Origin of the sequence: Pseudomonas sp. PDM10 (genome assembly GCF_014852295.1) — a bacterium.
In the GTDB taxonomy this organism is placed as follows: Bacteria; Pseudomonadota; Gammaproteobacteria; order Pseudomonadales; family Pseudomonadaceae; genus Aquipseudomonas.
On the sequence record NZ_JACVBJ010000009.1, the window covers coordinates 55,335 to 170,677 of the forward strand.

The 115,343-nt window shown below is 58.5% G+C and carries 107 protein-coding genes, 4 tRNA genes and 1 pseudogene (2 of these 112 cut by a window edge); 35 read left to right on the plus strand and 77 right to left on the minus strand.

The features are described from left to right. A protein-coding gene (locus IB252_RS27960) for a transporter substrate-binding domain-containing protein (protein ID WP_192410947.1) crosses the window boundary here: on the plus strand, positions 1–3,346 show its 3' portion. Its footprint begins 299 nt before the window's first position; only the last 3,346 of its 3,645 coding nucleotides appear in the window; its start codon lies off the left edge, out of view; it ends in the stop codon at positions 3,344–3,346. Between the two features lie 49 nt (positions 3,347–3,395). After that, on the plus strand, positions 3,396–6,341 hold the full coding sequence (locus IB252_RS27965; protein WP_192410948.1) for an HD domain-containing phosphohydrolase: 2,946 nt from the start codon (positions 3,396–3,398) through the stop codon (positions 6,339–6,341). Here IB252_RS27965 and IB252_RS27970 read toward each other — a convergent pair whose 3' ends face one another. Both IB252_RS27970 and IB252_RS27975 read right to left on the minus strand, forming a co-directional pair. Then, the gene (locus IB252_RS27970; protein WP_111452370.1) at positions 6,342–6,824 is read right to left on the minus strand and encodes a GAF domain-containing protein; all 483 of its coding nucleotides are present in this window, start codon (positions 6,822–6,824) and stop codon (positions 6,342–6,344) included. It abuts the gene before it with no gap. Continuing rightward, positions 6,821–7,711: an ATP-binding protein gene (locus IB252_RS27975; RefSeq protein WP_111452371.1), complete on the minus strand. Its 891-nt coding sequence runs from the start codon at positions 7,709–7,711 to the stop codon at positions 6,821–6,823. Before IB252_RS27975 ends, IB252_RS27970 begins: the two co-directional genes overlap by 4 nt. Before the next feature lie 166 nt (positions 7,712–7,877). Here IB252_RS27975 and IB252_RS27980 point away from each other — a divergent pair, with 166 nt between their 5' ends. After that, positions 7,878–10,199: a response regulator gene (locus tag IB252_RS27980; RefSeq protein WP_318652742.1), complete on the plus strand. Its 2,322-nt coding sequence runs from the start codon at positions 7,878–7,880 to the stop codon at positions 10,197–10,199. Here the strand turns inward: IB252_RS27980 and IB252_RS27985 are convergent. From IB252_RS27985 to msrB, 3 genes are all read right to left on the minus strand, one after another. Beyond that, positions 10,183–10,644, minus strand: a complete 462-nt coding sequence (locus IB252_RS27985) for a MarR family winged helix-turn-helix transcriptional regulator (RefSeq protein WP_192410950.1) — start codon at positions 10,642–10,644, stop codon at positions 10,183–10,185. The genes IB252_RS27980 and IB252_RS27985 overlap by 17 nt on opposite strands. Continuing rightward, positions 10,641–11,126, minus strand: coding sequence for a glutathione peroxidase (locus tag IB252_RS27990; protein WP_008002671.1), 486 nt, complete (start codon positions 11,124–11,126; stop codon positions 10,641–10,643). The genes IB252_RS27985 and IB252_RS27990 overlap by 4 nt, the downstream gene beginning before the upstream one ends. A gap of 337 nt (positions 11,127–11,463) precedes the next feature. Then, positions 11,464–11,859 (minus strand): peptide-methionine (R)-S-oxide reductase MsrB, encoded by a 396-nt coding sequence (msrB, locus tag IB252_RS27995; RefSeq protein ID WP_111452373.1) that lies wholly within the window; start codon positions 11,857–11,859, stop codon positions 11,464–11,466. A gap of 226 nt (positions 11,860–12,085) precedes the next feature. Here msrB and IB252_RS28000 point away from each other — a divergent pair, with 226 nt between their 5' ends. Further along, positions 12,086–13,297, plus strand: coding sequence for a pyridoxal phosphate-dependent aminotransferase (locus IB252_RS28000; RefSeq protein ID WP_111452405.1), 1,212 nt, complete (start codon positions 12,086–12,088; stop codon positions 13,295–13,297). A gap of 316 nt (positions 13,298–13,613) precedes the next feature. After that, positions 13,614–14,501, plus strand: coding sequence for a protease HtpX (gene htpX / locus IB252_RS28005; protein ID WP_111452374.1), 888 nt, complete (start codon positions 13,614–13,616; stop codon positions 14,499–14,501). 189 nt (positions 14,502–14,690) lie between these two features. Here the strand turns inward: htpX and IB252_RS28010 are convergent, their stop codons facing one another. Further along, positions 14,691–15,347 (minus strand): thiopurine S-methyltransferase, encoded by a 657-nt coding sequence (locus tag IB252_RS28010; RefSeq protein WP_192410951.1) that lies wholly within the window; start codon positions 15,345–15,347, stop codon positions 14,691–14,693. 103 nt (positions 15,348–15,450) lie between these two features. Between IB252_RS28010 and IB252_RS28015 the strand changes: the two genes are divergently transcribed. After that, positions 15,451–16,218, plus strand: a complete 768-nt coding sequence (locus tag IB252_RS28015) for a DODA-type extradiol aromatic ring-opening family dioxygenase (protein ID WP_192410952.1) — start codon at positions 15,451–15,453, stop codon at positions 16,216–16,218. Positions 16,219–16,248: 30 nt separating this feature from the next. Here the strand turns inward: IB252_RS28015 and IB252_RS28020 are convergent, their stop codons facing one another. Further along, a complete protein-coding gene (locus IB252_RS28020; protein WP_008145862.1) occupies positions 16,249–16,962 on the minus strand; it encodes a UTRA domain-containing protein in 714 nt (237 codons plus the stop codon). Positions 16,963–17,311: 349 nt separating this feature from the next. Between IB252_RS28020 and IB252_RS28025 the strand changes: the two genes are divergently transcribed. From IB252_RS28025 to IB252_RS28050, 6 genes are all read left to right on the plus strand, one after another. Then, positions 17,312–18,382 carry an ABC transporter substrate-binding protein gene (locus tag IB252_RS28025; RefSeq protein ID WP_111452377.1) on the plus strand — a complete coding sequence of 357 codons (1,071 nt, stop codon included), beginning with the start codon at positions 17,312–17,314 and terminating at the stop codon, positions 18,380–18,382. Between the two features lie 179 nt (positions 18,383–18,561). Then, the gene (locus IB252_RS28030) at positions 18,562–19,368 is read left to right on the plus strand and encodes an alkaline phosphatase family protein (protein ID WP_192410953.1); all 807 of its coding nucleotides are present in this window, start codon (positions 18,562–18,564) and stop codon (positions 19,366–19,368) included. A 5-nt stretch (positions 19,369–19,373) separates the two neighbouring features. Further along, on the plus strand, positions 19,374–20,210 hold the full coding sequence (locus IB252_RS28035) for an ABC transporter permease (RefSeq protein WP_165934027.1): 837 nt from the start codon (positions 19,374–19,376) through the stop codon (positions 20,208–20,210). Continuing rightward, positions 20,197–20,997 (plus strand): ABC transporter permease, encoded by an 801-nt coding sequence (locus IB252_RS28040; RefSeq protein ID WP_134102889.1) that lies wholly within the window; start codon positions 20,197–20,199, stop codon positions 20,995–20,997. Before IB252_RS28035 ends, IB252_RS28040 begins: the two co-directional genes overlap by 14 nt. After that, positions 20,994–21,983 carry an ABC transporter ATP-binding protein gene (locus IB252_RS28045; protein ID WP_008145851.1) on the plus strand — a complete coding sequence of 330 codons (990 nt, stop codon included), beginning with the start codon at positions 20,994–20,996 and terminating at the stop codon, positions 21,981–21,983. The genes IB252_RS28040 and IB252_RS28045 overlap by 4 nt, the downstream gene beginning before the upstream one ends. 34 nt (positions 21,984–22,017) lie before the next feature. Then, on the plus strand, positions 22,018–22,671 hold the full coding sequence (locus IB252_RS28050) for an HAD family hydrolase (protein WP_111452379.1): 654 nt from the start codon (positions 22,018–22,020) through the stop codon (positions 22,669–22,671). Between the two features lie 156 nt (positions 22,672–22,827). On the opposite strand, the gene IB252_RS28055 is transcribed toward IB252_RS28050, so the two are convergent. Continuing rightward, positions 22,828–23,790, minus strand: coding sequence for a zinc-binding dehydrogenase (locus IB252_RS28055; protein WP_111452380.1), 963 nt, complete (start codon positions 23,788–23,790; stop codon positions 22,828–22,830). Between the two features lie 182 nt (positions 23,791–23,972). Here IB252_RS28055 and IB252_RS28060 point away from each other — a divergent pair, with 182 nt between their 5' ends. Continuing rightward, the gene (locus IB252_RS28060) at positions 23,973–26,054 is read left to right on the plus strand and encodes a carboxy terminal-processing peptidase (RefSeq protein ID WP_165934026.1); all 2,082 of its coding nucleotides are present in this window, start codon (positions 23,973–23,975) and stop codon (positions 26,052–26,054) included. Between the two features lie 149 nt (positions 26,055–26,203). After that, a complete protein-coding gene (locus IB252_RS28065) occupies positions 26,204–27,988 on the plus strand; it encodes a bifunctional diguanylate cyclase/phosphodiesterase (RefSeq protein ID WP_192410954.1) in 1,785 nt (594 codons plus the stop codon). A 131-nt stretch (positions 27,989–28,119) separates the two neighbouring features. Here IB252_RS28065 and IB252_RS28070 read toward each other — a convergent pair whose 3' ends face one another. The 5 genes from IB252_RS28070 to IB252_RS28090 form a co-directional block, all read right to left on the minus strand. Further along, positions 28,120–28,539 carry a sel1 repeat family protein gene (locus IB252_RS28070; RefSeq protein ID WP_192410955.1) on the minus strand — a complete coding sequence of 140 codons (420 nt, stop codon included), beginning with the start codon at positions 28,537–28,539 and terminating at the stop codon, positions 28,120–28,122. Further along, positions 28,540–28,911 carry a hypothetical protein gene (locus IB252_RS28075; RefSeq protein WP_003223109.1) on the minus strand — a complete coding sequence of 124 codons (372 nt, stop codon included), beginning with the start codon at positions 28,909–28,911 and terminating at the stop codon, positions 28,540–28,542. Then, positions 28,908–29,249 (minus strand): helix-turn-helix domain-containing protein, encoded by a 342-nt coding sequence (locus tag IB252_RS28080; protein ID WP_024164567.1) that lies wholly within the window; start codon positions 29,247–29,249, stop codon positions 28,908–28,910. The genes IB252_RS28075 and IB252_RS28080 overlap by 4 nt, the downstream gene beginning before the upstream one ends. Positions 29,250–29,362: 113 nt before the next feature. Beyond that, positions 29,363–29,818 (minus strand): YkvA family protein, encoded by a 456-nt coding sequence (locus tag IB252_RS28085; RefSeq protein WP_111452384.1) that lies wholly within the window; start codon positions 29,816–29,818, stop codon positions 29,363–29,365. 294 nt (positions 29,819–30,112) lie between these two features. Then, positions 30,113–30,829, minus strand: a complete 717-nt coding sequence (locus IB252_RS28090; RefSeq protein ID WP_111452385.1) for an FKBP-type peptidyl-prolyl cis-trans isomerase — start codon at positions 30,827–30,829, stop codon at positions 30,113–30,115. A gap of 269 nt (positions 30,830–31,098) precedes the next feature. On the opposite strand from IB252_RS28090, the gene IB252_RS28095 reads away from it, so the two are divergent. Both IB252_RS28095 and IB252_RS28100 read left to right on the plus strand, forming a co-directional pair. Next, the gene (locus IB252_RS28095) at positions 31,099–32,907 is read left to right on the plus strand and encodes a di-heme-cytochrome C peroxidase (RefSeq protein WP_192410956.1); all 1,809 of its coding nucleotides are present in this window, start codon (positions 31,099–31,101) and stop codon (positions 32,905–32,907) included. Further along, a complete protein-coding gene (locus tag IB252_RS28100) occupies positions 32,904–34,037 on the plus strand; it encodes a catalase family protein (protein ID WP_192410957.1) in 1,134 nt (377 codons plus the stop codon). The genes IB252_RS28095 and IB252_RS28100 overlap by 4 nt, the downstream gene beginning before the upstream one ends. 141 nt (positions 34,038–34,178) lie before the next feature. On the opposite strand, the gene IB252_RS28105 is transcribed toward IB252_RS28100, so the two are convergent. From IB252_RS28105 to IB252_RS28120, 4 genes are all read right to left on the minus strand, one after another. After that, positions 34,179–34,255, minus strand: a tRNA-Asp gene (locus IB252_RS28105). A gap of 19 nt (positions 34,256–34,274) precedes the next feature. Then, positions 34,275–34,350 (minus strand) — tRNA-Val (locus IB252_RS28110). A gap of 200 nt (positions 34,351–34,550) precedes the next feature. Beyond that, positions 34,551–34,627 (minus strand) — tRNA-Asp (locus IB252_RS28115). 19 nt (positions 34,628–34,646) lie between these two features. Continuing rightward, positions 34,647–34,722: transfer RNA gene (locus IB252_RS28120), tRNA-Val, on the minus strand. Between the two features lie 160 nt (positions 34,723–34,882). On the opposite strand from IB252_RS28120, the gene rdgC reads away from it, so the two are divergent. The 3 genes from rdgC to sugE all read left to right on the plus strand — a co-directional run bounded on the left by rdgC (position 34,883) and on the right by sugE (position 37,400). Further along, positions 34,883–35,803 carry a recombination-associated protein RdgC gene (gene rdgC, locus IB252_RS28125; protein ID WP_008151195.1) on the plus strand — a complete coding sequence of 307 codons (921 nt, stop codon included), beginning with the start codon at positions 34,883–34,885 and terminating at the stop codon, positions 35,801–35,803. 197 nt (positions 35,804–36,000) lie between these two features. Continuing rightward, a complete protein-coding gene (locus tag IB252_RS28130) occupies positions 36,001–36,966 on the plus strand; it encodes a bile acid:sodium symporter family protein (RefSeq protein ID WP_192410958.1) in 966 nt (321 codons plus the stop codon). A 119-nt stretch (positions 36,967–37,085) separates the two neighbouring features. Continuing rightward, a complete protein-coding gene (gene sugE, locus IB252_RS28135) occupies positions 37,086–37,400 on the plus strand; it encodes a quaternary ammonium compound efflux SMR transporter SugE (RefSeq protein WP_123368989.1) in 315 nt (104 codons plus the stop codon). An 83-nt stretch (positions 37,401–37,483) separates the two neighbouring features. On the opposite strand, the gene IB252_RS28140 is transcribed toward sugE, so the two are convergent. Together IB252_RS28140 and IB252_RS28145 are read right to left on the minus strand one after the other, a co-directional pair. After that, on the minus strand, positions 37,484–38,245 hold the full coding sequence (locus IB252_RS28140) for an iron-containing redox enzyme family protein (protein ID WP_225607624.1): 762 nt from the start codon (positions 38,243–38,245) through the stop codon (positions 37,484–37,486). A 78-nt stretch (positions 38,246–38,323) separates the two neighbouring features. Beyond that, positions 38,324–40,783, minus strand: coding sequence for an EAL domain-containing protein (locus IB252_RS28145; RefSeq protein ID WP_192410960.1), 2,460 nt, complete (start codon positions 40,781–40,783; stop codon positions 38,324–38,326). A gap of 226 nt (positions 40,784–41,009) precedes the next feature. Between IB252_RS28145 and IB252_RS30475 the strand changes: the two genes are divergently transcribed. Continuing rightward, positions 41,010–45,725, plus strand: a complete 4,716-nt coding sequence (locus IB252_RS30475) for a deaminase domain-containing protein (protein WP_192410961.1) — start codon at positions 41,010–41,012, stop codon at positions 45,723–45,725. A 10-nt stretch (positions 45,726–45,735) separates the two neighbouring features. Here IB252_RS30475 and IB252_RS28155 read toward each other — a convergent pair whose 3' ends face one another. The 5 genes from IB252_RS28155 to IB252_RS28175 form a co-directional block, all read right to left on the minus strand. Beyond that, on the minus strand, positions 45,736–47,553 hold the full coding sequence (locus IB252_RS28155) for an ABC transporter ATP-binding protein (RefSeq protein WP_192410962.1): 1,818 nt from the start codon (positions 47,551–47,553) through the stop codon (positions 45,736–45,738). Beyond that, positions 47,546–48,148, minus strand: coding sequence for a DsbA family protein (locus tag IB252_RS28160; RefSeq protein WP_177327861.1), 603 nt, complete (start codon positions 48,146–48,148; stop codon positions 47,546–47,548). The genes IB252_RS28155 and IB252_RS28160 overlap by 8 nt, the downstream gene beginning before the upstream one ends. A 39-nt stretch (positions 48,149–48,187) precedes the next feature. Beyond that, positions 48,188–49,129: a rhodanese-related sulfurtransferase gene (locus IB252_RS28165; RefSeq protein WP_111452393.1), complete on the minus strand. Its 942-nt coding sequence runs from the start codon at positions 49,127–49,129 to the stop codon at positions 48,188–48,190. Positions 49,130–49,443: 314 nt separating this feature from the next. Continuing rightward, positions 49,444–49,743 (minus strand): BolA family protein, encoded by a 300-nt coding sequence (locus IB252_RS28170; protein WP_008151216.1) that lies wholly within the window; start codon positions 49,741–49,743, stop codon positions 49,444–49,446. Between the two features lie 12 nt (positions 49,744–49,755). Beyond that, on the minus strand, positions 49,756–50,280 hold the full coding sequence (locus IB252_RS28175) for a DUF2059 domain-containing protein (protein WP_033055281.1): 525 nt from the start codon (positions 50,278–50,280) through the stop codon (positions 49,756–49,758). A gap of 193 nt (positions 50,281–50,473) precedes the next feature. Between IB252_RS28175 and IB252_RS28180 the strand changes: the two genes are divergently transcribed. Beyond that, positions 50,474–51,868, plus strand: a complete 1,395-nt coding sequence (locus IB252_RS28180; protein ID WP_192410963.1) for a class II fumarate hydratase — start codon at positions 50,474–50,476, stop codon at positions 51,866–51,868. A gap of 115 nt (positions 51,869–51,983) precedes the next feature. Here IB252_RS28180 and IB252_RS28185 read toward each other — a convergent pair whose 3' ends face one another. Further along, positions 51,984–52,943, minus strand: coding sequence for a DMT family transporter (locus tag IB252_RS28185; RefSeq protein WP_111452394.1), 960 nt, complete (start codon positions 52,941–52,943; stop codon positions 51,984–51,986). Between the two features lie 211 nt (positions 52,944–53,154). On the opposite strand from IB252_RS28185, the gene IB252_RS28190 reads away from it, so the two are divergent. Then, entirely contained in the window at positions 53,155–53,349 is a 195-nt protein-coding gene (locus IB252_RS28190; protein WP_192410964.1) for a DUF6316 family protein, read from the plus strand. Between the two features lie 122 nt (positions 53,350–53,471). On the opposite strand, the gene IB252_RS28195 is transcribed toward IB252_RS28190, so the two are convergent. Both IB252_RS28195 and pap read right to left on the minus strand, forming a co-directional pair. After that, positions 53,472–54,656: a thiolase family protein gene (locus tag IB252_RS28195; RefSeq protein WP_008151229.1), complete on the minus strand. Its 1,185-nt coding sequence runs from the start codon at positions 54,654–54,656 to the stop codon at positions 53,472–53,474. 104 nt (positions 54,657–54,760) lie between these two features. After that, positions 54,761–56,281 carry a polyphosphate:AMP phosphotransferase gene (pap, locus tag IB252_RS28200; protein ID WP_192410965.1) on the minus strand — a complete coding sequence of 507 codons (1,521 nt, stop codon included), beginning with the start codon at positions 56,279–56,281 and terminating at the stop codon, positions 54,761–54,763. A 382-nt stretch (positions 56,282–56,663) separates the two neighbouring features. On the opposite strand from pap, the gene mnmC reads away from it, so the two are divergent. The 5 genes from mnmC (at position 56,664) to IB252_RS28225 (ending at position 64,066) form a co-directional block, all read left to right on the plus strand. Beyond that, positions 56,664–58,646 (plus strand): bifunctional tRNA (5-methylaminomethyl-2-thiouridine)(34)-methyltransferase MnmD/FAD-dependent 5-carboxymethylaminomethyl-2-thiouridine(34) oxidoreductase MnmC, encoded by a 1,983-nt coding sequence (mnmC, locus tag IB252_RS28205; protein ID WP_192410966.1) that lies wholly within the window; start codon positions 56,664–56,666, stop codon positions 58,644–58,646. A 124-nt stretch (positions 58,647–58,770) separates the two neighbouring features. Beyond that, entirely contained in the window at positions 58,771–60,543 is a 1,773-nt protein-coding gene (locus IB252_RS28210) for an N-acetylglutaminylglutamine amidotransferase (protein WP_192410967.1), read from the plus strand. A 3-nt stretch (positions 60,544–60,546) separates the two neighbouring features. After that, the gene (ngg, locus tag IB252_RS28215) at positions 60,547–62,292 is read left to right on the plus strand and encodes an N-acetylglutaminylglutamine synthetase (RefSeq protein ID WP_192410968.1); all 1,746 of its coding nucleotides are present in this window, start codon (positions 60,547–60,549) and stop codon (positions 62,290–62,292) included. A 145-nt stretch (positions 62,293–62,437) separates the two neighbouring features. After that, positions 62,438–63,628 carry an osmoprotectant NAGGN system M42 family peptidase gene (locus tag IB252_RS28220; RefSeq protein WP_192410969.1) on the plus strand — a complete coding sequence of 397 codons (1,191 nt, stop codon included), beginning with the start codon at positions 62,438–62,440 and terminating at the stop codon, positions 63,626–63,628. Between the two features lie 210 nt (positions 63,629–63,838). Beyond that, positions 63,839–64,066, plus strand: coding sequence for a YheU family protein (locus IB252_RS28225; protein WP_003199186.1), 228 nt, complete (start codon positions 63,839–63,841; stop codon positions 64,064–64,066). Between the two features lie 4 nt (positions 64,067–64,070). Here the strand turns inward: IB252_RS28225 and csrA are convergent, their stop codons facing one another. The 4 genes from csrA to IB252_RS28245 form a co-directional block, all read right to left on the minus strand. Then, positions 64,071–64,256 (minus strand): carbon storage regulator CsrA, encoded by a 186-nt coding sequence (gene csrA, locus IB252_RS28230; protein WP_008151243.1) that lies wholly within the window; start codon positions 64,254–64,256, stop codon positions 64,071–64,073. 153 nt (positions 64,257–64,409) lie between these two features. Then, the gene (locus IB252_RS28235) at positions 64,410–64,742 is read right to left on the minus strand and encodes a YnfA family protein (protein ID WP_074878904.1); all 333 of its coding nucleotides are present in this window, start codon (positions 64,740–64,742) and stop codon (positions 64,410–64,412) included. A gap of 64 nt (positions 64,743–64,806) precedes the next feature. Continuing rightward, positions 64,807–65,622, minus strand: a complete 816-nt coding sequence (locus IB252_RS28240; protein WP_192410970.1) for an SDR family oxidoreductase — start codon at positions 65,620–65,622, stop codon at positions 64,807–64,809. Between the two features lie 71 nt (positions 65,623–65,693). Next, complete coding sequence (locus IB252_RS28245; protein WP_132834338.1) at positions 65,694–65,909, minus strand: hypothetical protein; 216 nt, start codon at positions 65,907–65,909, stop codon at positions 65,694–65,696. On the opposite strand from IB252_RS28245, the gene IB252_RS28250 reads away from it, so the two are divergent. Continuing rightward, the gene (locus IB252_RS28250) at positions 65,902–66,060 is read left to right on the plus strand and encodes a DUF3309 family protein (protein WP_174602692.1); all 159 of its coding nucleotides are present in this window, start codon (positions 65,902–65,904) and stop codon (positions 66,058–66,060) included. The genes IB252_RS28245 and IB252_RS28250 overlap by 8 nt on opposite strands. 61 nt (positions 66,061–66,121) lie before the next feature. On the opposite strand, the gene IB252_RS28255 is transcribed toward IB252_RS28250, so the two are convergent. The 10 genes from IB252_RS28255 to IB252_RS28300 form a co-directional block, all read right to left on the minus strand. Then, positions 66,122–68,215 (minus strand): LTA synthase family protein, encoded by a 2,094-nt coding sequence (locus tag IB252_RS28255; protein ID WP_111452403.1) that lies wholly within the window; start codon positions 68,213–68,215, stop codon positions 66,122–66,124. Positions 68,216–68,942: 727 nt separating this feature from the next. Beyond that, complete coding sequence (locus IB252_RS28260; RefSeq protein WP_192410971.1) at positions 68,943–69,548, minus strand: START domain-containing protein; 606 nt, start codon at positions 69,546–69,548, stop codon at positions 68,943–68,945. 41 nt (positions 69,549–69,589) lie between these two features. Next, positions 69,590–69,844, minus strand: a complete 255-nt coding sequence (locus IB252_RS28265) for a YkgJ family cysteine cluster protein (protein WP_192410972.1) — start codon at positions 69,842–69,844, stop codon at positions 69,590–69,592. A 163-nt stretch (positions 69,845–70,007) separates the two neighbouring features. After that, the gene (locus IB252_RS28270; RefSeq protein WP_192410973.1) at positions 70,008–70,481 is read right to left on the minus strand and encodes a translation initiation factor 2; all 474 of its coding nucleotides are present in this window, start codon (positions 70,479–70,481) and stop codon (positions 70,008–70,010) included. Positions 70,482–70,569: 88 nt separating this feature from the next. Continuing rightward, the gene (locus IB252_RS28275; protein ID WP_008146981.1) at positions 70,570–72,009 is read right to left on the minus strand and encodes a PLP-dependent aminotransferase family protein; all 1,440 of its coding nucleotides are present in this window, start codon (positions 72,007–72,009) and stop codon (positions 70,570–70,572) included. A 203-nt stretch (positions 72,010–72,212) separates the two neighbouring features. After that, positions 72,213–73,025: an OmpA family protein gene (locus IB252_RS28280; protein WP_192410974.1), complete on the minus strand. Its 813-nt coding sequence runs from the start codon at positions 73,023–73,025 to the stop codon at positions 72,213–72,215. Then, positions 73,022–73,378 (minus strand): DUF4398 domain-containing protein, encoded by a 357-nt coding sequence (locus IB252_RS28285; RefSeq protein ID WP_192410975.1) that lies wholly within the window; start codon positions 73,376–73,378, stop codon positions 73,022–73,024. The genes IB252_RS28280 and IB252_RS28285 overlap by 4 nt, the downstream gene beginning before the upstream one ends. A 9-nt stretch (positions 73,379–73,387) precedes the next feature. Beyond that, complete coding sequence (locus IB252_RS28290) at positions 73,388–74,224, minus strand: substrate-binding periplasmic protein (protein WP_111451806.1); 837 nt, start codon at positions 74,222–74,224, stop codon at positions 73,388–73,390. 81 nt (positions 74,225–74,305) lie between these two features. Next, positions 74,306–75,235 (minus strand): electron transfer flavoprotein subunit alpha/FixB family protein, encoded by a 930-nt coding sequence (locus IB252_RS28295; RefSeq protein WP_192410976.1) that lies wholly within the window; start codon positions 75,233–75,235, stop codon positions 74,306–74,308. Continuing rightward, on the minus strand, positions 75,236–75,985 hold the full coding sequence (locus IB252_RS28300; RefSeq protein WP_192410977.1) for an electron transfer flavoprotein subunit beta/FixA family protein: 750 nt from the start codon (positions 75,983–75,985) through the stop codon (positions 75,236–75,238). A 549-nt stretch (positions 75,986–76,534) separates the two neighbouring features. On the opposite strand from IB252_RS28300, the gene IB252_RS28305 reads away from it, so the two are divergent. Next, positions 76,535–78,199, plus strand: a complete 1,665-nt coding sequence (locus tag IB252_RS28305; protein ID WP_111451804.1) for an electron transfer flavoprotein-ubiquinone oxidoreductase — start codon at positions 76,535–76,537, stop codon at positions 78,197–78,199. A 184-nt stretch (positions 78,200–78,383) separates the two neighbouring features. Here IB252_RS28305 and IB252_RS28310 read toward each other — a convergent pair whose 3' ends face one another. Then, a complete protein-coding gene (locus IB252_RS28310) occupies positions 78,384–79,274 on the minus strand; it encodes an AraC family transcriptional regulator (protein WP_192410978.1) in 891 nt (296 codons plus the stop codon). 191 nt (positions 79,275–79,465) lie between these two features. Here IB252_RS28310 and IB252_RS28315 point away from each other — a divergent pair, with 191 nt between their 5' ends. Continuing rightward, positions 79,466–80,518 (plus strand): NAD(P)-dependent alcohol dehydrogenase, encoded by a 1,053-nt coding sequence (locus IB252_RS28315; RefSeq protein WP_192410979.1) that lies wholly within the window; start codon positions 79,466–79,468, stop codon positions 80,516–80,518. Here the strand turns inward: IB252_RS28315 and IB252_RS28320 are convergent. From IB252_RS28320 to IB252_RS28340, 5 genes are all read right to left on the minus strand, one after another. Next, positions 80,515–81,318, minus strand: a complete 804-nt coding sequence (locus tag IB252_RS28320) for an IclR family transcriptional regulator (RefSeq protein ID WP_192410980.1) — start codon at positions 81,316–81,318, stop codon at positions 80,515–80,517. The genes IB252_RS28315 and IB252_RS28320 overlap by 4 nt on opposite strands. Before the next feature lie 60 nt (positions 81,319–81,378). Then, positions 81,379–82,689 (minus strand): MFS transporter, encoded by a 1,311-nt coding sequence (locus tag IB252_RS28325; protein ID WP_056745425.1) that lies wholly within the window; start codon positions 82,687–82,689, stop codon positions 81,379–81,381. Positions 82,690–82,888: 199 nt separating this feature from the next. After that, a complete protein-coding gene (dgoD, locus tag IB252_RS28330; protein ID WP_192410981.1) occupies positions 82,889–84,037 on the minus strand; it encodes a galactonate dehydratase in 1,149 nt (382 codons plus the stop codon). Positions 84,038–84,083: 46 nt separating this feature from the next. Then, positions 84,084–84,704, minus strand: a complete 621-nt coding sequence (locus tag IB252_RS28335) for a 2-dehydro-3-deoxy-6-phosphogalactonate aldolase (protein ID WP_192410982.1) — start codon at positions 84,702–84,704, stop codon at positions 84,084–84,086. 19 nt (positions 84,705–84,723) lie between these two features. Beyond that, positions 84,724–85,716: a 2-dehydro-3-deoxygalactonokinase gene (locus tag IB252_RS28340; RefSeq protein ID WP_192410983.1), complete on the minus strand. Its 993-nt coding sequence runs from the start codon at positions 85,714–85,716 to the stop codon at positions 84,724–84,726. Positions 85,717–85,977: 261 nt separating this feature from the next. On the opposite strand from IB252_RS28340, the gene IB252_RS30270 reads away from it, so the two are divergent. Then, positions 85,978–86,157, plus strand: coding sequence for a hypothetical protein (locus tag IB252_RS30270; RefSeq protein WP_225607626.1), 180 nt, complete (start codon positions 85,978–85,980; stop codon positions 86,155–86,157). A 226-nt stretch (positions 86,158–86,383) separates the two neighbouring features. Here the strand turns inward: IB252_RS30270 and IB252_RS28350 are convergent, their stop codons facing one another. The 4 genes from IB252_RS28350 to IB252_RS28365 all read right to left on the minus strand — a co-directional run bounded on the left by IB252_RS28350 (position 86,384) and on the right by IB252_RS28365 (position 88,825). Next, positions 86,384–86,881, minus strand: a complete 498-nt coding sequence (locus IB252_RS28350) for a hypothetical protein (protein ID WP_192410984.1) — start codon at positions 86,879–86,881, stop codon at positions 86,384–86,386. 6 nt (positions 86,882–86,887) lie between these two features. Further along, positions 86,888–87,622, minus strand: coding sequence for an alpha/beta hydrolase (locus IB252_RS28355; RefSeq protein ID WP_192410985.1), 735 nt, complete (start codon positions 87,620–87,622; stop codon positions 86,888–86,890). A 5-nt stretch (positions 87,623–87,627) separates the two neighbouring features. Further along, positions 87,628–88,122: a PAAR domain-containing protein gene (locus tag IB252_RS28360; RefSeq protein ID WP_192410986.1), complete on the minus strand. Its 495-nt coding sequence runs from the start codon at positions 88,120–88,122 to the stop codon at positions 87,628–87,630. Between the two features lie 220 nt (positions 88,123–88,342). Continuing rightward, positions 88,343–88,825 carry a GNAT family N-acetyltransferase gene (locus IB252_RS28365; protein WP_111451798.1) on the minus strand — a complete coding sequence of 161 codons (483 nt, stop codon included), beginning with the start codon at positions 88,823–88,825 and terminating at the stop codon, positions 88,343–88,345. A gap of 98 nt (positions 88,826–88,923) precedes the next feature. Between IB252_RS28365 and IB252_RS28370 the strand changes: the two are divergent. The 3 genes and pseudogenes from IB252_RS28370 to IB252_RS28380 form a co-directional block, all read left to right on the plus strand. Then, positions 88,924–89,136, plus strand: a pseudogene (locus IB252_RS28370) (phosphohydrolase); the annotation flags it as partial. 133 nt (positions 89,137–89,269) lie between these two features. After that, positions 89,270–89,524 (plus strand): hypothetical protein, encoded by a 255-nt coding sequence (locus tag IB252_RS28375; RefSeq protein ID WP_111451795.1) that lies wholly within the window; start codon positions 89,270–89,272, stop codon positions 89,522–89,524. 73 nt (positions 89,525–89,597) lie between these two features. Beyond that, a complete protein-coding gene (locus IB252_RS28380; protein ID WP_150657039.1) occupies positions 89,598–89,978 on the plus strand; it encodes a Rho termination factor N-terminal domain-containing protein in 381 nt (126 codons plus the stop codon). 116 nt (positions 89,979–90,094) lie between these two features. Here IB252_RS28380 and IB252_RS28385 read toward each other — a convergent pair whose 3' ends face one another. From IB252_RS28385 to IB252_RS28430, 10 genes are all read right to left on the minus strand, one after another. Continuing rightward, positions 90,095–91,024 carry a PfkB family carbohydrate kinase gene (locus IB252_RS28385; protein WP_192410987.1) on the minus strand — a complete coding sequence of 310 codons (930 nt, stop codon included), beginning with the start codon at positions 91,022–91,024 and terminating at the stop codon, positions 90,095–90,097. Beyond that, positions 91,017–92,483 carry a purine-cytosine permease family protein gene (locus IB252_RS28390; protein WP_192410988.1) on the minus strand — a complete coding sequence of 489 codons (1,467 nt, stop codon included), beginning with the start codon at positions 92,481–92,483 and terminating at the stop codon, positions 91,017–91,019. Before IB252_RS28390 ends, IB252_RS28385 begins: the two co-directional genes overlap by 8 nt. 205 nt (positions 92,484–92,688) lie before the next feature. Next, on the minus strand, positions 92,689–93,696 hold the full coding sequence (locus IB252_RS28395; RefSeq protein WP_192410989.1) for an ADP-ribosylglycohydrolase family protein: 1,008 nt from the start codon (positions 93,694–93,696) through the stop codon (positions 92,689–92,691). Beyond that, the gene (locus IB252_RS28400) at positions 93,693–94,406 is read right to left on the minus strand and encodes a GntR family transcriptional regulator (RefSeq protein ID WP_008152295.1); all 714 of its coding nucleotides are present in this window, start codon (positions 94,404–94,406) and stop codon (positions 93,693–93,695) included. Before IB252_RS28400 ends, IB252_RS28395 begins: the two co-directional genes overlap by 4 nt. Positions 94,407–94,679: 273 nt before the next feature. Next, positions 94,680–95,648 (minus strand): L-arabinose ABC transporter permease AraH, encoded by a 969-nt coding sequence (araH, locus tag IB252_RS28405; RefSeq protein WP_111451791.1) that lies wholly within the window; start codon positions 95,646–95,648, stop codon positions 94,680–94,682. Between the two features lie 9 nt (positions 95,649–95,657). After that, the gene (gene araG, locus IB252_RS28410) at positions 95,658–97,202 is read right to left on the minus strand and encodes an L-arabinose ABC transporter ATP-binding protein AraG (protein WP_192410990.1); all 1,545 of its coding nucleotides are present in this window, start codon (positions 97,200–97,202) and stop codon (positions 95,658–95,660) included. 64 nt (positions 97,203–97,266) lie between these two features. Beyond that, positions 97,267–98,271, minus strand: a complete 1,005-nt coding sequence (locus tag IB252_RS28415) for a substrate-binding domain-containing protein (protein ID WP_192410991.1) — start codon at positions 98,269–98,271, stop codon at positions 97,267–97,269. Between the two features lie 122 nt (positions 98,272–98,393). Next, positions 98,394–99,212, minus strand: a complete 819-nt coding sequence (locus IB252_RS28420; protein ID WP_192410992.1) for an SDR family oxidoreductase — start codon at positions 99,210–99,212, stop codon at positions 98,394–98,396. Positions 99,213–99,410: 198 nt separating this feature from the next. Beyond that, on the minus strand, positions 99,411–100,286 hold the full coding sequence (locus IB252_RS28425; RefSeq protein WP_192410993.1) for an SMP-30/gluconolactonase/LRE family protein: 876 nt from the start codon (positions 100,284–100,286) through the stop codon (positions 99,411–99,413). A gap of 146 nt (positions 100,287–100,432) precedes the next feature. Further along, positions 100,433–101,149: a FadR/GntR family transcriptional regulator gene (locus IB252_RS28430; protein ID WP_192410994.1), complete on the minus strand. Its 717-nt coding sequence runs from the start codon at positions 101,147–101,149 to the stop codon at positions 100,433–100,435. Positions 101,150–101,360: 211 nt separating this feature from the next. Between IB252_RS28430 and IB252_RS28435 the strand changes: the two genes are divergently transcribed. After that, complete coding sequence (locus IB252_RS28435; protein ID WP_192410995.1) at positions 101,361–102,233, plus strand: esterase/lipase family protein; 873 nt, start codon at positions 101,361–101,363, stop codon at positions 102,231–102,233. A gap of 62 nt (positions 102,234–102,295) precedes the next feature. Here IB252_RS28435 and IB252_RS28440 read toward each other — a convergent pair whose 3' ends face one another. From IB252_RS28440 to rpmF, 16 genes are all read right to left on the minus strand, one after another. Further along, a complete protein-coding gene (locus IB252_RS28440; protein ID WP_192410996.1) occupies positions 102,296–102,856 on the minus strand; it encodes a DUF1285 domain-containing protein in 561 nt (186 codons plus the stop codon). A 17-nt stretch (positions 102,857–102,873) separates the two neighbouring features. After that, the gene (locus IB252_RS28445; RefSeq protein WP_033056964.1) at positions 102,874–103,482 is read right to left on the minus strand and encodes a DUF4823 domain-containing protein; all 609 of its coding nucleotides are present in this window, start codon (positions 103,480–103,482) and stop codon (positions 102,874–102,876) included. Positions 103,483–103,675: 193 nt separating this feature from the next. Continuing rightward, on the minus strand, positions 103,676–104,644 hold the full coding sequence (locus IB252_RS28450) for a GTP 3',8-cyclase MoaA (protein ID WP_046049083.1): 969 nt from the start codon (positions 104,642–104,644) through the stop codon (positions 103,676–103,678). A gap of 139 nt (positions 104,645–104,783) precedes the next feature. Continuing rightward, positions 104,784–105,422 (minus strand): TetR/AcrR family transcriptional regulator, encoded by a 639-nt coding sequence (locus tag IB252_RS28455; RefSeq protein WP_008152317.1) that lies wholly within the window; start codon positions 105,420–105,422, stop codon positions 104,784–104,786. Positions 105,423–105,764: 342 nt separating this feature from the next. After that, the gene (locus tag IB252_RS28460) at positions 105,765–106,550 is read right to left on the minus strand and encodes a TatD family hydrolase (RefSeq protein WP_192410997.1); all 786 of its coding nucleotides are present in this window, start codon (positions 106,548–106,550) and stop codon (positions 105,765–105,767) included. A 14-nt stretch (positions 106,551–106,564) separates the two neighbouring features. Next, positions 106,565–106,921 (minus strand): PilZ domain-containing protein, encoded by a 357-nt coding sequence (locus IB252_RS28465; RefSeq protein ID WP_008152321.1) that lies wholly within the window; start codon positions 106,919–106,921, stop codon positions 106,565–106,567. A gap of 42 nt (positions 106,922–106,963) precedes the next feature. Beyond that, the gene (locus IB252_RS28470; protein ID WP_192410998.1) at positions 106,964–107,953 is read right to left on the minus strand and encodes a DNA polymerase III subunit delta'; all 990 of its coding nucleotides are present in this window, start codon (positions 107,951–107,953) and stop codon (positions 106,964–106,966) included. Further along, positions 107,946–108,578, minus strand: coding sequence for a dTMP kinase (gene tmk / locus IB252_RS28475; protein WP_192410999.1), 633 nt, complete (start codon positions 108,576–108,578; stop codon positions 107,946–107,948). The genes IB252_RS28470 and tmk overlap by 8 nt, the downstream gene beginning before the upstream one ends. A 19-nt stretch (positions 108,579–108,597) precedes the next feature. Further along, complete coding sequence (gene mltG, locus IB252_RS28480; RefSeq protein WP_192411000.1) at positions 108,598–109,857, minus strand: endolytic transglycosylase MltG; 1,260 nt, start codon at positions 109,855–109,857, stop codon at positions 108,598–108,600. A 3-nt stretch (positions 109,858–109,860) separates the two neighbouring features. Next, positions 109,861–110,676: an aminodeoxychorismate lyase gene (gene pabC, locus IB252_RS28485; RefSeq protein ID WP_192411001.1), complete on the minus strand. Its 816-nt coding sequence runs from the start codon at positions 110,674–110,676 to the stop codon at positions 109,861–109,863. Then, positions 110,676–111,920, minus strand: a complete 1,245-nt coding sequence (fabF, locus tag IB252_RS28490) for a beta-ketoacyl-ACP synthase II (protein WP_111451778.1) — start codon at positions 111,918–111,920, stop codon at positions 110,676–110,678. Before fabF ends, pabC begins: the two co-directional genes overlap by 1 nt. A gap of 110 nt (positions 111,921–112,030) precedes the next feature. Then, on the minus strand, positions 112,031–112,267 hold the full coding sequence (gene acpP, locus IB252_RS28495) for an acyl carrier protein (protein ID WP_003442511.1): 237 nt from the start codon (positions 112,265–112,267) through the stop codon (positions 112,031–112,033). A gap of 191 nt (positions 112,268–112,458) precedes the next feature. Next, on the minus strand, positions 112,459–113,202 hold the full coding sequence (gene fabG, locus IB252_RS28500) for a 3-oxoacyl-ACP reductase FabG (protein ID WP_111451777.1): 744 nt from the start codon (positions 113,200–113,202) through the stop codon (positions 112,459–112,461). Between the two features lie 16 nt (positions 113,203–113,218). Continuing rightward, on the minus strand, positions 113,219–114,157 hold the full coding sequence (fabD, locus tag IB252_RS28505) for an ACP S-malonyltransferase (RefSeq protein WP_008152335.1): 939 nt from the start codon (positions 114,155–114,157) through the stop codon (positions 113,219–113,221). Positions 114,158–114,281: 124 nt separating this feature from the next. Next, positions 114,282–115,292 (minus strand): phosphate acyltransferase PlsX, encoded by a 1,011-nt coding sequence (plsX, locus tag IB252_RS28510; protein WP_192411002.1) that lies wholly within the window; start codon positions 115,290–115,292, stop codon positions 114,282–114,284. A gap of 4 nt (positions 115,293–115,296) precedes the next feature. After that, on the minus strand, positions 115,297–115,343 hold the final stretch of the coding sequence (rpmF, locus tag IB252_RS28515; protein ID WP_008152339.1) for a 50S ribosomal protein L32. Its footprint extends 136 nt past the window's final position; the window shows 47 of its 183 coding nt (coding positions 137–183); the start codon falls outside the window, past its right edge — the gene reads right to left on this strand; the stop codon is at positions 115,297–115,299.

Consider the following 115,343-nt stretch of genomic DNA (forward strand, 5'->3'; position numbering starts at 1 on the left):
CATCAAGGTTCTGCGCTTTGCGTCACGGGAGGCCGCGATCGAGGCACTCGAAAACGGCAAGATCGATTTGCTGGGGACCGCCAATGGATTCGAAGCTCACAATGCTGACATCGTACTTTCCAACCCCTACGCCGTAGACCAGCCGGTTCTGGTGACACGCGAAGGTGAAACCAGATCCTTGACCGATGGCCTGGCCGGCCTACGGCTGAGCATGGTGTATCACTATTTGCCGCTGGAGGAGGTCAAGGCGATGTATCCGGGGGCGATCATCACGTCCTTTCCGTCCTACCAGAATGCGATCAATGCCGTTGCCTTCGACCAGGCTGACGTTTTTCTGGGTGATACCATTTCCACCCATTACATGATCAACAAGGGGTATCTGAACAATATCCGCATGGCCAACTTCGGCAAACACGAAGCCCACGGCTTCAGCTTTGCGGTGCACAAGGACAACCCGCAGCTGCTCGCCATCATCAATGCAATGCTCATGGCCATCCCCACCAGCGAACGAGACAACATTGCCAAACGCTGGAGTGCCGACAGTGACATGCTGCTCACCGATCAAAAACTGCAGCTTACCCACAACGAGGAACGCTGGCTGGCGCAAAACCCGGCAGTACGTGTGGTGGTCAATGAGGCTTTTGCACCGCTGACGTTTTTCGACAGTGATGGCAACTTTCGTGGGGTTACCGCGGACTTGCTAGAGCTGATCAGATTGCGCACCGGCTTGCGCTTCGACGTCCGTCGCAGCCGCAGTGACGAGGAGATGATCGAGCAGATCAGGGACAACAAGGCCGACGTGATCGCCGCCCTGCTCCCCAGTGCCCAACGTGAAACGACGTTGAACTTCACCCGCCCCTATCTGCAAAACTCCTTTGTCCTGCTGACTCGCAAAGCCGCCGACAGCCCGGCAAGCCTTGCGCAGTTGCAGGACAAACACCTGGCAATCGCCCAAGGCAATCCTCTGGTGGATTACCTGCGCAGCGAGTTCCCGCGGATAAAGCTGATTGAAACCCCGGACACGTTCAGTGCCGTGGAGTTGCTGGCCGAGGGCAAGGCAGAAGGTGCGGTGAACTCACTGGTGATTGTCAACTACTTCATCTCATCGCAGCTCTTTGAGCAGACCCTACAAATCAGTACCACCATCGGCACCCGGCAGGCCGCGTTTTCCCTGGCCACAGGCCGGGAAGCCAAAGAACTGAACACCATCCTCGACAAGGCGCTGCTGAGCATTGCCCCGGAAGAACTGGGCATCATCAACAGCCGCTGGCGCGGCTATTCGGCGTCTTCGCAAAGTACTTGGCGCAATTATCACCGGCTGTTCTACCAAATCGTTATCGGTGCCGGAGTGCTGCTGCTGATTTCCGTTGCCTGGAACGCTTACATGCGTCGCCAGATAAAGCAGCGTCAGGCAGCCGAGCGTGCATTGAACGATCAACTCGAATTCATGCGGTCACTGGTCAACGGGACGCCTCATCCCATCTACGTCCGCGATCGCCAGGGACTGCTGCAAAGCTGCAACGACAGTTATCTGGAAGCCTTCTGCGCCAGACGTGAAGACGTGATCGGCAAAGGCGTCATGCAAGCCAACATGAGCAATGCATTCGAAGCCCGGGAATATCAGGCCGATTACCAGCGCGTCATGGCCGAGGGCAAACCGCTGATTCTCGATCGCCCACTGCACATCGGCGACCGCAGGCTGACGATTTACCACTGGATACTTCCCTACCGTGATTCGAGCGGTGAAGTACAAGGCATCATTGGCGGCTGGATCGACATCAGCGAACGGCGGCAACTGTTCGATGATCTGCGTTATGCCAAAGAGCGCGCCGATGAAGCCAACAGAGCCAAAACCACATTTCTGGCGACCATGAGCCATGAAATCCGCACCCCGATGAATGCGGTCATCGGCATGCTCGAACTCACGCTCAAGCGCATTGATCATAAGCACCCGGATCGCCCGGCCATCGATGTGGCGTACAACTCGGCGAAGGACCTGCTGGAGCTGATCGGAGACATTCTCGACATTGCACGGATTGAATCCGGACAGCTGAGCTTGAGCCCGGAACGGGTCAATCCCAGTGAAATCGTGGCCTCGGTGGTGCGGGTCTTCGATGGACTGGCGCGCCAGAAAAGTCTGCGGCTGCTGCTGGAATTTCGCCCTGCCAATCCGGGGTTTGATGTCCTGTTGGACCCGATGCGCTTCAAACAGGTGCTGTCCAACCTGGTGAGCAACGCCATCAAGTTTACCGAGCACGGCCAAATCAGGATCATCGTCGACCTGCAGCCGACCGCCGAGCCTGAGCGGGTCCGGATGCTGTTGCAGGTTCACGACAGCGGCATAGGGATCAGTGAACAGGATCAGCGGCGGTTGTTCGAACCTTTTGCTCAGGCCGATCACGCCGGGCAGTCAGCCAGAGGTGGTGCGGGGCTTGGGCTGGTGATCAGCCGCAGCCTGTGCGAAATGATGGGCGGCAGCCTGCAATTGAGCAGCCAGCCGGGTGTCGGCACTCACGTCGAGGTGTCGTTGCACTTGGCAACACTGCCATTCGTACAGAGGCCGGAGACGGCTGAAGCGCAAATCCGCACCACGACGATCCCCTTGAATGTTCTGGTGGTCGACGATCACCCCGCCAATCGCTTGCTCATGTGCCAGCAACTGGAGTTTCTGGGCCACCGATTCAGCGTCGCGCCGGATGGCCAGGCGGGATTTCAGGCATGGGAAGCCGAGCCGTTCGACCTGGTGATTGCCGATTGCAACATGCCGATCATGAACGGATACGAACTGGCCCGCGCCATTCGCCGACATGAACAAAAAACACACCGCCCGCCCTGTACCGTGCTGGGTTTTACCGCCAACGCACAACCGGAAGAAATACAACGCTGCAAACAAGCCGGGATGGACGACTGCCTGTTCAAGCCCCTTACCCTGACAGCCTTGAGTCAGTGGTTTGAAGGTATCAGACCAACCGTCCACGATCCCGCATTCAGCCTGCAAGGATTGCGTCTTTTGACCGGCGGAGATCCGGTATTGGACCAGCGATTGTTGACCGAACTGTTGAACAGCAACCGTCTGGACCGACAAGAACTGCTGGCGCTGTCTCCCTCCAAAGAACTTCAGCCATTTCTCGACGTCGCCCACAAAATCAAGGGCGCCGCCCGAATTGTCCAGGCGTCCCGGGTGATCGACAGCTGCGAGGCGATGGAAAAGGCCTGCCATGAAGTGTTCCGTCACGACGAAGTGGCTGATTGCAGCAAGGCTATAGAGCGCGCCCTGCTCGAACTGGAGCAAGCATTGCAGCAACAGATCGGTCAAAACGACAAAAGCAGAATGACAGAGCCTTAACTATGCTTGGACGCTGAGCAGTGCGTTAACCATCATGGAGAGACCTGCAATGCCCAGCCCACTGCGCCCGGATCAACGTCGGTTTCCTCTGCACGTCCATATCAGCGTGATGTTCACTTTCCTGCTGTTGCTGACGGGCGTGGTGCTGGGCCTTTTCAACTACCAGCAAACCACACAGATCATTCTTTCCAGCAGTGAAAAGCTCTTCAACCGCATCGAGCAGGACGTCCGTCTCGACCTGCACGCCACTTATGAACCAATTCGCCATCTGCTGACCCTGCTGGCGCAATACCCGGCGACCCAGGCACCTGACCTGGCGCAACGCCTGGCACTGCTCAAACCCTTCAGCCAGTCGCTCAAGGACAACCCCGACCTGGCCTCGTTGTATCTGGGCTATGGCAACGGTGATTTCTTCATGGTTCGGCCCTTGCGAACCCCCGAGCTGAAAACGCTCCTCAAGGCACCGGATACTGCGGCTTATCAGGTGTGGAGCATTGAGCGAACAGGCAACAGCGGTCAGGTCCGCTCCCAATCATTGTTTTTCGATCAGGATCTGGCCCTCATCAGCCGCCAGGACAACCCCGACGAAACCTACGATCCGCGAACCCGCGCCTGGTATGCCAACGCCCATAGCGACAGCGATCAGATCACTACCGAACCCTACATCTTTTTCTCCACCCACAATGTCGGCACTACCCTGGCCCGGCGCAGTGGCGAACAGGCTGTCATGGGGGCCGATCTGACCCTGGCGGAACTCTCCGCGACCCTGGCCAAACATGTCGTGACCCCCAATACCGAAATAGTGCTGTTCGATGCTGAAGGGGATGCCATCGCGTATCCCGACAGCCGCAAACTGATCATCGACGATCAGACTGCCCGCCTGATCAAAGCCGCCGACCTGAGCCCCAGTCTTGGCGCATTGCTCAACAACCCCCTCGCAGGCAATCGCCTGAATGTCGCCGGTCGTCAATGGATCGTTGCCCGCAGCAGCATGCAGGAAGGCGGCCCCCAAGGGCTGCAACTGGCGCTGCTGGTGCCGGAAGATGAGTTACTCGTCGATGCCTACCGCATGCGCTGGCAAGGCGCGCTGATTACCCTGGCCACGCTGTTGTTGTGCCTGCCGGTGGGCTGGCTGACCTCACGGGTTCTGGTCAAGCCCCTGCGCGCGCTGGTGCGGGAGGCCGATGCGGTTCGCAGTTTCGACTTCAACTTCCCGGCCTCGCGTCGCTCTCCCGTGCTCGAAGTCGACCAACTGAGCGTGTCGATGACGCGAATGAAAGACACCCTGGCGAGTTTTTTCCAGATCACCGACAGCCTGAGCGCCGAGACTCGCTTCGCCCCCTTGCTGGAACGGGTGTTGTTTGAAACCGTGAAAATCGGCCAGGCCCAGGCCGGTCTGATCTACCTGCGCGAAAGTGATGGCGATCGCATGGAACCCCATGGTCTGGTCGTCAACGGCACCTCACGGGCATTGTCGTCATTTGATCTTCAAGGACACGAACTCCAGGCTTCGCAAAGCCCTGCATGGCTACAACAGCTGTCGAATGCCGACAACATCGTCACCACGTTTGGTTTTGAACAGGCCGGGGATTTGCAAAAGGTGTTGCTTGCACTGGAGTGTCCCCGCGTTCATCTGATCGGTATTCGGTTACACAATCGTCATAACGAAACCGTGGGCCTGCTGATCCTGCTGCTGGCCGATACCGGCCAGCAGAGCGATCTGGAGAAACTTCGTCCGGACCGCATCGCGTTCCTCCAGGCCGTGTCCGGCGCGGCCGCCGTGAGTATTGAAAGTCAGCGTCTGCAAGCCAAACAAAAACAACTGCTGGATTCCTTCATTCAACTGCTGGCGGGTGCGATTGACGCCAAAAGCCCCTATACCGGTGGTCACTGCCAGCGAGTACCGGCGCTGACCCTGATGCTCGCCCAAGCCGCCGCTGCCAGCCAGGACCCGGCCTTCAGTGGCTATCAACCCAACGAAGATGAATGGGAAGCGCTGCACATCGCCGCCTGGCTGCACGACTGCGGCAAGGTCACCACGCCGGAATATGTAGTCGATAAAGCCACGAAGCTGGAAACCCTTAACGACCGTATTCATGAAATCCGCACCCGCTTCGAAGTACTCAAGCGCGATGCCTGGATCAACTATTGGCAAGCAATGGCCCTGGGCGGTAACGAGCAGCACCTGGCCGAACTGCGTAACACCACGCTGGCGGGGCTGGACGATGATTTCGCGTTCGTTGCCCGCTGCAACCTGGGTGGCGAGGCGATGGCCGAATCCGACCAGCAACGCCTGCGCAGCATCGCCCAACGCACCTGGACCCGAACCCTGGATGACCGGCTGGGCGTTTCCTGGGAAGAGAATCGGCGTCAGGCGCGGACCCCGGCACCGACACTGCCGGTCAGCGAGCCATTGCTGGCGGACAAACCCGAGCACCTGGTCGAACGGCCCGAAGCCGAACTGATTCCGCAGGACAATCCCTGGGGGTTCAAGCTCGATGTGCCGCGCTACAAGTACAACCGGGGCGAGCTGTACAACCTGAGCATTGCCCGAGGCACCCTGACCCGCGAGGAGCGTTACATCATCAATCACCACATGGTGCAGACGATTCTGATGCTCAGCCACCTGCCCTTCCCCGGCCACCTCGCCAACGTCGCGGAGATCGCCGGCGGCCACCACGAGAAAATGGACGGCACCGGGTATCCCAAACAGTTGAAGCGCGAAGAAATGAGTCTGCCGGCGCGGATGATGGCGATTGCCGATATTTTCGAAGCCCTGACCGCCGCCGATCGACCCTACAAGAAAGCCAAGTCCTTGAGCGAAGCGCTGGGCATCATGGCCACGATGTGCCGGGATGCTCACATCGATCCCGAGTTGTTCGGGCTGTTCGTCAACGCGCAAATCTACTTGCAGTACGCCAATCGATTCCTCGATCCCCAACAGATCGATGCGGTTGATCCGACAAGCCTGCTGGTCAAGGCAGGCCTGGCATGATCAGCAGTCGGTCAGACGCAGGAAAATCGCCGCCAATTGCTCGATTCCGGCCTGATCTTCAGCGCTGAAACGCGCCAGTTTCGGGCTGTCGAGGTCCAGCACGCCGACCAGGCGACCGTCTTTGACCAGTGGCACGACCAGTTCGCTGTTCGACGCGCTGTCGCAAGCGATGTGCCCGGGGAACGCGTGCACGTCCTCGACCAACTGGGTCTGCAAGGTGGCCGCCGCCGCTCCGCACACGCCTCGGCCGAACGGAATCCGTACGCAGGCGATTTGTCCCTGAAACGGGCCAAGTACCAGTTCTTCGTTGCGATTGAGGTAGAACCCGGCCCAGTTCAGGTCATCGAGCTGGTTGAACAGGAACGCAGAAAACTGCGCGGCGTTGGCAATGAAATCCCGCTCGTGCGCCAGCAATGACTCCAATTGCGCCCACAGCATGCCGTAGCCTTCGAGGCCCTGGCCGCTCTTTTGTAAATCGATCATGCCTTGTGCTCCAACAGCTTCAGCCCGACCCAATAGCGGGCAAATTGATACGCGCAACGTCCGTTGCGATTACCGCGGCCCGTGGCCCAGCGAACCGCGAGGATGTCCAGCTCTTCGTCTCGCTGCCACTTGAGGCCCGCCTTGTCGGCCAGTTGACCGATCCAGTGCTCGACGACGTTAAGGAAGTGCTCCTGGGTAAACGGATAGAACGACAGCCACAATCCAAAACGATCCGACAGCGCAATTTTGTCTTCCACCGCCTCGCTGGGATGGAGTTCGCCGTCAACGCGTTTCCAGTTTTCGTTATCGCTTTCCTTTTCCGGTACCAGATGGCGACGGTTGGACGTGGCGTACAGCAAGACGTTATCCGGTGCCTGTTCGAGAGAGCCGTCGAGCACGCTTTTGAGCACGCGATAATCGCCCTCGCCCGACTCGAACGACAGGTCATCGCAGAACAGCACAAAACGCTGGGGCAGCTTGGCGATCTGTTCGACCACTCGCGGCAAATCCGCCAGGTGATCGCGCTCGATCTCGATCAGCCGCAGACCGGCCTTCGCGTGTTCGGCCAGCAAGGCGCGAATCAGCGATGATTTACCGGTGCCGCGCGAGCCCCAGAGCAACGCGTGGTTGGCCGGCATGCCATCGAGGAACTGCTGAGTATTTCGCCCCAGTTGCTCCCGTTGCCGGTCGACACCGATCAGGTCGGACAAACGCATGTCGAGGCTGACTTCCAGCGGCAATAGAAATCCGCTGCGACCCTCGCGCTGCCAGCGCGCGGCAAGGCAATGATTCCAGTCGATCGCTTGCCGAGGGGCGGGCAGCAGCGGTTCGATACGGGCCAAAACGGCATCGGCGCGTTCAAGAAAAGCATTTAATCGGGAATCCACGTCTTCTCCTCGGGCTCGTTCACAGTAATGATGGCGATACAGCGACGAAACACAGCGTTCGGTGTCAGGTTCAGCCCTTTGCACAAGGGCTCGCGAGAACATCGGTATCCATGCATCATCGGCTATGCTTGAGCAGCGAAGGGAAACGGAAGTGGTTCAACACCCCATGGATATCAAGTTCACCAACCGGCTGTCCTACAAGCAAGCCAGGCTTACTGTGCTGGTCGGTTTCATTCTGGGCACGCTGCTCAGCCTGCTGCAAATAGGCATCGATTATGCCAGTGAAGACGCCTCCATCAACCGCGAAATCCTGTCTTTGCTGGAAATCAGCCATAACCCCGCGTCCCGCATCGCCTACAACATCGACGCCGAACTCGCTCAGGAACTGACCCTGGGCCTGTTGCACTCGCCGGCGATCATCGGCGCGCAATTGATCGACAACAACAATAACGTGCTGGCCAACGTCAAACGCCCAGGCGTGCAAAGCAGCTATCGAGTGATCAGCGACTTCCTGTTCGGCGCCAACCGGCAGTTCGAAGACCGTCTCTACCTGGATCACTTGCCGACCGAATCCCTCGGCACCCTGCGTCTGGACGTCGACACCTATTCATTCGGTAACCGGTTCCTGCGTCGGGCCGAGGTGACCCTGCTCAATGGCTTCGCTCGCAGCCTGCTGCTGACCGGCATCCTGCTGGCGTTGTTCTACGTGATGCTGACCAAGCCTTTGGTGCGGGTCATCCGTGAACTCAGCAATCGCGACCCGCGCAGTACAGAGTCGACGTCGCTGGAGTGTCCGACGGACCATGAAAACGATGAAATCGGTGTACTGGTCAAAGTTGCCAATCAACAATTCGAAAACATCGCCACCGAAATCCAGCAGCGACGCAACGCCGAAAACCGCCTGACCGACTACCTCGGGCAACTGGAGAACATCGTCTCGGCCCGCACCGCGGAACTCAAGGCGATCAACTCGCGGCTCAGCCAATCCAACGAGGAGCTGGAAGTCGCCCGCAGGACCGCCCTGGACATGGCCGAAGCGCGCTCGGTGTTCCTGGCCAACATGAGCCACGAGATCCGCACGCCGCTCAATGGCCTGCTGGGGATGATCGCGCTTTCCCTGGACGGCCCGCTCAATGCCGAGCAACAGCAACAGCTGTCCATCGCCCATGACTCGGGCAAAGTACTGGTGGAACTGCTCAACGATATTCTCGATTTGTCGAAGTTCGATGCCGGCCAACTGGAGCTCGAACATATTCCGTTCGACCTCGGTTCGCTGATTGAAGACACCGCCAACCTGCTATCGCAAAACGCCGCGCCGAGTGTCGAGCTGAGCTGCCTGATCGACCCACAGTTCCCGGCCCTGGTGCTTGGGGATCCGACCCGGGTCCGACAGATCGTCAGCAACCTCTTGTCCAACGCCCTCAAGTTCACCCGTTTCGGTCGCGTCGATGTGCGCCTGTCGACGTTCGGGGACGGCGTCAGAATCGAAGTCTGCGACACCGGCATCGGTATCGCCCAGGATGCCCAGGTCAAGATCTTCCAGCCCTTCACGCAGGCGGGTGCCGGCATTACCCGGCAATTCGGCGGAACCGGGTTGGGCCTGGCACTGACCTACAACCTCTGCGAAGCCATGCAAGGGCGCCTCACCATCAGCTCGGAAGCGGGCTTCGGCAGCCAGTTCTGTGCAGACCTGCCGCTGCCCAGCCACACCCGCGCCCTTCCCCCGGCCTCTTTACAGGGCAAGGTCATCGCCATCACCGCCGCCAGCAGCGGTCTGGCAGAACTGTTGAAAAGTGTATTACCCGGCTGGGGGCTCGATTATGAGCAGCGTTCCATCGATGACTCGTTACTTGGCCTGAATCCCGACGTACTGATTACCGATTGCCCCGAATGCCTGTTTGGCCTGCGTCCTTCGTGTACAGCCCCCATTTTGCTGGTCACCGCTTACGGCAATTTCATGCCCAGCGAACAAGCCCTCGCCCTCGCTCCCTTACAGCAACAGGCGCGGCCTCTGGCACGCAACGCGCTGTACCAGACGCTGCGGCGAACCCTGCAGCCGGAACTCAACACGATCAACGGTGCCCGGCTCGACAGCCTCTCCCCACAACGACGCGGACGCGTGCTGCTGGTGGAGGACAATCCGGTCAACCAACTGGTGGCCAAGGGGATGCTCGGAAAACTCGGTTGCGAGGTGATTGTCGCCGGTCACGGTGGGGAGGCGCTGGATCAGCTGGAGCAGAGCGAATTCGATCTGGTGCTGATGGACTGCAACATGCCGGTGATGGACGGCTACGAGGCCAGTCGACAAATCCGTCGCAGCGGACGCTGGCCACAGCTGCCCATTGTCGCCCTGACCGCCAACGCCATGTCCGAAGAGCGCGAACGCTGCCGTGCGGCAGGCATGAGCGATTACCTGGCAAAACCCTTCCGCCGGGAAGAGTTGGCGGCCCTGCTGGACTTGTGGGTTCCTACTACGACAGCGCTTTGATTTGCCCCAAAAGGTTATCAAGGCCATCACGCAGATCATTCAGGTGATCCAGATCCACACCGCTGTCGCATAACAGACGGGCCTTGAGCGGCCCGACCTGATCGCGCAAAGCCTTGCCGGTTGGCGACAGGCTCAAGTGCACTTCCCGCTCGTCCCGCGCCGAGCGCTGACGCTGAACCAGTTGCAGTTGCTCAAGACGCTTGAGCAACGGCGTCAGCGTGCCGGAATCCAGCGCCAGGCGTTCGCCCAACGCCTTGACCGTCGGTTGCTCAGGGGCCGCCTCCTGCCATTCCCACAACACCAGCATCGCCAGGTATTGCGGGTAGGTCAGGCCGAGCTGATCGAGCATCGGCTTGTAGGCGCGGATCACCGCCCGGGAAGCGGCGTACAGCTTGAAGCACAGTTGACTGTCAAGCTTCAGGGAATCGACTGACAAGGTGTTCATTTGAGCAGGGCTTCGATCTCGCGGGTCAGGTCCTGCGGCTTGGTCGCGGGGGCGAAGCGCTTGACCAATTGGCCGTCCTTGCCAATCAGAAACTTCGTGAAGTTCCACTTGATGCCTTGGGAACCCAGCACACCCGGCGCGCGCTTTTTCAGTTGAACGAACAGCGGATGGGCGCCTGCGCCATTGACTTCAATCTTTTTGAACAGCGGAAAACTGACGCCGAAGTTCAACTCGCAGAACTCGGAAATCGCCCCTTCGTTGCCTGGCTCTTGCTTGCCGAACTGGTTACACGGAAAACCCAGCACCACCAAACCTTGATCCTTGTAGGTCTGCCACAACTCTTCAAGGCCTTTGTACTGCGGGGTGAAGCCGCATTTGCTCGCGGTGTTGACCACCAGCACGGCCTTGCCGGCGAAATCGGCCAGGGTCTTTTGCTCACCCTTGATGGTGGTGCAAGGGATGCTCAGCAGGTTGTCGCTCATGGCTCGGACTCTAAATGAGGGAAGATGAGACGAACATAGCGAGCAATTGAATTGTGTGCAATTTAATAAATCGATTACTGATTGACTGCAGGAGCAAGGCTTGCCGGCGATGGCGGTCTTGGGGGCGCCATCGCGAGCAAGCTCGGCTCCTACAGGCGTCGTCGATTAATTGTAGGAGCACGGCTTGCCTGCGATGGCGGTCTTGAGATCGCTATCGCGAGCAAGCTCGGTTCCTACAGGCATCGTCGATTAATTGTAGGAGCACGGCTTGCCTGCGATGGCGGTCTTGAGATCGCTATCGCGAGCAAGCTTTGCTCCTACAGATACAGGGCTCGCATTACGAGCGCGGTACCAGGTCCAGGCACACCGAGTTGATGCAATAACGCAGGCCGGTCGGCGGCGGGCCGTCCGGGAACACGTGCCCCAGGTGCGCATCGCATTTGGCGCAGACCACTTCGGTGCGGATCATGCCGTGGCTGACGTCACGGATCTCGACCATGGCGCTGTCGCCAATCGGTGCATAAAAGCTCGGCCAGCCGCAGCCGGAGTCGAATTTGGTTTTGGAGTCGAACAGCGGCTCGTTGCAGCAGATGCAGTGGTAGACACCGTCAGTTTTGGTGTCGTTGTACTTGCCGGAGAACGGTCGCTCGGTGCCCTTGAGGCGGCAAACGTTGTACTGCTCCGGGTCGAGCATCGCCTTCCATTCTTCCTGGGTTTTTTCCAACTTTTCCATCGTCACACCTCAGCAGCTGAAAAAGCCCGATCTGTACCTTTTCCACGGATCGGGCGGCACGTATGATTGCGCCTCGTCAAACGCCAGTCTGGCAGCCAGACCACGCGCATTCAAACGGATTTATGGGTGCTGCTTCTCAAGGCGTCAGGCCTGTGTGAATACGCAGGATTCCCAGCACGGTCGTTCATACGCCGCCTGGATCGTTCATTTTCGGGAACACATCGCCATGCAGGTCAGCAAATCGAACAAGCTCGCCAACGTCTGCTACGACATTCGCGGCCCAGTGCTCAAGCACGCCAAACGCCTGGAAGAGGAAGGCCATCGCATCCTCAAGCTGAACATCGGCAACCCGGCGCCTTTTGGTTTCGAAGCGCCGGATGAAATTCTCCAGGACGTCATCCGCAACCTGCCGACTGCTCAGGGCTACAGCGATTCCAAAGGTCTGTTCAGCGCCCGCAAGGCCGTGATGCAGTACTACCAGCAAAAGCAGGTAGAAGGCGTTGGCATTGAAGACATCTATTTGGGCAACGGCGTTTCCGAGCTGATCGTGATGTCGATGCAGGCCCTGCTCAACAACGGCGACGAAGTGCTGGTGCCGGCACCGGACTACCCGCTGTGGACTGCCGCGGTGAGCCTGTCGGGCGGCAACCCGGTGCATTACCTGTGCGACGAGCAGGCCAACTGGTGGCCGGATCTGGCCGACATCAAGGCCAAGATCACCCCGAACACCAAAGCACTGGTGATCATCAACCCGAACAACCCGACCGGCGCGGTGTATTCGAAAGAAGTCCTGCTGGGCATGCTGGAACTGGCTCGTCAGCACAACCTGGTGGTTTTTTCCGACGAGATCTACGACAAGATTCTGTACGACGATGCCGTGCACATCTGCACGGCTTCCCTGGCGCCAGACCTGCTGTGCCTGACGTTCAACGGTCTGTCCAAGTCCTATCGCGTAGCCGGCTTCCGTTCCGGCTGGATCGCCATTTCCGGCCCGAAACACCACGCCCAGAGCTACATCGAAGGCATCGACATGCTGGCGAACATGCGCCTGTGTGCCAACGTGCCGAGCCAGCATGCGATCCAGACCGCCCTCGGCGGCTACCAGAGCATCAATGATCTGATATTGCCCAACGGACGCCTGTTGGAACAGCGCAACCGTACCTGGGAACTACTCAACGACATTCCCGGCGTGAGCTGCGTCAAGCCAATGGGCGCGCTATATGCGTTCCCACGGATCGACCCGAAAGTCTGCCCGATCCATAACGACGAGAAATTCGTGCTCGACCTGCTGCTGTCGGAAAAGCTGCTGGTGGTTCAAGGCACCGCCTTCAACTGGCCATGGCCGGACCACTTCCGCGTGGTGACCCTGCCGCGCGTGGACGACCTGGACATGGCCATCGGACGTATCGGCAACTTCCTCAAGTCCTATCGCCAATAACCTGCCTGTCACCGTGCGACGCTTGCGCAAGTCGCACGGTGATTGATTCAGCAACATTTCTTTGCACCCTGCCGAACATCGCTTCTTCAATCGCTGACTGATGACTCGTTGTGTGCTCGCGTCTAACAACGGCGGGGTTTACGACGTTAATTGGCTGACAAACACTTCCTGCATCGACGTCGGAAATGCCCTTCAAACAGCTAGACTGTTGCCGTAGGACACAGTTTGAAATAGTCACCCGGTTGAATAGCCCGAGTCAGCACCTTATATACCCCGCAGTACGCTACATCTTTAGCATGAGGAGATTTCTACAACCATGATGCGCATCCTGCTGTTTTTGGCCACTAACCTGGCGGTCGTGCTGATTGCCAGCATCACCCTGAGCCTTTTCGGCTTCAACGGGTTCATGGCGGCCAACGGGGTTGATCTCAACCTCAATCAGCTGCTGATTTTCTGTGCGGTCTTTGGTTTCGCCGGTTCGCTGTTCTCGCTGTTCATCTCCAAGTGGATGGCGAAGATGAGCACCAGCACCCAAATCATCAGCCAGCCGCGCACACGTCACGAGCAATGGCTGCTGCAAACCGTCGAGCAATTGTCCCGGGAAGCCGGGATCAAAATGCCCGAAGTCGGTATTTTTCCGGCCTACGAGGCGAACGCCTTTGCCACCGGCTGGAACAAGAACGACGCGTTGGTCGCGGTCAGCCAAGGGCTGCTCGAGCGTTTCTCGCCTGATGAAGTGAAGGCCGTTCTGGCCCACGAAATCGGCCACGTCGCCAATGGCGACATGGTCACCCTGGCATTGATCCAGGGCGTGGTGAACACCTTCGTGATGTTCTTCGCACGGATCATCGGCAACTTTGTCGACAAGGTGATCTTCAAGAACGAAGAAGGCCAGGGCATCGCCTACTACGTGGCGACCATCTTCGCCGAACTGGTCCTGGGCATTCTGGCCAGCGCCATCGTCATGTGGTTCTCGCGTAAACGCGAATTCCGTGCAGACGAAGCCGGTGCACGTCTGGCCGGCACCGCCGCAATGATCGGCGCCCTGCAACGTCTGCGTGCCGAACAGGGGCTGCCGGTGCACATGCCGGACACCCTGACGGCTTTCGGCATCAACGGTGGCATCAAACAGGGGTTCGCGCGCATGTTCATGAGCCACCCGCCGCTGGAAGAGCGTATCGACGCGTTGCGTCGTCGGGGCTGAGAGGTTCCGCACTAAAAGAAAAGGCCCGCAGTGAATGCGGGCCTTTTTTTGTCTGCTGATTTTTGCAGTGTTTATTCGGGCCCTATCGCGAGCAGGCTCGCTCCCACATTAGACCGCGTCCATTTAGACAGCTCGGTCAACTGTGGGAGCGAGCCTGCTCGCGATGAGGCCGGTACAAACAACACCAATCTATCGGCTGGAAACCCGATAAACCCGCTCTTCAAGCCGCGGAACACCGCTTTCCAGGAACTTCCAGCTCTCGCCCAGCACGTCCTGGTCCTCCAGAATCTTCAACTCCCACGAAGCACCGAACAACCGCTGCACTTCGTCATCCAGCACGGCAAAGGGCGGTCCTTCCATTTGTGCCTGGTCGTAATCCAGGGTGATCAGCAGCCCCAGCGAATCCTTCGGCACAATCCGCTTCAGATGCTCGGCGTATTGCTCGCGCATCTTCGGTGGCAAGGCGATCAACGCAGCGCGGTCGTACAGCGCACTGCAATCGGCGACGTCGCCGGCCGTCAATGCGAAGAAATCACCACACCAGATCTCGATCGAGCCCGCCCGATAGACCGTGAAGGGGCCTTGATCGCTGACGTCCGGATCAAATTGATGCTCGTGAAAAAAGTCTCCCACCGCTTTTTCCGACAACTCGACGCCCAGCACCTCGTGACCGCATTTCGCCAGCCACAGCAGATCCAGGCTTTTCCCACATAACGGCACCAGTACACGCGCGCCCTCTTCCAGGCCCAGCTGCGGCCAGTACCGTTGCAGATATGGATTCACTTCCGGCAGGTGAAAGCCGATCTGATTCGACGTCCACCGCTTGTGCCAAAACTCCGGCTGCATAATTAATCCCGAAAATTCGATCAAAAGACCCTAAAACTTATATTAGATTTAGATCAATGATCTGACTGAAGATGATGCCATCTTACCCCTCAGGAGCTCATTCATGTTCCCCAGCCTCTACATATCCCATGGCTCGCCCATGTTGGCACTGGAACCGGGCGCCAGCGGGCCCGCCCTCGCTCGCCTGGCCGCAGAATTGCCGAAACCCAAAGCCATCGTAATTGTTTCTGCGCATTGGGAAAGCAATGAATTGCTGGTCAGCGGCAACCCCCAGCCTGAAACCTGGCATGACTTCGGCGGCTTTCCGCAGGCGTTGTTCGACGTGCAATACCCGGCGCCCGGCAATCCACAATTGGCCGCAGAGGTTGTCGAACTGCTGAAAAGCGATGGCCTGCCCGCACGCATCGACGCCGAACGGCCATTCGACCATGGTGTCTGGGTGCCCTTGTCGTTGATGTATCCACAAGCCGACATCCCCGTGGTGCAAGTCTCGCTGCCCACCCGCGGCGGCCCGGCCCTGCAGACCCGCGTCGGTCATGCCCTGGCCAGTCTGCGCGAACACGGCGTGCTGCTGATCGGTTCCGGGAGCATCACCCACAACCTGCGCGAACTGGACTGGCACGCCGGCCCGGAGAGCGTCGAACCGTGGGCCCAGGCCTTTCGTGACTGGATGATCGAAAAACTCGCTGCCAACGACGAAACCGCGTTGCACGATTACCGCCAGCAAGCACCGAATGCGGTGCGCAACCATCCCAGTGATGAACACCTGTTGCCGTTGTACTTTGCGCGCGGCGCGGGAGGGACATTCAGCGTGACCCACAAGGGATTTACCATGGGCGCTCTGGGCATGGACATTTACCGATTCGGGTAATGACAGAACCGAGGCCTGTGGCGGCCAGGCTCAGACCACATCAACCCCGACATGGATCGCATCGTGCCGCCAAAACTCCAGATCACAATCGATCAACCGCTCATGTTGATCGTAATTGACCCGAGCGATGCGCAACCCCGGACTCCCCACCGACACCCGTAAAGCCGCCGCCGCATCCACCGACAACGCCGTCGGCACAATCTCGAAACGCACCCGCCCATAGTGCAAGTCGTAATGCCGCGCATACAGCTCGGTAATCGACTGATTCAGATCGAAATCCAGAATCCCCGGAAAAAACTGCGGATTCAAATAGTGCTCCACATACAACACCAGCCGCTCATCAATCCGCCGTGCCCGGCAAATCTGAATCACGCTGGACAACGCCGGCAACTGCAACCAGGCACAGACCGCCGCCGACGCCGGTTGCAACCGCGCGGAAATCACCTCGGTGGACGGCACCCGCCCCTGTGCACTGACCATCGCGTGAAAGTGACTGCGCTGCATCAGGTTATAGGCCAGGCGCGGTGGCGATACGAACCAGCCACGGCGCTCCTCTCGATAAATCTGCCCCTGGGCTTCCAGTTGCAACAACGCTTCACGCACGGTAATCCGCGTGGTCCCGAACAACTCACTGAGCTTGCGCTCGGCCGGCAGTTTGCTCCCGGGCGCCAACAGGCCATGGTCGAGCTGTTCCTGCAGAACCTGCCCGATGGCTGTCACCGCTTTGGTTGTCTCGATGCGCATCAACGTTACCTATCTGGACTAGACCAGCACTGTTTCGGGGCGGAACCGCGATTCAAATCGGTTCCCTCAACTCCCGACAAGCCTAGGCACTGCACATGACTGACAGATGACAAAGCCGCCGAACGGTTGATCCAGACACCTGCAAATTCACGGCCAAGTCCTTTTATATCAGCCTATTAGCCATGGTCTACGCTTACTCCGAAGCCTGACCATTGCCGCTCAAGAAATATAGGCCGACCGGTCGTCGACATCAAAATGTCATCAGAGACGCCTAAATTGGCTCAGGTATTGCTGACCTAGACCAACATAACCGCAATCGCAGCGTTGAAAACGCCCAAAGGAGCTTCGGATGAAACAGCTTTTCCTGGCCTCACTGTTAGGCTCGACCATTGCCATGTGTACCGCCGCGATGGCGGCTGATAGCGATTTGAAAACCCTGGAAGCCGCGGCGAAAGCGGAAGGAGAGGTCAACAGCGTCGGCATGCCCGACAACTGGGCCAACTGGAAAGGCACCTGGGATGACCTGGCCAAGAACTACGGCCTGAAACATATCGACACCGACATGAGCTCGGCCCAGGAAATCGCCAAGTTCGCCGCTGAAAAAGACAACGCCACTGCCGATATCGGTGATGTCGGTGCAGCGTTCGGTCCGATCGCGGTGAAACAAGGCGTTGTTCAACCTTACAAGCCAAGCACCTGGGATCAGATCCCGAGCTGGGCAAAGGATAAGGACGGCAACTGGGCGCTCGCCTACACCGGCACCATCGCGTTCATCGTCAACAAAAAGTTGCTGCACGGCTCCGACGCTCCGACCAAATGGGCTGACCTCAAGAACGGCAAATACAAAGTTTCCATCGGTGATGTGAGCACCGCAGCCCAAGCCGCCAACGGTGTTCTGGCTGCCGCGCTCGCCAATGGTGGCAATGAGAAAAACCTCCAGCCGGCGCTGGATCTGTTTTCCGAGATCGCCAAACAAGGCCGCCTGTCGATGGCTAACCCGACCATTGCCACCATGGAAAAGGGTGAAATCGAAGTCGGCGTGGTCTGGGACTTCAACGGTCTGAGCTACAAGGCCAAAATGGTCAACCCGAATGACTACACCGTGCTGATTCCATCCGATGGCTCGGTGATCTCCGGTTACACCACCATCATCAACAAATACGCCAAGCACCCGAATGCCGCCAAACTGGCCCGCGAATACATCTTCAGCGACGCCGGCCAGATCAACCTGGCACGCGGTAACGCCCGTCCGATCCGCGCCGAGCATCTGACGCTGCCGGCCGAGGTTCAGGCCCAGTTGCTGCCTAACGAGCAGTACAAAAAGGTCACGCCGATCAAAGACGCCGACGCATGGGAAAAGACCTCCAAAGCCCTTCCGCAGAAGTGGCAGGAAGAAGTCATCGTCAATATGAAGCAGTAATGCGGTAGATCCCCATTTGGGGATCTGATGGAGACCCAATGTGGGAGCGAGCCTGCTCGCGATGAGGGACTGTCAGCCAACATCAATGTTGAATGTCAGACCGCTATCGCGAGCAGGCTCGCTCCCACAAAGGATTGGTTGCGTATTTGAATCATCTGTTTTGCGGAGTTCCAGCCCCTATGAAGCACAACGTCATCCTTGTCGTGCTCGACGGCCTTAATTACGAGGTCGCCCGTCACGCCATGGGGCACCTGCAGGCTTATGTCGGCGCAGGACGCGCGGCGCTCTACAAACTGGAGTGCGAATTGCCGGCGCTGTCCCGACCGCTTTACGAGTGCATCCTGACCGGCGTCACGCCGATCGACAGTGGCATCGTTCACAACAACGTCTCACGCTTGTCCAACCAGCGCAGCATCTATCACTACGCCAGCGATGCCGGCCTTGTCACCGCCGCCGCGGCCTATCACTGGGTCAGTGAGCTGTATAACCGTTCGCCGTTTATTGCGCCGCGGGATCGTCACACCGACGACCCGGACCTGCCGATCCAGCACGGACATTTCTACTGGAACGATCACTACCCGGACTCGCACCTGTTCGCCGACGCCGAAAACCTGCGCCTGCGTCATGCGCCGAACTTTTTACTGGTCCACCCCATGAACATCGACGACGCCGGGCACAAGCACGGTCTCGACACCTCGCAGTACCGTAACAGCGCCCGCTCGGCCGACATTATTCTGGCCGACTATCTGCAAACCTGGCTCGACGCCGGGTATCAGGTGCTGGTGACCGCCGACCATGGCATGAACAACGACCGCTCCCACAACGGCTTGCTGTCGGAAGAACGCGAAGTACCGCTTTTCGTCCTCGGCGACGCTTTCAGCTTCAATGCCAACGCCGCACCGAAACAGACTGAAATCTGCGGCACCGTCTGTGAACTGCTGGGTGTGCCCCACGACAAACCTGTATGCCGGGAGCTGCTCAAGTGAACACCATGAAGCGCGGAAAATGGCTGGCAGCCTTGTGCCTGGTGCCTTTTGCACTGTTCTTTATCGTGTTCCAGATCGCGCCGCTGTCCTGGGTGATGATCAACAGCCTGCAATCGGAAGAGTTCGGCTGGGGCATCGCCAACTTCACCAGGATCTTCAATTCGAAGTTCTATCTGCAGGCGATCCAGTTCAGCCTCGAGATCAGTTTCTGGTCCAGCGTGTTCGGGATCATCATCGCGGTGCTCGGCGCCTACTCCCTGCGCCGGGTCGACTCGAAACTGCGCAACTTCGTCAACGCCTTCGCCAACATGACCAGCAACTTTGCCGGCGTGCCTTTGGCCTTCGCGTTCATCATTCTGCTGGGCTTCAACGGTAGCTTCACCATCATGCTCAAGCAGGCGGGGATCATTCAGGACTTCAACCTGTATTCGAAAACCGGGCTGATCATTCTCTACACCTACTTCCAGATTCCGCTGGGCGTGCTGCTGCTCTACCCGGCCTTTGATGCCCTGCGCGAAGACTGGCGTGAATCCGCCGCGCTGCTCGGCGCCAATGGCTGGCAGTTCTGGCGGCACATCGGTTTGCCAGTGCTGACCCCGGCGCTGCTCGGTACGTTTGTCATCCTGCTGGCCAACGCCCTGGGCGCCTACGCCACGGTGTACGCCCTGACCACCGGCAACTTCAACGTGCTGCCGATCCGCATCGCAGCGATGGTTTCCGGCGACATTTCCCTGGACCCGAACCTGGCCAGTGCCCTGGCCGTGGTGCTGGTGGCGTTGATGACCCTGGTGACCATCGTGCATCAGTTGCTGTTGAAGAGGAGCTACCATGTCTCGCGCTGAACTGAGCCCCGTCGGGGTCTATCACCGGGTGGTGGTGTATTTGCTGTTTGCCATCCTGTTGCTACCGTTGCTCGGAACGCTGATCTACTCGATCGCCAGCAGTTGGTCGGCGACCATTCTGCCCAGTGGCTTCACCGTTAAATGGTACGTGGAGCTGTGGAGCGATCCGCGGTTTCTTCATTCGTTCGGCCAATCGCTGCTGGTCTGCGTCGGCTCGCTGATTCTGTCCGTGGTGCTGATTCTGCCGTTGCTGTTTGTGGTGCATTACCATTTTCCGAAACTCGATGCGCTGATGAACATCCTGATCCTGCTGCCCTTCGCGGTGCCGCCGGTGGTGTCGTCGGTGGGTCTGTTGCAGCTCTACGGTTCCGGGCCGTTCGCGATGGTCGGGACGCCGTGGATTCTGATCGGCTGCTACTTCACCGTGGCGCTGCCGTTCATGTACCGGGCGATCACCAACAATTTGCAGGCGATCAACCTGCGAGACCTGATGGACTCCGCTCAGTTGCTCGGCGCCAGTACCTGGCAAGCGGCGTTCCTGGTGGTGCTGCCCAACTTGCGCAAAGGTTTGATGGTGGCATTGCTGCTGTCGTTCTCGTTCCTGTTCGGTGAGTTCGTGTTCGCCAACATCCTCGTCGGGACCCGCTACGAAACCCTGCAGGTCTACCTCAACAACATGCGCAACAGCAGCGGCCACTTCACCAGTGCGCTGGTGATTTCCTATTTCTTCTTTGTGCTGGTTCTGACCTGGGCTGCCAATATTTTGAACAAGGACAAAAGCCAATGAGCTTCGTCAGCGTCCAACACCTACTGAAAAGCTACGCGGGCACCACGGTGTTCAGCGACATCAACTGTGAAATCCAGAAGGGTGAGTTCGTCACCCTCCTCGGCCCGTCCGGTTGCGGCAAGTCCACACTGCTACGCTGCATCGCCGGGCTGACCTCGGTGGATGGCGGCAAAATCCTGCTCGATGGCCAGGACCTCGTTCCGTTGAGCCCGCAGAAACGCGGGATCGGCATGGTGTTCCAGAGCTACGCGCTGTTTCCGAACATGACCGTCGAGCAGAACGTCGCCTTTGGTTTGCGCATGCAGAAGGTCAACGCCGACGACAGCCACAAGCGTGTTGCCGAAGTACTGAAACTGGTGGAACTCAATGACTTCGCCGCGCGTTATCCGCATCAACTGTCCGGCGGCCAATGCCAGCGAGTCGCCCTCGCCCGCTCGTTGGTGACCCGGCCTCGCCTGTTGTTGCTGGATGAACCGCTGTCGGCCCTCGATGCGCGAATTCGCAAGCACCTGCGCGAACAGATCCGTCAGATCCAGCGTGAACTCGGCTTGACCACGATCTTCGTCACTCACGATCAGGAAGAAGCCCTGACCATGTCCGACCGAATTTTCTTGATGAATCAGGGAAAGATCGTACAGAGCGGCGATGCCCAGACCCTTTACACCGCACCCATCGATATCTTTGCCGCAGGTTTCATCGGCAACTACAACCTGCTGGACGCCGACAGCGCCACAAAACTGCTGCAGCGACCGATTACCCACCGCATCGCGATTCGCCCGGAAGCCATCGAACTGAGCCTCAACGGCGAACTCGACGCACAAATCCGCAGCCACAGCCTGTTGGGCAACGTGATTCGCTACCGGGTCGAAGCCAGGGGCGTGGAATTGGTGGTAGATGTGCTGAACCGCTCGGCGGCCGATTTGCATCCCGATGGTCAGCGTCTGGCGCTTTCCATCGATCCGACGGCCCTGTGTGAGGTAGCCTGATGACTTTGCTGATGTTGAAGAGAGAACCGCACTGATGGCCCTGGCAATTTTTGATTTGGACGAAACCCTGATCCACGGCGACTGCGCCACCCTCTGGAGCGAACAAATGGGTCGCCTGGGTTGGGTCGATCCCGAGTCGTTCATGCGTCAGAACAACGAACTGATGGACGCCTACAGCCACGGCAAACTGCGGATGGAGGAGTACATGACCTTCAGCCTGGAGCCGATGATCGGGCGCACCCCCGAAGAGGTCGACCATTTGGTAGGGCCTTGGGTGGAAGACTTCATCGAGCCGATCATTTTCAGTGACGCCACCAAAGCCATTGCGGCCCATCGCAAGGCCGGCGACCGGATTTTGGTGATTTCGGCGTCGGGCACGCACTTGGTCAGGCCGATTGCCGATCGTTTGGGCATTGACGAGATTCTCGGCATCGAGCTGGAAGTGGCACATGGGGTGTTTAGCGGCAACACCGTTGGCACGCTGACCTACCGCGAAGGCAAGATCACGCGTTTGCTGGAGTGGCTGGATGCGCAAGAGGAAAACCTGGAAGGCGCCAGTTTCTACTCCGACTCACGCAATGATTTGCCGTTGCTGCTGAAAGTAGATTTCCCACACGTGGTAAACCCGGATCCGGTACTGCTTGAACACGCCGAAAAGGCCGGCTGGCCGATCCATACCTGGAAGTAACCACGCGCCCCTGTGGGAGCGGGCCCTGTGGCGAGGGGATTTATCCCCGTTGGGCTGCGGAGCGGCCCCGGCATTTCAAAGTTAAAGCGCGTTTACGACTGCTTCGCAGCCGAACGGGGATAAATCCCCTCGCCACAGGGCCCGCTCCCACAGGGATCAAACCAGGCTTTCGTCGATCACCAACACCAACTTTCCCGACACCTTATTAGTCGCCAACTCCGCAAACGCCGCTTCGGCGTCCTTGATCGGGAAGGTCTTGGCCAATTGCGGGCTCAAACGCCCTTCGGCAAACAGCGGCCAGACATGTTGGCTGAGATCGCTGAACAGATCCGCCTTGAACTGTTCGTCGCGACTGCGCAAGGTCGAACCCAGCAATTGCACGCGCTTGGCCAATACCTGCGCCAGATCCAGCTGCGCCTCACGACCGCCCATCAGGCCGATCAGCACCCAACGACCATCGAGCGCCATCAGTTTCAGATTCAGCGCGGCATAGTTGCCGCCCACCGGGTCGAGAATCACATCGAACGGCCCCAGGTCACTCAAGCTGTCCAGATCCCCGTTGCGCACGACCCCACCTTGGGCGCCCAGCGCTTCGCAGTAAGCCAAACGCTCGGCGGAACCGACGCTGACCCAGCACGGGTTACCAAACGCCTTGCACAGCTGAATGGCAGCTGAACCGATTCCACTTGCTCCGGCGTGCAGCAGAACTTTCTCACCCGGCTTGAGCGCAGCCAGTTGAAACAAATTCAGCCAAACGGTCGCATACACTTCTGGCAGCGCTGCCGCCTCCGCCAGGGACAAACCTTCGGGAACCGGCAACACATGCCGTCCGTCGACAACTACCTCCTCGGCCATCCCGCCCCCGGCCAGCAAGGCGCAAACCCGATCCCCGACCTGCCAGGACGAGCCCGGCCCCACCTCGCTGATCACCCCCGAACACTCAAGACCCAGTACCTGACTGGCTCCCGGCGGTGGCGGATAAAGACCCGCCTTCTGTAACAAATCGGCGCGATTGAGACCCGCAGCCGCCACTCGAATCCGAACTTGTCCTACATCGCATGTAGGACTGGGCTCTTCAACCCACTCCACTCGACCTTCAACGCCTTGCAATGCTTTCACAGTGCCTCCATAGTGAGTCTGGACTGAGCCCGTAGCTGTAGCGCCGGGCTTTCTTGCATTATGCGACCGGCCCTTGGGTCTGTACGAAAGCTAACAGGCAGTTTCCATACAGAGACTAGTGGTACCGGCGACTTCAAAGACGGCCTAATATGCGTGATCAATTGTCCCCGCGTCGAATCAGCATGAAGCATTTTTTCCCCAGCACCGCCCTAGCCCTATTCATTGGTATCGGTCTGTTGCCGATGTCGACCAGTTCGTTTGCAGCCAATAGCTGGGACAAGCTTCAGCCTGATCGTGACGAAGTGATCGCCAGCCTGAACGTCGTCGAATTGCTGAAGCGCCATCACTACAGCAAGCCGCCGCTCGATGACGCGCGCTCCGCGATCATCTATGACAGCTACCTCAAACTGCTGGACCCGTCGCGCAGCTACTTCATGGCCAGCGACATTGCCGAATTCGACAAGTGGAAAACCCAGTTTGACGATTTCCTCAAAAGCGGCGACCTGAATGCCGGGTTCACCATCTACAAGCGCTACCTGGACCGCGTCAAAGCGCGTCTGGACTTCGCCCTTGCCGAGTTGAACAAAGGCGTCGACAAGATCGACTTCACAACCAAGGAAACCTTGCTGGTCGATCGCAAGGACGCCCCTTGGCTCAAGTCCACCGCAGAACTCGACGACCTGTGGCGCAAACGCGTCAAGGACGAAGTCTTGCGGCAGAAGATCGCGGGCAAGGACTCCAAGCAGATTCAGGAAACCCTGACCAAGCGTTACAAGAATCAGTTGACGCGCCTGGACCAGACCCGTGCGGAAGATATCTTCCAGGCGTACATCAATACCTTCGCCATGTCCTACGACCCGCATACCAACTATCTGTCGCCGGATAACGCGGAAAACTTCGACATCAACATGAGCCTGTCCCTCGAAGGCATTGGCGCCGTGTTGCAGAGCGACAACGACCAGGTGAAAGTCGTACGTCTGGTACCTGCCGGCCCGGCCGACAAGACCAAAATGGTTGCACCGGCCGACAAGATCATCGGTGTTGCCCAGGGCAACAAGGAAATGGTCGACGTGGTCGGCTGGCGCCTGGACGAAGTGGTCAAGTTGATCCGTGGGCCCAAAGGCACCGTGGTGCGCCTGGAAGTGATCCCGGCCAGCAATGCGCCGAACGACCAGACCAGCAAGATCGTCCCGATCACCCGCGAAGCGGTGAAGCTTGAAGACCAGGCGGTGAAGAAGTCGGTCCTCAACCTGAAACAGGACGGCAAGGACTACAAGCTCGGCGTCATCGAGATCCCCGCCTTCTACCTGGACTTCAAGGCTTTCCGTGCTGGCGATCCGGATTACAAGAGCACCACTCGCGACGTCAAGAAACTGCTCACCGAGTTGCAGAAAGACAAGGTCGACGGCGTGGTCATCGATCTGCGCAACAACGGCGGCGGTTCCCTGCAGGAAGCCACCGAGCTGACCAGTCTGTTCATCGACAAAGGTCCGACCGTTCTCGTGCGTAATGCCGATGGTCGGGTCGATGTACTGGAAGATGAAAACCCGGGGGCCTTCTACAAAGGGCCGATGGCGTTGCTGGTCAACCGCTTGTCTGCCTCGGCTTCGGAAATTTTTGCCGGCGCCATGCAGGACTATCACCGCGCATTGATCATCGGTGGCCAGACCTTCGGTAAAGGCACCGTGCAGACCATTCAGCCGCTGAACCATGGCGAACTGAAACTGACGCTGGCCAAGTTCTACCGGGTTTCCGGCCAGAGCACCCAGCATCAGGGCGTACTGCCGGACATCGATTACCCGTCGATCATCGACACCAAGGAAATCGGCGAAAGCGCACTGCCTGAAGCCATGCCGTGGGACACCATCCGCGCGGCCATCAAGCCTGCGGTCGATCCGTTCAAACCGTACATTTCGCAGCTCAAATCCGAGCATGACGTACGCTCGGCCAAAGACGCGGAGTTCGTGTTCATCCGCGACAAACTGGCCCTGGCGCAGAAACTGATGACGGAAAAAACCGTCAGCCTCAATGAAGCCGATCGTCGTGCACAACACGCCGATATCGAAGCCAAGCAACTTGCCATGGAAAACATCCGTCGCAAGGCCAAGGGTGAAGAGCCGCTCAAAGAGCTGAAGAAAGAAGACGAAGACGCGATCGCGGCCGAGCCAGACAAGACCAAACCAGAAGACGATGCCTACCTGAGCGAGACCGGGCGGATTCTGTTGGACTACCTGAAACTCAATACCGCGGTAGCCAAGCACTAAGTTGTAACAAGCAAGATGATGGCAATTTAATGCTGACGCTCTCCGGAGCGTCATCATACAGTCATCATTCTGTCGTGAAATAAAGGACTGGGAGCTCCTCTTTACCCAAGAGAGTGCTCCCAGTCCTTTTTTTATCGCCAGAGAAAGCCATGACCACCACAGAACAGCTGAGTGCCTTGAGTTCCATACTGACTCAAAGCGGTTTGCACAGCTTGTTCCAGCCGATCATTTCCCTCTCTGAACGACGTATTGTCGGTTACGAAGCCCTCAGTCGCGGCCCCTCCAACAGTCCGCTGCACTCCCCCCTCGCACTGTTCGCCGTTGCCCGTCAGGCCGGCCGCCTGAGCGAGCTGGAAATCGCTTGCCGTCAAAGCGCCTGCCGACGCTTCAATGATCAGCAACTGCCCGGCAAACTGTTCCTCAACGTTTCCCCGGAATCCCTGCTCGAGGCCGCCCACCAACCCGGGCGCACCCTGCAACTGCTGCAGGATTTCGGTATACCGCCGAACCAGGTGGTGATCGAACTGACTGAACAAACACCCACCGACGATTTCGAGCTGCTGCAAACCGCCCTGCATCACTATCGAGCGATGGGGTTTTCCATTGCCCTGGATGATCTGGGCGCAGGCTATTCGAGTTTGCGGCTGTGGTCTGAATTGCGTCCCGACTACGTGAAGATTGATCGACACTTCATCGACGGCATTCACCAGGACGCCCTCAAGCGCGAATTTGTCGGCTCGATCCTGCAAATTGCCAAGGCCTCACGGGCGCAAGTGATCGCGGAAGGTATCGAGCTACCAGAAGAACTCGCAGTGTTGACCGAGATGGGCGTGGATCTGGTTCAGGGTTATCTGCTCTGCCGCCCCCAGGAACATCCACCTCGTGATGCCCGAGCCTTGATGCCCAAACGGGAAAGCACAGCGGTGGCATTGAATGATGAAGTCAGCGACCTTAGCGCTTTGCTCAACGACCAACCGGCAGTGGGTCGCGATACCCCGACCGCCACCGTCCTGGAAGCCTTTCGCCGCCAGGCCAATCTGAACTCCCTGGCGGTGCTCGACGAGCAAGGCCAGCCCTGCGGCATCGTCCACCGGCATTCGCTCTCCGATGCACTGCTCAAGCCTTTTGCCACCGACCTGTTCGCCCGCAAGCCGATCAGCCGTTTAATGAGTGATGACTTCCTCGCCGTTGAGATGAGCCAGTCGTTGCAACAAGTGAGTCGCCTGATCACCAGCCGCGCGCGGCAGCGCATCGAAGAGGACTTCATCATTACCCTCAACGGCGGTTACCTGGGGCTGGGCCGAGTGATCGACGTACTTAAACTGATTACCGAACTGAAGATCCAGCAAGCCCGTTACGCCAACCCGCTGACCCTGCTGCCGGGCAACGTGCCGATTCAGCAATGCCTGTCGCGACTGCTGCAACAGCAACGGGAGTCGGTGATCTGCTACGTCGACATCGACAGTTTCAAACCCTTCAACGACATCTACGGCTACGGCCGTGGGGACGAAGTCCTGCTGTGCCTGGCGCAATGCCTGAATGATCGCGTCGACCCTTCCCGCGACTTTGTTGGCCATATCGGCGGTGATGACTTCCTGCTGGTGCTCGGCCCGGAAGACTGGCGCAAGCGCTTGAACCAGTTGCTGGACGACTTCCAGAGCCAATGCCGACGCTTTTATCGCAGCGAACATCTGGAAGCCGGCTGCTTCATCGCCCCAAACCGTCAGGGTGTGCGTCAGGAGTTCGCGTTGCTGTCACTGTCGATCGGCGTGGTGCATTTACATCCACAGGCCTGTGGACAACTCGATGCAAGCCAGTTGGCGGAGATGGCATCGCAGGCCAAACATCACGCGAAGAATGTGCCGGGGTATAGCGTGCATGTGATTGATAGTCTGGCGGTGCCGGGTGAGGATTTGCTCGTAGGACAGCGGTGATTGATCTGACGCCTTCGCGAGCAAGCCCGCTCCCACGATTCAATCCCATTTCGTCTGGACTAACTCGGTTGAATTGTGGGAGCGGCGGTGCGACGATTCGACTTGCTCGCGAAGACGCCAGTTCTGCCAACTCAGATTGAGGGTGGCGCTTCGGAACCGCGCGACGCCAACTCTTTCAGTTTGATCTCGGCCAACGGATGTCCTGCTTTGGCGGCCATCTCCCAAAACCGCGCAGCTTCAACCGCATCGGGCGCCTTGCTCGGCGTCCCCGCCAGACTAATCACGCCCACCTGATACGCCGCTTTGCCATCCCCCGCCAACGCTGCCAGGCGCAGCAAGCGCACGCCCTCTTCGCGAGCGCCAAGGCCGACGCCGCGAAAGGTCAGGATGTGGCCATAGAAGCTCTGGGCGCCAACATCACCCAGGTTCGCCATACGTGCGAACTGGCCTTCGAGCCAGCTCCAGCCCCGCGGCTGACGCACAAACCATGACCAATGAAACAAACGGCGAGCCAGCCAGTAGCTGGCCCGCGCCTTGAGTTTTAAAAACACTCAGGCCTCCGCCGATTCCGGGTACTCATATTCGAACACCCGCACCACTTCCGAGGCATGCCAGGACGCTGCGGCGACCCCATCGGACGGCCCGGAGAAACGCCCCAGACGCTCGACACATTCAAAGAATCCTGTGCGCGGCAGGCGGCTGGCGCCCTGGCTGATCACCAGGGAACTGCGCAATGGCTGCTCGGCCTTGGCGTCCAGCGCGGCCAGATGTTCAAGGGCGGCGGTCAAGGTTTGCATGGCCGGTGTGGGCAGTTGCAAACGTTCAAGCAACGCCCGGTATGTCAGAAGATGACGCTGGCGGCGTGCCTGATCCAGTTCGCCCAGCAACCCGTCCCAATGTTGACGACTGATGCGTACGCTCACGATTCATCCCTCCACCCTGGCACCGTCAACTCCCAGGCCAGGCTGCGGCGAATCGCAGCGTCGGGTAGACGCTCGCCACTTTCGATCAAGGCCAGATAAGACGGGCTGATGCCTACCGTGCGGGCCAACGCCTCGATGGCGATGCCCTTCCCTTCGCGCAAACTGCGTAGTTGATCCAGACCCGGAAGAATCTGGTCTGGTGTTGCCGCCTGACGCTCTGGGGCGACCCGCGGCGGTTGTTCATTGATGCCTGCTGCTTTTAGTAGAGCCTGATATTGAGCCCATGGAAGAACCGCATACTCGGGCTCTCCTTCGCGTGTAATTATCTGAATATCCATGACTACCCCGTAGGACAACAACACTTAGCGAGTCGGCACTTTTCCCTAGAAGTGTAATCCTAACAGCGGCCAAGGTCGCGGGGGTATCAATCTATGGATGAGATTGAATCAGTTCAGTTTTTTTTCGGACCCTGAAGTTGAAGTTGCTCCGGGGTATCGGGCAGGCGTTCAACCACTGCAAGCTTTTCCGGCAACTGACGCTTGCGCCAGGCGCGGAAGGCGTTGAGTTCATCGTCGAGAACTTTCATCAGCCAGGCCAGCACTGCGATGTCATCGAGCATGCCGAACACTGGAATGAAGTCCGGAATGGCATCAATGGGACTGAGGAAATACATCAGGCCTGCCACCACCGATATCAACGCTGTGGGGCTGATAGCCCGATACTCACCGCGCCAGTAAGCCAGGCAGAGTGCCTGCAACAGGCGTAGATCATCCTTGAGCTTGCCCAGCCGATTACCCTGGCTGGCACCTTTGCTGGCTACCGCGAAGAGCAAGGTCGGCAAACGTCCACGCGCGAGCAGGCGTCCGGCCAGAGGCAGGAAACGAGCGAAATTCCAGGGTGTTTTCATCATTTCCTCCCACTGAAATGTTATCCACACAAATTGTGGATAACCTTGTGAACAGAGCTGCTTTTCATGGCTGAAAGCCCCGTTTCATAAGGGCCCAACTCAGATCGGGCGTTTTTTACTCACATAAAAAAACCCAAGAATTCATTGACTTGGCGCTCTGGCGCGGCTAGCGCGGGCGTCCTCAATGGCTATGACTCCAGCCTACAGCATCCGTTCGCTTTGTTTACCTTCGCTAAACGCCAGATGCAACAACGCCCCGCATAAGCGAGGCGTTGTTTTTAAAGCAGACGCTGATTACTTGGCAGTAGCGTCTTGTTTTGCCGGATCCTTGATCGCCAGCAGTTCCAGGTCGAATACCAGCACCGAGTTGGCTGGAATCGCCGGGCTTGGGCTTTGGGCGCCGTAAGCCAGTTCGCTAGGGATGTACAGTTTGTACTTCTCGCCAACGTGCATCAGTTGCAGGCCTTCGACCCAACCCGGAATCACACCGCTGACCGGCAGATCGATCGGGCTGCCACGCTCGACGGAACTGTCGAAAACGGTGCCATTGGTCAGGGTGCCGGTGTAGTGAACGGTCACTACGTCGGTCGGCTTAGGCTGTGCGCCATCGGCTTTCTTGACCACTTCATACTGCAGGCCCGAAGCGGTAGTGGTTACACCGGCTTTCTTGGCGTTTTCTTCGAGGAATTTCTTGCCGGCAGCTGCCGACTCTTCGCTCATTTTGGCCATACGCTCTTCAGCACGCTTTTGCAGTGCTGCGAAGGCTTCGACCAGTTCGTCATCCTTCAGCTTCTGTTCTTTCTTGCCGACGGCATCTTCGATGCCTTGGGCTACGGCTTTGGAGTCCAGATCATCCATGCCTTCCTGAGCCAGGCTCTTGCCCATGTTCAGGCCAATCCCGTAGGAAGCTTTTTGCGCCGGGGTTTTCAGCTCTACGCTGGTCTGCGAATCACAACCCGCAAGTACCAGGCTAACCAGGGCCACCGCCGCCGCCAACCGATGCTGTTTCATGCTATTTCCTTGTTCATGCGCCTAAAGGGCAATCGAATAAAGCCGCGAGCTTATCAGGCGGCCACGACCAATGGCTACCGGCATGAGAGCAGGAAACTTCTGATAAGTTCAGGGGTTTTAACGCATTTCGGGAATGGGCTGATGAAGCTTCTGTCATCTTGCGCCCACAGAGACGGGTACCGGATCCCCCTGCATCTGGCGTAATGGCCACTTGCCGCACCTCAGATGCTGAGGCATAAGGAAGCTATAAATCGACAAGGACGTTTATCTTGCGCCTCTTCTTCCGCTTGCTGGTTCTGTTCGCAGTCCTGCTGGGGCTGTGCCTCGCCGTGGCTCTGTATTACGTCGCCAACCCGAAATTGCCGGCCTGGTCACCCGTGCAGCAAGTGCATTACCTGGAGCAATGGAGCACCGCCGACCGTGAGACTTACTACTTCACACCTCAGGGTACCGAGGTCAAAGGTTTGCACTATGACTGGTTCAAGGCCCTCGAATTACCGTTCTCGCAACAGCGATTCGCCGCGCCCGAATACCTCGCCCGCTTCGGTTTTCTGATCGACCCCAACCAGCGAGCCACCCCGAACAACCCCGGTAATCTGCCCGTGGGTTTTGCCCGTCATCAGAACCCTGGAAGCCAGGACGAGTTTCTGGACATTACCTGCGCCGCCTGCCACACCGGCGAACTGCGCTTTAACGGCCAGGCCGTGCGCATCGATGGCGGTTCGGCACAGCACGTTCTGCCCTCCAGCGTTCCTACTTTGCGCGGAGGCAGTTTCGGACAAGCGCTGGTAGCGAGTCTGACGTCGACTTACTACAACCCGTGGAAATTCGAACGTTTCGCACGCAACGTATTGGGCCAGGACTACGATGCCCGGCATCAACAACTGCGCAAAGACTTCAAAGTCTCTCTCGACACTTTCTTGAAGGTGGCCTGGAACGACACCCATCGCGGGCTCTATCCCACCGAAGAAGGCCCCGGCCGCACCGACGCTTTCGGGCGCATTGCCAACGCCAGTTTCGGCGATGCGATTTCCCCCGCCAACTACCGTGTGGCCAACGCCCCGGTCGACTATCCGCAACTGTGGGACATGTGGACCTTCGATTGGGTGCAGTGGAACGGTTCGGCGCAGCAACCGATGGCCCGCAACATCGGCGAGGCCCTGGGCGTGGGCGCCACGCTGAATTTTTTCGACGCTAACGGCCAACCGCTTAAAGGAGACGCCCGTTATCCGTCCAGTGTCCGCTTGCGCGATCTGCACCTGATCGAACAAACCCTGCAACGGCTCAAACCGCCAGCCTGGCCGGAAGAATTGCTGGGCGCCGTCGACAAAACCCAGGCCGCAAAAGGTCGCGAATTATTCACCGAGAACTGCGCTGGCTGCCATGTACCTCGATCGGTCCAAAGCGAAGGGCGCTGGGTGCAACATCTGAAAATGCTGCCCGTGGAGTTCATCGGCACAGACCCGGGCGCGGCCAATAACATCGCCGACCATCGCTTCGACCTCACCGCCCTGCAATGGGACCCGACAGAGCTGGCGCAACTGGATGTTCAGTTGCAGCCGACGCCCGCGGAATCGCTGGATTTGAGCAAGCTCTCATCGGCTAAAGGGTTGGCCTACATCACCGCTTTCGTCGGAAACCGGGCCTACCGTGATGCAAACATTCCTACGGCCGAACGACCGGACATGGATGGCTTCGGCCTGCCGATTGGCGTGCGCGAATTGCGCGCCTACAAGGCGCGACCATTGGCGGGAGTCTGGGCCACTGCACCGTTTCTGCATAACGGTTCGGTGCCGAGCATTTATCAGTTGCTCTCGCCCCAGGATGAACGCGCAACCACCTTCTATAAAGGCACTTTCGAGTACGACCCGAGGCACCTCGGCTATCGCACCGAGGCCTTCGCCAATGGCTTCATGTTCGACACGCGCATCACCGGCAATCACAACAGCGGCCACGAGTTCCGGGCAGGCACCCGTGGCAACGGCGTCATCGGTCGCCTGTTGCAACCAGAAGAGCGCTGGGCGCTGCTGGAGTATCTGAAAGTGTTGGGCGGTCCGTTAGAGGCGCAATTGCCATGAGTAGACTCTGGATGCGTTTAGGCGCCTTTCTCGGCAAAACCCTGCTGTGGTCGCTAGGCCTTGGATTGCTCGCCTGGGCGTTGGCCACGGCGTGGTTCGCCTGGCAGCACAGCGGCCCGGTTTCGGCTGAAGAACTGATTCCGGATGGCGAATCAGCGATGACCCAAGACATCATCCAGACGGCCGTGCGCATTGTCGATCAGCACCGTGAAAGCACCCGCTATCTGCGCGACGCTCATGCCAAGGCCCATGGCTGCGTGAAGACCGAGGTTCAGGTGCTGCCGGATCTGGCGGGCGAACTGCGTCAGGGTGTGTTCAACGAACCCGGCAAAACCTGGCAAGCGACGATGCGGCTGTCCAACGGCAATGCCTACCCGCAGTTCGACAGCATCCGCGACGCACGGGGCATGGCAATCAAGTTGCTCGATGTGCCCGGCAAACAACTGCTGCATGACCAACAGAGTCGTGGTGAACAGGACTTCGTGATGTTCAGCCATCCGAATTTCTTCGTCAGCGATGTCGCCGAGTACCGTCAGAATGTAGCCGCACAGGCTGACGGCAAGAAGCTGATGGCGTTCTTTCCGGGCTGGGACCCGCGGACCTGGCAGGTTCGCCATCTGTTTATCGCGCTGGCGACACTGTCACCCGCCCCGCAAAGCCCGACCCAGACGACTTACTTTTCAGTTTCGCCCTACAAATTCGGCGAAGCCAATGCCAAGTTCCGCGTCATGCCCGATCCGGCAAGCTGCCCGACTTACACCCTGCCTGCGCAAAACCAGAAGTTGCCGAACTTCCTGCGCAATGCGCTGCACCAGCAACTGTCGACCGACCGGATCCCGGCCTGCTTCGTCTTGCAGATTCAGCGCCAGGACCCGGCCAGGTACATGCCGATCGAAGACACGAGCATTGAGTGGCAGCAAAACGATGCTCCGTTCGAGACCGTGGCGCGGATCAAAGTACCCGCCCAGGACTTCGATACGCCTGCTCTGAACGTGCAATGCGATAACCAGTCGTTCAACCCGTGGTTTGGCCTTGAGGCTCATCGCCCCATTGGCGGCATCAACCGGTTGCGCAAAGCTGTGTACGAAGCCGTGAGCGACTACCGACACAGCCGCAACGCCGAACGATAAGAAGGCAAAACGAAAGAAAGCGACCCAAAGGTCGCTTTCTCGGTGGAGCCTCGGCAGAAGCCAAACCCCAGACAGCAAAAAGCCCGCATTAAGCGGGCTTTCTGTGGAGACCTGGCGTTCAGCGTTCCAGGTTACCGAATATGGCGCAGCGGACGGGACTCGAACCCGCGACCCCCGGCGTGACAGGCCGGTATTCTAACCGACTGAACTACCGCTGCGCGTAGCGTTGAAAGTAAATGGTGGGTGATGACGGGATCGAACCGCCGACATTCTGCTTGTAAGGCAGACGCTCTCCCAGCTGAGCTAATCACCCTTTACCTTCGTTGCGGGGCGCATTGTGCCACAGATTTTCATAAAGTGTTGATTTAATTGAATAATTTTTCAAAAAAATCTGAAAACCGATAAAACGACGCGACCTGCAGGAACAACTTGCAAACTTTGGACAGAAAAAAACCCGCGTTAAGCGGGCTTTTCCGTGGTGACCTGGCGTTCAGCGTTCCAGATAACCGAATATGGCGCAGCGGACGGGACTCGAACCCGCGACCCCCGGCGTGACAGGCCGGTATTCTAACCGACTGAACTACCGCTGCGCGTAACACTGGAAGCGAATGGTGGGTGATGACGGGATCGAACCGCCGACATTCTGCTTGTAAGGCAGACGCTCTCCCAGCTGAGCTAATCACCCTTCACTTTCGGTGTGGCGCGCATTCTACGTAGCGACCACACCTCTGGCAAGCACTTTTTTAATTAATTTTTTCAGGCCTTCCAAAGGCTTAGAGAAGGGTTGGCCTATGGCGCTGCGAAGAGAATAATGCCCCCCTTTGTATAAAGGAGAGACTCGCCCCATGTGGTTCAAAAACCTGCTTATCTATCGCCTGACCCAAGATCTGCCTTTTGATGCCGAGGCGTTGGAAACTGCACTGGCCACCAAACTGGCGCGTCCATGTGCAAGCCAGGAGTTGACCACCTACGGTTTCGTCGCGCCGTTCGGCAAGGGCGAAGATGCTCCGCTGGCGCACGTCAGTGGCGACTTCCTGCTGATCGCCGCCCGTAAAGAAGAACGCATTCTGCCGGGCAGCGTCGTGCGCGACGCGGTGAAGGAAAAGGTCGAAGAGATCGAAGCCGAACAAATGCGCAAGGTCTACAAAAAGGAACGCGATCAGATCAAGGATGAAATCATCCAGGCCTTTTTGCCCCGCGCCTTTATTCGTCGTTCGTCGACTTTCGCTGCCATCGCGCCGAAACAAGGCCTGATCCTGGTCAACTCGGCCAGCCCGAAACGTGCCGAAGATCTGTTGTCCACCCTGCGTGAAGTCATCGGCACGCTGCCGGTACGTCCGCTGACCGTGAAGATGTCCCCTACCGCGACCATGACTGAATGGGTCACCACCCAGAAAGCCGCGGACGATTTCTTCGTGCTGGACGAGTGCGAGCTGCGCGACACCCACGAAGACGGCGGCATCGTGCGTTGCAAGCGCCAAGACCTGACCAGCGAAGAAATACAGCTGCACCTGAGCACCGGAAAAGTGGTCACTCAGCTGTCGCTGGCCTGGCAAGACAAGCTGTCTTTCGTTCTTGACGACAAGATGGTGGTCAAGCGCCTGAAGTTCGAGGACTTGTTGCAAGACCAGGCGGAACAGGACGGTGGCGAAGAAGCCCTCGGCCAACTGGACGCCAGCTTCACCCTGATGATGCTGACCTTCGGCGACTTCCTGCCAGCGCTGGTTGAAGCGTTGGGCGGCGAAGAGACCCCGCAGGGGATCTAAAAGGTAAAAGGTTATCCCTGTGGGAGCGAGCCATGTGGCGAGGGGATTTATCCCCGTCGGGCTGCGGAGCAGCCCCGGCATTTCAAAGTTAAAGCGCGTTTACGACTGCTTCGCAGCCGAACGGGGATAAATCCCCTCGCCACATGGCTCGCTCCCACATTGGTTTTGTGGTGTTACTCAAGAATAAGGATCAGGCCATGCGCGCACTGGCTGCATTGAGTCGTTTTGTCGGCAACACCTTCGCTTACTGGGTACTGATTTTCGCCGTCGTGGCGTTCCTGCAACCGACCTGGTTCATCGGACTGAAAGGCGCGATCGTGCCGCTGTTGGGCCTGGTGATGTTCGGCATGGGCCTGACCCTCAAACTCGAAGACTTCGCCGAAGTCGCTCGCCATCCATGGCGCGTGGCCTTGGGCGTGGTTGCGCATTTCGTGATCATGCCCGGTGTGGCGTGGTTACTTTGCCAGGCGTTCCACTTGCCGCCGGAGATTGCTGTCGGCGTCATCCTGGTCGGCTGCTGCCCTAGCGGCACCTCGTCGAACGTGATGACCTGGCTGGCCCGCGGCGATCTGGCGTTGTCGGTGGCCATCGCCGCTGTCACCACCCTCCTCGCCCCGCTGCTGACCCCGGCGCTGATCTGGCTGCTGGCCTCAGCCTGGTTGCCGGTGTCGTTCATGGAGCTGTTCTGGTCGATCCTGCAAGTGGTGCTGCTGCCAATCGTGCTCGGCGTGGTTGCCCAACGCGTACTCGGTGATCGGGTTCGTCACGCGGTAGAGGTGTTGCCGCTGGTGTCGGTGGTGAGCATCGTAATCATCGTCACTGCCGTGGTGGCTGCCAGCCAGGCGAAGATTGCCGAATCCGGCCTGCTGATCATGGCCGTGGTGATGCTGCACAACAGCTTTGGCTATCTGCTGGGTTACTTCACCGCAAGGCTGTTCAAGTTGCCACTGGCCCAGCGTAAATCCCTGGCGCTGGAAGTCGGCATGCAGAACTCCGGGTTGGGTGCTGCCTTGGCCAGTGCGCATTTCTCACCGCTGGCGGCGGTGCCGAGTGCGTTGTTCAGCGTCTGGCACAACATCTCCGGAGCGCTGCTTTCGACGTATTTCCGCCGGATGAGCGAAAAAGAAGATCGGGAAACTGCGGCGCAGCAGGCTATCGACTGATCCGAAAACTTGATCCCCAGGTTAATGATGGGCACTCTATTGCAAAACGCGAGGACGACCTCGCGGCTCGATCGAGTCATTAATCTGGGGACGACCCCGTCAATCGATGGAGGTCTCTCATGTCCTGGATCATTCTGTTTTTCGCCGGCCTGTTCGAAGTTGGCTGGGCCGTCGGCCTGAAATACACCGATGGCTTCAGCCGCCCTCTCCCCACCGCATTGACCGTTACCGCCATGGCTATCAGCCTTGGCTTGCTCGGCCTTGCCATGAAGGAATTGCCGCTGGGCACCGCCTACGCGATCTGGACCGGTGTCGGTGCGGTCGGGACGGTCATTGCCGGGATCATTCTGTTCGGTGAATCCATGGCATTGTTCAGGCTAGCCAGTGTGGCGTTGATCATTTCCGGGCTGGTTGGGCTGAAAATCAGCGCCTGACTTTACTGCCGTTACTAAAAAGCCCGCCCCCCTATTGATACTGACAGGGGGAGCGGGCTTTTTTAATGGCGTGTATTAACCGATCAGCTCTCGGCCAGCTCCATGCATTCACGCGCCACAGGAGCCTTTTGCGCATGCTCAAGCTGCATGCAACGCTCCAGGAACAGGAACATGTAGTCGTAGCTCTTGCAGACGGCCTGACGCAATTCCATTTGCAGGGATTTGCTTGGGTTCATACCCGCCAGCGTGCAGATGATTTCCAGGGCTTCCCACGGATGGGCATCGTCGTACTGGGCATGCATCTTCAACCATTTCATGGCTCGCTTGCGATCTTCCTCCGGGAATGAGGCCGCGTAGACACCACTGGAACAGACCAGCGCCGACCACTCCCCGGTCGCACCTTCAATGGCGTAGTTGGTGGCGGCAATGGCAACGATCAGCGAATCCGACGAACTGGTGTGCCAGCACCAGTGGCTCAAGGCGTGAAGTTCAGGGACAACCTTTTGCGCTTGCAGATCTTCCAGGCTGACGCCGTGAGCACGACTCCAGTGCACCCAGTAATCGGCATGGTTCAATTCGACTCGAATGTTACGCATCAGCCAGCGACGTGCCATGTCTTCACCTGGATGGCGGGCAAAGCGAGTCTTGGTCAGGTTCTGTGCCATATATAACGCGAACTGTTCGACCACCGGCCAGCCACCAATCAGGTACTGACGCATAGTCTTTGCACTGAGTTTGTTATCACGCAGACGCTGATACAGTTCATGTTCGACAACCCGGCGCTTGCTCTCGCTGCAATCATGGATCAGGCGTTGAGCCCAGCCGGGATAACTTGCAGCTTCCATGAGCGGTCCGGTTCGGTTGAATGTGTCGATCACTGTCGAGCTCCTTTTGATTGTGATTATAAGGATCAGCAAGAGATTTCAACGGAACGTGCCAGGCGCCTTGAATAATAAAGGCTGTGGCCTGGCTGGACGACTTTGTAAACTGTCGCTGGTAAACAAATGCGGGCGTTCAATCACATACCCTTGAGCGTAATCCACCCCAATCTCCAGCAATGCCTGCTCGATCTGTGGTGTTTCAACAAACTCGGCAATCGTACGTTTACCCATAACATGACCGATGTGATTGATCACTTCGACCATGGCGCGGTTAATCGGGTCGTCCAGCATATCCTTTACGAAACTCCCGTCGATCTTCAAGAAGTCTACAGGTAAATGTTTCAAGTAGGCGAATGAGGACATTCCGGCGCAAAAGTCATCCAGCGAAAAGTGGCAGCCTAAACCTTTGAGTTCATTAATAAATTTGATTGCACTTCCGAGATTGGAAATTGCACTGGTTTCGGTGATTTCAAAACAAATCATTTCAGGCGGTATGGAGTAAGTAACAAACTGTTCACGCAGGAAGTGCAGAAACGCCTCATCTCCGATAGTTGTGCCTGACAGATTAATCGCACACATGGCCAATGGTCCTTTGTGCTGTTCGGCTATGCAGTGGGCAATAATTTTGAAAACGTTCTGTACAACCCAGCGATCAAGGGACGTCATCAGACCATAACGCTCAGCAGCTGGAATGAAACTGTCGGGCAAAATCATGCGTCCGGCTTCGTCATGCAGGCGCAACAGAATTTCGATATGCCCACCGCCCTTCTCGATATGACCAAGGGGCGCGATTTCCTGGGCGTACAGACAGAAGCGGTCTTCTTCCAGCGCCAAGTGCAAGCGCTGCACCCAAGCCATCTCGCCGAAGCGCAGGGACAGTTCCGAATCATCGGCGTGATAGACCTGAACCCGATTGCGGCCCTTTTCCTTGGCCATATAGCAGGCCATGTCGGCAGCGCGCAGCGAGGCTTCGAGCGTGGTCGGATTCTGAGTGACGTGAACCAGCCCGATGCTCACAGTGGTCACGAAGGGTCGGCCTTTCCAGACGAAGTGCAGGTTCTGCACGGTCTGACGCAGGCCCTCGGCGATTTTCTCGGCGGCTTCCGGGGCGCAGTTCTCCAGCAGGATGCCAAACTCGTCGCCACCCAGGCGGGCCAGGGTATCGCCTTCGCGCAAACCCGATTGCAGCAGAGCGCAGATATGCCGCAGCAACTCGTCACCCGCCGCATGGCCGCAGGTATCGTTGACCAGCTTGAACTGATCCAGATCGAGGAACATCAGCGCATGGCGCCCCGACTGCCGTGTCAGGTTGTGCAGCGCCTGTTCCAGGCGATATTCGAACTCGCGACGGTTGGCGAGCCCGGTCAAGGCGTCATGGGTCGCCTGCCAGGACAGATTGGCAATGTATTGCCGCTCCTGGGTCATGTCGTGCAGCACCAGCACCGTGCCGCTGACCTTGCCGGCATTGCGGATCGGCGCACCGACCAGAGTCACCGAAACCGTGCTGCCATCCAGGCGCTGAATCAGTTTGGAGTGTTCGCTGCCACCACTCAGCTGTCCGCTCAAAATGTGTTCGATCAACGTAAAGCCATCGGCCTGAGCGTTCTCGTCCAGCAGATTGAACAGTGCCGCCAGCGGCAAACCCGTCGCCTGCTCGGCCTTCCAGTGAGTCAACGCCTCGGCGGCCGGGTTCATGTAGGCGATCTCGCCTTCGACATTCGTGGTGATCACACCATCGCCGATCGATTGCAAAGTGATTTGTGCCCGGTCTTTCTCCAACTGCAGAGCGTCGGCGAAGGCATGGCGCTGCTTGAGCAGTTTGTGCGTACGCATCAAGGCCAGGAGGATCAAACCCAGGGCCGTGGCGAGGTTGGTCACCAGCAACACCCGCAGGATCATCCGCGAGCCTTCGCCCAAGGCATCGCTGAAGGCCTTCGCCGCCGGTGTCACACTTTCGTTGATGACGAATATCTGATCCTTCCAGCGCTTGATATCGGTATCGGTGGCCTGACGGGCGGTGATGCGCTGATGCATCTCCCGCGCAATGGCATCGAGTTGCACCAGATACGCATCGCCCACCCTCCAGAGGTCGATGGCTTTCTCGTGGTAAGTGAAGTGCCGGAAATTGAGGTACAGCCAGATCACACTATTGATGTCATCCGGGTGGTTGCCGCCCTTGAGGATCGCCACGCGCGCGGCTTCGATATTCGGCGGCTGATGATCCAGCGCCACACGCAATTCGTGGCCACCCTGAGGCACCGCAATCGCGTTCAGGTATTTGTTGAATATCGTCTCGTCGCGGCTATCGGCGTAGAGATTGAGGTAGTAGATGGCGTCTTTTTGGCCTTTGGACCAGAGGCTTTCACCGGCAACGTAGCCGCGAACCGCCGACAGAACGTACAGGCTCACGCCGCCGAGCATCGCCTGAAACAGCACGACGGCGATAAATGGCCAGACGATGCCCAACAACCGTGGCGTTCCGAGAGTCCGCGTTTGATTCATGAGATCCCTTGCATTAGCACTGCTTGATCGTCTTCCGGACGAAATCGCTACCGCTAGACTAGGGTGCGTTCCAAGCCCCGGCAAGTGATCAACAAAAAACACCCTGCGGTCCCCTCGCGATATATATATATACCGCATGGACTCTCTTCCAGGTCGTTGTAATCGGTACCGATCCCCCTGCTGCACCGCAGGGAACCAACCGAAACAAGACAAGAGAAGCCGCATCGTGCATACACCCCCTTCAAATGGCGTTTCAAGCGCCCCAGGCACTTCATCCCCGACCACCGCTCAGGTCCATCAGGGTCAACTCCAGGACTATGAACTGTTGCGATCAGTTTTACGTGAGGAGGTGGGTTCACTGTCCAGCTTTTCCCAAACGCTACTCAGGCCACAATCCTTTTCACCCTTGCATTATGAAAGCGAAACTGGCCAGGAAGCGTTACAGCAGTTGCTTGTGGATCCCGACTACCGTGCACTGTGCAAAAAAAACAATATCTCCCCACACTATCTGATCGTCACCTTGAAAGAAGGGGCCTTTGTTTATGAGACTTCTGGTCGCGAAGGTGCAAACAAGATCGAATTGCCCCTGACAGGAAACGAAAACTGGCAAGCACTTCGAACCCGGATCGAAAAGGCTGCCACCTTGCTGGGTGGAGAAATTCGCTATGACCGCCTGATCTCGGCACCCAGGATTGCCACGTTTTACGGGTTACACCCTTGGGATCCGGCCAATACCGCTAAACATCAGGCCGCCATCGACACCCTTGAAGAAAAGATCGCAAGTTTTCAATTGGGGCTCGAGGATGATTTCAACATACTGGACCTCAAACCAACTCTTAAGAAAGAAGATCGACAGGTTTCTTTTCAAGGTGTCCTGACAACCGAATCCCGTGATGAATTGCAAGGGCAGTTCATTAAAGGCGAGATTAAAAGAGTCATCCAATCGTTTCTACCTGATGGGGTTACATCCCCGCTGACCCATTTGGCCAACGACATTCTTGGGTCAGCCACGCCTGAAAAGGTAGATGTCCAGCCAACCGTTTTTCTTCAAAAGATCCTGCAAAGTCCGGAAGCCGAAAAACTGGGAACCGCCTTGCTGACAATGATGGATTGGTACGGTGGAAAAATGGGCGAAGAGACCTCGCCTCATGTACGCACCAAAGTGGTAGCCCAAGCGCTGCAAATCTGGTTTAAATCGCAAACTATTGAATACCCCGACAGGATTGCCGGTTATGACCTGAAATCCAACTTAAACTGGGGGAAAAGTTACAAAGAGATATGGAGGGAATTTAAAGACCATTTATTCACATCAAAACGCGCCATCTCAAAAAAAGAAGCCACTGTCATGGCAAGGTTGTTCCTTCACGAGTTCCCAACCGAATTCCGCATCAGCGACATCCCGAAAGACCTGCCTTATAGAAGCTCCGTGGTGTGGGTAAATTTCGTACATGGCGTCAACCTCGCCCATGCCATTGATCCTGCCTTACTGCAACGTCTCAAGTTCCAGGAGTTGGTGGACTTCCCTATCAATCAAGCAGTGGGTGCCTCTGCCGACTATCTGGACTTGATCACCCTTGAACGACTGCGTCCCGCTCTGGAATGGGCGATCACCAACGGATTCCTTGAGGAAAGGAGCGATTTCGACTATTCAACCCGTGAAATCGAATTTGCCGTATCTACACTCGATGACCGCACAACAGCGTTAAAAAACGCTACCACTGATCTTGATAAGCCTCCTCCTGAAAGACTGGCGATTGCCAAGCGTGAGATGGTCAAGCTCTTTGGTCCCCACGCATTTACATCGGATGGCCACAGGCTGATAGCTGAAGCGGTACGAGCGGACAGTATTCATGACACCCCCATTGTCAAGCATGAGACGTTCTCATTTCTTGATGTGTACGCATCCGGAAAATTTGACCAAAGCCAAAAGTGGTTTAGGACGACCCCTGACGGCAAGAACAGAAGTTCGCTCTGGATCCACCTGGATAAGGACCGAAAAATACAGATCCACAAAAACGTGATGTTTTCACACGCGTCCGTCATTTATATGCCCGCCAACAAAGTTCTTCCTGACGCCAATGCTCTTTTTCAGGAGGAATTCAACCGCTATATCGAATTATCAAAATCCGCCTATAAAAAACTGATCAGCAGCCAACTGGCATCGTTGCCACTGGCGGATCGTCAGGCAATAGAGTATGGCACCGTAACACTGTACTGCTTGAGAAAGGCCACTTCGGGTGACTCGATAATTATCAAAAACGGAGAGTTCACTAACTCAGTCAACGCCCGCAAAGGCTTTATATTGAGAGTCACCTATCAAAACAAAAACTCTTATTACGAATGCCTACCTTCAGCCGGGGTGATTCATCCATTTACCTCGTTCGACAAAGTACTTATTGGCGGAACACCAGAACAAACACTGAATACAATCGGGCCCGTTCTTACTCAAACAATATCCTTCCCCGTCAGGACGCTACCCTTGGACTGGAATGCATATGAAACCGGCACAATTCCCATCCCTGGTGCAAGCTGCAAGGCCCTTATCCAAAAGCTGGGAAGTATACTCGAGGAAACTCCACCCGAGGATGCTGCCAACATTGTCCCTCAGACGTTATCGTCCAGGCGTTCACAAAATATAACTGGGTTGATCGCCGATAATCTTATGTTTTTCGATGAAGCACAGCTTCTTGCGTACACCCGTGGAGAAACCGAATTTGATCGCATGGAGGCCAAGACCAAGAAAGTAATCAGCATCATAAAAATGTACGTGCCATTTTGGAGCAATATCGAAGATATCGTCTCAGGCAATGGACTTCGGATCTTTCAAGGTGTGTTTGGTTTAGTTCTGGATTTGACCACCTTCCTGATTCCTATTGGCAAGTTCGTGTCGGGCACAATGAAACTGGCAATGACGGCAGGAAAACTTGGCATCCGTGTTGCTCTACCGCGCTTTGGCAACCTGACAAAAAAACTGCTCATTGCAACACTGCAAAACCTGCACCCTTTGGACGGCCTCCCCTCACTACTCAAATCCGGCTCCAGGCTTTCCTTGCGACTTGCCCGCAAAGGCGCGCTCCAGGTGAAGTCACTGACCGGTCGAGCCGGGCAATACAACCTCATAGGCGCCATGGCTCAATCGACAACCCCCAGCACCTGGAAGCCCTTGGCCGCAAGCGACCAACTGGCCACAGTTCGAGGAATTGAAGACATTCCCATACGTAACACGGGAACGGTTAGCACCCCGAGCTATCACCTGATAGAACCGCTATCGGGCAAGCCTTACGGTCCCCGACTAAACACCAGAACAGCAGAAGTCTCGATCGGTCGATCCGAGTACTCCACAGTGGCTGAAATCGACAACAGGGTTGTCTTCGAATTGCCAGAAAGTGCACGAGTACAGAATGTTCCCGAAGTTGATGGTCGCAGCACTTTACTGATCGATCACGTGCCTTATCGACTCGACAAAGGAACCCTGCGGCGTGTCGATACCATTGATGCCAGTGAAACCCTTAAGCGTAAGACCTGTCGGATTCGTCGCGCCCCGGGAGACACTGTTTGTCTCAATAGCTATGTCCACGGTGAACTCGCGCCCACGCCCATACCGGGTAGCCACACAACGGTTGAAGGCTATAGTCCGTGGTTTGGTGACAAAATCTACACGCCCGCACCGGCAAAAGCGGGTCGTAACCAACCTGTTCTGGCGCTGGACGGCCAACTTTATATCGAGTCGAGGGGCGTGTGGACCCGATACGAGGGTGCCAGGAAGCCCCTGGGCCTTTCAAAACTCCAGCCCAAGGTTCGACTCGAGGGAACCATCGAGTTTCAAGAGGGGATGTACGGTCGAATCAAGGTCTCGGGTGTGTACGACGACCTTGATGACGATCTCCGTCAGGTCGGCACATTGATCATCCAGTCAAAAACCGATGCTAAAACGGAGTATCTGTTCACCCAACTCAACGCGACCGACTACTACTTTGCCGAGATAACAAAAGGACAGAGCCTCGCTGGCGCACATCGGTTGCAACGCATACCCGACGCCAGCCTTCAAACAGATCCGCTCTACAAGGAACTCCATACGGTCTTCATTGGCTCAATACAGGCCAACAATACCGCTCGAATCTACGGGTTGGATAAAGTGAAGCAGGCTGTCAACGCTATGAATGAGATTGCGATCCCTCTCGGTGGCTTGGCAAACCCACCTGCAAACCTGAGGCTGGTAAAGGTCGCAACCACGCCCGGCGAAGCCGTAATGTTCGATCATAGAACCCGGATGATTGTCTGCGAGTTCCCCATCACGACAAAAACCTGGACACGTACTAAAGCGGCACCGGAATCCTTGCGCCAACAAACTGCGGCAATTTTCAATGATCTCTTTCAAAAGCAGCTATTCAAAGCCGGTGAATTGAACGATCTATACATTGCCAAAACGATGAAAGCGCTTCAGAGCATTGTCAATAAAAGCAACTTCAAAACCATGAAAAACCCCAGAAATATCGGTTACGCCCAAATCACCCGCGCCGACGGCCACACCGAAGTCTATGTCAGCGTATCGGGTGCTGGTCATGACACTAACTTTTTGCCGTTGTTCAAAACACATAACACTCGGGAAGTTACGGTAGGTACTACTACCTACATCAATGTCGACTTCAAGAAAAACTTTGAGAGGACTTCGCTGAGTGTGTCGGCACAAGGCAAGCTCGAATCTATTCCTCGCACCATTCCCGACATGTCGACATACACCCCGGAGCTGACCAAAAGACCCACATCGCTGGACAGCGAAAGCAAGTTGATCAAGGTTATTCGCGACAAGTACCCGGATGACGCCACCCGCGGGCCCGTTACAGTCGTCACCACCATGGCACCCTGCGACTCCTGCTCGGTGGTGATGCAACAGTTTGCTCACTCGGGCGGTGAGGACGCGTTAAAGGTGATCTGGGACTGATCCGCGCCCCTTATAACTGCTGCAAATGCCCATAAAGCTTGGCGTACAAACCACCATCGGCAATCAATTGCTGATGGTCGCCATCTTCGGCAATTTGCCCGCCGTCGAACACCAGCACCCGGTCGGCCTGCTTCACCGCGGACAACCGGTGCGCAATGATCAGGGTGGTGCGATTGCTCAGGAACCGCGCCAGCGCCTGGTGCAGGTTGTATTCGGTGGCGGCATCCAGTGCCGAGGTGGCCTCGTCGAGGATCACTACCTTGGGTTCCGCCAGCACCATCCGCGCAATGGCCAGGCGTTGGCGTTGCCCGCCGGACAAACGCACCCCGGAACGTCCGACAATGCTGTCCAGGCCGTCGGGCAATTCACGAACCGTGTGGTGCAACTGAGCAATCTCCAAAGCCTGCCAGCAGGCCTCGTCACTGCGTTCACGGCCCATGGTCAGGTTGGCGCGCACGGTGTCGTTGAACAGCGCCGGATGTTGCAGAACCACGGCGACGTTCTCCCGCACGGTTTCCAGGCCGATCTCTTGCTGGGTCGAACCGCCGAAGCGGATCGTCCCGGCAAGCGGCGTGTACAGGCCCAGCAGCAACTGCACCAAGGTACTTTTTCCGCCACCGCTAGCGCCGACAATCGCGACTTTTTCGCCGGGGGCAATCGACAGGTTCATCTGGTTCAACACCAGCTCGTCGCCGTAACCGAAACTCAATCCCTGGACTTCGATACCCACGGTTTCGCGACCGTTGAACGGGTCGACACCGCCCGGGTATTCAGGCTCATCGGCCCGGGCCAGCAACTCGTTGATCCGCGACAGCGCGCCGCCGGCCGCATAATAGGCGTATTGCAGATTCAGCAGCTGTTCCACCGGACCGATCATGAACCACAGGTAGCTGAACACCGCGAGCATCTGGCCGATGGACAGGTCGGAAAACAGCACGGTGAGCATCGCCGCCGCACGGAAAATATCGATGCCGAACTGGAACAGCAAGCCGCTGGCACGGTTCGAGGCATCGGTTTTCCACTGCGAGTTCACCGCGTAATCACGCACTTCCCGGGCGCGCTGCCCCAGACGTCCAAGGAAAAACCCCTGACGGTTGCCGGCACGCACTTCCTGAATGGAGTCGAGGGTTTCGGTCAGCGCCTGGGTAAAGCGCGAGGTGCTGTCGTTCTCGAGTTTCTTCAGGTGCTTGACCCGTTTGCCCAGGAGTACCGTGGCGTAGATCACCAGCGGGTTGAACAGCATGATCAGCAGCGCCAGCTTCCAGTGCATCCAGATCAGAATGCTCGCGGTGCCGACCAGGGTCAGCATGGCGACCAGGAAACGGCTGAGGGTTTCGCCGACGAATTTGTCCACCGTGTCCAGGTCGGTGACCAGATGCGTGGTCACCGTGCCGCTGCCCAGGCTTTCGTATTCGCCCAGGGAAATGCGCTTGAGCCGTTCAATCAGCCGTGTGCGAATGCGATACACGATGTCCTTGGCCAGGGCCGCAAACAACTTCGCCTGAACCACGTTGAAGAACAAGGCGCCACAACGTAGCAACAAGGTCACCAGCAGCATCAGGCCGATGTAGCCCGCGGCTTTCTGCCAGTTTTCGGGCAACGCATGGTTCATGACTTTCAGTGCGGCGTCACCGTGGCCCAGCAGCACTTCGTCCACCAGCAACGGTAAGAGCAGGGGAATCGGCACGCTACACAGCGTGGCCAGCACGGCCACGCCGTTGGCGATCCACAGGGACTTCTTGTGATGCAAGGCCAAGCGACGGATTTCCGCCCAGCTCAGACGGTCGACACGTGTAGCGTTTGCGGCGTCGTCAGGCTGGTCATGCACAGGCAGCGCGCTCCAGCCAGCGGCCGAGCAACGGAGACAGTACGCTGAGCGGCTGATAGCCATTGGTCAACAGCGCCAATTGACCATTACGCTCAGCCAGCAAGGTAGGGAAACCGGCAATGCCCAGGTCCTGGACCCAAGTGAAATCGGCCGCCGTCGCGGCGTGCTGATCGGCACGGTCGAACGCGGCGGCGAACTCGATGCGCGGCAGACCGGCCTGCTCCGCCAGCTCCACCAGAACACTGGCGTGAGTGACGTCGCGCCCTTCGGCGTAAAACGCGTGCTGAATCAGCCCAAGCAGTTTCCACGCACAATCCGGCGCCAGGCTGCGCGCGGTCACCAACGCCCGACAGGCAGGTTCGGTGTCGTAGACAAACCCGTCGGGCAACGCGCCTTCCAGCTTGAATGGTTGACCCGTGGCCTCGGTGACCGCTTGCCAATGCTCAAGGATGTAGCGCCGGGTGGTCGGCTCCAGCGCGGAACCGCTGCCGGTACGCAAACCACCCACCACCAGGTGCACGTCCACCCCCGCCGCTTGCGCCTGCTCGACCAGCGCGTTGGCCACCGGCGCGAAGCCCCAGCACCAGGAACACATCGGGTCCATCACATAGAGCAGGCGTTGCGCAGACATGGTTCAAGCCTCGGAAGGAGTTTGCTTGTAGTTGTAACCGATCGGGTGAGGCAGGTTGCGAGCCTTGGCCAGTTCGATCTGCTTTTGCCGGTCGATGGCACTGCGACGGGTCTTCTCGCTCAGCTTATCCCAGCAATGCGGGCAACTGATGCCGGCCACGTAGTGCTCGGATGTGCGGTCGGAGGCGCTGATCGGTGTACGACAGGCATGACATTGATCGTAGTCGCCTTCGCTGAGGTCGTGGCGCACGGTCACGCGGTTGTCGAACACGAAGCAGTCGCCCTGCCATTTGGTTTCTTCCTGCGGCACCTCTTCGAGGTACTTCAGAATGCCGCCCTTGAGGTGATAGACCTCGTCGAAGCCCTGGCTGAGCATGTAGCTCGACGCCTTTTCACAACGAATGCCGCCGGTGCAGAACATCGCGACTTTCTTGTGCACGGCCGGGTCGAAATTGGCTTTGATGTAGTCGGGGAATTCGCGAAAACTGGTGGTCTTCGGGTCGATGGCGCCTTCGAAGGTGCCGATCGAGACTTCGTAGTCGTTGCGCGTGTCGATTAACAGCACTTCCGGGTCGCTGATCAGCGCGTTCCAGTTCTGTGGATCGACGTAGGTGCCGACCTTTTTGTTCGGGTCCACGCCTTCGACGCCGAGGGTGACGATTTCTTTCTTGAGTTTGACTTTGGTGCGATAGAACGGCTGGTCGTCGCAGTACGACTCTTTGTGGTCGATGTCGTCCATGCGCGGGTCGTTCTTGAGCCAGGCCATCAGCCCGTCAATGCCTTCGCGGCTGCCGGACACGGTGCCGTTGATGCCTTCTTCGGCGATCAGCAGCGTGCCTTTGATGCCGTTGTCGACCATCGCTTGCAGCAGCGGCTCGCGCAGGGCGACGTAATCTTCGAGGGTGACGAACTTATACAGTGCCGCCACGACAATCTGTTGTGTCATGGGTGATTCTCCAGGTGGCTACCCTCGTAAGGGGTGAACCGGATGCGAAAAAAAAACGCGCCGGGTGAGCGGCGCGTTGCGGATTCTAGCAAAAACGGTGTGGTTTAGGACTGCGATCTGTAAGGTCTGGTACAAACCATTGTGGCGAGGGGATTTATCCCCGTTCGGCTGCGAAGCAGTCGTAAAACCAGGCAGCTCGGTTTGCCTGGCACGCCTCGTTGAGGCTGATATTTCAGGACTGCTTCGCAGCCCAACGGGGATAAATCCCCTCGCCACAACAGCCCATCAGGCCTTCAGCCCATCAACCCTTCACATTAATGCTTGCTGCCACCAGCACAGGTCGGCGAGGCCGGAGCCGCGTCGATCTGTGCCCATTCCTCTGGCGTGTAGGTATGCAGCGCCAACGCATGGAACTCGCCCATCAGCTCGCCGAGCGTGCCGTAGACTTTCTGGTGACGCTTGACGCGGTTGAGCCCTTCGAACTGCTGGCTGACCACCACGGCCTTGAAGTGGGTCTGCAACCCACGGCTGTGCATGTGGCTTTCATCCAGCACTTGCAGATGCTGCGGCTGCAACAGGCCCAGCGTCGATTCGATGCGTTGTTGCATGGTCATACCGAACTCCGCTTAAGGCTTTTTCTTGGCAGGAGCGGCGGCGCCTTTAGGCTCCAGCTCGGCGGTCATGTCAGCCAGCAGTTTGTTGACCACAGGCACGGCGCTTTCCAGCTTGGCTTGAGTCATCTGGGCCGATTGCTGAGTCAGCTGCGGCATTTTTTCCAGGACTTTCTTGCCCAGTGGCGACTGGTAGAACGCGACCAGGTCTTTCAGCTCGGATTCGCTGAAGTTGGTGGTGTAGAGCTTGACCATGTCCGGCTTCAGCTTGTTCCAGCCAATGGCTTGGTCCAGCGCGGCGTTGGCTTTGGCCTGGTAGGTTTCCAGCAAGGCCTTCTTCGATTCAGGGGCTTTGGTCTGTTCGAAGCGCTGAGCGAACATTTGCTGCACTTGCATGTACACCGGAGTGCCCAATTTGTCAGCGTGCGCCAGGGTCAGGAAAGCTTCGGCACTGGCGTTGTGGCTGGCGGTATCGGCAAAAACAGGGCCGCTGGCGCAAACCAGTGCAACCGCGGTACAGATGGCACGAAGACGAGTCATCGAGTTTCCTTTTCTAGCAGGCGAGGTCATTACCCCAAGGGCGACCATTCTGCACCTAAAAAAGTGTGTCACTCAACCCCAAGCCTTGTCGGGCCTGATTTAGAGGGGTTGAACGGTCAAAAAACAGACTGATGGAACCACGGCCGGCGATCACGGCCTAAACTGCGCTATCAGACCTACAGGAGTGTGCATGATGAGCCGTATCGAAACCGACAGCCTTGGCCAGGTGGAAGTCCCGGATGAAGCCTACTGGGGCGCTCAGACGCAACGCTCGCTGATTAACTTCGCCATCGGCAATGAAAAAATGCCGCTGGCGGTGCTGCATGCCCTGGCGCTGATCAAGAAAGCCGCGGCGCGGGTCAATGACCGCAACGGTGACCTGCCCGCCGACATCGCCCGGCTGATCGAACAGGCCGCCGACGAAGTGCTCGACGGCAACCACGACGACCAGTTCCCGCTGGTGGTCTGGCAGACCGGCAGCGGCACCCAGAGCAACATGAACGTCAACGAAGTGATCGCCGGTCGCGCCAACGAACTGGCCGGTAATGCTCGTGGCGGCAAGTCGCCGGTTCACCCTAACGATCACGTCAACCGCTCCCAGAGCTCCAACGACTGCTTCCCGACCGCCATGCACATCGCGGCAGCCCAGGCAGTGCAACAGCAATTGCTGCCAGCGATCAGCGAACTGTCGGGCGGATTGGCCGAGCTGTCCGCGCGGCACATGAAACTGGTCAAGACCGGCCGCACCCACATGATGGACGCGACACCGATCACCTTCGGCCAGGAACTGTCGGCGTTCATCGCGCAACTGGATTACGCCGAGCGGGCGATCCGCAGCGCGCTGCCGGCCGTCTGTGAATTGGCCCAGGGCGGCACCGCGGTCGGCACCGGGTTGAACTCGCCCCACGGTTTTGGCGAAGCCATCGCTGCCGAGCTGGCCGCCCTCTCCGGCCTGCCGTTCGTCACCGCACCCAATAAATTCGCCGCCCTGGCTGGCCATGAGCCGCTGACCACGCTGTCCGGCGCGCTGAAAACCCTCGCCGTGACCCTGATGAAAATCGCCAACGACCTGCGCCTGCTGGGCTCCGGGCCGCGAGCAGGCTTCGCCGAAGTCAAACTGCCGGCCAACGAACCGGGCAGCTCGATCATGCCGGGCAAGGTCAATCCCACTCAGTGCGAAGCCCTGTCGATGCTGGCGTGTCAGGTATTGGGCAACGACGTCGCCATCGGGTTTGCCGCAAGTCAGGGGCACCTGCAACTGAACGTGTTCAAACCGGTGATCATCCACAACCTGCTGCAATCGATCCGCTTGCTCGGAGATGGCTGCAGCAACTTCCAGCAGCATTGCATCGCCGGTCTGGAACCGGATGCAGAGAAAATGGCTGAACATCTGGAGCGTGGGTTGATGTTGGTGACGGCGCTGAATCCGCACATTGGTTATGACAAATCGGCGGAAATCGCCAAAAAGGCTTACGCAGAAGGGCTGACCCTGCGTGAGGCGGCGTTGCAGTTGGGGTATCTGACGGATGAAGAGTTTGATGCGTGGGTACGGCCGGAGAATATGCTTGAGGCCGGTGCCAAGGGCTGACCTGACTGATCGTTCCCACGCTCTGCGTGGGAATGCAGCGCGGGACGCTCCGCGTCCCTGCCGAAGCGGACGCGGAGCGTCCATTGAGGCATTCCCACGCAGAGCGTGGGAACGATCATCCGACCGCTATTCGGGCCTTTCGAGCCCTGAGCCCCGCAATCAACGACGGCCCCAACGCCACCAGCGCCGATCCCAGCACCACCAGCACCGCCCCGCCATACCCCAAACCATTGATCGTCTCGGCATGCACATAGTCCGGCCACATCCACGCGGCCACAGCCACCGCAGCAAACGTCACCAACGGCGTAATCGCCAGCGTCGCACTGACCCGCGATGCCTCCCAGTGCGCCAGGGCCTCGGCAAACGCGCCATAGGCGATCAGGGTGTTCATGCAGCACGCCAACAGTAGCCAGCCTTGCAGCGGGCTCAGTTGCAGCGCTTCCAGCGGATGCACCCACGGCGTCAGCAACAGCGCGCAGAACAGGTAGATCACCATCATCACCTGCAGCGAATTCCACACCGTGAGCAATTGCTTCTGGCCCAAGGCGTAGAACGTCCAGACCGTGGACGCCAACAGCACCAACAGGACGCCGGCGGTGTAATCGGTCAGCGAGGTCAGCAGCTCGGCCAGCCGCTGATTGAAAAACAGGGCAAAGCCGATCAACAGCACCAGCAGGCCAATCCCCTGCCCCACGCTGAACCGTTCCTTGAACACAAACAGACTGGCGATCAGCAACATGATCGGGCCCATCTGCACCACCAGTTGCGCGGTGCCGGGGCTCAGCAGGTTCAGGCCCATCAGGTACAACACGTAGTTGCCCACCAAGCCGAGCACAGCCATCACCACTAACCAGCCACCACGCGGCCCGAGCACCTTGCGGCTCGGCAGGCGTTTGGTCGCCGCCAGATAAATGAACAGGCAGCCGCCGGATACGATCAGGCGAAACCAGGTCACCGTCACCGGGTCCATCACCAGCAGCACTTGCTTGAGTTTGATTGGCAGGATTCCCCACAGCAACGCGGTCACCAAGGCCAGGAACAGACCGTAAACCCAGCGACCCGATGAAATGTGCATTGCGAACCCCAAAGCCAAGTAGCAAGAACGGTCATTCTAGGCTTAGAGCTGTTCGGCACACAGGGACAGTTGGGCGCTGGCCGCGAATGAAACTGTGCAGGTCGCACCATTAAATTGGCGCTATGCCGTCGATCGGTTGGCCAGGCGTTGCAAGTGGTTCATGCATAAGCTCATGGGATTCGCCAACAGGTACATTCCTCAGGAGATCGCCATGTACGGCAAGCGCGCCCAGGACAATGCCCCCGCCACTCACTTTCGCTGTGACCGGATGTGTCGTGTGAATGGGGAGTTGTATTTCAGCACCCGGGAAAACACCCTTGAGGGGCCGTTTGAAAACCCGGAGACGTTGGCGCGGGAGGTACAGGCTTACATTGAGCGGATGCTGGTTTTGCGGATGAGCCTGTAGACCGCAGCGCTGCCATCGCGAGCAGGCTCGCTCCCACAGGGATCTGGTGTGCGACATAGATCCAATGTGGGAGTGAGCCTGCTCGCGATAGCGGCTAACCAGGCAACAAAAATCTTCCGGATTTAACGCACAGCTTCAAACAACCCGGTCGCCCCCATCCCGCCACCCACACACATGGTGACGATGCCGTAACGCACGTTGCGGCGCTGCAATTCACGCACCAGATGCCCGACCTGACGCGAGCCGGTCATGCCGAACGGATGGCCGATGGAAATCGAGCCGCCATTGACGTTGTACTTGTCATTATCGATCTCCAGCCGAATGCGGCTGTACAGGCACTGGGACGCAAACGCTTCGTTGAGTTCCCACAGATCAATGTCGGAAATCCGCAATCCCTTGGCCTTAAGCAACTTCGGCACCGAAAACACCGGGCCGATGCCCATTTCATCCGGCTCGCAACCCGCCACGGTGAAACCACGGAAGAACGCCTTGGGTTTCAACCCCAGTTGCAGTGCTTTTTCCAGGCTCATCACCAGCGTCATCGACGCGCCATCGGACAACTGCGAAGAATTGCCCGCCGTCACCGAACCGTCTTCGGCAAACACCGGTTTCAACCCGGCCAGGCTTTCCAGAGTGGTGCCCGGGCGATTGCAGTCATCGTGATCGACGATGCCGTCAAGGATCTGCACCTGACCGGTGGCTTTGTCTTCAACCCGATACTTCACCGCCATCGGCACGATTTCGTCGTCGAACAATCTATCGGCCTGTGCCTGAGCAGTACGTTGCTGACTTTGCAGCGCGTACAGATCCTGTTCCTCACGAGTGACGTCGTAACGACGAGCGACGATTTCAGCCGTCTGGCCCATCGGGAAATAGATACCGGGCACCTGCTCTTTCAGCAGCGGATTGATCAGGTTGTCGGTGTTGATGCTTTTCATGGTCAGGCTGATGGACTCGACGCCACCGGCAACGATGATGTCGCTGCAACCCGAAGCAATCTGGTTGGCCGCGATGGCGATCGCCTGCAAGCCCGAGGAGCAAAAACGGTTGAGGGTCATCCCGGCAGTGCCGGTGCCCAGGCGCGACAGCACCGCGATGTTGCGTCCGATGTTGAAGCCCTGGCCCCCTTCGTTGGAACCGGCCCCGACGATACAGTCCTCAACACTGGCCGGATCGATGCCCGAGCGTGCCAGCAGCGCATTGACGCAATGGGCCGCCATGTCGTCCGGGCGGGTCAGGTTGAACTTGCCGCGAAAGGACTTGGCCAGGCCGGTCCGCACGCTGTCGACGATCACCACTTCACGCATGGCATACCTCATTGTTGTTGTCGGTTGGGAGTGGACCGAGCATAAGTCCACTGCATTACCGACCGCGACAATCATTCACCCCGCGTATGCGTAACCATCGCTCACTACTTGTGCTGCTTCACTTTCCTGTCGTGCTTGTCGGACTTTTCGAACGCCTCTTCCAGCGCCAGATTGATGGTGCGCAGGACTTTGACCCGCGCCCAGCGCTTGTCATTGGCTTCCACCAGCGTCCAGGGCGAGATCTCGGTGCTGGTGCGATCGACCATGTCACCAACCGCCGCGCGGTAGTCGTCCCATTTATCACGATTGCGCCAGTCATCTTCGGTGATCTTGAAACGCTTGAAGGGAATTTCTTCCCGCGCCTGGAAGCGCTCCAGTTGTGTCTGCTTGTCGATGGCCAGCCAGAACTTGACCACGATCACCCCGGCCTCGGCGATCAGCTCTTCAAAATCATTGATTTCACTGTAGGCCCGCAACCAGTCAGTCGGCGGGCAGAAGCCTTCGACGCGTTCCACCAGCACCCGCCCGTACCACGAACGATCGAACATCGTGAACTTGCCCTTGGCCGGGATGTGTCGCCAGAACCGCCACAGATAAGGCTGCGCACGTTCCTCTTCGGTGGGCGCGGCGATCGGCACGATGCTGTACTGGCGTGGATCGAGGGCTGCCGCGACCCGGCGGATCGCCCCGCCCTTGCCTGCCGCATCATTGCCCTCGAACACCGCCACCAAGGCATGTCGACGCATGCGTTTGTCGCGCATCAGGCCGGAGAATCGTGCCTGCTCGGTAATCAATTGTTCTTCGTAATCGTCCTTGTCCAGGTGCTGGGTCAAATCCAGGCTGTCGAGCAGGTTCAGTTGATCGACATGGATGGGCAACGGCGCGGCATTGACCTTGTCGGGATGGACCTCGGCACGCTTCAGAGCATTTTGCAGGCCTTCGAGCAGGATCTTGCCCACTGCCAGGCTGCGGTAATGAGGGTCCACCCCTTCGATCACATGCCAAGGCGCGTAGTCGCGGCTGGTACGGCGCAACACGCGTTCGCCGTATTTCACGAACTTGTCGTAGGTTTGCGATTGTTGCCAGTCCAGCGGACTGATGCGCCAACTGTGCAGCGGGTCATCCGCCAGGGCCTTGAGCCGCGCCTTCATTTGCTTCTTGGAGAGGTGGAACCAGAACTTGAAGATCAGCGCGCCTTCGTCGCAGAGCATTTTTTCAAAGCGCTCGGACTGGTTGATCGCCTGATCCAGCACCGGGTCCTTGAACAAGCCATGGACCCGGCCTTGCAGCATCTGGCTGTACCAGTTGCCGAAGAAAATCCCCATGCGGCCCTTGGCCGGAAGCATCCGCCAGTAGCGCCAGGCCGGTGGCCGCGCCAGCTCTTCGTCGGTCTGCTGATCGAACGTGCGGACCTCGATCAGGCGTGGGTCCATCCATTCGTTGAGCAACTTGACCGTCTCGCCCTTGCCGGCGCCTTCGATGCCATTGATCAGAATGATCACCGGAAAGCGGCGCTGCTGGTGCAGTTCGAACTGCGCTTCGAGCAAGGCTTCGCGCAGGACCGGTTCTTCGGCGTCGTAGGTTTCTTTGTCGATGGCGTGACCGATTTCGGCGGATTCGAACATGGGACGGCTCCTTCCAGGATTGAGCAAGACTAGCGGATTGGGCCGATAGTCAGCAGAGAAAATTCCCTATGGTTTTAATGCTGTTCACTTAAGCGCGGCGTCCATATTTGTGGCGAGGGGATTTATCGGAATGCCGCACCACCCCGTTCGGCTGCGAAGCAGTCGTAATCCAGACAACTTAGTCTGTCTGAAAAGACGCTGGGGCCGCTTCGCAGCCCAACGGGGCGGTGCGACGTTTCGCTAAATCCCCTCGCCACAGAAAGCTCGCTCTCTCCACAAAAATGACGATTGTCCCTGACACTTCCAACGTGGCACTTGCCATGGATCAAGCACCGCCCCGGCGATCGGCTAGAATGGCCGCCTTGCCGTTGCCGAGCCTGCCATGAAACCTGTATTGCCCCACGCCCAGCTCGACTGGGACGACCAAGGGCTCCCGCGTTCGCGGGTGTTCGATGATGTGTATTTCTCCGACCTGTCGGGGCTGGACGAAACCCGCTACGTATTCCTCGAGCAGAACGCTTTGCGTGAACGCTTTGCCGCGTTGCCTGAGGGCGGTCGCTTGGTGATTGGCGAGACCGGTTTCGGCACCGGGCTGAATTTCCTTTGCGCCTGGCAGCTGTTCGAACAGCACGCGGTGGCCGGGGCACGGCTGCATTTTGTCAGTGTCGAAAAGTACCCGCTGAGCCTGCCCGATCTGCAGCGCGCCTTGGCCTTGTGGCCGGAGCTCAAACCGTTTGCCGATCAACTGCTGACGCAATACGTCGCGATCCACCCAGGCTTCCAGCGCCTGGTGCTGGACAACGGCCGCGTGACCCTGACCCTGCTGATCGGCGATGCGCTGGAACAATTGCCACAACTCGACGCGCAGATCGACGCCTGGTTTCTCGACGGTTTTGCCCCGGCGAAAAACCCTGACATGTGGACCGCCGAGCTGTTCGCCGAACTGGCACGTCTGGCGGCCCCCGGCTCGACCATCAGCACCTTCACCAGCACCGGTTGGGTGCGACGTCTGCTGAATGCGGCGGGCTTCAAGATGAAGCGCACGCCCGGCATCGGCCACAAATGGGAAATCCTGCGGGGCGTGTTTCTCGGCTGGCCTGAAGAAGTCCCGGCGCCCGCCGCGGCCAAACCGTGGTTCACGCGCCCGACGCCGCTGACCGGCGAACGTCGGGCACTGGTGATCGGCGCCGGCCTGGCCGGTTGCGCCACGGCCGCCAGTCTCGCGGCGCGGGGTTGGCACGTCAGTCTGCTGGAGCGTCACAATGCACTGGCGCAGGAAGCCTCGGGCAATCCACAGGGCGTGCTGTACCTCAAGCTTTCGGCCCATGGCACCGCGTTGTCGCAGTTGATTGTCAGTGGTTTCGGTCACACCCGGCGTTTGCTCGAACATTTGCAACGGGGCGTCGACTGGGACGATTGCGGGGTCTTGCAACTGGCCTTCAACGCCAAGGAAGCCGAGCGTCAAGCGCAATTGGCCGCCGCCTTTTCGCCAGACCTGGTGCACCTGCTCGATCAACCGCAAGCCCAGGTTCAGGCCGGGATCGCCCTGGAGCACGGCGGATTATTCTTCCCGGAGGGCGGCTGGGTTCATCCGCCGGCGTTGTGCCATTGGCAGGCATCTTCGGCGAACATCCAGTGGCTGCCCCATCGCCATGTCCTGGAACTGCGCAAGGTTGATGATCAATGGCAGGCCTGGGACGGTGGTGATTTGCTGGCCAGTGCCCCCGTGGTGATCCTGGCCGGCGCCGCCGAGATCAAGCGTTTCCCTCAAAGCGCCGAGCTGCCCCTCAAACGCATTCGTGGCCAGATCACCCGACTGGCGCAAACCCCTGAAAGCCAGAGCCTGGCCACCGTCGTCTGCGCCGAAGGCTATGTGGCGCCGGCTCGACTGGGCGAACACACCCTCGGCGCCAGCTTCGACTTCAAGAGCGATGACCTGACCCCGACCCTCGCCGAACACCTCGGCAACCTGGCCTTGCTCGAGGAAATCTCCCCCGACCTGGCCACGCGACTGCATGCACAGGCACTGGACCCGCAACAGCTTGAAGGACGCGCCGCGTTCCGCTGCACCAGTCCAGACTACCTGCCGATCGTTGGCCCGTTGGCCGACCCAGCGGCCTTCGCCGATGCCTATGCCGTACTGAGCAAGGACGCCCGGCAAATCCCGAGCATTCCCTGCCCCTGGCTTGAGGGTTTTTACGTCAACAGCGGTCATGGTTCTCGCGGCTTGATCACCGCGCCACTGTCGGGTGAATTGCTCGCGGCATGGCTCGAAAACGAACCGCTGCCCTTGCCCAGAACGGTCGCCGAGGCCTGCCATCCCAACCGTTTCGCCGTGCGCCAATTGGTCCGCGGAAAAGTCTGACGGCGCGCCTTATAACTTATCGGTCTAAAACTCCGGGGATTCAGCCGGGTCAGTTTCTGAGTACCCGCCGTTTTTGGCGCGGTACCGATTGACCCTCCCCAACGGAAAAACCGGTAAGGAATTTATGTGCGGATTAGCTGGCGAGTTACGTTTTGATCATCAACCTGCAGACCTTGCAGCCATTGAACGAATCACCCATCACCTGGCCCCTCGCGGCCCTGACGCATGGGGCTTTCATGCCCAAGGGCCGATTGCCCTGGGCCACCGTCGCCTGAAAATCATGGACCTGTCGGACGGCTCGGCGCAGCCGATGATCGACAACCAACTAGGCTTGTCCCTGGCCTTCAACGGCGCGATCTACAACTTCCCGGAACTGCGCACCGAGCTTGAAAGCCTCGGTTATGCCTTCTATTCCGGTGGCGACACCGAAGTGCTGCTCAAGGGCTATCACGCCTGGGGCGAAGCCTTGCTGCCCAAGCTCAACGGCATGTTCGCCTTCGCCATCTGGGAGCGCGATGCCCAACGCCTGTTCATCGCTCGTGACCGTCTCGGCGTGAAGCCGCTGTACCTGTCGCGCACCGGCCAGCGCCTGCGCTTTGCCTCGGCACTGCCGGCGCTGCTCAAGGGCGGCGACATCAATCCGATCCTCGACCCGGTGGCACTCAATCATTATCTGAATTTCCACGCAGTGGTTCCGGCGCCGCGCACCTTGCTGGCCGGCATCGAAAAACTGCCACCGGCGACCTGGATGCGCATCGAAGCCGATGGCACCACTGAGCAGAAAACCTGGTGGACCCTGCCCTACGGCCCACACGCCGATGAGATGGATCTGACACTCGAAGACTGGCGTGACCGTGTGCTCGACAGCACCCGTGACGCGGTGGCGATCCGTCAACGTGCCGCAGTCGACGTCGGTGTGCTGCTGTCGGGCGGTGTCGATTCGAGCCTGCTGGTCGGTCTGTTGCGTGAAGTCGGTGTTGAAAACCTGTCGACCTTCTCCATCGGTTTCCAGGATGCCGGCGGCGAGCGCGGCGACGAGTTCCAGTATTCGGACCTGATCGCCAAGCACTACGGCACGCAGCATCACCAATTGCGCATCGACGAAAAAGAAATCATTGAACAATTGCCCGCAGCGTTCCGCGCCATGAGCGAACCGATGGTCAGTCATGACTGCATCGCCTTCTATCTGCTGTCCCGCGAAGTGGCCAAGCATTGCAAAGTGGTGCAGAGCGGCCAGGGTGCAGACGAGTTGTTCGCCGGTTATCACTGGTACCCACAAGTCGACGGTGCCGAAGATCCGTACGCCGCCTATCGCGATGCGTTTTTCGACCGTAGCTACGACGACTACGCCGCCACCGTGCAGCCGAAATGGCTGACAGCGAATGACGCCGCTGGTGACTTCGTGAAGGAACATTTCGCGCAGCCCGGTGCCGATGCAGCGGTGGACAAAGCCCTGCGTCTGGACAGCACGATCATGCTGGTGGATGACCCGGTCAAACGCGTCGACAACATGACCATGGCCTGGGGCCTGGAAGCGCGCACGCCGTTTCTCGACTATCGCCTGGTGGAATTGTCGGCCCGTGTGCCGGGCAAATTCAAACTGCCGGATGGCGGCAAGCAAGTCTTGAAAGAAGCGGCGCGGCTGGTGATTCCGAGTGAAGTGATCGATCGCAAGAAAGGTTACTTCCCGGTGCCGGGCCTGAAGCATTTGCAGGGCGACACGCTGAACTGGGTGCGCGAACTGCTGCTCGATCCGAGTCAGGATCGCGGCCTGTTCAAGCCTGAGATGCTCGACCGCCTGCTGACCGATCCACAAGGTCAATTGACCCCGTTGCGAGGTTCCAAGCTGTGGCAATTGGCGGCCCTGAACCTGTGGCTCAGCGAACAAGGAATCTGATCGATGAAACCCCATGCCACGGCCTACAGCCAACGCTTGTTGCGCGGTCAGGCGCCCTCTTACGAACGCTTGCAGGCCCGCTTGGCCGAAGACGGCAGTGAATTGGGCGCCGCACCGATCGCCGTGCATTGCGGTTGGGGCCGGTTGCTGATCGGCCATACCTTCCCGGATCCGGCGAGCCTGGCCCAAGAGCTGCTCAACGAGCACACCGGTGAACGCGACATCGCCCTGTACGTGGCGGCGCCTCAGCAAGTGCTGGGGTTGGAGCCGGCCCAGTTGTTTCTCGACCCTTCCGACACCCTGCGCCTGTGGTTCAGTGATTACCGCCAGTCGACTCGGGTATTTCGCGGCTTTCGCATCCGCAGGGCCCAGAGCGACGCGGACTGGCAGGCGATCAATCAGCTGTATCAATTGCGCGGCATGCTGCCGATCGACGCGAGCCTGCTGACTCCGCGTCATCAAGGTGGGCCGGTGTATTGGCTGGCCGAAGATGAGGACAGCGGCGCGATCATCGGCAGCGTCATGGGCCTCAATCACCACAAGGCGTTCAACGATCCGGAAAATGGCAGCAGCCTGTGGTGCCTGGCGGTCGATCCGCAATGTTCGCGTCCGGGTGTCGGTGAAGTGCTGGTGCGACATTTGATCGAGCACTTCATGAGCCGGGGGCTGAGTTACCTGGACCTGTCCGTGCTGCACGACAACCGGCAGGCGAAAAGTCTTTACGCCAAGCTGGGGTTTCGCAACCTGTCGACCTTCGCGATCAAGCGCAAAAACTGCATCAATCAGCCGTTGTTTCTGGGCCCGGGTCCCGAAGCCGAGTTCAATCCTTATGCACGGATCATCGTCGAGGAAGCGCACCGTCGTGGCATCGAAGTGCAAGTCGATGACGCCGACGCCGGTCTGTTCACCTTGATCCATGGCGGTCGCCGCGTACGTTGCCGTGAATCCCTCAGCGACCTGACAAGCGCCATCAGCATGACGTTGTGCCAGGACAAAAGCCTGACGCACAAAGTGCTCAAGGCCGCCGGTTTGAACCTGCCGTCGCAGCAACTGGCCGGTAATGCCGATGACAATCTGGCGTTTCTCGATGAGCACGAACGGGTGGTGGTCAAGCCGCTGGATGGCGAACAGGGCCAAGGCGTCGCGGTGGATTTACGGAGCATCGAAGAGGTCCAGCAAGCCATCGAGTCCGCTCGCCAGTTCGACAGTCGGGTGCTGCTGGAGAGCTTCCACGAAGGCCTCGACTTGCGGATTGTGGTAATCGGTTTTGAGGTGGTCGCCGCGGCGATTCGCCGTCCGGCAGAAGTGGTGGGCGATGGTCAGCACTCCATCGGTGCGCTGATCGAAGCGCAGAGCCGGCGTCGTCAGGCGGCTACCAGCGGTGAAAGCAAGATCCCGCTGGATCACGAGACCGAGCGCACATTGAATGCTGCGGGTTATGACTACAACAGCATTCTGCCGGCCGGTGAGCATCTGTTCGTACGGCGTACGGCGAATCTTCATACCGGCGGGATTCTTGAGGATGTCACGGCGATCCTGCATCCGACGTTGGTGGATGCTGCGGTGCGAGCGGCGCGGGCGCTGGACATTCCGATGGTCGGGCTCGACCTGATGGTGCCTGCCGCCGATCAGCCGGAGTATGTGTTTATCGAAGCCAATGAGCGCGCAGGCCTGGCCAACCATGAACCACAGCCGACGGCCGAACGGTTTGTGGATTTGTTGTTTCCGCACAGTCAGCCGGCGGCCTAACGCTCCCCCTCACGATCGTTCCCACGCTCTGCGTGGGAATGCCTCACCGGACGCTCCGCGTCCGCTCTTGGGACGCAGAGCGTCCCGGGCTGCATTCCCACGCAGAGCGTGGGAACGATCAGGCCTCAACTCATCAGGAGTTTCCATGACCAGTAACATTCCCGAACCAGATCTGAACTACCTGCAAAAAGTCCTGCTGGAAATGCTCGCCATTCCCAGCCCGACCGGGTTCACCGACACCATCGTGCGTTACGTCGCCGAACGGCTTGAAGAGCTGGGCATTCCCTTTGAGATGACCCGCCGCGGCACTATCCGCGCCACGCTCAAGGGCAAGAAAAACAGTCCCGACCGCGCCGTCTCCGCTCACCTCGACACCATCGGCGCGGCGGTTCGCGCGATCAAGGACAACGGTCGTCTGACCCTGGCGCCTGTCGGCTGCTGGTCCAGTCGTTTTGCCGAGGGCAGCCGGGTCAGCCTGTTTACCGACAACGGCGTGATTCGAGGCAGCGTGCTGCCGCTGATGGCTTCCGGGCATGCGTTCAATACCGCCGTGGATGAAATGCCGATCAGTTGGGATCACATCGAGCTGCGCCTGGACGCCTATTGCGCCACCCGCGCCGATTGCGACTCCCTGGGGATCAGCGTCGGTGATTTTGTCGCCTTCGACCCTTTGCCGGAATTCACCGAAAGCGGCCACATCAGCGCCCGACATCTCGATGACAAGGCCGGCGTTGCCGCATTGCTCGCGGCGCTCAAAGCGATCGTCGACAGCGGCCAGGAGCTGATGATCGACTGTCATCCGCTGTTCACCATTACCGAGGAAACCGGCAGCGGCGCGGCGGCGGCGTTACCGTGGGACGTCAGCGAATTCGTCGGCATCGACATTGCCCCGGTCGCGCCGGGTCAGCATTCCAGCGAACACGCGGTGAGCGTGGCCATGCAGGATTCCGGTGGACCTTACGACTATCACCTGTCGCGGCATCTGCTGCGCCTGGCCAGTGACAACGAATTACCGGTACGCCGCGACCTGTTCCGCTATTACTTCAGCGATGCCCATTCGGCGGTCACCGCCGGGCATGACATTCGCACCGCCCTGCTCGCCTTCGGCTGCGACGCCACTCATGGCTACGAACGCACCCACATCGACAGCCTCGCTGCGCTCAGTCGATTGCTCGGCGCCTACATTCTGAGTCCGCCGGTGTTTGCCAGCGATGCACAACCTGCCAAGGGGTCGCTGGACCGGTTCAGTCATCAGATCGAACATGAGACGCAGATGGAAAGCGATACGCGGGTGCCGTCGGTGGATAGTCTGGTGGGGCAGCGGTCGGATACCTGACGTTGGCGTACTCGATCGTTCCCACGCTCTGCGTGGGAATGCAGCCCGGGACGCTCCGCGTCCCTTTCTAGAGCTGGAACGCGGAGCGTCCCTTGAGGCATTCCCACGCAGAGCGTGGGAACGATCACAGATCAGGCACCCTTTAATCCCCAGGCTAGCCGCAACCTCCCATTCGCCGTAGCATCGCGCCATTGTTTAGCCGAGGTGCCTATGCTGATCCCCCACGACCAACTTGAAGTCGACACCCTCACCCGCCTGATCGAGGATTTCGTGACCCGTGACGGTACGGACAACGGCGATGACACGCCGCTGGAAACCCGTGTGCTGCGTGTTCGCCAGGCATTGACCAAGGGCCAGGCGCTGATTGTCTTCGACCCGGAAAGCGAGCAATGCCAGTTGATGCTCAAACACGATGTGCCCAAGCACCTGTTCGACTGAGACCTCAGCGTCCTTTGTTTTTCGCCAGTTTGACCTGGATGCGGTCGTAGACCTCGGACCGGTGCACGTTGACGTTTTGCGGCGCTTCGACACCGAAGCGCACACTGCCTCCGTTGACGGCAAGAATGCGCACGGAAATGTTGTCACCGATGGAAATCAACTCGCCCACAACGCGACTGAGTACAAGCATGGCATTCGTCCTTCAGGGTTATCGAACCCTGAAGATGCCCTGCACTGAGTAGGGCTTCAATGCGACAGCGGCAAATCAGTCCCGCCCTACAGCGCCGCCCGAACAGATCCTATGGAAACGTCCTACAAACCCATTGAATGAAGGACCGATCCTTCAGGAAGCGGAGAAGCGCGGGCCGAAAAGGATGACGCTGGCCCCGATGACACACAGCGCCACGCCGAGCCAGTCCGAACCCAGCGGACGAATCCGCTCGACCACCGCCAGCCAGCCGATCGACGCGATGATGTAGATGCCACCGTATGCGGCATAGGCGCGACCGGCGTAGGTCGCTTCGATGCGGGTCAGCAGCAGCGCGAACAAGGTCAGACTAAGCAGAGCGGGCACGACCCACCAGGCGCTTTTACCCTGGCGCAGCCACATCCAGAAGGCAAAGCAGCCGGCGATTTCGAACAGCGCGGCGAGGAAAAACCACAGGTAATTGAGCATGCATACAACTCGCGAGGATGGCCGATGGCGGCCACCCTAACGACGGTGTTGCGTACGGGCAAGTTCAACCTGCGGTTTGTTTGGCCTTGGCGCGCATTTTGTCGGCCATGACGGTCATTTCGTCGTAGAGCAGCTGCGGGTTCTTCTGCTTGAGCGCCCAGGCCATGCGGCCCTGTTCGTGAGGCAGGATCAAGAATTCGCCAGCGGCGACATGCTGAAAGATGTAGTCGGCAATGTCGGCCGCGCTGATCGGCGAGCTTTCCAGCAACTTGCCGACCTGGGCTTTCATGGCCGGCGTCGGGCCACGGAACGAGTCCAGCAGGTTGGTCTGGAAGAACGACGGGCACACCACATGCACGCCGATTTCCTGCTGCGCCAGCTCGACCAACAAGCTTTCGGACAACGCCACCACGCCAGCCTTGGCCACGTTGTAGTTGCTCATGGCCGGGCCTTGCATCAGGGCGGCCATCGACGCGATGTTGATGATCTTGCCTTTGCTTTTTTCCAGCAGCGGCAGGAAGGCTTTGCAGCCCTTGACCACGCCCATCAGGTTGATCGCGATCTGCCAGTCCCAGTCTTCCAGGGACAGTTCACTGAAGAACCCGCCCGAGGCAACGCCAGCGTTGTTGACGATGACATCGATGCCACCGAGTTTCTCTTCGCAGGCTTGGGCGAAAGCGGTCAGTTGGCTGTAATCGCGCACGTCGCAACGCTGGATAAAACCGTCGCCGCCGGCTTCGCGAACCCGTTTCAGGGTTTCCTGCAGACCGGGTTCGCTGACATCCGACAAGGCCAGCTGCCAGCCTTCACGGGCCCAGCGCAGCGCGATTTCGCGACCCAGGCCCGAGCCCGCGCCAGTGATCATCATGCGATTTTGCATAGCAAACAGCCTTGTTGTTCCGGGGAAGATGCATCGAGTGTAGCGAAGGACAATGCCCGACCCACGCTCCATCAGATTGCTGAATGGCTCGAGCAAACCATGGCAGCGCCTGAACCAACTAGACTCATTAAAAACGAAATAAGCCTTTCTTCGAAAAACATTAAAAAAACTTGGAATTTTCTTTCATTCGCCACAGTCGGATTTGTAAGCAGCCCGGTTTTATAACAGCCCGGCTGACAGCTAAACGCCAGGTAATTCCAGAACACTTCCAACAAGGAAATAGACATGGGCACAATTCTTATCATTATTCTGATCCTCCTGCTGGTAGGTGGTTTACCGGTCTTCCCGCACTCCAGAAGTTGGGGTTATGGCCCGTCGGGTATCATCGGCGTGGTGTTGGTGGTGCTGTTGATCCTGCTGTTGCTCGGCAAGATATAAAGGTTTAACAGGCAAAAAAAAGAGGCCCTTTTCAAGGGCCTCTTTTTAATTGCATCAAGACTTAGTCCGGCTTGCCATCAACCACACCGGCGGTGTTGTCGATCAGGCTCTTGGTCGCCGTTTGCAGGAACGCTTCGAGCTTGAGTTTCAGCTCTGCGGTACGCGGTGCATTTGGAACAATCTCGGCGTGAGGTGTCGCGCCCAGTTGGTACTGGTACATCTTCGGCGCCATTTCCTTTTCTTTCGGCAGCACCAGAATCTGATCAGCCGTGATGATGGCGGTGGTCTGCTCGCTACCCGACGGCTTGATCACGCCGAAACCGGTGTCGCCTTCAGGCAGGTTGAGCAAATCGCGGCCCCAGCACTGATGACGCACTTCACCACCAATACGACCCATGATGGTCGGCACGATGTCGATCTGCGTGCCCACGGTATGGTCAAGCTGGCCGAATTTTTCCTGGATGCCCGGAGCGATCATCAGCATCGGCACGTTGAAGCGGCCCAGGTCCATTTCGGTGATCTGACGCTCGTTGCCAAAACCGTGGTCGCCGACGATCACAAACAGGGTTTCCTTGAAATACGGCTCCTTGCGGGCCTTTTCAAAGAACTGGCCCAGCGCCCAGTCCGCATAACGCATGGCGGTCAAATGCTCGTTCAAGCTACCGCGATCGGTTACAGGTTCAACCGGCAATGGCGTCGGCAAGGCATATGGCGTGTGGTTGGACAGGGTTTGCAGCAACGCATAGAACGGCTTGCCGTTTTCCCGCGCCTTGAGCTCGACCAGACCACGGTCGAACATGTCCTGGTCGGACACGCCCCAGGTCGGATCAGAGAACACCGGGTTCACGAAGTCATTACGACCAATGAAGTTGGTCATGCCCTGGTTGCTGAAGAAACCCGACTGGTTATCCCAGGCGAAGTCGCCGTTGTAGACGTACACGTCGTCATATTTACGGGCACTGAGCAATTGCGGCAGGCCGGACAACTTGTGGCTGCCTTCCGGCGTCTGCATCAGGTATTCGAAACCTGGCAGGTTCGGGAAGCACGCCATGGTGGCGAACATACCCTGGTGGGTATGGGTGCCGTTGGAGAAGAAGCGATCAAACAGCAGGCCTTCCTTCGACAATTTGTCGAGGTACGGCGTGATGTTGCCCGGTGCACCCAAGGCGCCCACCGAGTGACCGGCCATGCTTTCCATCAGGATCACGACGACATTCTTGATCGGCAGGGTTTTGTCGGCCGGCGGCGTGTAATCGCGACGCACGGCTGCGGTTTCGGCATCCACCAGTTTGTCGTCCGGCATCACCAGCATGTCACGCACGACTTTCTGCGCTTCAGGCTGTGGCAACGTGGCCTTCCAGACGTTGTCGCGATCTTCGGAGATGCGGCTCTTGGCCGCGGCGACCAGCGACAAGGTGCCGTTGAGGCCCAATTGGTTGGCGAAGTTCGAGTTGGTGGTATAAACGTCACCCCAACGCAGTGGCGGGCCCTGACGCAGGGTGCCACGAGCGGCCACCACGCAAACCATCAGGCAGACGACGAACACCGTGATGCGTGCATACCATGGAGCGATCTGGCGCGTGCCAATGCTGCCGCCGCTGAAGGGGCCACGTGGACGGGTGGCGCGGTCGGCGCCCTTGAACGCCAGGGTCAGGATCAACGTGCCCACGGCCCAGGCCAGCAGGTAGCGAACCACCGGAAAACCGTACCAAAGCATGCTCATCACGGTTTTCGGGTCTTCCTTTACATATTGGAAGACCAGGCCGTTGAGGCGCTGGTGGAACTCGCGGTAGAAGTCCATCTCCATCAGGCCGAGGAACAGGGCGATGCTCGAGGCAATGGTCAGCCAGAACCGGAAGAATCCGCGGGCGGCCATCGCCCGGGCGCTGAACAGCGCCAGCAGCAATGGAATGCTGAGGTAGACCACCAGGCGCAGGTCGAAACGCAGACCGTTGGCGAACGCTTCGAGAAAGGTCGAGGCCGGGGTGTCGAGGATCATCTCGCGGTTGTAAACCAGCAGCGCAACGCGCAGCAGGCTGAACATGACCATCATGACCAGGGCACACAGCAGCGTGTAGGCCAGATGCGATTTGACGGTCGGTTGCAGCAGGCGACTAGAAGCTCGCTGCTGATTCAGGGCGTCCGGGATTGCCATGTCGTTTTAGGACCCATTGGAAGTTGAAGTTTCAAAAATACGGCTGCGCCTTGCCCTCTGTTGGCCAGTACTCGGCCCCGGGGCTTGCACGGTGCGCAAATGTTGCACGATCAACCGTCGCATTGCCATTGATTACTGCCCGGATGTTGGCGCGGGCGAATTGTCTTGGAGGCTTTGTGAAAATTTCGTGCAACGCATATTCGGAAACAAAATAAAGTCCCCCTGCCCTAATGCAGTTAGTTCGGGGGCATATCCGTTTCTGCGGTAACGGCGACTGGCGGTTTCGCTTTTACAGCTAGTCACTTTCGAAAAGCCTGCGCGGCCCGGCGGAAAGTAACCAAAGCGCTTCTGCCCCGCCATTCGGTGCCTACCCTAGGCTCGGCATGCCGTAATGAAGGCATTGCTCCGGGGGCCCGCCGCCATCCTTGCCGCGGTGCCCCCTGCGCAAGGCCTGCGTTCGGCCTCAGGGAAAAGGGCAAGCAGATCAAGATCAAAATCCAAAGCAACGGCAACGGCAACGGCAACGGCAAGATCGACAGCTTCGCGAGCAAGCCCGCTCCCACATAAAGCAGATCGGCGTACAGCTTTTGCTTCTCACCACTCATCAGGCCGAGCGTTAGCTCGCCTCCAGCCGCAAAAACGGATATGCCCCCGATCAAATAAACCGCCCCACCAAATAGCAAACGCCCCAAATAAGGTCAGGGCGCTTTATCAAAAAACGGAGCGATTACTTCTCAGCCCGTGCCTTCAGGGCTTTCAAAGTATTAAACGGCGCATCCACCACAAACTTGTTGGCCACCATCGACGGAATGCTACCGCCCGGCTCGGTATGCACCTGATAGGTCACCTCAACCTGATCGCCCTTGGGCACAAACTTCCAGAAACCATCGACCTTGGTAACCCGGACGAAGCCTTTTTCTTCAGGAATGTACTTCGGCACACCTTCGAGTTTGCGGGTCAGGCTGCCATCAGCACCCTCGATGGTGGTGACATGCAACACCGAGTCACGCGCGGTCACCGGCCAAGGCGTATTGAACTGGGTGTAGGTCCAGTTTTGATCGCCTTCGTGCTTGAGCAACTTCTGGGTTTTACAGTCGTGAATCCAGGCGCAAGCGCCTGACACGTCTTCCTGCAGCGCACGCAGTTTGGCGATGGTGGTCTTCATCAGCGTGACGCCCTGGTAAGCCTTGTAATCGGAGCCAGCCACTTCACTCAAGGAAACCTTGATACCGTCTTCGTTCTTGGCAACTTTCCAGTCTTCTGCTTGAGCGGCCGTGGAAGCCAGCAAAACCGTCAAACCACACAGCACAGCCATACGTTGCAGCGAACCCATAGTCTTATTCCTTATTGTTGAAGATCCGTTCGTTGAACACATCACGCCGCCGTCATTTTCTCCCACCAACCCAACAATTTGATCGCTTCGTCACGGCTGCTTCCGCAGACTTCGATGTCGGCTTCGAACGCCGAACACACTGCAGGACGTTCCGGTTTGCCGAAAATGCCGCACAGGTTATCGACAGAGAGTTGTACGCAACGTTCTCCCGCCGGCTTGCCATTGGGCATGCCGGGAATCGGTGAACTGATGGAAGGGGCAATGCAACAGGCGCCACAGCCTTCACGGCATTTCATGACGACGAGCTCCTCGACGGGCGATGTGTTAAAGGACGTGGCACAGAGTAACCGCTAAAACGCTTGTTTAAAATTGTCTGGACCCTGGTTTTTTCGCTTAAACGAGCGTGACCGACCAGTCTCCGACAAAGCGTCTGGCCAGCAGGTCACGAACGGGAAGAAATTATCGTTTGAACTCGAATTCCAGGGCTGCGCCTTCAACTTCACGGCGCTCTTCGTTGCGCAGTTGCAACTTCATTTCGTTGCTGATCAGCCTCCCGTTGAGCTGAAATGGAGAGCTGCCGGTCTTGTCACCAAACATTTGTGGCAATACCGCATCGTGTCGGGGCATCGGTACCGTACCAATCGGTTTCAGTTCCTCGACCATGCCTTGGGGCAGACTCAAATCCAGGTCGGCCGAAGGGAGCTTGGTTTTCACGACCTCACTGGCGGGTTTGGACTTGGAGGCAATCGGCGGTCGTTTTTTCACCGGGGCCGCTTTCTTTTTGACCGGCGTGGCTTTTTTAGCGGGAGCCGGCTTTTTCGACGTGGCGCTGGCTGCCGGTTTTTCCTGAACGGAAGCCGCTAATACACCTTCGGCCTGGAAGGTCATCAGCAGGCAGATCGATAGCCATACGGCGGGTAAAATCGGCTTCATGGACCCAACGGTACAAACGGCAGGAGCCATATGCTCGCCTGTTGCAGGCGACATGACAAGCTCGGGCAGGAATATCCTGCCCGCCCCCTCAAAAGCCGCCGACCATCTCCTGACAGAGTTGGGTGGCGAGCATGCCCAGGGTCATCAATGCACGCTCGGCTTCACGGTTCCAGGGTGTGCCGCAGTTCAGTCGAATGCAGTGGTTGAACTGCTCGGTGTTACTGAAAATCAGCCCCGGCGCGATGCTGATGCCCTGCTGCAACGCACGAACGTGCAGCTCCTGCGTGTTGACCCGCCCCGGCAGGCTGACCCACAGAATGAAGCCGCCGGTCGGCCGGGTCATCTGCGTGCCTTCCGGGAAGTATTGCTGCACCGCCAGCTGGAAAGCGCTGAGGTTCTTGCGGTACTCCTGACGGATGTAGCGCAAATGCCGGTCGTAACCACCGTTCTCCAGGTACGCCGCAATGCCCATCTGCGTGACGCTGCAGGCCGAATGGGTGCTGAAGGTCTGCAAACGCTGGATTTCCTGCTGGTACTTGCCGGCAATCATCCAGCCGATCCGCACGCCCGGCGACAGGGTTTTGGAAAAGCTGGAGCAATAGATCACCCGATCCAGCCGATCGTAGGCTTTAAGTGATTTGGTGCGACCCTGCTCGAACATCAGTTCGCCGTAGATATCGTCTTCGACAATCTGGATATCGAAATCCGAGGCCAGGCGCAGCAGTTGCTTCTGCCGCTCTTCGGGCATGGTGCCGCCCAATGGATTGCTCAGACGAGTGGTCAGCACCAGCGCCTTGATCGACCACTGGTTGGCCGCCAGCTGCAAAGCTTCGAGGCTCATACCGGTGGCCGGATCGCTCGGAATCTCGATGACCTTGAGGCCCAGAAGGTCAGCCAGTTGCAGCAAACCGTAGTAGGTCGGCGACTCGGCGGCGATCAGGTCGCCCGGGCGAGTCAGCACACGCAGAGACATCTGCAAGGCATCAACGCAGCCGTGGGTAATGACCACTTCCGACGGATCGACCACCACGCCGGCATCGCGCATGCGGATCGCCACTTGTCGGCGCAACGGTTCGAAACCCGGGCTGAACATGTAGCTGAACGCCCGCGGGCTATGAAAACGGGTGACTTTGGCCAGTTGCTGATGCAGCGCCCGCACCGGCAGATAATCAACACTCGGTACGGCCGCGCCCAAGGGAAACACACCCTCGCGGCGGGATTCGACCAGAACTTGTTGGATGATGCTGCTGCGAGTGACCAGACCTGGACGCTCGACCCGAGCGATGTCCGGTGTCGGCGCGGTCAGGGCCGGGGTCTGGTGCACGTAGTAACCCGACTGCGGCCGGGCGCGGATCAGCCCCTGATCCTCGAGATTGGCGTAAGCCTGCAACACCGTCGCATGGCTGACGTTGAGCTGTGAACTCATCTTGCGCACCGAAGGCACGCGCTCCCCCGGTTGATAGACGCCACGGCGGATGTCTTCGGCCAGTTGTTGAGCAATACGTTGGTAGAGCAAGAGATTGGTCATGACGCAGCACTCGATTTCACGGGCATTTTATTCTTGTGTGAAACAATACCGGAACAGTTTAGAAGTGTACGGGGACAGTTGCCACAATAGTCGACCGTACAGTGCAGTGTCAGCAAAAACTGTACTGTTTTTTTGGAGTCGATCAGCAGGCGTAAAAAAACCCGGCGCTGGCGGGCAGGCCGGGTTTTCCAGTGACGCAGCCCTTAACGGGCAGCGCCGAGCTGGCCTTTTTCGTCAGAAAACACAATTTCTACCCGACGGTTCTGTGCACGTCCCCGTTCGGAGGCGTTCACGTCGACCGGATATTCATCGCCGTAGCCTTCGACCTGAATGCGTTTATCGTCGATGCCCAAATCCATCAGCACATCTGCCACCGATTGCGCACGGTCACGGGACAGCTTGAGGTTTTCCTGCTTGCCGCCGGTACTGTCGGCGTAACCTTCGATGCGCACTACGCGCTTGGGGTTGAGCTGCAAGAACTGCACGATCTTCAACACCACGCGGTTCGCCGAGTTTTTCAACTCCGCTTCACCCGTGTCGAACAGCACGTCGCCCAAGGTCATCACCAGGCCGCGATCGGTCTGGGTGGTCGCCAACGCGACAATCTGTTCTTCGAGCCACTTGCCCTGCTGCTGCACGCTGAGCAGTTTGGATTCGCGCAAGGCCAGCTGCAGGCGCTGACGCTCCAGTTCGAGCTTCGCCGCACGTTCCTCGTTGAGCACCTGATTGGTGTGTTCGCGCGCGATTTCGCTATAGCGTTCACTCAGGTAAGCGTAATGCAGCACGTCCGATCCACTGCCCCAATAGCTGGACAGACGATCGGCACGGGCTAGCGACTCACCGGCGCGAATCACGTCCTTGGGCGCGATTCGCAGCACGCTGGAATCTTCCTTGACCTTCTGAAAGTCAGTACTGGCCTGCTGCAACGCGGCCTCGCTGTGCTGACCGGCACAACCATAGAGGCTGGCGCAGCCTGCCAGGATCAAACCGCCCAATGCTTTGGTCTTGAGGCTCATTGGACATCTCCCAGTTGCTTGCGCAGGCGAGTGATGCGGGTGTTGAGCACGTTCAACTGCTCCTCGCTCTTGAGGGTCAGAACCCGGGCTTCGGCCAGTCGCGCGTCCAGCTCGGCCTGCTCGGCCCGCATGCGCGCGTTCTTGAAGGATTGGTCGTTCATGCTGCCCTTGGCGCGGTTGAACTTGTCTTCGGCCAGTTTCATTTCCGGCACGTCGGCGGCGGTGGCGCCCACCGCCTTGGCCTGCTCGAGTGCCTGTTCGGTCAGGCGCAATTGTTCATTCGGCGCCGGATCGGCTGCACAACCCGCCAGAGCCAGAACGGCCAGGGCAACGAAAAGAGGTCGAATACTCACTAAAAATCCCTACTGTTTTGGGGTACTGACAGGTGGTTGCTGCGGCTGTGAGAGCTGCGCCTTCCAGCGCTCGATATTGCGTTGCAGCACGGCTTCCGTCAGTCCGGACGCGGGCAATTCTGTCATCTTTTTGGCCAGCTGTCCGCGCAACCACGGATCGTTGCAGGCGGAGTTGTGGGAAACCGCGAGGAACAAGCCGGGTTTGTCGATCGGTTGTGGGCGGGCGACCAGGTCGTTGGCCAGGTGAAGTGTCTGCGCGGCCGCCATGCCCGAATAGCGTCCGGCAAGGACAAATTCCACCTCGCCCAGCAGCAATTTCTGAAAGGCCTGGGTCAGGTTAGGTGTACGTGCGAGGGTCAATTGCTGCTGGGCGAACACACCAAATGCCTGGGTCATACGAGACTTTTCCGACAGCGCGCCGGGATGACCGTGAAGGTCCTGCGCTTCGTTGTAGACCAGCGTCGAGTCTTTGCGGGTCCAGACCAGGTAATCGTTTTCCAGTAACGGAGGATGAATGTAATCCAGAGTGTCCAGTTCACTGACCGTCAATGACGCATCCGCCAGCATGTCCATTCGCCCACTGCGCACTTCGTCCAGGGCCTGGGAGCGTTTGCCGGCGTAAAGCAGTTCGACCTTGATCCCCAACTCCCCCGCCACCTGCTGCAACAGGTCGGCACTGGCGCCGATCAGGTGCTTGGGGTGTTGCGGGTCTTGCCACAGGTACGGCGGCGCATCCGGGCTGCCGGTCACCACCAGGCGTTCGCACTTGCCTGCGGCGACGGACAGCGCCGGCAACACTGTCAGACCCAGCAGCAATGACCAGCCGTAAACGCGGCGCAGATCCATGGCGACACTCTCCCACTCAAATCCGGAACAAAAAAAAAGCCCGACCAAAAGGTCGGGCTCTTTATAAGTCAGGCCGCTGGATTAGACCAGCTTCTCGAACTCAGGGATGGCTTCGAACAAGTCCGCCACCAGGCCGTAATCGGCCACCTGGAAGATCGGCGCTTCTTCGTCCTTGTTGATCGCAACGATCACTTTGGAGTCTTTCATGCCGGCCAGGTGCTGGATCGCGCCGGAGATACCGACGGCGATGTACAGCTGTGGCGCAACGATCTTGCCGGTCTGACCGACCTGCATGTCGTTGGGTACGAAACCTGCGTCAACCGCAGCGCGGGAAGCACCGACGGCAGCGCCCAGCTTGTCGGCCAGGGCGTACAGGTGTTTGAAGTTGTCGCCGTTCTGCATGCCGCGACCGCCGGAAACGACGATCTTGGCAGCGGTCAGTTCCGGACGATCGGACTTGGCCAGTTCTTCGCCGACGAAGCTGGAAATACCCGCATCGTGAACAGCGCCAACGGCTTCAACCGAAGCCGAACCACCTTCAGCGGCAACCGGATCGAAACCGGTAGCACGCACGGTGATCACTTTGACCGCAGCGTTCGATTGAACGGTGGCGATGGCGTTACCGGCGTAGATCGGGCGCTTGAAAGTGTCAGCGCTTTCGACCGAGATGATCTCGGAGATCTGGTCAACGTCCAGCTGCGCAGCAACGCGCGGCAGGATGTTTTTGCCATTGGAAGTGGCGGCAGCCAGGATGTGGCTGTAGCCCTTGCCCAATTCGGCAACCAGAGGAGCAACGTTTTCCGGTAGCTGATGCGCGTAGGCAGCATTGTCAGCCGACAGGACTTTGCTCACGCCAGCGATTTTCGCAGCGGCTTCAGCCACGGCGCCAGCGCCCTGACCTGCCACCAGAACGTGGATGTCACCACCGATTTTAACGGCGGCAGCCACGGTGTTCAGCGTGGCCGGGGCCAGCACTTTGTTGTCGTGTTCAGCAATAACCAAGATAGTCATTTAGATTACCTTCGCTTCGTTCTTGAGTTTTTCAACCAGTTCAGCCACCGACTTGACCTTGATACCCGCGCTGCGTGCAGCTGGCGCTTCGACTTTCACGGTCTTGTTGGTGGAGGCGGTGGAAACGCCCAAAGCGTCCGGAGTCAGCACTTCGAGAGGCTTCTTCTTGGCTTTCATGATGTTTGGCAGGGACGCGTAACGCGGCTCGTTCAAACGCAGGTCAGTGGTGACGATGGCCGGCAGCTTCAGGGAAACTGTCTGCGCGCCGCCGTCGACTTCACGAGTCACGGCAACGTTGTCGCCGCTGATTTCGACTTTGGACGCGAACGTGCCCTGACCGTAGCCGCTCAATGCCGCGAGCATCTGGCCAGTCTGGTTGTTGTCGCTGTCGATGGCTTGTTTGCCAAGGATCACCAGCTGAGGCTGTTCCTTGTCGACAACAGCCTTGAGCAGCTTGGCAACGGCCAGCGAAGTCAGGTCTTCAGCGGATTCGACGAGGATGGCGCGGTCGGCACCCAGAGCCAGCGCGGTGCGCAGTTGCTCTTGAGCGGTGGACGGGCCGATGGAGACGACGACGATTTCAGTCGCAACACCTTTCTCTTTCAGGCGTACGGCTTCTTCCACTGCGATTTCGCAGAACGGGTTCATCGACATCTTGACGTTGGCGAGGTCGACGCCGGAATTGTCCGCCTTGACGCGAACCTTGACGTTGTAATCCACAACGCGTTTGACAGCTACAAGAACCTTCATGGATTCCTCGTTACTCTCCGGTGAAAAGAAAGTCGCCTAGGCGAACCTGGCGGTTTGATGCTCATCGGCGCAAGGGCACCTCTAAAAACGCTGGCAAAGGTGTCAAGTGACAAGCACTCACGATGAAGATGACCGTTCGTCAGTGGTGACTGACGAGTCATTCATTATCGCGGCGTGTAAACTGCGCGCCGGAACCTGCGCTGCGCATCACCTTGTACTGCCATCGCCCTGTCTTTAGAGGTGCTCTTGAAACCAACAGTCAGCCTACGGCGAGCGCAAAACCGACCGTATCTTGACCGGAACGCCTATTCCGGTCAATACGGCAAAATGGCCAGTCATAAGCCGCGTGACTTTGATTTCTCTGGCTTTGAGCCGATTCAAACAAACGTTTGTATTGGACGCTAGGAGTGGTGTAGATATAATGCGCCACCTTAGAGAGAAAGGTGGCTCATCGATTGTCCTCTTCCTGCATTGCGCAGGAATTCATGGATGCGACACCAAACCTCCAATTAGAAAAAAAACTGTTGAGCCTTGAGTAGGAGATAACCTGTGGAACGCGAATACATGGAATTCGACGTGGTCATCGTCGGTGCCGGCCCCGCTGGTCTTTCCGCCGCCTGCCGATTGAAGCAGAAGGCCGCCGAAGCCGGTAAGGAAATCAGCGTCTGCGTGGTCGAAAAAGGCTCCGAAGTCGGTGCTCACATCCTGTCCGGCGCCGTGTTCGAACCACGCGCCCTGAACGAATTGTTCCCTGACTGGAAAGAACTCGGCGCCCCGCTGAATACGCCAGTCACCCGCGATGACATCTTCGTTCTCAAGAACGCCGACAGCGCGCAAAAGATTCCTGACCTCTTTGTGCCCAAGACCATGCACAACGAAGGCAACTACATCATCTCCCTGGGCAACCTGTGCCGCTGGCTGGCCCAGCAGGCCGAGAACCTGGGCGTGGAAATCTACCCAGGCTTCGCCGCTCAGGAAGCACTGTTCGACGAAAACGGCGTAGTTCGCGGGATCATCACCGGCGACCTGGGCGTTGACCGCGAAGGTAACCCGAAAGAAGGCCTGTACACCCCGGGCATGGAACTGCGTGGCAAGTACACGCTGTTCGCCGAAGGTTGCCGTGGCCATATCGGCAAGCAACTGATCAAGCGCTTCAACCTCGACAGCGATGCCGACGCCCAGCACTACGGCATCGGCCTGAAAGAAATCTGGGAAATCGACCCGGCCAAGCATCAACCAGGCCTGGTGGTCCACACCGCCGGTTGGCCGCTGGACATCATGGGCACCGAGAACACCGGTGGCTCGTTCCTCTATCACCTGGAAAACAATCAGGTTGTAGTCGGTCTAATCGTCGATCTTTCCTACAGCAACACCTTCCTGTCGCCGTTCGACGAGTTCCAGCGCCTCAAGCATCACCCGGTACTCAAGCAGTACCTGGAAGGCGGCAAGCGCATCAGCTACGGCGCTCGCGCCATCTGCAAAGGCGGCCTGAACTCGCTACCGAAAATGGTCTTCAAGGGTGGCGCGCTGATCGGTTGCGACCTCGGCACCCTGAACTTCGCCAAGATCAAGGGCAGCCACACCGCGATGAAGTCCGGCATGCTCGCCGCTGAATCCGTGGCCGAGGCGCTGTTCGCTGAAAAAGACGGCACCGAAGAGCTGACCACTTACGTCGACGCGTTCAAGAAGAGCTGGCTCTACGACGAACTGTTCGCCAGCCGCAACTTCGGCCCGGCTATCCACAAGTTCGGCGCCATCGTTGGCGGCGGTTTCAACTGGCTCGACCAGAACATCTTCGGCGGCAAACTGCCGTTCACCTTGCACGACACCAAGCCGGATTACGCTTGCCTCAAGCTGGCGGCCGACTGCAAGAAGATCGACTACCCGAAACCGGACGGCAAGCTCAGCTTCGACAAACTCAGCTCGGTGTTCATCTCGGGTACCAACCATGAAGAAGAGCAGCCGTGCCACCTGAAGCTGACCGATCCGAGCATCCCGATCGCCAAGAACCTGCCGCTCTACGATGAGCCTGCCCAGCGTTACTGCCCGGCCGGCGTATACGAAGTGGTGACCAAGGAAGACGGCGAGAAGCGCTTCCAGATCAACGCCCAGAACTGCGTTCACTGCAAGACCTGCGACATCAAGGACCCTGCACAGAACATCACCTGGGTGGCGCCGGAAGGCTCTGGCGGCCCGACTTACCCGAACATGTAAGTCGAACGGCTGAACATCAAGGCTCCCGAAATGGGGGCCTTTTTGTTGCCCGCCATTCAGGAATCACTACCGCCAATTGTAGGAGCAAAGCTTGCTCGCGATAGCGGTGTGTCAGACGACGACAATGGTGGATGACACAACGCTATCGCGAGCAAGCTTTGCTCCTACAAGGGATCAGCGTGTGTCAGGCAGCGCGTTCGTCACCGGGACTACGCTCGAAGTAGCGCTTGTATTCGCGACTGAACTGCGACGTACTTTGATACCCGACCCGATGCGCCACCTGCGCCACGCCCAGACCTTCGGCCACCAGCAACGTCTGCGCCTTGAGCAAACGCAAGCGCTTCAAGTACTGCACTGGCGACAACAAGGTGCTGCGCTTGAAATGCTCATGAAAGGTCGACGCACTCATGTTCGCGCAACTGGCCAGGGTTTCGACGTTCAGCGGTTCGGTGTAATGCGCATGCAGATGGCTGAGCGACGCCGCGATCCGGGCGAATTGCCCCTGCTGCTCGACCAGCGCCCGCAGCACATCGGCTTGCGGCCCGCGCAAGGCGACGAACAACAACTCACGCAATCGCGCCTGCCCCATGACCTGGCATTCCAGCGGATCGTGCAGGCAACGCAGCAGCCGTTCAACACAACCACGCATCGCATCGTCGAGCACCGCCGAGGTCATGGACGCTGGCGTTTGCGCCGCAATATTACGCCCCGGCACCAGCCCCATGGCCAAGACCAACTCACCGAGCAACACCCGGTCAATGGCGATGGAAACACCCAGCATCGGGCCATCGGGGGCTGAAAACGTCTCGCATTCGAACGGCACCGGCAATGCCTGAATCAAATAATGCCCGGCGCCGTACTCCAGCGTACGCGGCCCCAGATACGCCAGTTTGCTGCCTTGGGCGATGATGACCAGACTCGGTTCGTAAATCTGCGGGCCGCGAGCCACATCACAACTGGCCCGCAAAACCTGCACACCCGGCAACGCCGTGGAAGCGAAACCGTCGCGATTAGTCAAAGGCTGAATCAGCGAAACCAGCGTGGCATTGGCATCCAGATGACGGGTCAACAACATGAGGGCTCTTCACAAAAAAATGTCGCGGATTAGGGATGAAAGCATCATCGCAGGTCTGATGACCAATGCGACCCATTGAAGGCTGATGCCGGAGGATTAGGCATGACACCCGGAGGAATCGCCATGGCCGGTGGCCGGTGCGGCGCCCAGAATGCGCCACCTCACCCGTCACAGCTTTTGCGAGGTTCATCATGTACACCGCCATCGGATACGCCGCCCAGTCGGCCACCACTCCCCTCGCCCCCGTGAAATTCGAGCGCCGCAGCCCACGGCCCGACGACGTAGCGATCGATATTCTCTACTGCGGCGTCTGCCATTCCGACATCCATCAAGCACGCAATGAGTGGGGCATTGCCGTTTACCCACTGATGCCCGGCCACGAGATCGTAGGCAAAGTTACCGCCGTCGGTGCGAACGTCACCCAACATAAAGTCGGTGATCTGGTCGGTGTCGGCTGCATGGTTGATTCGTGCCGCAGCTGCGAAGCCTGCCAGTCGAACCTCGAGCAATACTGCCTCGAAGGTCCGACCATGACCTACGCCACCCCGGACCGCATCGATGGCAGCAACACCATGGGCGGCTATTCCGACAGCATCGTGGTCAGCGAACACTTCGTGGTGCGCATCCCCGAGAAACTCGACCCGGCCAGCGCCGCGCCGATTCTCTGCGCCGGCATCACCACCTATTCGCCACTCAAGCACTATGGCGTGAAGGCGGGTGACAAGGTCGGGATTCTCGGCATGGGCGGCCTCGGCCACATGGGCATCAAGTTCGCCAAGGCGATGGGCGCCGAAGTCACGCTGTTCACCCGCTCGGCGAGCAAGGCTGAAGAAGGTCGTCGCCAGGGTGCGGACCACGTGATCGTGTCCACCGATGCCGAACAGATGAAGGCCGCCGCAGGACATTTCGACTTCCTGCTGGACACCATTCCGGTGCAACACGACCTCAATCCCTACCTCGATACGTTGCGTTTCGACGGTGTGCACATTCTGGTGGGTTTGATTGAACCGATCGACCCACCGGTCCACGCTGCCAAACTGGTATTGGGCCGTCGTGTGCTGGCCGGCTCGCTGATCGGCGGCATTGCCGAAACCCAGGAAGTGCTGGATTTCTGCGCCGAACACAACATTACCTGCGACATCGAAATGCTCGACATCCGCCAGATCAACGAGGCTTACGCCCGCATGATCGCCGGTGATGTGAAGTATCGCTTCGTGATCGACATGGCAACGCTGAAGGTCTAAACCTTAGCGCCAAGCTCCGCCGAAAGCCGAGCCGTGACCCCTTTGATCAGGGGAATCAGCTCGGCCATTTTCTCCAGCGGCATATACGGCACGGTGCTGGCGATGCTGATGCCGGCAACGATGCGCTTGCTGGCATCACGGATCGGCGCCGCCACACAGCGGATCGACGGTTCGTTGTCTTCCAGATCGAACGCATAACCGCCCGCCACATACTCGACCATGCGCTGCTGAAACTGCTCCCAGGACTGCTCCGGGTGCTGTGGCCAGAACTGATTTTTCCCACCCGCCGGCAAGCTGATTTCGTACAGCCGCTGCCATTCTGCCTGCGTGTCATCGAGCATCAGCGCCTTGCCAATCCCGGTGCGCGCCAACGGCATGCGATGGCCGACCCGCGAACGCATTTCAGGGCCATTGCGCCCCGGATTCTTGTGCAGGTACAGCACCTCGTCACCTTCACGAATCGCCAGGTGAATGGTGTCGCCGGTCAACGCCGACAATTCATCCAGATACGGCCCGGCCAATGTCACCAGCGGCAATTCTTCACGCGCCTGGAAGCCCAGCTCGATCAACTTCGGCCCCAACAGATAACCGACTTGCGGCACCACACGCAGGTAACGCTCGTCCACCAGGCAACTGGCCAGACGATGAGTGGTGCTGCGCGTCGTGCCGATCAGCCGGGCGATCTCTTTGAGATCGCGGGCACCACTGGCCACGGCCTGAACCACACCCAAACCACGAAGCAGTGTCTGGGTGCCGGTCGGTGCGGCGTCCTTGGCGATTTTTGGGGCGTCTTCCTGCATATCCAGCCTTTACCGTTGAGCGAGTGAACGGGCGGCATTATGGTCGCCCGCATGCCGCCACTACAACTTGATACGCTCGACTTTGCCGACCAGCAAGATGTAGGAAAGTGCGCCAATCAACGCCAGAACCGAGATATAGGTGATCGCGGGAGCGAACGAATCACCGGTAGCCAGGAAACCGATGACGATCGGCGTGGTAATCGCCGACAGGTTGCCGATGAAGTTGAACACCCCGCCGGTCAACCCGAGCAAGCGCGCCGGGGCCAACGTTGACACCAGCGACCAGGTGATCGAAGCCAGCCCGTTACCGAAGAACGCCAGCGCGAGGAAGGCAATCACCAGCGGTGTCGACTCGACGAAGTTGGCGCCGATGATCGAAGTGGAAATCAGCAGGCCGCCAATGATCGGCAACTTGCGGGCGAAACCCACGGTGTAGCCGCGGCGGATCAGCCAGTCGGAAAAGAACCCCGAACAGAGCACACCGACGAAGGCGGCGAGAAACGGCAGCGACGCCAACAGGCCGGACTTGATGAAGTCCATACCGCGATATTTCACCAGGTAGGTCGGGAACCATGTCAGAAAAAACCACAACGTCGAGTTGAGGCAGAACTGGCCGAGGTAGATGCCCCACAACTTGCGTTTGGTCAGCACGATGCCGAGATCGATCCAGCTGAATTTGGCTTTGACTTTGGCTTGTTCAGCCTGGATATCCACTAGTCCGCCACCCTCGCGGATCAGGTCGATTTCGGCGTCATTGGCGCCTTTGAAATCCCGTGGCTCGCGATACACCGCGTACCAGATCACGGCCCAGAGAATGCCCACCGCACCGGTGCTGACAAACACCATGTGCCAGCCATATTGATGCTGCAGCCAGGCCAATACCGGCGTCAGGAACGCCAGGCCGACGAATTGCCCGGAGGTATAGAAACCAATGGCCGTGGCGCGTTCACGCTCGGGGAACCAGGTGGTGACCACACGGCTGTTGATTGGGTAGGCCGGGGCTTCCAGCGCACCCACCGCCATGCGCAATACGAACAGCGCGATGAAACTGGCGGCGAAGCCGAGCATCACTGTGGCGATCGACCACAACAGCAGTGCGACGCTGTAGAGGATACGCGGTGGAACCCGATCCACCAGCCAGCCGCCGGGGATTTGCATGGCGGCGTAGGTCCAGCCGAACGCGGAGAAAATCAGCCCGACGTGGATCGGATCGATGCCCAGTTCGCTGGTGAGTGCCGGGGCGGCAATGGACAGGTTGCTGCGGTCCAGGTAGTTGATCACCACGGTGATGAACAGCAGCACCATGATGAAAAAACGCTTGCGACTGGGCGTCACCAACGACGCCTGCCCGGTGAGGGTTTGCGGTTGCATGGGGGAATGCCTCTTCTTATGTTTATTGAGGTCGATGTGAAATCGGGGTTTGCCGCAAATCTCCCTGTCCATGGAGATCAAACTGTGGGAGCCAGCCTGCTGGCGATAACGGTGTGCCAGTCACCAAGAATGCTGGGGGTGCCGACCAAATCGCCAGCAAGCTGGCTCCCACAGGGATTTGCGGTGGGTCAGAGAGAACTCACCACTCAGCGAAACTGCCATCGGCATGGCGCCAGATCGGGTTGCGCCAGCGGTGGCCGACCTTCGCGCGTTCGATGACGTACTCCTCGTTGATCTCGATCCCCAGGCCCGGGCCATTCGGGATTTTCACGAAGCCTTTGTCGTAGTCGAACACCCGCGGATCCTTGACGTAATCCAGCAGGTCATTGCTCTCGTTGTAATGAATGCCCAGGCTCTGCTCCTGGATGAACGCGTTGTAGCAAACCGCATCCAGCTGCAAACACGCGGCCAGTGCAATCGGCCCCAACGGGCAGTGCAGCGCCAGCGCCACGTCGTAGGCTTCGGCCATGTTGGCGATCTTGCGGGTTTCGGTGATGCCGCCGGCGTGAGACGCGTCCGGCTGGATGATATCGACGTAACCTTCGCTGAGCACACGCTTGAAATCCCAGCGCGAGAACAGCCGCTCGCCAAGAGCAATCGGGGTGCTGGTCAGCGGCGCCAGTTCTTTCAGCGCTTCGTAGTTTTCGCTGAGCACCGGCTCTTCGATGAACATCAATTTGTACGGATCGAGTTCCTTCATCAGCACCTTGGCCATGGGCTTGTGCACCCGGCCATGGAAGTCCACACCGATGCCGACGTTCGGCCCCACCGCATCACGCACGGCGGCGACGTTGGCCAGGGCCAGGTCGACTTTCTCGAAGGAGTCGAGGAATTGCAGCTCTTCGGTGCCGTTCATTTTCACTGCAGTGAAACCACGTTCGACGGCTTCTTTTGCAGCGCGAGCGGTATCCGCCGGGCGGTCGCCGCCGATCCACGAATAGACGCGAATTTTGTCCCGCACCTGTCCACCGAGCAGATCGCTGACTGACACACCCAGGGCCTTGCCCTTGATGTCCCACAGCGCCTGATCGATACCGGCCAGCGCGCTCATGTGGATCGCGCCGCCCCGGTAGAAGCCGCCGCGGTAAAGCACGGTCCAGATGTCTTCGATGTTGCGTGGGTCTTTGCCGATCAGGTAGTCGGACAATTCTTCAACGGCAGCGGCGACAGTGTGAGCGCGGCCTTCGACTACGGGCTCGCCCCAACCGGTCACGCCCTCGTCGGTTTCAATCTTGAGGAAGCACCAGCGCGGCGGAACGATGAAGGTGGTTAGTTTGGTGATTTTCATCTATTGCCTCTCTTATTAGATGCAGCGCTCGCAGCGCCAAAAAGACTTAACGCAATGCATTCCAGGCAGCGACATACGCCTTCGCGCGTACCGCTACTTCGTCAGCCGTCATGCCCGGTTTGAACAATCCGGAACCGAGGCCGAAGCCTTTGACGCCCGCGTCGATAAACACCTGCAGGTTGTCCGGCGTGATCCCGCCGACCGGCGCCAGAATCGTTCCCGCTGGCAGCACCGCGAGCCAGGCTTTGACGACTGCCGGGCCCATCTGCTCGGCCGGGAACATCTTCAGCACGTCCGCCCCTTCGGCCAATGCCGCAAAGGCTTCAGTCGGCGTCGCCACACCCGGCGACAAGAACAACCCCGCCGCTTTCGCAGCACGCAACACCTTGGCATCGCTGTGCGGCATGACGATCACCTGACCGCCCGCCGCTTTCACTTGTTCGACCTGCTCCGGCGTCAACACTGTGCCGGCACCGATCAGGCAATCGGCGGGCAAGGTACTGCGCAGGATGCGGATACTTTCGTACGGCTCAGGGGAATTAAGCGGCACTTCGATGACGCGAAATCCGGCGGCGTAAAGGACTTCGCCGATGGCTGCCGCTTCTTGCGGGCGCAGGCCACGCAAAATCGCGATCAGACCGTTTTGCGCCAATGCTTGCTTGAGCATGTCAGACCTCCAGTCAGGTTTAACGGGATGGGTTGGGTGTGATCAGTCCGGCGGCAACCGCCAACTGCCACAAGCCGCGTTCGGTGGCTTGTTCGGCCAGGATCACCCGGGCAAATCCACAGGCGTCGAGTGCCCGGCGGTAGCGGGCACAGAGTTGGGCGTTACCGATGAGGACGATCGAAGGCAGATGAACGCTGTTACGTCGGCGTCGCTGAACAGTCGCCAACGCTGACAGTTCATGGCCGATCAACAGACCGGACAAGTAATCCGGTTGGGCGGTGGCGCTGAGCTCGCCAGTCAACCCGAGGCTGCGGGCACTGAACAATGTCGACAACGGCCCGATCTCGCCATCCGCCGACAGGGCCACCTGCACACCACGATCAAAGGCGTGGCCATCGAAGGACGCGCCCTTTTGCTGGGTGCGCCCCAAAATGCTGTGTTCGCTGAGCACAGCGAAGACTTCGCCGGTCATGAAGGTATCGAAATGCACGATGCAGCCGTCGGCCACTTCCACCCATTTCGAATGACTGCCCGGCAGGCCGATCAACAGATCGTTGCCCGCCTCGCCCGGTAGAGTTTGCAGGACACCGAGCACTTGGGTTTCTTCGCCACGCATCACGTTTGGCAAGCGAGACCGCTGAATCACGCCCGGCACGATATGCACATCGACACCGCGAAGACAGCGAACCGTTTGTAGGGAAGTTCCGAGATTAGCGACGTTCGCCGGCGTATCGCGGTAGGCCGCTTCACGCCAGCCTTGTGCGCTGCCGACCATGCCGCAAGCAATCACCGGCAAATCGGGCTGCGCGTCCAGCCAGTCACCGCAGGCCTCATCGAAGGCCAATTCAAAACCGTCGGCACATTCCTGACCTGCGATCATTCGCGGCGTCCTGGGCAGCTGCATGATCCCCGACGACAGCGAACGCTGTTCGAGCACCTGGCCACCCGCGGCGAGTTTGTAAGCACGTAATGAGGTTGTCCCCCAATCGAGCGCGATCAATTGCGCCAGCATCGCTTCACCTGTTTTGTTTATTGGCAGTGAGTGAGCTGGACTATAAACCCGGACGCGCCTAAATCTCAATATATAAATATCACTCCCATATTGTGGGATATACAAGTGTGACAAGTTTTTCTACGGCGACGCTTTAAAATGCCGGGCCATTGCAGCCGTACACCCATTCAAGGAAGAAAAATGACGATTGCTTCAAAGGCTCTGCTGTTATGCGGCGTGCTCTGATCCATAGCGGCATTCAGCGCATCGCAAGACTTGAAGGTGGGCGATATCTGGGCTTACAAAAACCGACCGGGTGAGGACGGATCGACACTGACGATCCTGAAAATCGAAAATTATCCGAAACTGGGCAAGATCGTTCACGTCAGGGTCGATGGCTTTCGGATGATCAATCCGGTGACAGGCAATGAGTTCAACGACATGCCTCACCTGCCCTTCTAGGCAAAAGCCCTGGAACGCAGCATCACCCATCGCATTGGCGAGACTGCAGAGATTCCGGATTTCAGTCAGAGTTATGCGGCATGGCGAGCGGCCTCGATGAAGGAAAGGCCGGGGCTTTCAAGATCACTGTGCGGCAAACACTCGATGGTTTGGTCAGTGGTAACTGGGAATTCAGTAATTGAACGAGTACGTTTCCTGCGTATGTTCGAGTCAGAGATGCGCGCTTTTACTGTTTAACAACCGCCTTCAAAAGCTCCTTGGTTGGTATGCGCATGACCTTTGAGAAGTACGTTTTGTACGTAGTGGTGTGAACTCTAAACACACATGAGATAAAATCACGTTTCCTCAAAAGCGGAGCCAAGGTTTCACCCTCCAGATAGTTCTCCCCTCCTTTCCCGTTTGCCGACTCACTAAAAATGACATTTGCCCGATATCGCAAAGATAAGTCTCCTGGCACAGATTCTACCAAACCAAAACCAGATCTTTTTATATGATGCGACTCAGCAAAATCCAAATCGTCTTCTAATGCACAGATAAGGCCCTCGCCAATTTTAGACTTAAACAACTGGAGCACATCCACATCTGAAGTAAAATAAACCTGGTAAAGACCAGTACTACGAAGTTCCGCGACACTGGAATATTCAAGTGTTGCTACAGGCTTCCCATGATTTAAAGAACAGGATGCACTCATCATTATTAAAAAAAACAGAAAAACCTTGTGCATCCAGATTCACTCCCTGAAATAACTCAAAATCGACTCATTAAATATTTGCCGAGCTGTCTTACCGCCCGGTAACGGTTGCACGAACATCCTGTTTGCATCGGCGTGGTTGATATCCACCCGCCCCATTACGTCAGGCCCTTGTCTCACTTCCCACTGTTCACCGAAATCTGCGACCAGATCCGACACGTTCCAGTCGACCGCAGCAGCCCGAATATTCACCCAGTAGTCGGCTTTGGGTTTTGGCTCCCGCCTATAAATACTTGAAATTCCGTAGACGATTTTCCCTTCACCGACTGGGTCAAGTGTTATTAACATCCTTACTTTGAACCCTCTGTCTGCCAGTACACTAGAGAGATGGGCACCATTCCAACCACCCAGACTATGACCAACAATATAAATAGCGGTAGAGCAATTAGGTATCCGACTCAACACATTCTTTTCAAGATCTTCATCACTTATAAACGCATTATAATTGAGCACCCAGGATGGGCAGCGCTTTAAAATCTCCAACTGCTTTGCGTCGTCTACCGTGATCCGGCGAACATAATCAATATTATTATTTGGGCCTGTACCATAATAACTTTCCTGATCACCCGCACCACCAATAAAAAACACAACCAAGTCCCGCAAAGCTACGGGAACCTGCTTAATAGACTGATCAGTCTTACACGTTAATGTGTGAGTTTTTACTTCCCTTTTTTTTGGTGATTCTTCTTTCGCCGCCAGTCCTTCAGCCGACATCCCTATCACTCCACGAACAATTTAATGGTTTCAGCCAAATGGGAACTGACGGTATGGGTGAAGCCAACCGCATCAGTAATGCCATGTTCCTCGCTGCCGTCACCACGCTGAATGGTGTAGGGGTGATAAGGAATCGGCTTGCCGGTCGCCTCATTAACTACCTGCAATCTGTCTGTGAAATGCACTGGCATCGGTAGCAAACTGCTGAACGCCGCGCCTCCCCCGCTCTGACCGATGATCACAGTCCCGGAACCACCCACCACAACGTTGCCGTGACCTCCGGTGCTGTCGAGGGTTGCGGCATTGAGGCCGTTGATGAACACCGTGCCTGATACTGCACCAGTAATGGGGCTACCGCAGGCGGATTTATCCGTCATGCGGGCAGCGGCAAGACCATCGAAGAAAACGTCTGGTGATCCAGAGACTATTGGATTGGTGCCATGGCCCGGCAACGGACACGAGGTTGAGTCGGTTACACGAGCAGCTGGTTTTCCACTCAAGTCAAAGCTCCTTGCTGTTGAATTTTAAGGTGGTGGTAAAGATCGACGCGCCATTGGCTTTCGACACACTCGAACTATTAGCCGAATTCGTCGCGAAATTCAGGGGATGAATTAATGCCGAAGACATTGCAGGTATCATCCGTGAATATGCAAAAGTGCGCACAGAATGCCGGACTAGAGCGGTGCCGACAACTTATTCAGTATCTGAGTGACCCAACCATCACCGACCCTCGGCAAACTCCCGCAACACCGCCCCGTCCATCCGATACCGAACCCACTCTTCCTGCGGCTGCGCACCCAACGACTTGTAGAACTCGATCGCCGGTTTGTTCCAGTCCAGTACGCTCCACTCAAATCGACCGCAATCATTGGCGCAGGCGATTTTCGCCAAGTGGCGCAGCAAGGTTTTACCTGCGCCGCCGCCACGCTGATCAGGCGTAATGTAGAGGTCTTCGAGGTACAGGCAGTTGCTGCCGAGCCAGGTGGAATAGCTGAAGAAGAACACTGCGAAGCCAATCGGCAAGCCGTCGCGCAAACAGATCAGGCCGTGGGCGGTGGCGCCCTCGCTGAACAGGCTGCGCTCGATGTCGGCGACGCTGGCGATGACTTCGTGGCGGGCACGTTCGTAGTCGGCCAGTTCGGTGATGAACCCGAGGATTTGCGGTGCATCGCTCGGGGTCGCCGGGCGGATCTCGATCGTCATGGACGTGCCTTCGTCAAAAGTTGAAAACGCCATACTAAGTCCGCAAGCAGCGCTCGTCACACTGGAAATTCAAAGCTAATCCAAGGCTCGCTACGCAAATGCTGCCCCACGCGCTGGAGCCGTCGGAAGATGGCGCCCATGATTTTTCGCACTTGCAGCGGGTCTGGCACAACGTGCATACGCTTCACGCTGAAGAAGGTGGCGATCTTGAGGTGCTGCTCGCGGCCGTGCTTTTGCATGATTGCGTGGCGGTAGTGAAGAATTCGCCGCTGCGTTATCAGACGTCCCGGCTGGCTGTCGAGAAGGCAGCGCGCCGTTAACAACGCGTTGCAGCAGGCCTGGACCGTTCGTCGTTCATCAGGCACCAATCCAAATCGGGGGCGGACCAATATTAGATAAGGAGTCTAATTAAATGGACCTATCCACATCCATGAAGAGGTAACCATGAACGTCGATAACAACCTTGAGAAAGAAGTCCTGACCCGTCTGCTGCATGCCCATCCAAGCGGTTTGGGCAAAGAGGTCCTGGACAATTACCGGGGGGAGAGAGTCGTGGCCAGCACCCTCGCCACGCTGCAGGATCGTGGATTGATCCAACAGGGTCATGTGACCTGCAACGAGGCCGGTGAGCACTCGTTGAACTTGCCGATCAAACTCAGTGCCGCAGGGGTTGAGGCGGCGCGCAAGCTGGACGTTTAACAAGACGAATCAGGTCGCAGTCGTGCGCGGCTGTGACCGTTTGAGAGACTCTACAAGCAGAAGGAGAAATCCCATGCCTCGTGGAAGTAAAGACAAGTACACCGCCGAGCAGAAACGCAAGGCCGAACACATCGAAGAGAGCTACGAGCACAAGGGTGTCTCGAAAGAAGAAGCTGAAGCCCGGGCCTGGGCGACCGTCAACAAGCAGTCGGGTGGCGGTGAGCGCAAAGGTGGGTCCGGACGCAAGAAACCGGCGAGTGCCAAGTCGCAAGATCGCCAGGAATCAGCTCGTCGTGCGGTGGCCAGCCGTGAAGGTCATTCGCGTAACAGCAAGGCTTCGCGCGAAACCCAGACCGTCGACAGTTTGATGAAAGAAGCCCGGGCGAAGAAGATTCCGGGACGGTCGAGCATGCGTAAGCAGGAGTTGATCGAGGCGTTGCGCAAGGCTGGGTAAGGCCAGTATTTTTTGTTGAATTTGGTGGCCCCATCGCGAGCAGGCTCGCTCCCACACTGGATCTGTGAACGACACAAATCTCCTGTGTGAGCGAGCCTGCTCGCGATGGCGGCCGATCAGGCGGCAAAGGTCTTGCGGATTAACGCATCCACCTCGGCAGTCCCAGGCGAAGTCGCCGGCCCCCATCGGGTGACCGCCAATGCTGCAGCAGCATTCGCCCGCCGCGCCGCCTCACTCGCCGACAATCCTTGCGCCAACCCGGCCACAAATACCCCGGCATGCGCATCCCCCGCGCCATTGCTGTCCACCGCCTCAACCTTGAAACCCGGCACATGCTGGCGGTCTCCACACTGGCTGATCCAGCACCCTTGCGGGCCGTCACGAACCACCATCAACACGTCGGCCGGCAGATGATCGGCCAACCGGTTCAACGCCTCGGCAATGTCCGACGCACCGGTAAACTTCAGCGCCTCGACGCTGTTGCTGGTCCACAGATCGATGCGCGCCAGCAAGGCTTGCATCAACGGCTCATCCGGCGAATCCACCAGCGGGCCCGGATCGAACACCACGTTGATTCCTCGTGGCAAATCCAGTACCCAATCCACCAGCGCCTGGGCTTTGCCGCCATGCAGCAGGCTGTAGCCGCTGACGTAGACGTAGTCACCCGCCTCGGCCGGCACGCTGGCCAAATCCTCGGCCGTCAGCTCACCTTCGGCACCGATATAGGAAATGAAACTGCGCTCGGCCGACGCCTCGGTCAACGCGACGCACAATCCCGTATCCCGTTCGGCGCAGTGAGTGATGCCAATCCGAATGCCTTCAGCCTTCATCGCTTCACGGGCAAGATCACCGAAACGCCCGGTGCCGTGGCGACCGAGGTAAACCACCGGCAAACCATTGCGCTGGGCGGCAGCCATCACATTGAAGCCGCCGCCCGCCTCGAAATTGGCGGATTGCGCCAACACGTCACCGCCCGAATGCGGCAGTTTATCCACGGCCATGACCAGGTCGATCATGACCTGGCCGGTGTGCAGCAATCTAGGCATGAGCGTTCTCGGTCAACGCGGCGCGGCGATCCTTGGCGCCACCGAGTACAAAATAAATACCGCCCGCCACCAGGAACGTCACGATCCAGCCGAGGCCGTTATGACCCAGCCAAGAGTCGGACAGGAAGCCGCGGAACCACACGGTTTGTTCGGTCGTGCCGATGGTGGTGAAGCTGAAGCCCAGCGTGATCGCCAACGCCCACGCACCGAAGGCGCGCCACTCGACACCGCCGCTGTACCAGTAAGCGCTGCTCGGGCTGACGTCCAGCAGGTCTTTGGGGCTGTAGTAATGACGATGGATCAGGTCGACGACAAAGATCCCGACCCACGCGGTAATCGGCACCGCCAGCAGCGAAATGAAAGTGATGAACGGGCCGTAGAAACTGTCGGCGATCAGCATGAAATAGATCGAACCGGCGAAGATCGCGACGATGTCCACCACCACCGCGTAGACGCGTTTGACCTTCAAGCCGAGTGTCAGCGTGGTCAAACCGGCGGAGTACACCGACAGGTTGTTCGACAGCAGCAACCCGCCGAACGCGGTGATCAGGTACGGCACGGCCATCCAGGTCGGCAGCATGTCGCGGATCGCGATGATCGGGTCGGTGGCCGAGGCCAGGTCGTTGTTGCCCACTGACAGCAAGCCGCCGAGGGTGATCAGCAGCACCAGTGGAATCCCCGCACCGAACGCTGCCGACGCCACCAGGCGCACGGCTTTGACGCTGCGGTGCTGGTAGCGCGACATGTCGGCACCGGCGTTGGCCCAACCAATCCCGGTGCCGGCAGCCATGGTGCCGACGCCGATGATCATTGCGCTCAACGGTGCCGGCGTGGCGTTGAACACCGCGCTCCAGTCGATGGTGGCGCAGAGGAAACCGCCGACCAGAATGTTCAGCGCACCGAACACGTAGGTTGCCCACTTCTGGATCACCAGCAAGGTGGCGTGACCGAGACCCGACACCGACAGGGTCAGCAGTACGAAAATCGCAATGAAGATCAACGTCAGCACGGGTGCGCTTTTGGCTTCCACCGGCGAGCCGAACAGGATCGAGCACAGCGACAGCAACACGAACGCGGCGGTGGTGGTGTTGACGGTTTCCCAGCCCAGACGCGACATCAGCGAGACCAGGGTCGGACCGATGTTGCCGCGTACACCGAAGATCGCTCGCGACAACGTCAGGCTCGGGGCGCGGCCACGGCGACCGGCAATGGAGATGATCCCGACCACGGCGAAGGAGCCGGCAGCACCCAGGATCGCGACGATGATCGCCTGCCAGATCGCCAAGCCGCGAAAGGCTACAAGGGTCGCGCCCAGCGGCAGGCCGAGGATGGAGATGTTGGCAGCAAACCAGACCCAGAACAGCTGCAGCGGATGACCGTTGCACTCCGCTTCCGGCACGGGCTCGATGCCTCGGGTTTCCAGTTGCCCGGCGCTTTGCCCGACGTTTGATGAACTCATGTGAAATGCTCCTGTTGCCTTTGTTGTGGTTGTGGGCAATTGCGGAAATCGACATAACATCCCGGCGGTCCTGGCCGTGTTTGTGCTTTCCGTTGCGGGTTATCAAATCAAGTAGGCGGCGCGCCCATCGCGAGCAGGCTCGCTCCCACACTGGATCTGTGAACGACATAGATTCCCTGTGGGAGTGAGCCTGCTCGCGATAGCGTCAGTCCGATCGACGCAAAGCCAGAAGTCCTTTCACAAGGGGCTCCAGCTCCAGATCGTTAACGGTTTTGACCTTGTCGATCATCGCCGCCGGCCAACTCTCAAGTCCCAGGCAGGCCCCGAGCATGGCGCCGAGAATTGCCGCGATGGTGTCCGTGTCGCCGCCAAGGCTCGCGGCCATGCACAGCGCTTCGAACGCGTTCATTTCACCAATGGCCACTTGCTGGGCCAGGGCAAACGAGACCACCACCGATTCCTGTGAAGCCACCGAAGTGCCGATCACGTCGTACATCAAATCCGCCAGCAATGCGTTGTCACTGTCGACGCTGATGGTCCGCGCCCAACTGATGCGCGAGGCAATGCGTCCGCCGGCCACCCAGTTACCGTGGCCTTCAGCTTGCAGAGCGATTTGCTGGCCGAGGTTCAATGCTTCGCCCAGGTCCATGCCGTTGATACCGGCCGAGACCACCGCCGCCACCGCCGCCGCGCTGGAAATGCCCAGCGTGGTGTTGTGGGTGACCTGGCAAGCCTGCACGACAGCGTTGATGAATCGCTCAGGATCAGCGACATCCGCCGCGATCCCTACCGGCGTGATGCGCATCGCCGCGCCATTGGTGGTGCCGTAGCGCCCCGCTTCTTCCGGCGAGTGGCCGGCGAGGATCATCTCGATGGCACGTTTGGTCGAAGGGCCGAGCAAGTCTTGCGAGCCCTTGGCTTGCATCGCGGCTTCCCATTCGATCAACCGTTGGGCGAGCAGCGACGGTTCGATCCGGCCCTCGCCTTCAACCAGCAATTGGCCGACCAGAATCGCCTGTTCGGTGTCATCGGTGATCGAGCCTTTGAGCATGTTGGCGGCGATCGGTTGATCGGGGCCTGCGTCTTCCAGGCCTGTGATTTCGCCGAAGCGCGCCTTGATCTCGGCGCGGCTCAGGGATTGGGTCGGCATGCCCAGGGCATCGCCCAGGGCCAGTCCGTAGAACGCGCCCAATGCACGATTGAGCGCGGTCACTTTGACTCTCCAAACTGCAAGTGCAGGCGAAAATGCACCGGATCGAGCAAGCTTTCGACCTGCTCCATGAAGCGGTTTTGCCGGTCGTAAGTGGTGCGCAAGGCCTTGAGGAACACCGTGCCCTCCGGACGACCGAGCAGTTCGGCGTCTTCGGCGTTCAAGGGTTCGGCGCCGATCCATTGATCGCCGCGTTCGCCGATATAGCCGTAGGCGGCCAGGGTGATGGTCAGGGAGTTGTCGATAAGGCCGACCCGCGGCAGGCTTTCCAGGCCTCCGGTGGCGGGCATCAATGAGCGTTCAAGGGAGACCAGTTTGCCTTCGTTGGAACGGCGGCGACGGTCGAGGGTGATGAATTGGTCGGTGCCGAAACGCGGCAACAGGTCAGGACGGGTGACCGCCTCCAGCCGCAGCACTTCGGTATTGATCAGCGCCCCGCTGTCGGCCAGGGCCTGGGCCCAGCCGCTGCGTTGATCGAGCACCACGCCGTCGAAGGTGACGATGGAACCCACCCCGCTTTGCGTCGCGATGTAGTTGCGCCGTTTCAACTCAGCCAGGGCTTCGCGCAGCGTGCCGCGGCTGACTTTGAATTCTTGAGCCAATTGATGCTCGCCCGGCAACAGAAAGCCGTCCTCCATGAGGCCGCTTTCGATGCGCCGGATGAGTTCGTCGACCACCCGTTGTTTCTTGTCAAATCGTACCTGTCTAATCATGTACAAAGAAATACCCGAAACGGGGTTGGGCGGGCAAGGGATATTTCAGGGAAGTGACGGGAGGAGGGATGTTCGAAAGCGTGTGGTGTCAGGTGAATCCACCCCTCACCCCAACCCTCTCCCCAAGGGGTAGAGGGGGCTGACCGCGGAGTTTTGAGGATTTACTGCGACCTGAAATACCAAGTCGAACTCAGGTTTTGAAAGCGATAGATATCTGCTCCCTTTCCCCCTCTCCCCACTGGGGAGAGGGTTGGGGTGAGGGGGCTCTTGATCTCAGCGTTGTTTGAGGCGGTCGATCACGACAGCCAACAGCAAAATCGAACCCCGAATCACATACTGATAAAACGTATCGATATTCTTCAGGTTCATCGCATTCTCGATAATCGCCAGAATCAGCACCCCGGCAATCACATGCCGAATCATGCCGATCCCGCCGCTCAACGACACCCCGCCCAACACACACGCCGAGATCACCGTCAGCTCAAATCCCTGGCCAATCATCGGCTGTCCGGACGTCATGCGCGACGCCAGGATCACCCCGGCCAACGCCCCGATCACCCCGTGCACGGCAAAGATAATGATCTTGGTCCGGTCAACGTTCACCCCGGCCAGCAACGCCGCTTCCTGGTTACCGCCGATGGCCATGGTGTTGCGCCCGTAGGTGGTGTAGTTCAGCAGCCAGCCGAAAAACAGGAAGCACACGATGGTGATCAGGATCGGCACCGGCACACCCAACAACTGGCCGTTACCGAAGACGAAGAACTGCTCTTGCGACACGCCCACCGCTTTGCCGTTGGCGAAGATGTAAGCCAGGCCGCGAACGATCTGCATGGTCGCCAGCGTGGTGATCAACGCATTGACCCGCAGCTTGGCGATCACGATGCCGTTGATCAACCCCACGATCAGCCCCATGAACAGCGCCGCCACCACACCGAGAAACACGCTGTCGGTGTCGCGCATCACCACCGCGGCGACCACGCCGGCGCAGGCAATCACCGAGCCCACCGACAAATCGAAGTGCCCGGACGCCAGGCAATACAACATGGTGCACGCGGCAATCCCCGTCGTCGAAATCGCCAGGCCCAGGCCGCGCATGTTCAGCGGCGAGAGGAAGTTGTCGATCAGCAAGGTGCAGAGCACGAAGATCCCGACAGCCGCCAGCAGCATCACCCAGTCATCGAGAAAGCGCCGCAGGTCCAGAGGTTTGCGCTGGGTGGGTAAAGCGTTGTTTTGGATTGTCATAGTCACCTCTCAGTTCGCCACGCCGTCAGCGCGTTGGCGCGGCAAAGCCAGTTGCAGCAGGTTGGATTCATTGGCCTCTGCGCGAGACAACTCGCCGCGCATCGCGCCTTCGCAGAGCACCAGGATGCGGTCGGAAATACCCATCACTTCCATCAGGTCGCTGGAGACCACGATCACCGCGATGCCGCTGGCGGCCAGGTTGTGGATGATCTGGTAGATCTCGGCTTTGGCGCCGATGTCGATGCCGCGAGTCGGTTCGTCGAGCAGCAGCACTTTCATCGGCATCGACAGCCAGCGGCCGAGAATGGCCTTCTGCTGATTGCCGCCAGACAGGTACATGATTTTCTGCGCCGCGTTGGGGGTCTTCACTTTCAGCGCCTTGATCTGCTTGTCGGCGTTGTCTTTCTCCCACAGGCCACGCAACAGGCAACCGAAGGTGGAGTGGGCACCGCGGGCGCTGATGTTGATGTTTTCGGCGACGCTGGCGAGCGGCAGGATCCCCTCTTTCTTGCGGTCCTCGGGGCACAGCAGAATCCCGGCGGCAATCGCATCGCGGGGTGAACGCAACTTCAGTTCATGGCCGCGCAATTCCAGGCGTCCGGCGGTGTTGCGCTCAAGCCCGCTGAGCATGCGGAACAGCTCGGTACGACCGGCACCGACCAAACCGAACAGCCCGAGAATCTCGCCTTTGTGCACCTCGAAACTCACCGGCTCACGCAAACCCGGCCCCAGCAAACCGTCAACCTTGAGCGCCACCGCGCCACGCTGACGGTGGCGGTAATCGTAGATGTCCTGAATGTCGCGACCGACCATGCAGGTCACCAACTGATCGTGAGTCAGTTCGCTCATGTCCTCGAACGTGCGCACAAAGCGACCGTCCTTGAACACCGTCACCGCGTTGCAGATGCGGAACACTTCTTCCATGCGATGGGAGACGTAAAGCACCACTTTGCCTTCGTCGCGCAGGCGACCGATGATCGCCATCAAACGATCAATCTCCCGCGCCGACAGGCTGCTGGTCGGTTCGTCAAACGCGATCACATGTGCCCCACGGGACAAGGCCTTGGCGATTTCCACCAGTTGCCGCTGACCGAGGGACAGGCGCCCTACTTTCTCTTGCGGATCGATTTCATCGGCCAGGCCCTTGAGGCAAGCCAGTGCCTGTTGCCGCAACGCGCCGCGATTGATCAGGCCGAAACTGGCCGGCAGATGCCCCAGGAACAGGTTCTCTGCCACGGTCATTTCCGGGACCAGGTGCAACTCTTGATGGATCACCGCGACGCCACTGCCGATGCTGTCGGCGGTGGACTTGAAGGCCATCACCTGCTCGCCGATCTGCAGATCGCCGCTGCTTGGGGTATAAGCCCCGCCGAGGATTTTCAGCAGGGTCGATTTACCGGCGCCGTTCTCGCCCATCAAGGCGTGAACCTGGCCCGGGTGGGCGACGAAGCTGATGCCATCCAGCGCCTTCACCCCGGGAAAAGTCTTGCCGATCCCGTTGAAGCGCAAGCTGCCGCCGGCATTGTGTTGTTGTATTTTTGTTTGCGCGTGCATAACCACCTCATCACACAGATCAGGCAGCCCCGTCGCCAGGGCCACCGATGAAATCAACCGCGCCTCAATTCCAAAGGCCGATCTTTTCCAGTTCCTGCTTGAAGTTCTCGCGAGTGATCAGCGTTACGTCATCCATCGCGGTGTACTTCGGCGGTTCTTTGCCGGTGGTGACCCAGTCGTGCATCATGCTGGCGGTGTTGTAGCCCTCGATGTGCGGGCTCGGCAGCATCGAGCCGAAGAAGCCGCTGTTGGCCTTCTTCAATTCGCCGATGGCGTCGGTGCCGTTGATGCCGATGCCGATCACATTGGCCGCGGCAAAACCGGCGCTCTCGGTGGCGCGCACGCCGCCCAGCACGGTGTTGTCGTTCATGCCGCCGATGATCAGGTTTTTCGCCGCGCCCGGCAGTTTCACCAGCGCCGAATTGGTGGCGTCCATGCTGCCGGGTACGTCGAGGGTTTTCAGCGCCGAGAACAGGATGTGGTCTTTCGGCATGCCGGCGTCTTCCAGCGCTTTGACCGAACCGTCGGTGCGTTTCTTGCCGGTGTCGAGTTCATTGAAGGTGTTGATCACCGCGTAGGTGTCTTTCCAGTCCCAGCCACGTTTCTTCGCTTCGGAGGCCATGGCGCTGCCCTGTTTCTGGCCGACTTCGAACGCGGCCATGCCGAGGTACGGAACGTCTTCCATGAACTTGCCGCCGGCATCGACGAAGCGGTCATCGACGGCGATGACTTTCAATCCGTTGAGCTTGGCCTTGGCCATGATTGCAGGGCCGAGGGATACGTCTGGCGGGCAGATCACGAAACCCTTGGCACCGTTGGCGGCGAGGCTGTCGATGGCCGAGAGGGTTTTCTCGCCGTCGGGCACGGCGATCTTGATGACGGTGAAGCCCTTCTCTTTCCCGGCCTTTTCAGCGAATGCCCATTCGGTCTGGAACCAGGGCTCTTCCGCCTGTTTGACCAGAAAACCGATCTTCACTTCCTCGGCCGCCAGCAACGAACTGCTCAGGCTGACCGCGGTGACCGCCAAAGCGGCACAGCACAGGGAATGGATCCCACGACGACGATTCATAAGCTGACTCCTTGTTATTTTTTTTGAGCGTTATTTGAAAGCCAATCAAACTGTGCAGCCAATAGTCATATCGTATGATGATTGGATTTCAGACGTAGTTCCGCGTCTGAAACCCGATTGACTCAGTCGTGGTACATGACCGAGCGACCGCCATCGATGGTGATGCACGAGGCATTGATAAACGGTGCTTCATCACTGGCCAGGAATACAGCGGTCATGGCGACTTCGATCGGCTGCCCGATGCGACGTGGCGGATGCAGATCGAAAGCGCGCTGACGCTCGGCATGTGGGTCGGCAAAACCGTTCCAGTAATCGACGTTCAGTTGGGTTTCGATATAACCCGGCGCGATGGCGTTGACGCGAATGCCCTTCGGCGCATATTCGACGCCCAGGGCGCGGGTCAGGCCGAGCAAACCGTGCTTGGCCACCGGGTACGGGAAGCAGCCGGGAATGATGTGCGTGGAATGGGTCGAGGCAATGTTGATGATGCTGCCGATGCCCTGCTCGATCATCTGCGGCAGCACCGCTTTGCAGCCATACCAGGCGCCGTCCAGGTCGATGGCGAAGCAACGACGCCAGTCTTCCTCGGTCATTTCCAGCGGATCGCGGAACACGTTGACCCCAGCGCAGTTGACCAGCACATCGATGCGACCGTGAAGCTCGATCGCCAGTCTGGCCATGGCGTGCAGATCTTGCTGGTTGGAAACGTCAGCCTTGATTGCCTGCACGTCGAAGCCTTTGTCCCGCCAGTGGGCCGCGACTTTTTCGACTTTCTCACCCTGGATATCGCTGATGATCAGCTTGGCCTGCTGGGAAGCGAAGGTCGCAACAATCGCCTCGCCGATACCCTGAGCAGCACCGGTCAGCAGCACGACCTTGTTTTTCAGGCGCTCACCCTTCGGCGGTTCGGGCACCGGTGGCAAGGAAAGAGGTTCAGCCATGGATCAAGACTCCTTTTCGAAGGCACGACAAAAACCGGGCATCTGTCGATGTCCGGTCAAAAGGCTTTTTGGAAAATCGCTGCATCACTTCACCTGTTTTGTTTTTTTAAGTGTGAGTGCGTGTAACTGATGGAGCCGACTATAAACCCGACCGCCAAATAATCTCAATATATAATTTTGCATCCCATATTTTGGGATTTAACCCGCGAACCGCGTACAGGTTTTTCCGGGCACATCGACTCGAATCGACAGCAACGCGCCGTCCAACGCATGGTTGAGCGGGCTCGCGGCGCTGGTGATGTACAGGGTTTTGAGGTCTTCACCGCCGAATACGCAACTGGTGGGGCGGCTGATAGGCAGCTCGATCACGCGATCAACCTGCCCGTCCGGAGTCAGCCTGAGCAAGCAACTGCCGTCCCAACGGGCGTTCCAGATGTAACCTTCGGCATCCATCGCCGAGCCATCAGGACCGCCGCGCTCATGGGGCCCAAACCAGATGTGGGCCGGGTCTAGGCTGCCATCAGTGCGAATGAAGTACTGGTAGAGCGTGTTGTCGAGGCTATCGGCGAAATACACGGTGGTCGCGTCGTCGCTCCACAACAAGGTGTTCGGGATGCCCAACCCGCGAAGCAACGGCGTGACCCGAGCATCGCGATCGATGCGAAACAGGCCACCGGAACGCCGCACAATATGTACGTCTTCGCCCTGCTCGCCGATGTTGTTCTGCATGGTGCCGAGCCAGAGGCGGCCCTGAGCATCGCAGCGGGCTTCATTGGCGCGATTGCCGGGTTGCGGATCGGCGACGCAGAGCAAGGTCAATCGTGGTTCCAGGCCGGGGGAATCCAGATCGAGTCGATACACGCCGCTGTTCAACGTCACCAGCGCATCACCGCTTTCGCAAGGGATGAAGGCAGACACGTGCTCGGGCATTTGCCAGATCTGCACGTTGGCGCCAATCAGCCGCAGCGCCTGTTGACCGGCAATATCAACCCAGTACAACGCCTGGGTCGGCGCGTCCCAGAACGGGCCTTCGCCCAGTCGTGCCCGGTGTTCGGTAACCGCAGTCCACTCCATGAAACCTCCTGCGTTGTTCTTGTTTTTTATGTGGGAGCGAGCCTGCTCCGGGCGGCGTTCCGACGATAGCGGTGTAACAGGCAACATTGATGCTGAATGAAGTGCCCCCATCGCGAGCAGGCTCACTCCCACAGGGTTATTTATTGTTAGCTGGCTTTTCTGTCGGCCATGACTTGCGGGTAGAAGCGCTTGATGGCCAGGTCGGCGTTATCGATCAGGGTCATGCAGGCCCAGACTCCCCGCGCGGCATCCCGGGCGGCGATGGCCTCGGCCATGTCTTTGTGAATCGGTAGCGTGCGGCGCAGTTCGTCCGGGTCGGCGGCGGACACTTCAAACGACACCGCCAGCAGCGCGCCGAGGGCCGGGACCATTTGTTCGATGAATTGATTGTGGCTGGCAGCGAGGATGCACTCGTGGAAGAACTGGTCGGCACGGTTGTAATCGATGCCGCTGTCCACTGCCCGCTCCAATGCGTTGTAAGCCTGAAGGATGGCGTGAACCTGCTCGACGGTAGCGCGCTCGCAAGCCCAGCGTACGGCCATGGGTTCGATGGTGCGGCGCAGGTCGAGCAAGTCGTCGACGAAGTTTTCCGGCAAGCCGCTGCGCGACAGCCAGCCGACGACTTGCGGATCGAAAAGGTTCCACCGGCGCACCGGCAGCACCCGCGTGCCGACCTTGGGCCCGACCTCGAGCATGCCCTTGGCGACCAGGGTTTTGATGGCTTCGCGGATTACGGTGCGGCTGACACCGAGCTGCTCGCCCAGGTCGGCTTCGACCTTGAGCGTCTCACCTGGCTTGACCTGCCCCGTGGCGATCCAGCAACCCAGCCAATCGACCGTCGACGCATGAAAACTGCTGGACATGGACACCTCAATTCAGGGACGGCACATAGCCGTTCGCGATGGGTGTCCACGCTAATCATCATATGATTGAGTGTCAATTTGAATTTTTCGATCTGATTGCATTCAGACGAACAATTTGAACGAACCCACATTGTGACCTACGGTTAGCCGCGACAGATCAAGCAGTCAATAGCATCTGTTCCACTCAAGTCCGCTATCGACAGGTATAAGCATGAACATGGATGCGTCTACGCAATACCCGATTGTTTTGGTCCACGGTCTTTTTGGCTTCGATAAAATTGCCGGTTATCCCTACTTCTTCGAGATCAAGGAAGCTCTGGAACATGCCGGGGCCACGGTGTTTTCCGTCAACATTCCAGCCGTTAACGGAAACGAGGAGCGCGGTAAAAAACTGCTCGAACACGTCAATCGCCTATTGCGGGAAACGGGAGCCGCCAAGGTCAACCTGATCGGCCACAGCCAAGGTCCATTGGCGGCACGTTACGTAGCGGCGCTACACCCGGAAAAGGTCGCATCAGTCACTTCTGTCAGTTGCCCCAATCATGGCTCCGAAATTGCCGACCAGTTGCATAAGGCGCTGACGCCTGGCGAGTTGCCCGAAGCGCTCGTACTCGCCCTGTTCAAAGCAGTCGGCACCTTCATTTCGCTGATCAGCGACCATCCGGAAAACCCTCAGGACCCTCAAGCGGCCTTCGAGTCACTGACTAGCGCGGGGTTGGCTGCTTTCAATCGCAAGTACCCGCAAGGGGTACCGAAACAATGGGGTGGGGAAGGTAACGAAATTGAAAACGGCGTGTACTACTACTCCTGGAGCGGGATCGTACAAAAATTTCAAAGCCTGCAACCGCTCGATCCGTCCCACTTGAACTGTATCGTGCTGTCGAAGTTATTTTATAAAGAGAAACACGCCAACGATGGGCTCGTCGGACAGTACAGCTCGCACCTGGGCAAAGTCATCCGTTCGGATTATCCGATGGACCATTTCGACGCAGTCAATCAAATGGCCGGGATCACGAGCTGGAACGTAAGCCCGGTCCGCCTCTATCTTGAACATGCGGCTCGGCTTAAGGACAAAGGTTTGTAGGCAAAAAAAAAATGGCCCGCTTGAATAGCGGGCCATTTTCCAGAACACAACAACCCGGCGAATTACGGCTCAAGCCCGATGGGAAAGAACTCGCCAGCGCTCCACACACCTAACCAGCGCTGCCCGTCGATCTCGCGGGTGACGGCCAGCTCCACCAGTTGGTAGAACACGTTGCGGTGGATCAGGGCTTCAAGGTTGGTGCGCACATGCACGTAGGGCGCAGGTTCTTGCGTGGCCGGGTCGATCACCACGCGCATGGGGTGTTCAGGGCCGGCCTCGGCGGTCTCGTCAACATTGGTGGTAAAGCGCAGGACCTGTTTTTCACCCTCGCCTTCGACATCCACGGCAATCGCCACGAAGGGCGCATCGTCGACCTTGATGCCAACCTTCTCGACCGGGGTGATGAGGAAGTAATCGTCACCATCGCGACGGATGATGGTGGAGAACAGCTTGACCATCGGCTTGCGCCCGATCGGCGTGCCCAGGTAATACCAGGTGCCATCTCGGGCGATACGCATGTCGATGTCGCCGCAGAAATCGGGGTTCCACAGGTGGACCGGCGGCAAGCCTTTGGTTTTGGGGATTTGCCCCAACAGGTCGTTGGCTTTTTGCGGGCCACTCATGGCGTTCTCCTTTTGAATTACTGGTCGCTGAGCCCCAGCAGGCTGCGCGCGTATTGTTCCAGCGGCGGGCCCATCAGGTCTTCTGGCTTTTTGTCGTGGAACGTCAGTAAACCGCCACGACCCTTGATACGTGCAGTATCAATCAAATACTGGGTGCTGGTCTCGATCAACATGATCTGAATCACGCCGCCATCGATACCGAGGCGATCCAGGGCTTCCTGATCAAGCCACTCGTCCGAGTTGCCGATACGGTCATCAGACTTGGCGAACCGGGTATAAAGCAGGTAATGGGCACCGGCGGCACGAGCTTCGCCCATGGCTTGATCAAGACCTTCCGGGGCACGGGCGCGGCGGACCATGGGGAAGTATTCGACAAAGCCATCGAAGGCGACTTCGGCAATCACGTTAGGTCGTGGGTAGACAGTACTGCCTGGCGGCACAAAGGCGCCCTGGGCGATATAGACGAATGAGTCCGGCTGGATGCGCAGGTTGTTCACACGGCGGCTGTCGCTATGGTCGAGCAGCCCCGCGTCGCTCATGTGGTAGCGAGTCCCTTCAGCCAGATCGCTGACATTCATGCAGCCACCAAGCGCCAAAACGGCCAGCAGCAAAACCAGGCTACGCATCCTACCCTCCAGAGGCCGGTGACGGAAAACCGGCGAATGGCCATGGGATGCAGCTTCCGCGCCAGCTCATACTCATCGTCATCTGATGGAATGCAATCGCGGGCAAGCCTTGCTCCTACGGTTTTGTATCGCTCACAAAATGGTGGTCGCCACCCAACCCGTAGGAGCAAGGCTTGCCCGCGATGAGGCCCGATCAGCCACCGATGATTTTCATGATGGTCGCGCCACCGGAAAATGCCACTTCCTGCTTATCGCCCAAGGCTTTCACCAAGAGTCTCTGCAAGGCAGGCAACGCTTGATGACGGGGCTTGTCCAGCAGGTCGCCGACATAGTGGCGGTTGCTCGACGACAGGCAGCCATGCAGCCAGCCCGTAGAGGACAGACGCAGCCGCGAACAGGTGCGGCAGAAAGGAACGCTTTCGTTGGCGATAACGCCGAAGTAGCCCTGACCCGGAATCTGGTAACGCACGGCGGTGGCGTCTACTGGCGCATCGGCCTGAAGGTATTCGTAGCGCTCGCCGATCAGGCTGAGCAACTGCTGAAGGCTGACAAACTGCTGCAGGAAAGCATTGGAGTCGCTGGCCAAGTGGCCCATGCGCATCAACTCGATGAAGCGAAGCTCATAGCCGCGCTCCAGACAGTAATCGAGTAGCGGCATCACTTGATCGAGGTTCTGCCCACGCAGCGGCACCATATTGACCTTGATCTTCAGGCCGGCGGCGCTGGCCTGATCCATACCGTCGAGCACAGTCGCCAGATCGCCGCCACGGGCAATGCTGCGAAAAGCGCTGGCATCCAGGGTATCGAGGGAAACGTTGATGCGACGAATGCCGGCATCCACCAGCAGTGGTAGCTTTTTCGCCAGCAGCTGACCGTTGGTAGTCAGGCTGATGTCCGCCAGGCCCATCTGCCCGACAGCAGTCATGAAGGTTTCGAGTTTGGGGCTGACCAGCGGTTCGCCGCCGGTGATGCGCAAACGCTCAATGCCGGCGGCTTCGATCAGATAGGCCACGCCACGCGCCATGGCCTCGGCCGACAATTCATCCTGCGCAGCGACCAATCGCTTGCCGTTGGGCACGCAGTAGGTACAAGCGTAATTGCAGGCTGAAGTCAGACTGATTCGCAAATTGCGAAAACGCCTGCCTTGACGGTCAACGATCATGGACTACTCCGGCGGAAGAATATTCGGACCACTAAAACTTGACTCACAAATCAAGTTTTAGCAAGTCCTATGCCTGAGTATATTCCTGCGGTACTGCACCACGTAGCGAAATCATGGCGCAATAAGGCAACTGAATGGTTCAGCTGCTCGGGGTGTCGGTATCGCGCTTGCGTTTGTTGCCCATGCGTACGCCGATATCCATCAGGAACTGGAAGAAACCTTCCTGATCTTCCAGCACATTGCTCCAGAACGGCGAGTGATACAGCGCCACGGCGCCGTGCACCAGCGCCCAGGATGCGCAGTAATGGAAGTAAGGCGGAACGTCTTCGAGTTTGCCTTCGCTGATCCGGCCCTTGATCAGCAGGGTCAGACGTTCGAAGTTCGAGGCACGAATCTTGTGCAGCTCCTCGACCATCTCCGGCACCTGATTGCCCTTGACCACCTTTTCTTCCAGGCGATCGAACAACCGATAGCGTTGAGGGTCGCGCATGCGGAATTCGAAGTAGGCCCGGGACAGGGCTTCCTTGTCCTTGTCGACATCGGCCGAATGCAACAGCTCGTTCAAATCGCGCTCGTAATCGAGCATCAGGCGCAGATAAATCTCGGCCTTGGATTTGAAGTGCTTGTAGATCGTGCCTTTGCCGATACCGACGGCATCAGCAATCATCTCGACGGTGACACTGTCTTCACCTTGATCGAGGAACAGCTTGAGCGCGGTATCGAGAATTTCTTGCTCGCGGCGACGAAACTCACGGACCTTACGAGGTTCTTTATGCATAAGAAAAGGTCTGTAGGGGTCAAAATTCGAAGCCGCGTATTATGCCTAACTTGCGCAAAAATGCACGGATCATCCGACCATATATGTGTTTCTTGATGAATTCCGGCAGCCTCGCAGATGAATGAGAACTCAACCGAAGCGCTCGTATTCCAAATTTGTTTAAAAACCGGCACAGGTAAACTGGACTCGGCGCAATACTGATCAATACTTCAACTGTCGGCGGGACATCTCCCCCAAGTGTTGCGCCGATATAGGTACCAACGGACCGCGTGCCTTTGTTTTACTCCTAATGGTCTTAACCCGGATTCACCCCCCAGAACCCGGGTTTTTTTTGCCTGCGATTTAACCTTTCACATGCGCCAGCGGAAACAGGCGCTTGAAGTTCTCGGTGGTTTGCTCGGCAAACCGCTCGTAGGGCTCACCTCGCAACATTGCCAGAAATTCCGCTACGTCGCGCACGTACTGCGGCAGGTTCGGCTTGCCGCGATGAGGGATCGGCGCCAGGTAAGGCGAGTCGGTTTCCACCAGCAATCGATCAACCGGCACTTTACTGGCCACGTCACGCAGAGCATCGGCATTGCGGAAAGTGACAATCCCGGACAAGGAAATGTAATACCCCATGTCCAGCGCCGCTTTGGCCATGTCCCAGTCCTCGGTGAAACAATGCAGCACGCCCGCCTGGGGCAGCGCGGCTTCACGCAGGAGGTTCAACGTATCGGCGCGGGCACCACGAGTGTGGATGATCACCGGTTTGCCCGTCTGCTGTGCCGCTTGCAGATGCAGGCGAAACGACTCCTGCTGCAACTCTGCCGCTTCCGGCTCGTAGTAATAATCCAGGCCCGTTTCACCGATCGCGACCACACGCGGGTGGTTGAGCTCGCGCAACAGCCAATCCAGTGCTGGCGCGGCGCCCGGTTGCACGTCCAGCGGATGCACGCCAACCGAACAGTCGACGTCGTCGTAACGTTCGGCCAGGGCTTTGACGTCGGCGGCATTCTCGACGCTGACGCCGATACACAGAAAGTGCCCTACCCCGCGCTGACGGGCCGCATCCAGTGCAGCATCCAGGGAGCCGTCGTGGGCGGCGAGGTCGAGGCGATCAAGGTGGCAATGGGAATCTACGAGCATAAAAGGGCTGCAACTTACATCGTATGAGTGGGACGGTCGGACTTCAGGGCTCCGGCCAGATGGGTTTCGATTCGACTGCGCGCGGTATTGTCGCCTTCGTTGAATTGTACGCCGACGCCGGCGGCCCGGTTGCCCTGCGCACCTTTGGGGGTGATCCAGGTGACCTTGCCGGCGACCGGAATCTTCTCCGGCTCGTCCATCAGGTGCAACAGCATGAATACCTCATCGCCCAACTTGTAACTCTTGTTGGTCGGGATAAACAGGCCACCGTTCTTGATGAACGGCATGTAGGCCGCGTAAAGCACGGACTTGTCCTTGATCGTCAGGGACAAAATGCCGTTGCGCGGCCCCGGATTGACGAGTTCATTCATGCTGACCTCCGTTGCAGATGCTCAGAGTCTAGGCACAGACGGTCACTTCTGGGTAGGCAAACCCACCCATTGCACCAACAGCGCCTCCAGCAACAACACTCGATTGAGGTTGGCTTTGCTCATCACTTTCTGGCGCTGGGCGAGGATCCAGTCCTGAATATTCAGGACTTTGTCCTGGCCGGCTTTCTGCGCCAGGTACTGAATCACCTTGCGCATGTCCGCCAATCCCAGCCCTTCTTCATCCTGAGTCAGCTGATAGCGCAGGATCAGGCTCGACCAGTCGCAGAACCAGTCGAACAGCAGCAACAGCGGAATCGCATTCCAGCCTTCGGCCAGTTGCGTCGGCGACTGTTGTTGCTTGAGTAACTTTTTCACGCCATCGACCACCAGCGCCCGCTGCTCGCGCACGCCCTGGGTCTGCAAGTTGACGGCGGCCAGTGGCGAACCGGCGGCCAGGGTCAGCAACTCGACGCGCTCTTCTTCCGAGCAATCCGGCAAAGCTTTCGCCAGCCATGCAAGACTCATGGCTTCGCTCGGCAGCGGACAGGCCTGCTGCTGGCAGCGGCTCTTGATCGTCGGCAGCAAACGACTGGTCTGGTGACTGACCAGCAGCAACACCGTATCACCGGACGGTTCTTCAAGGCTTTTGAGCAAAGCGTTGGCGGCGTTGATGTTCATCGACTCGGCCGGCTCGATCAGCACCACTTTGCGACCGCCCATCTGTGCAGTCTGAACCACGAAGCTGACCAGATCACGAACCTGATCGACCTTGATCGCCTTATCGGCTTCTTCCGGTTCCAGAATGTAGTTGTCGGGGTGACTGCCCGCCTTGAGCAACAGACAGGATTTGCATTCGCCGCAAGCATCGTGGGCGGCGCTCGGGCGCTGGCACAGCAAACTGGCCATCAAGCGCTCGGCGAGCGCGCGCTTGCCGATCCCGGCCGGGCCATGGAGCAGATAGGCGTGGGCATGTTGCTTGCGACCGGCCAAATGCTGCCAGAGACTGTCCTGCCACGGATAGGCTTCAGCCACGGGTCAACTCCAGCAGACGCGGCAGCAAGGCATCCAGTGCCTGCTGAACCTGCGCCAACGGCTGGGCGGCATCGACCAGGACATACCGCGCAGGATCCGCTTCAGCACGCTTGAGGAAAGCACTGCGCACCGCATCAAAAAAGGTTCGGCCTTCGAGTTCGAAGCGATCCAGACGACCGCGAGCACTGGCGCGGGCCAGGCCCACTTCCACCGGCAGATCGAAAATCAACGTCAGGTTCGGACGCAGATCGCCCTGGACGAAGGTTTCCAGGGTCGCGATGCGCTCCAGCGACAGGCCGCGACCGCCACCCTGATAGGCATAGGTCGAATCGGTAAAGCGATCACACAGGACCACCGCACCGCGGGCCAGTGCTGGACGAATCACCTCGGCCAGATGCTGGGCTCGCGCGGCGAACACCAACAGCAACTCGGTGTCGGGGTTCATGACTTCGTCAACCGGCGCCAGCAACACTTCGCGGATCCGCTCGGCCAACGGCGTGCCGCCTGGTTCGCGAGTCAGCACGACCTCGATACCCGCGGCGCGCAGGCGCTCGGCCAGGTATTCGCGATTGGTGCTCTTGCCGGCCCCTTCCGGGCCTTCCAGGGTAATAAACAAGCCAGTCACAGGCAGTCCTTAGTCAGAGTCATTGCGGGCTTTGCGGCGCGGCTGCATTCGGTTCGGGCGCGGCTGCGGGTTCTTGAGCGGGTGCTTGCGCCGGCTCCGGTGATGGCGACGGGTCAGGCGTTTGCGGCTCTGGTGGCGCCGCCTGAGCAGGCTCTGGCGACGGCACTTGCGGCACAGCCTCGAGGACTGTGTCGGGCGAAGCCGCCGGAATCGGTGCCTGCTCATCCGCCGCCTCTGGCGCAGTGGTTGGCGCAGGACTGGAGCGATAGTCGGCACGGCGCTTGATCTGGAACTCACGCACAGCGTTATTGTGCGCGTCCAGATCATCGGAGAACACGTGGCTGCCATCACCACGCGCAACGAAATAGAGGCTATTGCCCGCCACCGGGTTCAGCGCTGCATGAATCGCTTCGCGGCCGACCATGGCGATCGGGGTCGGCGGCAGTCCCGAAATCACGTAGGTGTTGTATGGCGTCGGTTCCTTGAGGTGGGCGCGAGTCAATTTGCCGTTGTAACGATCACCGAGGCCGTAGATCACGGTCGGATCAGTCTGCAACAACATGCCCATTTCCATACGCCGTACAAACACGCCAGCGATTTGCCCGCGCTCCTGCGGCACGCCGGTTTCCTTCTCCACCAGCGAGGCCATGATCAGCGCCTGATAGGGTTCGGTGTAAGGCACGTCAGCGGCGCGCTGGCTCCACTCCTTGGCGAGGACTTCGTCAAGACGGTCGTAGGCTTTTTTCAGCAGCTCGACATCGGTCATGCCGCGCACGAAGCGGTAGGTGTCAGGGAAGAATCGCCCTTCCGGAAAAATCCCGCTGTGACCGAGTTTGTCCATCACCTCGCTATCACTCAAACCATCGAGGGTCTTTTCGAGTTTTTCATCCTTGGCCAGAGCAGCGCGGACCTGATGAAAATTCCAGCCCTCGACCAGAGTCAGGCTGTACTGAACCATTTCCCCGCGTTTCCACAGGTCAATCAGGCCTTCGACGGTCATGCCGGGCTGCATGCGGTACTCGCCCTTGTGCAACGGTTGTTTGGCGAGATTGAAGCGCCAATACACCCGCAGCCAGAAAGCGTCCTTGATGACGCCATCGGCTTCGAGTCGATAGAAGGTGCGGGTCGGTGTCGTGCCTTTGGGCACTTCCAGCAGCTCTTCCTGGGTGATGTTCAGCGGCTGTTCCAGCGCCGAATGGATTTTCCAGGCAGAAGCGCCCAGACACAGCCCTGCCAGAACCAATCCGGTTTCCAGCAGCAGCAAGAATTTACGTCTCACGTATCAAGCATCCAGTAGCGCGCGGGCAATGGTTTGGAGTTTACGGGTGAGCGGACCAACCGGCCAGCTCAGTGCGGCATAGGCGCGCACCGGCCAAATGCCATACACGCTGTTGCAGACAAAGACTTCATCAGCCCATTGCAGCTGATCGAGGGTGATATCGGTGATTTGCGTGGGAATCCCCAATGACTCGGCTTGAAACAATAATTCGGCACGCATCACGCCGGCCACGCCGCAGCGCTTCAAATCAGCCGTGATCAGCACGCCATCGCGGATCAGGAACAGATTGCTGAACACGCCTTCAATGACGCGCCCGGCCTGATCGAGCATCAAGCCTTCGGCATGATCGGTGTCTTGCCATTCGGAGCGGGCGATAACCTGCTCAAGACGGTTCAGGTGCTTGAGTCCGGCAAGCAGAGGCTGCCTGGAAAGCCGCGTCGCACAGGGGAACAGGCGAACGCCCTGCTCCGCATTGGCAGCAGGGTAAACCGCAGGAGGGTTGCCCAGCATGATGCGGCGTGCCTGAGCCGAAGGATCGGGCGCATAACCGCGCGCGCGCTCGCCACGCGTGACGATGAGCTTGAGCACACCTTCGCCCAACGCTTGGGCATAGGTCAGTAACTCTGTGCAGACAGCCGCATGATCGAGATTAATTGCCAAGCGCTGGCAACCCTTGACCAAACGCACCATATGCCGATCCAGCAGCACTGGACTGCCGTTGTGTACAGCGATGGTCTCGAACAGACCATCACCGTAAGCCAGGCCGCGATCCTTCAGCGACAAAGCGTCAGCCGGTTGACCGTCGACCCAGCTGTCCATCAGTCAGCGAACCGGCGGAATACCAGCGAGCCGTTGGTACCGCCAAACCCGAAGGAGTTGGACAGCACCACATCGATATCCATATTGCGCGCAGTATGCGGTACGAAATCGAGGTCGCAACCTTCGTCCGGCTCATCAAGGTTGATGGTCGGCGGCGCTACCTGGCTGTTGATCGACAGCACACTGAAGATCGCCTCGACCGCGCCCGCAGCACCCAGCAGGTGACCGGTCATGGACTTGGTCGAACTGACCGCCAGTTTGTAAGCGTGATCGCCAAATACCGACTTGATCGCGCGGGCTTCCGCAAGGTCGCCGGCCGACGTCGAGGTGCCGTGGGCGTTGATGTACTGAACCTGATCGCCATTGATCTTGGCATCGCGCAGCGCATTGGTGATGCAACGTGCAGCACCCGCGCCATCGGCCGGAGGCGAAGTCATGTGGTAGGCATCGCCACTGGTACCAAAGCCGATCAGCTCGGCGTAGATCGTCGCGCCACGGGCTTTGGCGTGCTCCAGTTCTTCCAGAACCAGAGCGCCGGCACCGTCGGACAGTACGAAGCCATCACGGCCCTTGTCCCATGGACGGCTGGCGCGGGTCGGTTCGTCGTTGCGGGTCGACAGCGCGCGCGAGGCACCGAAGCCGCCCATGCCCAGACCGCAAGCTGCCATTTCAGCGCCGCCGGCAATCATCACGTCGGCTTCGTCGTACATGATGTTGCGTGCCGCCATGCCGATGCAGTGCGTACCGGTGGTACACGCGGTGGCGATGGCGTAGTTAGGTCCCTGTGCGCCCAGATGGATGGACAGGAAACCGGAAATCATATTGATGATCGAGCCAGGCACGAAAAACGGAGAAATCCGTCGTGGGCCGGAATCATGCAGCGTGCGACTGGTTTCTTCGATATTGGTCAGTCCGCCAATACCCGAACCCATGGCCACGCCGATGCGCTCACGGTTGGCGTCGGTGACTTCCAGACCGGCGTTACGAACTGCCTGAAAACCTGCGGCCAGACCGTATTGAATGAACAGGTCGAGCTTGCGAGCTTCCTTGACCGACAGGTATTCCTCGACATTGAAGCCCTTTACCGAGCCGCCAAAACGGGTGGAATAGGCAGAAAGGTCGGTGTGTTCGATCAGACCAATGCCACTGCGGCCAGCCAGAATGCCCTGCCAACTGCTCGGCACATCCGTGCCCAGTGGCGACAACATACCCATACCGGTGACTACGACGCGTCTACGCGACACAGCACTCTCCTTTTTTCAAATGACGACTTTGCATCAGGCCTAAAGGAAAAAACCGCACGCCGTGATGGCAGTGCGGTTTTTCCATGACAGCAAGCAACGATTACAAGCTATTAAGCCTGGTGGTTAGTAACGTAATCGATTGCAGCTTGTACAGTAGTGATCTTCTCAGCTTCTTCGTCAGGGATTTCGGTCTCGAATTCCTCTTCCAGAGCCATCACCAGCTCAACGGTGTCAAGGGAGTCGGCACCCAGGTCTTCAACGAAGGAAGCAGTGTTGACCACTTCTTCTTCTTTAACGCCCAGTTGCTCAGCAACGATTTTCTTGACGCGCTCTTCGATGGTGCTCATACCTTGTTTTCACTCCTAATGGACAAATTCAGGCAGCTGGCCAGTGGGTAAGTGTATAGAAAGACTTTTCAGTTTTTCAACTGAAAGCTTCACTCCTCAAACCCGACGACCCTCTGCCTATAAATAGATTGCAGCTTTATAACGGATTTTAGACAGCTCGTATGACATTTTTTTGAAGCAATCCGTCACATTTAACTCATGTACATCCCGCCGTTCACCGGGATTGTAGCCCCAGTAACGTAAGCCGCACCGTCGGATGCAAGAAAAGCGACCACAGACGCGATCTCTTGAGCTTGTCCCAGACGACCCAGCGGAATCTGCGTCTGCAAGGCTTCACGCTGTGCCTCGGGCAGTTCGCGGGTCATATCGGTGTCGATGAACCCAGGGGCCACCGAGTTTACCGTAATCGAACGCGAACCGACTTCACGCGCCAATGAACGGCTGAAACCTTCCAGACCGGCCTTGGCGGCTGCGTAGTTTACTTGGCCTGCGTTGCCCATGGCACCCACAACCGAGCCAATACTGATAATTCTCCCCCAACGGGCTTTGGTCATACCGCGCAAAACGCCCTTGGACAGGCGGAACAGACTGTTCAGATTGGTATCGACGACGTCATGCCATTCGTCATTTTTCATGCGCATCATCAGATTATCGCGGGTGATACCGGCATTATTGACCAGGATCGCCGGCGCACCGAACTGCGATGTAATGCTCGCCAGTACTGCCGCAACGGATTCGTCGCTGGTGACATTGAGTTCCAGGCCAGTGCCTTGAATCCCGTTTTCCGCCAGGGTTGCCGCAATGCGCTCGGCACCCGAGGCAGACGTCGCGGTGCCGATAACGATGGCGCCCTGACGACCCAGTTCCAGGGCGATAGCCTGGCCGATACCGCGGCTCGCGCCAGTGACCAGTGCAACTTTACCTTGCAGACTCATGCAGGCTTCTCCTGATTCAGGCCAACGCTGCGCGAGCGGCAGCGAAGGCGTCGGGGGTATTGAGATTGGATGTTGACACGCCTTCGGCGCAACGCTTGTTCAAGCCAGCCAGCACTTTGCCAGGGCCGCATTCGACCAACTGGGTAGCACCTTTGGCGGCCAGCGCCTGAACCGATTCGACCCAGCGTACAGGCTTGTAAAGCTGCTCGAGCAGATCGCGCTTGAGGGTTTCCAGATCGGCCGGCACAGTGGCGCTGACGTTCTGAACCACCGGAATCTGCGGCGCCTGCCAATCGATCGCTGCGATCGACTCGGCAAAACGCTCGGCCGCCGGACGCATCAACTCGCAATGAGACGGCACGCTGACCGGCAACGGCATGGCGCGCTTGGCACCACGAGCCTTGCAGCCTTCGATGGCGCGCTCGACCGCAGCCTTGGCACCGGCGATGACTACCTGGCCTGGCGAGTTGAAGTTGACCGCACTCACCACTTCGCCTTGCGCCGCTTCGGCACAGGCTGCCAGCACATCAGCATCGTCCAGACCGAGAATGGCAGCCATGCCACCTTGCCCGGCCGGAACGGCTTCCTGCATCAACTGACCACGGCGTTCAACCAGCTTCACCGCGTCGCCCAGGCTCAGACTGCCTGCAGCGACCAGAGCGCTGTATTCGCCCAGGCTGTGACCGGCAACATAAGCCGGACGCGCGCCGCCTTCAGCCAGCCACAGACGCCACAAGGCAATCGAGGCGGTCAGAATGGCCGGCTGGGTTTTATCGGTTTGATTGAGTTGCTCTTCCGGCCCTTGCTGGGTCAGTGCCCACAAGTCGTAACCCAGAGCATCGGAAGCTTCTTTGAATGTTTCGAGGACAACCGGATGTTGTGCGCCCAACTCGGCCAGCATGCCGAGGGACTGCGAACCCTGTCCCGGAAAGACGAATGCGAGGGAAGCAGACATGTAACAAGCCCCTAATGATCTTGTCGTCGGAGAATTGACGTCCCGCTTGGGGACGCAAGAAACTGACAGTTGGATGGCAAATTGAACTGAGCGGTCACATTTAAGCATTGTCCGACGAAAACGCCTAAAGCAACAAATCCTCCAGGCGACCGTGAATACGTTCCGGCAGGTTTTCCTGGATCTCGATCAAGGCACGCTGAATCGCACTCTGGAAGCCCTGAACCCCCGCCGAACCATGGCTTTTCACTACAATCCCCTGCAACCCGAGGAAGCTTGCGCCATTATGCCGCGCAGGCGCCAGATCAGCCTGCAAGCGTTTCATCAGCGGCAATGCCAGAGCACCGACCACTTTCGACGCAAGGTTTTTCTTGAACAAGGCTTCGATGCGCGCGGCAATCATGGTCGCCAGGCCTTCGCTGGATTTGAGCAGGATATTGCCGACAAAACCGTCACAGACCACCACATCCGCCTCGCCACGGTACACACCATCACCCTCGACAAAGCCGATGTAGTTGATACCACGAGCACTTTGCAACAATGTTGCAGCCAGCTTGACCTGCTGATTGCCCTTGATGTCTTCAGTGCCAATATTCAGTAGCGCCACTCGCGGACGAACGATGCCCAGGGTTTCCGCCGCCACCGACCCCATCACAGCGAACTGCAACAGATGCTCGGCGCTGCAATCGACATTGGCGCCCAGGTCGAGCAACTGGCAATAACCCTTCTGCGTCGGAATCGCCGCCACCATCGCCGGCCGATCAATGCCCGGCAAGGTCTTGAGCACAAACCGCGACAGCGCCATCAGCGCACCGGTATTGCCGGCACTGACACAAGCCTGAACCTTGCCGTCTCGCAGCAACTCCAGCGCCACGCGCATCGACGAGTCGGGCTTGCCGCGCAGGGCCTGGGCAGGTTTTTCGTCCATGGCGATGACTTCGGACGCCGGCGCGATCGACAGGCGCGAGCGATCCACAGCCGATTGGCCAGAGAGCAATTCTTCAAGAAGGGAGGGTTGACCGACGAGGGTCAGGTGCAGCGAGGGCGTAGCAGACAGGCAAGCAAGGCTGGCCTGAACAATGCTGCGGGGACCGAAGTCCCCGCCCATTGCGTCAATCGCGATGACTTGAGCAGACAAGTGATTACTCGTCAGCGCCCTTGTCGATCACTTTACGGCCACGGTATACGC

Bases quoted from the DNA above. Each gene is read 5' to 3' on its own strand.
- IB252_RS28175 (WP_033055281.1), bottom strand. From the start codon at position 50,280: ATGACTCGTCTTCGTGCCATCTGTACCGCGGTTGCACTGGTTTGCGCC.
- IB252_RS28280 (WP_192410974.1), bottom strand. From the start codon at position 73,025: ATGAGCCTCAAGACCAAAGCATTGGGCGGTTTGATCCTGGCAGGCTGC.
- IB252_RS28270 (WP_192410973.1), bottom strand. From the start codon at position 70,481: ATGAAGCCGATTTTACCCGCCGTATGGCTATCGATCTGCCTGCTGATG.
- IB252_RS28060 (WP_165934026.1), top strand. From the start codon at position 23,973: ATGAAGCATTTTTTCCCCAGCACCGCCCTAGCCCTATTCATTGGTATC.
- IB252_RS28450 (WP_046049083.1), bottom strand. From the start codon at position 104,644: ATGATCGTTGACCGTCAAGGCAGGCGTTTTCGCAATTTGCGAATCAGT.
- IB252_RS28195 (WP_008151229.1), bottom strand. From the start codon at position 54,656: ATGCGTGAAGTGGTGATCGTCGACAGCGTGCGGACCGGCCTGGCCAAG.
- IB252_RS28400 (WP_008152295.1), bottom strand. From the start codon at position 94,406: ATGATTAGACAGGTACGATTTGACAAGAAACAACGGGTGGTCGACGAA.
- IB252_RS28355 (WP_192410985.1), bottom strand. From the start codon at position 87,622: ATGTCGGCTGAAGGACTGGCGGCGAAAGAAGAATCACCAAAAAAAAGG.
- IB252_RS28310 (WP_192410978.1), bottom strand. From the start codon at position 79,274: ATGTTGTTGACCCGTCATCTGGATGCCAATGCCACGCTGGTTTCGCTG.
- IB252_RS27990 (WP_008002671.1), bottom strand. From the start codon at position 11,126: ATGAGCGACAACCTGCTGAGCATCCCTTGCACCACCATCAAGGGTGAG.
- IB252_RS28430 (WP_192410994.1), bottom strand. From the start codon at position 101,149: ATGTCCAGCAGTTTTCATGCGTCGACGGTCGATTGGCTGGGTTGCTGG.
- IB252_RS28375 (WP_111451795.1), top strand. From the start codon at position 89,270: ATGAACGTCGATAACAACCTTGAGAAAGAAGTCCTGACCCGTCTGCTG.
- IB252_RS28425 (WP_192410993.1), bottom strand. From the start codon at position 100,286: ATGGAGTGGACTGCGGTTACCGAACACCGGGCACGACTGGGCGAAGGC.
- rdgC (WP_008151195.1), top strand. From the start codon at position 34,883: ATGTGGTTCAAAAACCTGCTTATCTATCGCCTGACCCAAGATCTGCCT.
- IB252_RS28295 (WP_192410976.1), bottom strand. From the start codon at position 75,235: ATGACTATCTTGGTTATTGCTGAACACGACAACAAAGTGCTGGCCCCG.
- IB252_RS28465 (WP_008152321.1), bottom strand. From the start codon at position 106,921: ATGAATGAACTCGTCAATCCGGGGCCGCGCAACGGCATTTTGTCCCTG.
- IB252_RS28300 (WP_192410977.1), bottom strand. From the start codon at position 75,985: ATGAAGGTTCTTGTAGCTGTCAAACGCGTTGTGGATTACAACGTCAAG.
- IB252_RS28245 (WP_132834338.1), bottom strand. From the start codon at position 65,909: ATGTCTATTTCCTTGTTGGAAGTGTTCTGGAATTACCTGGCGTTTAGC.
- IB252_RS28190 (WP_192410964.1), top strand. From the start codon at position 53,155: ATGTACGGCAAGCGCGCCCAGGACAATGCCCCCGCCACTCACTTTCGC.
- IB252_RS28275 (WP_008146981.1), bottom strand. From the start codon at position 72,009: ATGACCAATCTCTTGCTCTACCAACGTATTGCTCAACAACTGGCCGAA.
- htpX (WP_111452374.1), top strand. From the start codon at position 13,614: ATGATGCGCATCCTGCTGTTTTTGGCCACTAACCTGGCGGTCGTGCTG.
- IB252_RS28445 (WP_033056964.1), bottom strand. From the start codon at position 103,482: ATGCGTAGCCTGGTTTTGCTGCTGGCCGTTTTGGCGCTTGGTGGCTGC.
- IB252_RS28130 (WP_192410958.1), top strand. From the start codon at position 36,001: ATGCGCGCACTGGCTGCATTGAGTCGTTTTGTCGGCAACACCTTCGCT.
- IB252_RS28235 (WP_074878904.1), bottom strand. From the start codon at position 64,742: ATGCTCAATTACCTGTGGTTTTTCCTCGCCGCGCTGTTCGAAATCGCC.
- araG (WP_192410990.1), bottom strand. From the start codon at position 97,202: ATGCACGCGCAAACAAAAATACAACAACACAATGCCGGCGGCAGCTTG.
- IB252_RS27985 (WP_192410950.1), bottom strand. From the start codon at position 10,644: ATGAACACCTTGTCAGTCGATTCCCTGAAGCTTGACAGTCAACTGTGC.
- IB252_RS28025 (WP_111452377.1), top strand. From the start codon at position 17,312: ATGAAACAGCTTTTCCTGGCCTCACTGTTAGGCTCGACCATTGCCATG.
- IB252_RS28065 (WP_192410954.1), top strand. From the start codon at position 26,204: ATGACCACCACAGAACAGCTGAGTGCCTTGAGTTCCATACTGACTCAA.
- IB252_RS28440 (WP_192410996.1), bottom strand. From the start codon at position 102,856: ATGAGTGGCCCGCAAAAAGCCAACGACCTGTTGGGGCAAATCCCCAAA.
- IB252_RS28225 (WP_003199186.1), top strand. From the start codon at position 63,839: ATGCTGATCCCCCACGACCAACTTGAAGTCGACACCCTCACCCGCCTG.
- IB252_RS28020 (WP_008145862.1), bottom strand. From the start codon at position 16,962: ATGCGCATCGAGACAACCAAAGCGGTGACAGCCATCGGGCAGGTTCTG.
- IB252_RS28100 (WP_192410957.1), top strand. From the start codon at position 32,904: ATGAGTAGACTCTGGATGCGTTTAGGCGCCTTTCTCGGCAAAACCCTG.
- pabC (WP_192411001.1), bottom strand. From the start codon at position 110,676: ATGGACAGCTGGGTCGACGGTCAACCGGCTGACGCTTTGTCGCTGAAG.
- dgoD (WP_192410981.1), bottom strand. From the start codon at position 84,037: ATGAAAATCACCAAACTAACCACCTTCATCGTTCCGCCGCGCTGGTGC.
- IB252_RS28435 (WP_192410995.1), top strand. From the start codon at position 101,361: ATGAACATGGATGCGTCTACGCAATACCCGATTGTTTTGGTCCACGGT.
- IB252_RS28460 (WP_192410997.1), bottom strand. From the start codon at position 106,550: ATGCTCGTAGATTCCCATTGCCACCTTGATCGCCTCGACCTCGCCGCC.
- IB252_RS28160 (WP_177327861.1), bottom strand. From the start codon at position 48,148: ATGTGTTCCTGGTGCTGGGGCTTCGCGCCGGTGGCCAACGCGCTGGTC.
- IB252_RS28030 (WP_192410953.1), top strand. From the start codon at position 18,562: ATGAAGCACAACGTCATCCTTGTCGTGCTCGACGGCCTTAATTACGAG.
- IB252_RS28165 (WP_111452393.1), bottom strand. From the start codon at position 49,129: ATGACACAACAGATTGTCGTGGCGGCACTGTATAAGTTCGTCACCCTC.
- IB252_RS28340 (WP_192410983.1), bottom strand. From the start codon at position 85,716: ATGCTGGCGCAATTGATCGCGCTCGATTGGGGGACAACCTCATTACGT.
- IB252_RS28000 (WP_111452405.1), top strand. From the start codon at position 12,086: ATGCAGGTCAGCAAATCGAACAAGCTCGCCAACGTCTGCTACGACATT.
- acpP (WP_003442511.1), bottom strand. From the start codon at position 112,267: ATGAGCACCATCGAAGAGCGCGTCAAGAAAATCGTTGCTGAGCAACTG.
- IB252_RS27970 (WP_111452370.1), bottom strand. From the start codon at position 6,824: ATGATCGATTTACAAAAGAGCGGCCAGGGCCTCGAAGGCTACGGCATG.
- IB252_RS28035 (WP_165934027.1), top strand. From the start codon at position 19,374: ATGAAGCGCGGAAAATGGCTGGCAGCCTTGTGCCTGGTGCCTTTTGCA.
- IB252_RS28390 (WP_192410988.1), bottom strand. From the start codon at position 92,483: ATGAGTTCATCAAACGTCGGGCAAAGCGCCGGGCAACTGGAAACCCGA.
- csrA (WP_008151243.1), bottom strand. From the start codon at position 64,256: ATGCTTGTACTCAGTCGCGTTGTGGGCGAGTTGATTTCCATCGGTGAC.
- IB252_RS28240 (WP_192410970.1), bottom strand. From the start codon at position 65,622: ATGCAAAATCGCATGATGATCACTGGCGCGGGCTCGGGCCTGGGTCGC.
- IB252_RS28210 (WP_192410967.1), top strand. From the start codon at position 58,771: ATGTGCGGATTAGCTGGCGAGTTACGTTTTGATCATCAACCTGCAGAC.
- IB252_RS28265 (WP_192410972.1), bottom strand. From the start codon at position 69,844: ATGAAATGCCGTGAAGGCTGTGGCGCCTGTTGCATTGCCCCTTCCATC.
- IB252_RS28315 (WP_192410979.1), top strand. From the start codon at position 79,466: ATGTACACCGCCATCGGATACGCCGCCCAGTCGGCCACCACTCCCCTC.
- IB252_RS28050 (WP_111452379.1), top strand. From the start codon at position 22,018: ATGGCCCTGGCAATTTTTGATTTGGACGAAACCCTGATCCACGGCGAC.
- IB252_RS28415 (WP_192410991.1), bottom strand. From the start codon at position 98,271: ATGAATCGTCGTCGTGGGATCCATTCCCTGTGCTGTGCCGCTTTGGCG.
- IB252_RS28325 (WP_056745425.1), bottom strand. From the start codon at position 82,689: ATGCAACCGCAAACCCTCACCGGGCAGGCGTCGTTGGTGACGCCCAGT.
- IB252_RS28090 (WP_111452385.1), bottom strand. From the start codon at position 30,829: ATGAAACAGCATCGGTTGGCGGCGGCGGTGGCCCTGGTTAGCCTGGTA.
- IB252_RS28350 (WP_192410984.1), bottom strand. From the start codon at position 86,881: ATGCACAAGGTTTTTCTGTTTTTTTTAATAATGATGAGTGCATCCTGT.
- IB252_RS28145 (WP_192410960.1), bottom strand. From the start codon at position 40,783: ATGAATCAAACGCGGACTCTCGGAACGCCACGGTTGTTGGGCATCGTC.
- IB252_RS28365 (WP_111451798.1), bottom strand. From the start codon at position 88,825: ATGACGATCGAGATCCGCCCGGCGACCCCGAGCGATGCACCGCAAATC.
- IB252_RS28335 (WP_192410982.1), bottom strand. From the start codon at position 84,704: ATGCTCAAGCAAGCATTGGCGCAAAACGGTCTGATCGCGATTTTGCGT.
- IB252_RS28180 (WP_192410963.1), top strand. From the start codon at position 50,474: ATGAGCCGTATCGAAACCGACAGCCTTGGCCAGGTGGAAGTCCCGGAT.
- IB252_RS28385 (WP_192410987.1), bottom strand. From the start codon at position 91,024: ATGCCTAGATTGCTGCACACCGGCCAGGTCATGATCGACCTGGTCATG.
- sugE (WP_123368989.1), top strand. From the start codon at position 37,086: ATGTCCTGGATCATTCTGTTTTTCGCCGGCCTGTTCGAAGTTGGCTGG.
- IB252_RS28320 (WP_192410980.1), bottom strand. From the start codon at position 81,318: ATGCAGGAAGACGCCCCAAAAATCGCCAAGGACGCCGCACCGACCGGC.
- mnmC (WP_192410966.1), top strand. From the start codon at position 56,664: ATGAAACCTGTATTGCCCCACGCCCAGCTCGACTGGGACGACCAAGGG.
- IB252_RS28260 (WP_192410971.1), bottom strand. From the start codon at position 69,548: ATGGGTTCGCTGCAACGTATGGCTGTGCTGTGTGGTTTGACGGTTTTG.
- IB252_RS28010 (WP_192410951.1), bottom strand. From the start codon at position 15,347: ATGCAGCCGGAGTTTTGGCACAAGCGGTGGACGTCGAATCAGATCGGC.
- IB252_RS28220 (WP_192410969.1), top strand. From the start codon at position 62,438: ATGACCAGTAACATTCCCGAACCAGATCTGAACTACCTGCAAAAAGTC.
- fabG (WP_111451777.1), bottom strand. From the start codon at position 113,202: ATGAGTCTGCAAGGTAAAGTTGCACTGGTCACTGGCGCGAGCCGCGGT.
- IB252_RS28080 (WP_024164567.1), bottom strand. From the start codon at position 29,249: ATGGATATTCAGATAATTACACGCGAAGGAGAGCCCGAGTATGCGGTT.
- IB252_RS28255 (WP_111452403.1), bottom strand. From the start codon at position 68,215: ATGGCAATCCCGGACGCCCTGAATCAGCAGCGAGCTTCTAGTCGCCTG.
- araH (WP_111451791.1), bottom strand. From the start codon at position 95,648: ATGACAATCCAAAACAACGCTTTACCCACCCAGCGCAAACCTCTGGAC.
- IB252_RS28045 (WP_008145851.1), top strand. From the start codon at position 20,994: ATGAGCTTCGTCAGCGTCCAACACCTACTGAAAAGCTACGCGGGCACC.
- IB252_RS28380 (WP_150657039.1), top strand. From the start codon at position 89,598: ATGCCTCGTGGAAGTAAAGACAAGTACACCGCCGAGCAGAAACGCAAG.
- IB252_RS28170 (WP_008151216.1), bottom strand. From the start codon at position 49,743: ATGACCATGCAACAACGCATCGAATCGACGCTGGGCCTGTTGCAGCCG.
- IB252_RS28140 (WP_225607624.1), bottom strand. From the start codon at position 38,245: ATGGAAGCTGCAAGTTATCCCGGCTGGGCTCAACGCCTGATCCATGAT.
- IB252_RS28185 (WP_111452394.1), bottom strand. From the start codon at position 52,943: ATGCACATTTCATCGGGTCGCTGGGTTTACGGTCTGTTCCTGGCCTTG.
- pap (WP_192410965.1), bottom strand. From the start codon at position 56,281: ATGTTCGAATCCGCCGAAATCGGTCACGCCATCGACAAAGAAACCTAC.
- IB252_RS28455 (WP_008152317.1), bottom strand. From the start codon at position 105,422: ATGCATAAAGAACCTCGTAAGGTCCGTGAGTTTCGTCGCCGCGAGCAA.
- IB252_RS28040 (WP_134102889.1), top strand. From the start codon at position 20,197: ATGTCTCGCGCTGAACTGAGCCCCGTCGGGGTCTATCACCGGGTGGTG.
- IB252_RS28290 (WP_111451806.1), bottom strand. From the start codon at position 74,224: ATGGATCTGCGCCGCGTTTACGGCTGGTCATTGCTGCTGGGTCTGACA.
- IB252_RS28015 (WP_192410952.1), top strand. From the start codon at position 15,451: ATGTTCCCCAGCCTCTACATATCCCATGGCTCGCCCATGTTGGCACTG.
- ngg (WP_192410968.1), top strand. From the start codon at position 60,547: ATGAAACCCCATGCCACGGCCTACAGCCAACGCTTGTTGCGCGGTCAG.
- IB252_RS28420 (WP_192410992.1), bottom strand. From the start codon at position 99,212: ATGGCTGAACCTCTTTCCTTGCCACCGGTGCCCGAACCGCCGAAGGGT.
- IB252_RS28085 (WP_111452384.1), bottom strand. From the start codon at position 29,818: ATGAAAACACCCTGGAATTTCGCTCGTTTCCTGCCTCTGGCCGGACGC.
- fabD (WP_008152335.1), bottom strand. From the start codon at position 114,157: ATGTCTGCTTCCCTCGCATTCGTCTTTCCGGGACAGGGTTCGCAGTCC.
- msrB (WP_111452373.1), bottom strand. From the start codon at position 11,859: ATGGAAAAGTTGGAAAAAACCCAGGAAGAATGGAAGGCGATGCTCGAC.
- IB252_RS27965 (WP_192410948.1), top strand. From the start codon at position 3,396: ATGCCCAGCCCACTGCGCCCGGATCAACGTCGGTTTCCTCTGCACGTC.
- IB252_RS27980 (WP_318652742.1), top strand. From the start codon at position 7,878: ATGGATATCAAGTTCACCAACCGGCTGTCCTACAAGCAAGCCAGGCTT.